The sequence below is a fragment of the Bacteroidales bacterium genome (assembly GCA_013314715.1).
In the GTDB taxonomy this organism is placed as follows: Bacteria; Bacteroidota; Bacteroidia; order Bacteroidales; family GWA2-32-17; genus Ch61.
On record JABUFC010000002.1, the window covers coordinates 1 to 115,343 of the forward strand.

The 115,343-nt window shown below is 31.9% G+C and carries 87 protein-coding genes, 2 tRNA genes and 1 pseudogene (1 of these 90 running past the window's edge); 30 read left to right on the forward strand and 60 right to left on the reverse strand.

The genetic code is table 11. The annotated features are described in order from the left end of the window. Nucleotides 1-132: 132 nt before the first annotated feature. The 5 genes from HPY79_00575 to HPY79_00595 are packed head-to-tail and all read right to left on the reverse strand — an operon-like array spanning nucleotide 133 to nucleotide 6,823. Nucleotides 133-837 (reverse strand): ABC transporter ATP-binding protein, encoded by a 705-nt coding sequence (locus tag HPY79_00575; protein NSW44314.1) that lies wholly within the window; start codon nucleotides 835-837, stop codon nucleotides 133-135. Nucleotides 838-872: 35 nt separating this feature from the next. Next, nucleotides 873-1,658, reverse strand: a complete 786-nt coding sequence (locus HPY79_00580; protein NSW44315.1) for a class I SAM-dependent methyltransferase — start codon at nucleotides 1,656-1,658, stop codon at nucleotides 873-875. Between the two features lie 37 nt (nucleotides 1,659-1,695). Next, on the reverse strand, nucleotides 1,696-5,019 hold the full coding sequence (gene mfd, locus HPY79_00585) for a transcription-repair coupling factor (GenBank protein ID NSW44316.1): 3,324 nt from the start codon (nucleotides 5,017-5,019) through the stop codon (nucleotides 1,696-1,698). Nucleotides 5,020-5,027: 8 nt separating this feature from the next. Further along, on the reverse strand, nucleotides 5,028-5,687 hold the full coding sequence (gene elbB / locus HPY79_00590) for an isoprenoid biosynthesis glyoxalase ElbB (protein NSW44317.1): 660 nt from the start codon (nucleotides 5,685-5,687) through the stop codon (nucleotides 5,028-5,030). A gap of 50 nt (nucleotides 5,688-5,737) precedes the next feature. After that, nucleotides 5,738-6,823: a SpoIIE family protein phosphatase gene (locus HPY79_00595; protein NSW44318.1), complete on the reverse strand. Its 1,086-nt coding sequence runs from the start codon at nucleotides 6,821-6,823 to the stop codon at nucleotides 5,738-5,740. Between the two features lie 155 nt (nucleotides 6,824-6,978). Here HPY79_00595 and HPY79_00600 point away from each other — a divergent pair, with 155 nt between their 5' ends. Then, entirely contained in the window at nucleotides 6,979-9,132 is a 2,154-nt protein-coding gene (locus tag HPY79_00600) for an aldehyde:ferredoxin oxidoreductase (GenBank protein NSW44319.1), read from the forward strand. A 98-nt stretch (nucleotides 9,133-9,230) separates the two neighbouring features. Here the strand turns inward: HPY79_00600 and HPY79_00605 are convergent, their stop codons facing one another. From HPY79_00605 to HPY79_00625, 5 genes are all read right to left on the reverse strand, one after another. Then, entirely contained in the window at nucleotides 9,231-11,501 is a 2,271-nt protein-coding gene (locus HPY79_00605) for a response regulator (GenBank protein NSW44320.1), read from the reverse strand. Continuing rightward, nucleotides 11,476-13,338, reverse strand: a complete 1,863-nt coding sequence (locus HPY79_00610) for a CocE/NonD family hydrolase (GenBank protein NSW44321.1) — start codon at nucleotides 13,336-13,338, stop codon at nucleotides 11,476-11,478. The genes HPY79_00605 and HPY79_00610 overlap by 26 nt, the downstream gene beginning before the upstream one ends. Nucleotides 13,339-13,437: 99 nt before the next feature. Further along, complete coding sequence (gene gldA, locus HPY79_00615) at nucleotides 13,438-14,355, reverse strand: gliding motility-associated ABC transporter ATP-binding subunit GldA (protein ID NSW44322.1); 918 nt, start codon at nucleotides 14,353-14,355, stop codon at nucleotides 13,438-13,440. Between the two features lie 83 nt (nucleotides 14,356-14,438). After that, complete coding sequence (locus HPY79_00620) at nucleotides 14,439-15,398, reverse strand: NAD-dependent epimerase/dehydratase family protein (protein NSW44323.1); 960 nt, start codon at nucleotides 15,396-15,398, stop codon at nucleotides 14,439-14,441. Between the two features lie 273 nt (nucleotides 15,399-15,671). Beyond that, nucleotides 15,672-15,848, reverse strand: a complete 177-nt coding sequence (locus HPY79_00625) for a MarR family transcriptional regulator (protein NSW44324.1) — start codon at nucleotides 15,846-15,848, stop codon at nucleotides 15,672-15,674. Between the two features lie 41 nt (nucleotides 15,849-15,889). Here HPY79_00625 and HPY79_00630 point away from each other — a divergent pair, with 41 nt between their 5' ends. After that, nucleotides 15,890-16,540, forward strand: a complete 651-nt coding sequence (locus HPY79_00630; GenBank protein NSW44325.1) for a LemA family protein — start codon at nucleotides 15,890-15,892, stop codon at nucleotides 16,538-16,540. Nucleotides 16,541-16,656: 116 nt separating this feature from the next. Here HPY79_00630 and HPY79_00635 read toward each other — a convergent pair whose 3' ends face one another. Beyond that, entirely contained in the window at nucleotides 16,657-17,691 is a 1,035-nt protein-coding gene (locus tag HPY79_00635; protein ID NSW44326.1) for a DUF2027 domain-containing protein, read from the reverse strand. Nucleotides 17,692-17,739: 48 nt separating this feature from the next. Here HPY79_00635 and HPY79_00640 point away from each other — a divergent pair, with 48 nt between their 5' ends. Beyond that, on the forward strand, nucleotides 17,740-18,951 hold the full coding sequence (locus tag HPY79_00640; protein ID NSW44327.1) for an S-adenosylmethionine:tRNA ribosyltransferase-isomerase: 1,212 nt from the start codon (nucleotides 17,740-17,742) through the stop codon (nucleotides 18,949-18,951). A gap of 55 nt (nucleotides 18,952-19,006) precedes the next feature. Here HPY79_00640 and HPY79_00645 read toward each other — a convergent pair whose 3' ends face one another. The 5 genes from HPY79_00645 to HPY79_00665 form a co-directional block, all read right to left on the reverse strand. Then, nucleotides 19,007-20,404 (reverse strand): citrate transporter, encoded by a 1,398-nt coding sequence (locus HPY79_00645; protein NSW44328.1) that lies wholly within the window; start codon nucleotides 20,402-20,404, stop codon nucleotides 19,007-19,009. A 131-nt stretch (nucleotides 20,405-20,535) separates the two neighbouring features. After that, on the reverse strand, nucleotides 20,536-21,000 hold the full coding sequence (msrA, locus tag HPY79_00650; protein ID NSW44329.1) for a peptide-methionine (S)-S-oxide reductase MsrA: 465 nt from the start codon (nucleotides 20,998-21,000) through the stop codon (nucleotides 20,536-20,538). Next, on the reverse strand, nucleotides 20,997-21,908 hold the full coding sequence (locus HPY79_00655) for a dihydroorotate dehydrogenase (GenBank protein NSW44330.1): 912 nt from the start codon (nucleotides 21,906-21,908) through the stop codon (nucleotides 20,997-20,999). The genes msrA and HPY79_00655 overlap by 4 nt, the downstream gene beginning before the upstream one ends. Next, the gene (locus HPY79_00660; protein NSW44331.1) at nucleotides 21,902-22,672 is read right to left on the reverse strand and encodes a dihydroorotate dehydrogenase electron transfer subunit; all 771 of its coding nucleotides are present in this window, start codon (nucleotides 22,670-22,672) and stop codon (nucleotides 21,902-21,904) included. The genes HPY79_00655 and HPY79_00660 overlap by 7 nt, the downstream gene beginning before the upstream one ends. 57 nt (nucleotides 22,673-22,729) lie before the next feature. Then, nucleotides 22,730-23,173 (reverse strand): helix-turn-helix transcriptional regulator, encoded by a 444-nt coding sequence (locus tag HPY79_00665; GenBank protein ID NSW44332.1) that lies wholly within the window; start codon nucleotides 23,171-23,173, stop codon nucleotides 22,730-22,732. A gap of 530 nt (nucleotides 23,174-23,703) precedes the next feature. On the opposite strand from HPY79_00665, the gene HPY79_00670 reads away from it, so the two are divergent. From HPY79_00670 to HPY79_00680, 3 genes are read left to right on the forward strand one after another with little or no spacing between them, the layout of a single operon-like run. After that, on the forward strand, nucleotides 23,704-24,576 hold the full coding sequence (locus HPY79_00670) for a nucleoside phosphorylase (protein NSW44333.1): 873 nt from the start codon (nucleotides 23,704-23,706) through the stop codon (nucleotides 24,574-24,576). A 3-nt stretch (nucleotides 24,577-24,579) separates the two neighbouring features. Next, complete coding sequence (locus HPY79_00675) at nucleotides 24,580-25,446, forward strand: hypothetical protein (protein ID NSW44334.1); 867 nt, start codon at nucleotides 24,580-24,582, stop codon at nucleotides 25,444-25,446. A gap of 2 nt (nucleotides 25,447-25,448) precedes the next feature. Beyond that, nucleotides 25,449-25,904, forward strand: a complete 456-nt coding sequence (locus HPY79_00680) for a GAF domain-containing protein (GenBank protein NSW44335.1) — start codon at nucleotides 25,449-25,451, stop codon at nucleotides 25,902-25,904. Here HPY79_00680 and HPY79_00685 read toward each other — a convergent pair. Then, the gene (locus tag HPY79_00685) at nucleotides 25,901-26,578 is read right to left on the reverse strand and encodes an ATP-binding cassette domain-containing protein (protein NSW44336.1); all 678 of its coding nucleotides are present in this window, start codon (nucleotides 26,576-26,578) and stop codon (nucleotides 25,901-25,903) included. The two genes, HPY79_00680 and HPY79_00685, sit on opposite strands and share 4 nt — an antisense overlap. 155 nt (nucleotides 26,579-26,733) lie before the next feature. On the opposite strand from HPY79_00685, the gene HPY79_00690 reads away from it, so the two are divergent. The 3 genes from HPY79_00690 to HPY79_00700 all read left to right on the forward strand — a co-directional run bounded on the left by HPY79_00690 (nucleotide 26,734) and on the right by HPY79_00700 (nucleotide 34,125). Continuing rightward, on the forward strand, nucleotides 26,734-29,817 hold the full coding sequence (locus HPY79_00690; GenBank protein NSW44337.1) for a tetratricopeptide repeat protein: 3,084 nt from the start codon (nucleotides 26,734-26,736) through the stop codon (nucleotides 29,815-29,817). A 4-nt stretch (nucleotides 29,818-29,821) separates the two neighbouring features. Further along, nucleotides 29,822-31,498, forward strand: a complete 1,677-nt coding sequence (locus HPY79_00695) for a hypothetical protein (protein NSW44338.1) — start codon at nucleotides 29,822-29,824, stop codon at nucleotides 31,496-31,498. A 482-nt stretch (nucleotides 31,499-31,980) separates the two neighbouring features. Next, the gene (locus HPY79_00700; GenBank protein ID NSW44339.1) at nucleotides 31,981-34,125 is read left to right on the forward strand and encodes a S46 family peptidase; all 2,145 of its coding nucleotides are present in this window, start codon (nucleotides 31,981-31,983) and stop codon (nucleotides 34,123-34,125) included. Nucleotides 34,126-34,135: 10 nt separating this feature from the next. Here HPY79_00700 and HPY79_00705 read toward each other — a convergent pair whose 3' ends face one another. Then, nucleotides 34,136-34,855: a 16S rRNA (uracil(1498)-N(3))-methyltransferase gene (locus HPY79_00705; GenBank protein NSW44340.1), complete on the reverse strand. Its 720-nt coding sequence runs from the start codon at nucleotides 34,853-34,855 to the stop codon at nucleotides 34,136-34,138. A 130-nt stretch (nucleotides 34,856-34,985) separates the two neighbouring features. Beyond that, nucleotides 34,986-36,419, reverse strand: coding sequence for an aspartate ammonia-lyase (locus HPY79_00710; protein ID NSW44341.1), 1,434 nt, complete (start codon nucleotides 36,417-36,419; stop codon nucleotides 34,986-34,988). Nucleotides 36,420-36,458: 39 nt separating this feature from the next. On the opposite strand from HPY79_00710, the gene HPY79_00715 reads away from it, so the two are divergent. After that, nucleotides 36,459-37,178, forward strand: coding sequence for a hypothetical protein (locus HPY79_00715; GenBank protein NSW44342.1), 720 nt, complete (start codon nucleotides 36,459-36,461; stop codon nucleotides 37,176-37,178). A gap of 9 nt (nucleotides 37,179-37,187) precedes the next feature. On the opposite strand, the gene HPY79_00720 is transcribed toward HPY79_00715, so the two are convergent. From HPY79_00720 to dnaB, 4 genes are all read right to left on the reverse strand, one after another. Then, nucleotides 37,188-37,874, reverse strand: a complete 687-nt coding sequence (locus tag HPY79_00720) for a hypothetical protein (GenBank protein NSW44343.1) — start codon at nucleotides 37,872-37,874, stop codon at nucleotides 37,188-37,190. A gap of 228 nt (nucleotides 37,875-38,102) precedes the next feature. Then, nucleotides 38,103-38,186: transfer RNA gene (locus HPY79_00725), tRNA-Leu, on the reverse strand. Nucleotides 38,187-38,201: 15 nt separating this feature from the next. After that, nucleotides 38,202-40,355 (reverse strand): S9 family peptidase, encoded by a 2,154-nt coding sequence (locus HPY79_00730; protein NSW44344.1) that lies wholly within the window; start codon nucleotides 40,353-40,355, stop codon nucleotides 38,202-38,204. An 83-nt stretch (nucleotides 40,356-40,438) separates the two neighbouring features. Next, nucleotides 40,439-41,950: a replicative DNA helicase gene (gene dnaB, locus HPY79_00735; GenBank protein ID NSW44345.1), complete on the reverse strand. Its 1,512-nt coding sequence runs from the start codon at nucleotides 41,948-41,950 to the stop codon at nucleotides 40,439-40,441. A 130-nt stretch (nucleotides 41,951-42,080) separates the two neighbouring features. On the opposite strand from dnaB, the gene HPY79_00740 reads away from it, so the two are divergent. The 3 genes from HPY79_00740 (at nucleotide 42,081) to HPY79_00750 (ending at nucleotide 47,997) form a co-directional block, all read left to right on the forward strand. Continuing rightward, a complete protein-coding gene (locus HPY79_00740; GenBank protein ID NSW44346.1) occupies nucleotides 42,081-43,343 on the forward strand; it encodes a hypothetical protein in 1,263 nt (420 codons plus the stop codon). 178 nt (nucleotides 43,344-43,521) lie between these two features. Next, a complete protein-coding gene (locus HPY79_00745) occupies nucleotides 43,522-47,313 on the forward strand; it encodes a T9SS type A sorting domain-containing protein (GenBank protein ID NSW44347.1) in 3,792 nt (1,263 codons plus the stop codon). 60 nt (nucleotides 47,314-47,373) lie between these two features. Beyond that, nucleotides 47,374-47,997: a deoxynucleoside kinase gene (locus tag HPY79_00750; protein ID NSW44348.1), complete on the forward strand. Its 624-nt coding sequence runs from the start codon at nucleotides 47,374-47,376 to the stop codon at nucleotides 47,995-47,997. A 9-nt stretch (nucleotides 47,998-48,006) separates the two neighbouring features. Here HPY79_00750 and HPY79_00755 read toward each other — a convergent pair whose 3' ends face one another. Genes HPY79_00755 through hydG form a run of 7 tightly spaced genes read right to left on the reverse strand, consistent with a single transcriptional unit; the run spans nucleotide 48,007 to nucleotide 52,414 of the window. After that, nucleotides 48,007-48,498: a metallophosphoesterase family protein gene (locus tag HPY79_00755; protein ID NSW44349.1), complete on the reverse strand. Its 492-nt coding sequence runs from the start codon at nucleotides 48,496-48,498 to the stop codon at nucleotides 48,007-48,009. Then, nucleotides 48,491-49,279, reverse strand: coding sequence for an amidohydrolase (locus HPY79_00760; GenBank protein NSW44350.1), 789 nt, complete (start codon nucleotides 49,277-49,279; stop codon nucleotides 48,491-48,493). The genes HPY79_00755 and HPY79_00760 overlap by 8 nt, the downstream gene beginning before the upstream one ends. After that, nucleotides 49,269-49,823 carry a 1-acyl-sn-glycerol-3-phosphate acyltransferase gene (locus tag HPY79_00765; protein NSW44351.1) on the reverse strand — a complete coding sequence of 185 codons (555 nt, stop codon included), beginning with the start codon at nucleotides 49,821-49,823 and terminating at the stop codon, nucleotides 49,269-49,271. The genes HPY79_00760 and HPY79_00765 overlap by 11 nt, the downstream gene beginning before the upstream one ends. Nucleotides 49,824-49,826: 3 nt before the next feature. Further along, complete coding sequence (locus tag HPY79_00770; protein ID NSW44352.1) at nucleotides 49,827-50,399, reverse strand: rubrerythrin family protein; 573 nt, start codon at nucleotides 50,397-50,399, stop codon at nucleotides 49,827-49,829. 6 nt (nucleotides 50,400-50,405) lie between these two features. Then, entirely contained in the window at nucleotides 50,406-50,663 is a 258-nt protein-coding gene (locus HPY79_00775) for a hypothetical protein (GenBank protein NSW44353.1), read from the reverse strand. Between the two features lie 41 nt (nucleotides 50,664-50,704). Beyond that, entirely contained in the window at nucleotides 50,705-50,962 is a 258-nt protein-coding gene (locus HPY79_00780) for a hypothetical protein (GenBank protein NSW44354.1), read from the reverse strand. A gap of 18 nt (nucleotides 50,963-50,980) precedes the next feature. Further along, nucleotides 50,981-52,414 carry a [FeFe] hydrogenase H-cluster radical SAM maturase HydG gene (gene hydG / locus HPY79_00785; protein NSW44355.1) on the reverse strand — a complete coding sequence of 478 codons (1,434 nt, stop codon included), beginning with the start codon at nucleotides 52,412-52,414 and terminating at the stop codon, nucleotides 50,981-50,983. Between the two features lie 140 nt (nucleotides 52,415-52,554). Between hydG and HPY79_00790 the strand changes: the two genes are divergently transcribed. The 4 genes and pseudogenes from HPY79_00790 to HPY79_00805 all read left to right on the forward strand — a co-directional run bounded on the left by HPY79_00790 (nucleotide 52,555) and on the right by HPY79_00805 (nucleotide 55,171). Further along, on the forward strand, nucleotides 52,555-53,205 hold the full coding sequence (locus HPY79_00790; protein NSW44356.1) for a ribulose-phosphate 3-epimerase: 651 nt from the start codon (nucleotides 52,555-52,557) through the stop codon (nucleotides 53,203-53,205). Between the two features lie 48 nt (nucleotides 53,206-53,253). Then, nucleotides 53,254-53,327: transfer RNA gene (locus HPY79_00795), tRNA-Pro, on the forward strand. A 66-nt stretch (nucleotides 53,328-53,393) separates the two neighbouring features. Next, nucleotides 53,394-54,680: pseudogene (gene porV, locus HPY79_00800) on the forward strand (type IX secretion system outer membrane channel protein PorV). Continuing rightward, nucleotides 54,680-55,171, forward strand: a complete 492-nt coding sequence (locus HPY79_00805; protein ID NSW44357.1) for a 2-C-methyl-D-erythritol 2,4-cyclodiphosphate synthase — start codon at nucleotides 54,680-54,682, stop codon at nucleotides 55,169-55,171. The pseudogene porV and the gene HPY79_00805 overlap by 1 nt, the downstream one beginning before the upstream one ends. On the opposite strand, the gene HPY79_00810 is transcribed toward HPY79_00805, so the two are convergent. From HPY79_00810 to HPY79_00855, 10 genes are all read right to left on the reverse strand, one after another. Then, nucleotides 55,168-55,878 (reverse strand): TIGR00730 family Rossman fold protein, encoded by a 711-nt coding sequence (locus HPY79_00810; protein NSW44358.1) that lies wholly within the window; start codon nucleotides 55,876-55,878, stop codon nucleotides 55,168-55,170. The genes HPY79_00805 and HPY79_00810 overlap by 4 nt on opposite strands. Before the next feature lie 25 nt (nucleotides 55,879-55,903). After that, nucleotides 55,904-58,732 (reverse strand): excinuclease ABC subunit UvrA, encoded by a 2,829-nt coding sequence (uvrA, locus tag HPY79_00815; GenBank protein NSW44359.1) that lies wholly within the window; start codon nucleotides 58,730-58,732, stop codon nucleotides 55,904-55,906. 3 nt (nucleotides 58,733-58,735) lie between these two features. Next, nucleotides 58,736-59,779, reverse strand: coding sequence for a transglycosylase SLT domain-containing protein (locus tag HPY79_00820; GenBank protein NSW44360.1), 1,044 nt, complete (start codon nucleotides 59,777-59,779; stop codon nucleotides 58,736-58,738). After that, on the reverse strand, nucleotides 59,745-60,803 hold the full coding sequence (locus HPY79_00825; protein ID NSW44361.1) for an undecaprenyl/decaprenyl-phosphate alpha-N-acetylglucosaminyl 1-phosphate transferase: 1,059 nt from the start codon (nucleotides 60,801-60,803) through the stop codon (nucleotides 59,745-59,747). The genes HPY79_00820 and HPY79_00825 overlap by 35 nt, the downstream gene beginning before the upstream one ends. 4 nt (nucleotides 60,804-60,807) lie before the next feature. After that, a complete protein-coding gene (locus HPY79_00830; protein ID NSW44362.1) occupies nucleotides 60,808-63,231 on the reverse strand; it encodes a polysaccharide biosynthesis tyrosine autokinase in 2,424 nt (807 codons plus the stop codon). Nucleotides 63,232-63,233: 2 nt separating this feature from the next. Next, the gene (locus HPY79_00835; GenBank protein ID NSW44363.1) at nucleotides 63,234-63,980 is read right to left on the reverse strand and encodes a polysaccharide biosynthesis/export family protein; all 747 of its coding nucleotides are present in this window, start codon (nucleotides 63,978-63,980) and stop codon (nucleotides 63,234-63,236) included. A gap of 40 nt (nucleotides 63,981-64,020) precedes the next feature. Further along, nucleotides 64,021-65,241, reverse strand: a complete 1,221-nt coding sequence (locus HPY79_00840) for a glycosyltransferase family 4 protein (GenBank protein ID NSW44364.1) — start codon at nucleotides 65,239-65,241, stop codon at nucleotides 64,021-64,023. 82 nt (nucleotides 65,242-65,323) lie between these two features. Further along, a complete protein-coding gene (gene asnB, locus HPY79_00845) occupies nucleotides 65,324-67,195 on the reverse strand; it encodes an asparagine synthase (glutamine-hydrolyzing) (protein ID NSW44365.1) in 1,872 nt (623 codons plus the stop codon). A gap of 3 nt (nucleotides 67,196-67,198) precedes the next feature. Next, nucleotides 67,199-68,590 carry a C1 family peptidase gene (locus HPY79_00850; GenBank protein NSW44366.1) on the reverse strand — a complete coding sequence of 464 codons (1,392 nt, stop codon included), beginning with the start codon at nucleotides 68,588-68,590 and terminating at the stop codon, nucleotides 67,199-67,201. Nucleotides 68,591-68,599: 9 nt separating this feature from the next. Further along, on the reverse strand, nucleotides 68,600-69,247 hold the full coding sequence (locus tag HPY79_00855; GenBank protein ID NSW44367.1) for a DedA family protein: 648 nt from the start codon (nucleotides 69,245-69,247) through the stop codon (nucleotides 68,600-68,602). A gap of 87 nt (nucleotides 69,248-69,334) precedes the next feature. Here HPY79_00855 and HPY79_00860 point away from each other — a divergent pair, with 87 nt between their 5' ends. Then, complete coding sequence (locus tag HPY79_00860) at nucleotides 69,335-70,591, forward strand: asparagine synthetase B (protein NSW44368.1); 1,257 nt, start codon at nucleotides 69,335-69,337, stop codon at nucleotides 70,589-70,591. Nucleotide 70,592: 1 nt separating this feature from the next. On the opposite strand, the gene HPY79_00865 is transcribed toward HPY79_00860, so the two are convergent. From HPY79_00865 to HPY79_00925, 13 genes are all read right to left on the reverse strand, one after another. Beyond that, nucleotides 70,593-72,890 (reverse strand): hypothetical protein, encoded by a 2,298-nt coding sequence (locus tag HPY79_00865; protein NSW44369.1) that lies wholly within the window; start codon nucleotides 72,888-72,890, stop codon nucleotides 70,593-70,595. A 308-nt stretch (nucleotides 72,891-73,198) separates the two neighbouring features. After that, entirely contained in the window at nucleotides 73,199-73,579 is a 381-nt protein-coding gene (locus HPY79_00870; protein NSW44370.1) for an ATPase, read from the reverse strand. A gap of 27 nt (nucleotides 73,580-73,606) precedes the next feature. Beyond that, on the reverse strand, nucleotides 73,607-73,795 hold the full coding sequence (locus tag HPY79_00875; protein ID NSW44371.1) for a DUF5320 domain-containing protein: 189 nt from the start codon (nucleotides 73,793-73,795) through the stop codon (nucleotides 73,607-73,609). Between the two features lie 11 nt (nucleotides 73,796-73,806). Next, nucleotides 73,807-74,124 (reverse strand): NifB/NifX family molybdenum-iron cluster-binding protein, encoded by a 318-nt coding sequence (locus tag HPY79_00880; GenBank protein ID NSW44372.1) that lies wholly within the window; start codon nucleotides 74,122-74,124, stop codon nucleotides 73,807-73,809. A gap of 4 nt (nucleotides 74,125-74,128) precedes the next feature. Then, nucleotides 74,129-74,722, reverse strand: a complete 594-nt coding sequence (locus tag HPY79_00885; GenBank protein ID NSW44373.1) for a DUF134 domain-containing protein — start codon at nucleotides 74,720-74,722, stop codon at nucleotides 74,129-74,131. Between the two features lie 453 nt (nucleotides 74,723-75,175). Next, nucleotides 75,176-76,774: a CTP synthase gene (locus HPY79_00890; protein ID NSW44374.1), complete on the reverse strand. Its 1,599-nt coding sequence runs from the start codon at nucleotides 76,772-76,774 to the stop codon at nucleotides 75,176-75,178. Nucleotides 76,775-76,777: 3 nt separating this feature from the next. Further along, nucleotides 76,778-79,087, reverse strand: a complete 2,310-nt coding sequence (locus HPY79_00895; protein ID NSW44375.1) for a TonB-dependent receptor — start codon at nucleotides 79,085-79,087, stop codon at nucleotides 76,778-76,780. 25 nt (nucleotides 79,088-79,112) lie between these two features. Then, on the reverse strand, nucleotides 79,113-81,020 hold the full coding sequence (locus tag HPY79_00900; GenBank protein NSW44376.1) for a DUF349 domain-containing protein: 1,908 nt from the start codon (nucleotides 81,018-81,020) through the stop codon (nucleotides 79,113-79,115). A 65-nt stretch (nucleotides 81,021-81,085) separates the two neighbouring features. Continuing rightward, entirely contained in the window at nucleotides 81,086-81,607 is a 522-nt protein-coding gene (locus tag HPY79_00905) for a lipocalin family protein (protein ID NSW44377.1), read from the reverse strand. Beyond that, nucleotides 81,600-83,732 (reverse strand): methylmalonyl-CoA mutase, encoded by a 2,133-nt coding sequence (scpA, locus tag HPY79_00910; protein ID NSW44378.1) that lies wholly within the window; start codon nucleotides 83,730-83,732, stop codon nucleotides 81,600-81,602. Before scpA ends, HPY79_00905 begins: the two co-directional genes overlap by 8 nt. Nucleotides 83,733-83,769: 37 nt before the next feature. After that, nucleotides 83,770-85,674, reverse strand: coding sequence for a methylmalonyl-CoA mutase small subunit (locus HPY79_00915; protein NSW44379.1), 1,905 nt, complete (start codon nucleotides 85,672-85,674; stop codon nucleotides 83,770-83,772). Between the two features lie 111 nt (nucleotides 85,675-85,785). Beyond that, nucleotides 85,786-87,621, reverse strand: a complete 1,836-nt coding sequence (locus HPY79_00920) for a DUF4153 domain-containing protein (GenBank protein ID NSW44380.1) — start codon at nucleotides 87,619-87,621, stop codon at nucleotides 85,786-85,788. A gap of 38 nt (nucleotides 87,622-87,659) precedes the next feature. After that, on the reverse strand, nucleotides 87,660-88,385 hold the full coding sequence (locus HPY79_00925; protein NSW44381.1) for a tRNA threonylcarbamoyladenosine dehydratase: 726 nt from the start codon (nucleotides 88,383-88,385) through the stop codon (nucleotides 87,660-87,662). Between the two features lie 286 nt (nucleotides 88,386-88,671). Here HPY79_00925 and HPY79_00930 point away from each other — a divergent pair, with 286 nt between their 5' ends. Both HPY79_00930 and HPY79_00935 read left to right on the forward strand, forming a co-directional pair. Then, a complete protein-coding gene (locus tag HPY79_00930) occupies nucleotides 88,672-89,247 on the forward strand; it encodes a Pathogenesis-related transcriptional factor and ERF protein (protein NSW44382.1) in 576 nt (191 codons plus the stop codon). Nucleotides 89,248-89,659: 412 nt separating this feature from the next. Continuing rightward, entirely contained in the window at nucleotides 89,660-89,851 is a 192-nt protein-coding gene (locus HPY79_00935; GenBank protein ID NSW44383.1) for a hypothetical protein, read from the forward strand. 1,089 nt (nucleotides 89,852-90,940) lie between these two features. Here the strand turns inward: HPY79_00935 and HPY79_00940 are convergent. Continuing rightward, nucleotides 90,941-93,067, reverse strand: coding sequence for an RNA-binding transcriptional accessory protein (locus tag HPY79_00940; protein ID NSW44384.1), 2,127 nt, complete (start codon nucleotides 93,065-93,067; stop codon nucleotides 90,941-90,943). Between the two features lie 77 nt (nucleotides 93,068-93,144). Here HPY79_00940 and HPY79_00945 point away from each other — a divergent pair, with 77 nt between their 5' ends. After that, nucleotides 93,145-93,729, forward strand: a complete 585-nt coding sequence (locus HPY79_00945; protein ID NSW44385.1) for a hypothetical protein — start codon at nucleotides 93,145-93,147, stop codon at nucleotides 93,727-93,729. Here HPY79_00945 and HPY79_00950 read toward each other — a convergent pair. From HPY79_00950 to HPY79_00960, 3 genes are read right to left on the reverse strand one after another with little or no spacing between them, the layout of a single operon-like run. Continuing rightward, complete coding sequence (locus tag HPY79_00950) at nucleotides 93,721-94,128, reverse strand: hypothetical protein (GenBank protein ID NSW44386.1); 408 nt, start codon at nucleotides 94,126-94,128, stop codon at nucleotides 93,721-93,723. The genes HPY79_00945 and HPY79_00950 overlap by 9 nt on opposite strands. After that, the gene (locus HPY79_00955) at nucleotides 94,125-95,507 is read right to left on the reverse strand and encodes an ankyrin repeat domain-containing protein (protein NSW44387.1); all 1,383 of its coding nucleotides are present in this window, start codon (nucleotides 95,505-95,507) and stop codon (nucleotides 94,125-94,127) included. Before HPY79_00955 ends, HPY79_00950 begins: the two co-directional genes overlap by 4 nt. 5 nt (nucleotides 95,508-95,512) lie before the next feature. Continuing rightward, nucleotides 95,513-97,426 carry a PD40 domain-containing protein gene (locus HPY79_00960; GenBank protein ID NSW44388.1) on the reverse strand — a complete coding sequence of 638 codons (1,914 nt, stop codon included), beginning with the start codon at nucleotides 97,424-97,426 and terminating at the stop codon, nucleotides 95,513-95,515. Between the two features lie 102 nt (nucleotides 97,427-97,528). Between HPY79_00960 and HPY79_00965 the strand changes: the two genes are divergently transcribed. The 4 genes from HPY79_00965 (at nucleotide 97,529) to HPY79_00980 (ending at nucleotide 106,141) form a co-directional block, all read left to right on the forward strand. Continuing rightward, complete coding sequence (locus HPY79_00965; protein ID NSW44389.1) at nucleotides 97,529-98,776, forward strand: M20/M25/M40 family metallo-hydrolase; 1,248 nt, start codon at nucleotides 97,529-97,531, stop codon at nucleotides 98,774-98,776. Continuing rightward, complete coding sequence (locus tag HPY79_00970; GenBank protein ID NSW44390.1) at nucleotides 98,773-102,015, forward strand: PD40 domain-containing protein; 3,243 nt, start codon at nucleotides 98,773-98,775, stop codon at nucleotides 102,013-102,015. The genes HPY79_00965 and HPY79_00970 overlap by 4 nt, the downstream gene beginning before the upstream one ends. A 76-nt stretch (nucleotides 102,016-102,091) precedes the next feature. Next, nucleotides 102,092-105,319: a SpoIIE family protein phosphatase gene (locus HPY79_00975; GenBank protein NSW44391.1), complete on the forward strand. Its 3,228-nt coding sequence runs from the start codon at nucleotides 102,092-102,094 to the stop codon at nucleotides 105,317-105,319. Nucleotides 105,320-105,331: 12 nt separating this feature from the next. Continuing rightward, the gene (locus tag HPY79_00980) at nucleotides 105,332-106,141 is read left to right on the forward strand and encodes a 4-(cytidine 5'-diphospho)-2-C-methyl-D-erythritol kinase (GenBank protein NSW44392.1); all 810 of its coding nucleotides are present in this window, start codon (nucleotides 105,332-105,334) and stop codon (nucleotides 106,139-106,141) included. A 13-nt stretch (nucleotides 106,142-106,154) separates the two neighbouring features. Here HPY79_00980 and HPY79_00985 read toward each other — a convergent pair whose 3' ends face one another. Further along, complete coding sequence (locus HPY79_00985) at nucleotides 106,155-107,360, reverse strand: alanine dehydrogenase (protein ID NSW44393.1); 1,206 nt, start codon at nucleotides 107,358-107,360, stop codon at nucleotides 106,155-106,157. A gap of 45 nt (nucleotides 107,361-107,405) precedes the next feature. Beyond that, nucleotides 107,406-108,344, reverse strand: a complete 939-nt coding sequence (locus HPY79_00990; protein ID NSW44394.1) for an SIMPL domain-containing protein — start codon at nucleotides 108,342-108,344, stop codon at nucleotides 107,406-107,408. A 200-nt stretch (nucleotides 108,345-108,544) separates the two neighbouring features. On the opposite strand from HPY79_00990, the gene speB reads away from it, so the two are divergent. The 3 genes from speB to HPY79_01005 all read left to right on the forward strand — a co-directional run bounded on the left by speB (nucleotide 108,545) and on the right by HPY79_01005 (nucleotide 111,273). Next, complete coding sequence (gene speB, locus HPY79_00995) at nucleotides 108,545-109,390, forward strand: agmatinase (GenBank protein ID NSW44395.1); 846 nt, start codon at nucleotides 108,545-108,547, stop codon at nucleotides 109,388-109,390. Nucleotides 109,391-109,408: 18 nt separating this feature from the next. Beyond that, nucleotides 109,409-110,434, forward strand: coding sequence for a deoxyhypusine synthase (locus tag HPY79_01000; GenBank protein NSW44396.1), 1,026 nt, complete (start codon nucleotides 109,409-109,411; stop codon nucleotides 110,432-110,434). Nucleotides 110,435-110,514: 80 nt separating this feature from the next. Beyond that, nucleotides 110,515-111,273: a T9SS type A sorting domain-containing protein gene (locus HPY79_01005; protein ID NSW44397.1), complete on the forward strand. Its 759-nt coding sequence runs from the start codon at nucleotides 110,515-110,517 to the stop codon at nucleotides 111,271-111,273. A gap of 71 nt (nucleotides 111,274-111,344) precedes the next feature. On the opposite strand, the gene HPY79_01010 is transcribed toward HPY79_01005, so the two are convergent. Continuing rightward, on the reverse strand, nucleotides 111,345-112,562 hold the full coding sequence (locus HPY79_01010) for a PLP-dependent aminotransferase family protein (protein ID NSW44398.1): 1,218 nt from the start codon (nucleotides 112,560-112,562) through the stop codon (nucleotides 111,345-111,347). 164 nt (nucleotides 112,563-112,726) lie between these two features. Between HPY79_01010 and HPY79_01015 the strand changes: the two genes are divergently transcribed. Together HPY79_01015 and HPY79_01020 are read left to right on the forward strand one after the other, a co-directional pair. Next, complete coding sequence (locus tag HPY79_01015; GenBank protein ID NSW44399.1) at nucleotides 112,727-113,998, forward strand: adenylosuccinate synthase; 1,272 nt, start codon at nucleotides 112,727-112,729, stop codon at nucleotides 113,996-113,998. Then, nucleotides 113,995-115,343, forward strand: partial view of a carbohydrate binding family 9 domain-containing protein gene (locus HPY79_01020; GenBank protein NSW44400.1) — the 5' portion only. It continues 1,090 nt past the right edge of the window; 1,349 of the gene's 2,439 nt are visible here — the first part of the coding sequence; the start codon lies at nucleotides 113,995-113,997; its stop codon lies beyond the right edge, outside the window. The genes HPY79_01015 and HPY79_01020 overlap by 4 nt, the downstream gene beginning before the upstream one ends.

Here is a 115,343-nt window from a genome sequence, read left to right on the forward strand (position 1 = left end):
TTATTTTTTAATTTTTAAATTAAGGTCACATGGAATACGCCATTCGAATAAAGAGCAAGGCTTATTTGTGAGTGATAATTTCATTTTCGGTTGCTGTGAATTTATTCTCATGGCTATTTCATATTTTAAAATTTACGAATATGCGATTAGGTTTTTAGGCTCAGGATTAACAAAATCTTTTTCAATTTTACCGTCTCTCAATCGAACAATACGATGAGCATAATCGGCAATATCTTCTTCGTGTGTAACTATAATAACCGTATTACCCATTTGGTGAATAACATCAAAAAGTCGCATTATTTCAATAGATGTTTTAGTGTCAAGATTGCCAGTAGGTTCATCGGCAAGTATTATGGATGGATTATTTACTAATGCTCTAGCAATAGCTACACGTTGACGTTGTCCCCCACTCAACTCATTTGGTTTGTGCATCATTCTATCGGCTAATCCCACTTTTTCCAAAACTTCTTTTGCCTTTTCGATCCTTTCTTGTTTTTTTACACCTGCATAAACTAATGGTAAAGCAACATTTTCTAGTGCTGAGTATCGAGGCATTAAATTAAAAGTTTGAAAAATGAAACCTATTTCTTTGTTACGAATATTAGCTAATTCATTTTCAGACAAACGACTAACATCTTTTTGGTTTAGTATATAAGTTCCAGCAGTAGGAGTATCTAAACAACCAAGAATATTCATCATGGTAGATTTTCCTGACCCCGAAGGTCCCATAATAGCTACATATTCGTTTTTATAAATTGTTAAATTTACATTTCGCAATGCTTTTACTATCTCAGTTCCAACTTGATAAAACTTAAACAGCTGCTTTAATATGATAATTTCTTGTCTTTCCATATAAATGGCTAAGATACAATTTAAAATCGAATAACGAAATGCTGTTTGACCATAATTTCTTTTCTAAAAAATACCAAACCCATTCTAAAAATATCCATCGTTAAGGTAATACGTGAATCAGCTTTTATTTTTTCCCAAGCTTGAGCCATCTGAGGACTCCAATAAATATCGTCAAAAACAAGAATGGTATTATGATGTGCATATTGTGCCAATATATCAAAATAGCTTAATGTTGCCTCATAAGTATGATTACCATCAATGAAAACAAAATCTAATGTTGGCATTTGTTCTAAACAATATTTTAGCTGCTGTTCAAATGTTCCGGCTATTAAATGAACATTATTAATATTATTAGACCATAAATTTTCACGAGCAATATTCAAAAATGCTTCGGAACCTTCGATTGTATAAACTTGGGCTTTTTTATTGGCTAAAGCTAAATAGGTAGTGCCAAGACCCAAACAAGTTCCCAGTTCTAATATGTTTTGAGCATTAAAATATCGTACTAATCGAAACAACAATTGACCATATTTAGCAGATATGGTCGATTTTTTTGCAATATTTGATATTTTCAATGTTTGTTTTTTATTTGAAGCCTTTGCACCTAATAATGGGGTTTCTATTTTTGTTTTATTTTTTTTTAATTGATAGAAAATATTTTTTGCAATATCGTATTCAGGATATTTTCTTCTATCTCTAAAAACTTGAGTAATAATTTCAAAAACAAATGGCGAATGAATACCATGTCCTTTTTTATGATGCGAACATAAATAATAAATAATTGCTTTTTTAATTTGAAACCACATAAATTCACCACAAATGTAGATATAAATATTATATCATTTATGTTTTTGATATTGTTTGATATATATTTTCGAGTATTGCAAATGCTTTAGTTAAAGTATTTATATTATTAAATTGTAGGTATAAACGTTCATGTTGTTCTTTTAAAGTTATTTGGTTATGTGAGTTTTGTAAATAGTTTAATATATTTCTAAACACATGACTTTCGTAGTATTGAGATTGTTTATTGCTAATAAAATAACAGTTAAGTTTATTCATTTTCATGCTTACCTTTTCAAAGCCTAGCTTTTGTGCAATCCATCGAATTCGTAATACGTCAAAAAGTCCATAAACTTCTTTAGGTATAGGACCAAATCGATCACTTAACAACTGCGAAAAAGTTTCTATACCATTTTCATCTTCAATTTGGTCAATTTCTTTGTATAGGCGAATACGTTCTGCAATGTTTTCAACATAATACTCTGGAATATAAAGTTGTAAGTCGCTCTCAAATGTACAATCATAAATATATTGCTTTGGTTGATAAATATTATCTTGCTTTAATTCTGTTTTACCTTCTTCTTGCATTTCTTCATCGCGTATTTCTTGCACAGCTTCTTGCAATATTTTTTGATATGTATCGAATCCCATTTCGGCAATAAACCCACTTTGTTCGGCACCAAGCAAATTTCCTGAACCTCTAATATCTAAATCTTGAAGTGCAATGTAGAAACCACTACCTAAATCGCTAAATTCTTCGATAGCTCTTAGGCGTTTGCGTGCATCTATGGGCAAAGAATCGAATGGTGGAATTAATATATAACAAAAAGCTTTGCGATTAGTTCTGCCAACTCTTCCTCTTAATTGGTGCAAATCGCTTAATCCAAACATATGTCCATTATTAATAATAATAGTGTTGGCATTGGGAATATCGATCCCATTTTCAACAATAGAAGTAGAAATAAGTATGTCGTAATTTCCTTCTATAAAATCGATCATTATTTTTTCTAATTCAATAGGATTCATTTGACCATGTCCAATGGCAATACTTGCATATGGTACAAGTTCACGAACAATCTTTTCAATTTCATGAATTGTATCTACTCGATTATGAATAAAGAAGACTTGGCCACCACGTCCAAGCTCAAACTCAATAGCTTTTTTAATTATTTCTTTATCGAAGGTATGAAGTTCTGTAATTATAGGTTGCCGATTAGGCGGTGGTGTTTGAATAATAGATAAATCGCGAGCACCCATTAACGAAAACTGAAGTGTTCGTGGAATTGGAGTTGCGGTTAGTGTAAGGGTATCTACATTTGTTTTTATTTGTCGCAATTTTTCTTTTGCGGCTACACCAAATTTCTGTTCTTCGTCAATAATTAATAAACCAAGATCTTTAAACTCCAATTTCTTACTCAAAATTTTATGAGTACCTATCAAAATATCGATTTTACCTTGTTTTAGGTTTTCTAATATTTCTTTTTCTTGTTTTGCTGTTTTTAAACGAGTTAAGTATTCAACTGTGCATGGAAATTTTTGAAGTCGTTCTTTAAACGTAAGATAATGTTGTAATGCTAAAAGTGTTGTAGGAACCAATACGGCTACTTGTTTGTTATCAGCTACTGCTTTAAACGCTGCTCTAATAGCGATTTCGGTTTTTCCAAAACCAACATCTCCACAAATAAGCCTATCCATTGGAATAGGTTTTTCCATATCAGCTTTAACCGCTTTGGTTGCTTTTGCTTGATCGGGTGTGTCTTCATAAAAAAAAGAGGCTTCTAATTCTTCTTGAAGGTACGTATCGGGCGAAAAAGCAAATCCTTTTTGTTTCATTCGTTCGGCATAGAGTTTTATTAAATCGCGAGCAATATCTTTGGCTTTTTGCTTAGCAACCGATTTTATTTTTTGCCAAGCTCCTGAGCCTAATTTACTTAATTTAGGAGCTACACTATCGCGACCACGATATTTTGAGATTTTATGCAAATTATGAATTGAAACATACACCAATGCATTGTCTTTGTAAACTATTTTTATTTGCTCTTGCCACTTACCATTAATCTCAATTTTCTCAAGGCCAGCAAAAATACCTATTCCATGATCGATATGAACGACATAATCACCAGGTTTTAACAAAGCAAACTCATTTATGGTGAGGCTTTCGGAATGAAGAAAACGATCGTGAACTTTATGTCTAAAATATTTATTAAAAAATTGATGTTCAGTATAGCATGCTATTTTTAAGTCGTTATCAATAAAGCCCTGACTTAAAGACTTATTAACAAAAATTACTTTATCTTTTACGCCAAGATTTAATAGTATATCGCTCAAACGTTCTTGCTGATTCTCATGTTCAACTAAAAAATGGATGTTAAAGCCTTCTGATGATTTTTTTACAATATCTTCGTGCAATAATTCAAAATTTTTATTGAATGATGGCTGTGGGAGTGTATTAAAAGAAAAAATTGCTTGATGTTTATGTACCCCATTGCCATATTCAATCCAACAATATTTTTTAAAATATGTACATATTTCTTCAAACGTAAAGGATGGAATGTGTTCTTTTTCTTCATCGAGATGAATAAAACGATCGGTTTTAAATTGATTAATTTGCTGTTCAAACAAAATAGTATCATATGTAACAACAATCGTTTCGGTTGGAAAATAATCTAATATAAACCCATTGATTTGACTCTTGTAATTGCTAATAATATTTGGAGTAATCGAAACTTTTTCCAATTCAGCAATGCTTGTTTGATTTTCGAAATTAAATGTGCGAATGGAGTGTATTTTATCATTTCTAAATTCTATTCGGTACGGATTTTCAGAAGAATATGAAAAAACATCGAGTAATGCCCCTCGACGTGCAAACTGACCAGGTGCAACTACAAAATCGACAAGCTCAAATTGATAACTGTTTAAAACTTCTTCGATAAAATCCATATCTAATTCCTCGTTTAAACAAATAGGCAACGAACTTTTATCAAATAAGTTTTTTTCTAAAACCTTCTCACTTATAGCTTCGGGATATGTTATTAATATAATAGGTACATTATTGTTTATTTTTTCAATGCATTCGTTGCGAAGTATGACTTGCGTATTGTCAAAATGTTGATTTTTCAATTTGCGCTTATACGATGAAGGGAAATACAATATTTGCTGCTCATTGAGTAAAGTTACAAAATCTGTATAAGCATACATAGCTTGCTCTTTATCGGGATAAACCAGTAATATAGATTTATTAAGCTTTTGAAATAAAACTGATATTAGCAAATGAAACGAGGAACCACTTAAATTCTTAAATAATAGAGATACTTCTTTAGAATTAGTTAAAATAGAAATTATCTCCTCCAATTGAGGATGACGATTATATAAACTTAAAAACATGAAATATTCTAAAGAGTTAATTTCATCATTGCTCTAACTGCATTTTCAATTCCATCGTAAATTTCAGCAATAGATGATTCAAGCATATAACAAGGTGTTGTTACAATTTTATTATTAGGGTCTATAGCTATTTCGCCTTTATCTGTGGTTACATGCTTAGAGCCAAATTTTTCGAGTAACTTGGCTACATTAATATCTTTTCCAATCGTTAACGATACATTTCCTAATACCTTCGATATAATAACAGGCGATATACATAAAGCCCCAATTGGCTTGTTTTGTTTTGCGGTATCAATGATAGCCTTTTCCACTTCTGGATTTACATGCATTTGATCGCCATCAAAAGCATAAGTCGATAAATTTTTAGCTGCTCCAAAACCTCCAGGGAAAATAATACCATCAAAGTTGCTCGCTTTATATGCCGATAAAGGGCTTATTTTGCCTCGAGCAATACGCGCAGCTTCTACTAAAACATTTCGTTTTTCGTTTGAAACTTCACCCGTTAAATGATTAACAACATGATATTGATCAATATCGGGAGCAAAAATTTCAAAAGTCCCTCCTAAACGAGAGATTGCTAAAAGTGTTAATGTGGCCTCATGAATTTCTGAACCATCATAAACACCACATCCCGAAAGTACTACTGCAAAATTTTTTATTTTGGGCATATACTCTTTTTTTTATTGCTCGAAAATACGTATTTTTTTATTAAAAAAAACTATACTCGAACACCTATAACTAATACGTCATCAACTTGTTCATTTGTTCCTCGCCATTTTTTAAATTCTTGCGACAGAATCTCTTTTTGTATATTACAATCGAACTGAGATATATCGTGTAGTAATTGTTTTAATTGACGGTATTTATATTTTTTATTTTTATTTCCACCAAATTGGTCGGCAAAGCCATCACTAAACAAATAAAGCATATCGCCGCTAGTAACAGGAACACCATGATTGGTATATTGGTCTACTACCCCATCTATATTCATACCAATAGGAAATTTATTGCCTTTAATTTCGTAAATATTATCTTTATGAGTATAATAAAGCTCATGATATGCACCTGCAAACTCTACAATTTTAAAAAATTTATTTATACAAACTATTGAGATATCCATTCCATCATGAACACCACTTTCATCGTTTACTTGACGTAAAAAATTAGTTACTCCTTCGTCAACAAAACTTAAAATTTCAGAAGGCTTTGTTATATGATTAATTTTAACAGCCTGATTTAATAAATCATAGCCAATAACAGACATCATTGCTCCCGGTACACCATGTCCTGTACAATCGACAGCTGCAATAACAATAGAATCAGCTTCCTGCTCAATAAAATAAAAATCGCCGCTTACAATTGACTTGGGTAAATAAAAAATAAAATATTGATTTAATATTCGATCTATGTAATTCATTGGAGGTAATATTGCTTGCTGAATACGAAAAGCATATTCAATACTATCTTCAAGTTCCTGTTTTTGATACTCAATAATACTCCGTTGTTCGCTTATAGATTCCATTTGTTTAATAATTTCATCTTGTTGATTTTGTAATTGATAGTTCAATTGTTTATAAGCTCTTTCTTTTTCATTAAATTTTTCTTGTAAATCAACTATTTGATTATTTTTTTTGTTTAACGTATTGTAAATCAATAATAAACCAATAATATTTACGATTAGCATCGAAAATAAAAATACTTTTAAATAACTATCAGGTAGCATTTTTGCTAAACTCATCAATAATAAGAGGATAATTAAAACATTGATAATTAAAATAGTATTAACTAATATTTTTTCCTTCATTGTATTTTATTTTTTTGTTTAAAGATACAAAATGAACGGTTATAAAAAAAAACGTTTTTTGTAAGCATAAGAATGAATATAAAAGATATGATTTTTTTCACTTGTTCAGGAAATAAAAGCTTTATATATTTGTCTCATATAAAAAATGAGATTTTATGAATGTACAAGATTTAAAAGCTGCCCACAAAATGCTAAAAGAGTTAAAATACTCTATTACTCCTCTTTACAGAGGTTATACCGATAAAATTTTATACATTAATGTTGGTACTCCCGAAGTAAAAATAAAGGATGTTCCACCCTTAATGAAAGAAAAGTTTATTGGTGGTAAAGGTTATGGTTTAAAACTTTTGTGGGATGCAACCACTCCAACTACTAAATGGAACGATCCCGAAAACGAAATCGTAATAGGTTCAGGTCCAATTGGAGGTATTACACAATATAGTGGAACAGGAAAATCGTTAGTAGTTACTATTTCTCCACAAACAGACATTGTTATAGATAGCAATGTTGGTGGCTTTTTTGGTCCATTTTTAAAATTTTCAGGTTTTGATTCTATTGAATTACAAGGTAAGGCTCAAAAAGATGTTATAATTTATATTGATGGTGTAAATGGTAAAATAGAAATATTTGAAGCTCCATTAGAAGCGCTCGATAGCTATCAATTACCCGAACAACTAACCGAAATGTTTGCCGAAAACGAAGCAGACAAGAAAAATATTGGTATCGTATCGACTGGTCCTGCAGCCGATCATAGCTTAATCGGTATGCTCAACTTTACCTTTTACGACAATAAACGCAAAGCCATTCGCTTAAAACAAGCTGGTCGCGGTGGAATTGGAACTGTTTTCCGTGATAAGAAAATAAAAGCTATCGTTTGTAAAATTCCTGGAGTAAAAGGAAATTTAAATAATGTAGCCGATTTAGAGGCCATTATGGAACGTGGTCGTCGTTTTAATAAAGAAATTCGCGAATTAGACGACAAACAATGCCAAATGCGTTCAAAAGGAACGGCACACTTAGTAGAAATTATGAACGATTACGACCTTTTACCTACCAAAAACTTTAAATACGGTTCACATCCCGATGCTGCCAAAATTCATTCAGAAGTTTGGAAAAGCTATTTTACACAAGGTGTACCCGATGGATGTTGGATTGGATGTAATATGGCTTGCGCTAAAGGTGTAGACAATTTTGAACTAAAAACAGGTCCATTTAAAGGCAAAAAAGTAGTAGTTGATGGTCCTGAATACGAAACCGCAGCTGGATTAGGTTCGAATTGTGCTATTTTCGACCCCGAACACATTATAGAAACAAACTTCTATTGCGATGTATATGGCATTTGCACTATTACATTTGGAACGCTTACCGCTTTCTTAATGGAATGTTATGAATATGGTATCTTAAATAAAGAACGTACCATGGGGCTTGAATTAACATGGGGCAACGGTGCGGCTGTATTAGAAATGCTCCATCAAATGGCAAGAGGCGAAGGATTTGGTAAAATTGCTGGTTTAGGTACCCACAAATTAAAACAAATGTTTATTGAAAAAGGTTGGGGCGATGCATCATTGCTCAACGATATAGCAATGGTAAATAAAGGATTAGAATATAGTCAATACGTATCAAAAGAATCACTAGCTCAACAAGGCGGTTATGCAATGACCAATAAAGGACCTCAACACGACGAAGCTTGGCTCATTTTTATGGATATGGTAAATAACCAAATACCTACTTTCGAAGATAAAGCCGAAGCTTTGCATTACTTTCCCATGTTCCGTACTTGGTTTGGCTTACAAGGTTTATGCAAGTTGCCATGGAATGATGTTGAACCAGCTGATAATCATTTAACAGACGAACCAGCTAAAGTTCCTGAACATGTTGATAATTATGTTACAATTTATAATGCAGTTACAGGTAATCATATAGATAAACACGAATTAATACGTCAATCAGAACGCGTATATAATTTCCAACGTATTTTTAATATTCGCCGTGGATATGGTACACGCCAATTCGATGCTCAACCATACCGTGCAGCTGGACCTGTAACCAAAGAAGAATATGAATCAAGAGCCGATCGTTACGATAATCAATTACGTACTTTAGTTGGTATCAACCCGGAAGGCATGAGCACTGAAGAAAAAATTAAAGCACTTCGTCAATATCGAGAAAACCGTTATGAACAATTACTCGATGCTGTTTACAAACGCCGCGGGTGGAATAAAAATGGCGTTCCTACTATTGAACATTTGAAAAAACTTGGCATGGATTTACCCGAACTTATCGAAGTTATTGCACCATTACAATAAAATAACAACTTAATCAATAAAAAAAGCCGGGATGACCGGCTTTTTTTATATATTGAATTTTCAATTTGTTAACCACATTAAATATAAACTCAAAACAGTTATATTAAATTTTGTAATGCATCTTCTAACTGTTTTTTTGAGTATGGTTTTGGTAATAATACATCGAATCCTAAATTATGGCTTTTATTGATGTTTATCAAATAAGGATTGGCACTTGTTGCAATAATCTTGATTTTTTTATTTTTTATATGTGAAATAAGCTGAGATAAATTGGTAATTTCAAAATTTAGATCGAGTAAAACAATATTGATTTGAGGTTCTTTTTCGAGTAGTTCTATAATATCTCCACTTTTTTTTGCAACAAAATACGGTACTTTATTTAATTTCAACAATCGTGACAAAAACTCTAAGATATTAGGATCTTTTTCAACAATTAAAAAAGTAAAATTATTCCAATTAATTTTAACTGAAGCTTCTTTTTGATTTTCTTCTTTAAGCCAATATTTTTTATAGCTTAATGTAAAATAGAATACTGTACCTTTGTTTAACTCCGATTCTACCCATATATCACCCCCAAGCAGTTCAATAATGCGCTTCGAAATAGATAACCCAAGTCCTGCCCCACCATATTTTGATTTTTGTCCTTCTTTCCCTTGTCCAAATCGTTCAAAAATAATTTGAATATCTTCTTTTGACATTCCTAAACCACTATCTATTACATAAAATTGCAATAAATTATTTTTTAGCTCATAACCAAATTTGATAAAACCATTTTTAGTAAATTTAAGCGAATTGGTAAGTAAGTTTAATAATACTTGATTAAGTCTTATTTCATCAGTTATAATGATTGAATCGCTATCGCTCAACGGGCAATGTTTTTCTACTTTAATGTCTAATTTTCTATGTTTAATTTCTTCGTTAATCCATACTTCTAAACGATTTAAGAGCTGATTTAGATAACAAGGACCTTCAGTAATTTTGAGTTGTCCAGCTTCGATTTTTGAAAAATCGATTAAATCGTTTATTAAAGAAAGTAAAGTTTTGCTATTTGAAGCTATTACCTCAATATATTCATTTCGAAGTTTTTCGTCTTTATAATCTTCTCTAAGTAAATCGGCAAATCCAATGATTGCATTTAATGGTGTTCTTATTTCATGACTAATATTAGCAATAAAATTCGATTTACGCAATGAAATTTCTTCAGCTATTTTTTTGGCTTCTTCAAGTTCTTTAAAGAAATTTAGTTCTGAAGTAACATCTTGAATTATAAAAATATATTGAGGTTTTTGTGTAGTTTGAAGAATCGTTCCCCATATTTTACATGGTACAGTACCTTTTTTTGTATTTAAGGTAATAGAATATCCATTAATGGTCATGTTCTTATTTAATTCTTCAGCAATCTTTTCAAAATCGCTAACACTATTGAAAAATGGTAATGTAAAAATAATATGATCGTTTAACTCAAATTTTTTAATTTCTAAAAAATTTTGACAAGCTTTATTGGAATCGATTACCTTACCACTACTTGATAAAATAATCATTGGCAAAGGTGAATGATCAAATATCGCTTTGAATTTTTCATCTACCTGTTTTAATAATTGCAATGAGTGCTTTTTTAAATCTTCTTCGTGCGATACTTTAAGTTCTTTTTTGTTTAGTTCAGTTTTAAACTTTAATGTTAGTTGTTTATTATATTTATATAAAACATGAAATAGGGGTAAAATAATTATTGTAAAGAATAAAGCTTTAAATAGTGTAAATAAAAACTTTTTCCATAATAGAGCATCAATATAACTAATATCTACATCGGCGCAAGCTAAATATTTTCTGCCTGTTAAAGATATTTTTGGAATAACTACTGTTCTAAATGTTCCCCATCGATCAGTATATTCAATAAACTGAATGGTATTATTTTCAAAAGCTTTAAAAAAAGCCTGATGGGCTTCTGTATATTCTTGCCAATAATATGATAAATTTTGTCCAGTTTGCATTTCTTGGTTAGTAGCAGAAGATGAAGTAAAATAAAGCCTACCATTCTGCTCTACCATAGTATATATGTATTTTATTCCATAATTATTTGCATGAAGAGTTAGTTGTTGTAATATTTCATTAAATTCTATATCGCCTATACTACCTCTATTAATAGCTCTATCATGATAATTCATGGGTAATAAATAATCAATACTTTGAGCTGCTCTAACAAGTTTATTGTTAACTTCACTATTGATATTTCCTTTTTCTAAGTAGTATGTAACGATCAAAAAACTTGTGATCCCAACAATATAAATAGTAATGGCAATAAATAAATATTGCTTTATACTTATATTTTGAAGCCCAAAAATTCTATTTTTTAACCAATTTTTCAACATTTGAAGCTCCATTTTTTAAATAAATAGAAATGAAATACACTCCACTAGTATATAAAGTTATGTCAATAGGTAATTCATTAGGCAATTTATAGCTTTTTCCTAATAAATCAGTTAATATAATATTTTGAATTTGATCGGCTTCTATTTGATAAGAAAAATTTAAAAATCCATTTGTAGGGTTTGGGTAAATTAGTCCACTGTTTATCTGTTTTTGAACATATGAATTATAATTTAATATTGGCAATGACAAAAATGAACTTTGATATTGATTAAAATATACTTTATTAGTTGCTATTAAAGTGTCGCCTGGCACATACATGGTTAATCCATTATTTAAATTATTATCGTACTTAGGATAATTAGATGACGATATATCTAGTCTAATTTTATGTCCCTGTAAAAATGTGTATGCAACATATGGAAGTTGAATCGTTATGTCATATATGGTATTGGGTTGCATAGAGGCAGTATCATTGATTGTATAACCATTTCTAAAACGCATACGTTGAATCCCATCTGATATAAGCATAGACCTCCCATCGGGATATACATCGCAAAAACGAATAGCAAAATCGGTATCTTTTCTATTACTACTTACATATAATCGAATTACAGGATGGCCAAATATACTAATATCTTGTGTTAATGTTTCAGTACTAAAAACAACAATGTCGTTTCTTAATTCAACTGCTTGCGACTGATCATAAGGTCCTTGTAATAAATCTTGTCTTAAAGTACATCCACCATGGGTTGGCGAAGGATCGGCTGGATTATAGGTAAAACTCTCATAAGTATCAACTGATATCGGTTGATTTATGGTGAGTAATCTATTTTCGTTTAAATAAAATTTTTGTTCATTTGCCATTATTGAGTCAACTGAAAAGCTTTCTAACCATTGATTTGTTCCTATTTGATAATATCTAAAAACAGGTTCATTTTCCCAACCGTTGTTAATATTACGTAGGTAATAATCGAAAAAACGTAATGCGAGTGAATCGCTCCACTGACAAGCATTGTTAAACACTAACTCACCTTGCTGACAAGATCCCACATATGAGCTACCATGTCCACCATGTACCCAGGGTCCCATAAGCATTTTGTGTTTTGAAGCTACTGGCGATTGTTGACGTATAGCCTTAAAAAATGAAATCATACCATCAATGTTATGGTCGTACCATCCTCCTATCATAAAAAAGGGTACTTTAATAGCTTGAGGATAATTCGTGGTCGATTCTACATATTGCCATTGAAAATTATAATAAGGATTGGCAAGTAACCAGGGCGAAAGTCCATAACCTAATTGATCGAGTTGCTGCACATATTCGGTTCGATATACTCCCCCAGGAAAATACTCTTGATATGTTATTTGTGGAAAAGCAACAATAGGAACACAACATGTTAAATGTGGTGGATTTTCTTTGGCTGTTTGATATTGAATTTTGCCCAATGCCGATGGTCCCCATGTGCCTATTTTACCATTGCTCCATGGCTGTTGTGCTATCCATTCTACTACATCATAACCATCTAATCCTCTATTGTAATTGGCTACATATGCCGATGCACTTCCATAAAATCCTCTCCAATCGACAATTACAAAATTATAATGATTCTGATATAGCGAAGTACCAACCAAGGGTAAGCTCCAACGATATAATATTCGATTATAGGGCGTTTGTATAAGAATAGTTGGCAAAGGTTGAGTAGTATCGGCTAAATAAATATCGGCAGCTAATTTTTTCCCATCACGCATAGGAATAGAATCAATAATTGGAAAATAAACCTGTGCTGCTAATTGAGTTGAAATACAGATAAATATAATTAATATCCATTTAGTCATCTAATTACTTTATTTTATGTAAAGATAATGCTCTTTTGTCAAAAAAAGAAATTATTTCAAAAAAGCTTTTTGAAGAATTTAAAATTGTAAGTAAAAAAACTAATCTTCTTTTGTAAGCTCATGGAAAAGCTCTTCTAAGCTTTTCTCTTTTCGCTGCATAGAGAGAACCGCAATATTTTTTTTAACAGCAAATTGAAATACAAGTGGTCGAATATCTTGTTCAATACTTGCTTCAATTAGGTATTGCATTTTTTTAACAGATTTTACTTTTTTAACACCTTTAATATTTAAAAGATCGTCTATTGATACAGTATTGTCGAACTCAACAAAAATAATTTGCTTTTCTTTATCAATTAACGATTCTTGTAAGCTTTCTTTGTTATTATCGGCAACAAGTTTACCTTTATTGATAATAATGATACGCTTACAAATAGCTTCAACTTCTTGCATAATATGTGTTGAGAGTAATACTGTTTTATGCTTACCAACTTCAGCTATTAAATTCCTTATTTCTATAATTTGATTTGGGTCTAACCCACTTGTAGGCTCATCGAGAATAAGTACCGAAGGGTTATGAATCAATGCTTGAGCAATTCCGACTCTTTGTTTATAGCCTTTTGAAAGTGCACCGATTAGCTTATGTTGTTCTACTGCTAAGCCCGTTTGTTCGATTATTTCATTAACACGTTTTTCTTTATCTTTAATTTTATATACAGAAGCTATAAATTTTAGATATTCTTTTACATACATATCATAATAAAGTGGATTATTTTCTGGCAAGTATCCTATTTGTTTTCTGACTTGAATACTATCGTTTAATATATCCATTTTATTAATAAACACTTGCCCTTCGTTGGGTGGGATAATACCCATAATAATTTTCATCATGGTTGTTTTACCAGCTCCATTAGGACCTAAAAAACCAAATATCTCACCCTTTTCTACTCTAAATGAAACATTATCTAAAGCTTTTTGCTCACCATATAATTTTGTAACATTAAAAACTTCAATAGACATAAAACGTGTGTCGTTAAAAATTATTCAAAAATAATGAATAGGTATGAATAATAAAAAAATATGGTGTTTAGAATATTCTAAATTTAAAATAAACCTTTTTCATGTTTAGCTTTAAGCACTTGCAACATGTCTTTTACCATGGCATCCATATCATAATTGGGCTGCCACCCCCATTCCTTACGTGCACAACTATCGTCAATGCTACGTGGCCAAGAATCGGCAATAGCTTGGCGAAAATCGGGTTCGTACGTAATAGTAAAATGAGGCATGTATTTTTTTATATTATCGGATAACATTTTAGGAGTAAAGCTAAAGGCAGCCAAATTAAAATCGTTGTGATGCTCTAATTTATTAAAATCGGCATGAAATAAATCGATGGTGGCTTTTAAACAATCGGGCATATACATCATTGGAAGCATTGTATCTTCTTTTAAGAAACATTTATAGCTACCATATTTAATAGCATCGTAAAAAATTGCAACAGCATAATCAGTGGTTCCGCCACCTGGAAGTGTTTCGTTGCTAATAATACCCGGATAACGTAGTCCTCGAACATCTAAACCATATTTCAAAACATAATAATCGCCTAATAATTCGCCTGCTACTTTAGTAATTCCATACATTGAAGTTGGCTTGAGAATTGTTTCTTGTGGAGTATTATCCTTGGGAGTTGAAGGTCCAAAAGCAGCAATAGAACTAGGGTTTAATATGCGTTTTAGCTTTAACTCACGTCCCACTTCTAGCACATTAATAAAGCCATTCATATTAACATTCCACGCCAACATAGGTTTTTGCTCTCCTACAGCACTCAATATAGCAGCCATGTTTATAATGGCATCAATATTATATTTTTTTACTACTTCTGCAATTCTTTTAGCATCAAGTATATCTATATATTCATAGATGCCTGAGTTAAGAAGTTTTTCGCAAGGATTCTCGATACCAGCAGCAATAACATTATCGTTACCATATATTTTTCTTAATGCTAGTGTAAGTTCACTACCTATTTGACCTGTAGCTCCAATTAATAATATTTTCTTAATCATAAAATTAATTTTTTGCAAAAGTAATGGAAAGTTTATTGCATTATACTGACAAATAATTGTTTTATGACAATATTAAAATTTGAATAATGCAATAAAAAAAATTATAAAGATTTTAAATTCAATTAGTTTTAAATATTCTTGTATTTATTCTATTTGATCTTTACTATCAAATAGAATAATCACTTTATTCAAAATACTTTTAAACTTCAAATTATAACGTTAAATTAAAAAAACTTTAAGTGTATATCGTTTTTTATAAATATGTAAAAATTATTTTGCTTCGTAATAACATCTTTTCGGCGAAGATATTTTAGATTCGGCAATAAGTTGTTTAATAGCTTTGTCCACTTCTTTTTTATCAATACCGGTAAGTTCAGCTATTTCGCCTGCTTTTAAGGCTTTGCCGCTTTTTTTTAAAGTGTCTAAAATAGTTTTTGTAGTTTCCATAATTAACCTTAATTTTGTACTATCACAAAAATAAACATTATATGGAAAATAATCAAGAACAATCAAAGTATGACAAAAATTTAAAAACAAAAGGAAGTGGTTGTTTAGGAGCAACATTATTATTTGGTTTTGTAAGTATTTTAGTAGCTATTTTATTAATAATGAGCTATTCTTATTACAACGGTTTAGTAACTCGCGAAGAAAAAGTAAATGCACAATGGGCACAAGTTGAAAATTTATATCAACAACGAGCCGATTTAGTTAATAATATAGTAGCTACTGTAAAAGGATATGCTACTCACGAAAATAAAACTCTAACCGAAGTAGTAGAAGCCCGAGCAAAGGCTACATCAATAAACCTATCGCCCGAAAAACTCGATGAAGCATCGCTCAAATCGTTTGAAGAGGCACAACAAAATTTAAGCTCTTCGCTCTCGCGTTTGTTGGTTACCGTTGAAAATTACCCCGATTTAAAAGCCAATCAAAATTTTATTATGCTTCAAGGTCAATTACAACAAATAGAAACCAATATTGCTCACGAAAGAAATACATACAACGAAGTAGCTCGCGATTATAATACAGCTATTCGTAAATTCCCACGCAATATTTTTGCAAGTATGTTTAATTTTGAACCTAAAGCATATTTTAAAGCACAAAACGGAGCAGACAAAGCCCCGGTTGTCAACTTTTAAACTATAGTCATAATCTCATTGTAAGGTAACAATCTCAATTGTTTTTGTATTTAATAAAACATGTAAAGTAAATGTTCAAATTTGTATAACCAATTGTTAATTGGGCAAAATAATAATTACTTTCTTAAAATAACCATCGTAGCGCCAAAGCCATATTCCTGATAAGAAGCATCTTGATAATCGTAATGAGCATACTCGCGCGAAAGAATTCGTCTTAATTCAATTTTAAGAGTTCCATTACCTACTCCATGAATAAAAACAACCTTTTTTACCGTTGGTGTCAATATGTATTCTTCCATTTTTTTACGAAAATGAGACAACTGCATATGAAGCATCTCTGACGGAGTTAAGTCTTTGTAATCATCCACTAATGCATGAATATGTAAGTCTACCTCAACGAGATCTGGCTTTTCAACATTTTCTTTTATAGGTTTGATGGTTTCTTTAATATCTTCTTCAAGCTTTTGTTGTTTTATTAATTGCTGATTTTTTTCAGCTTGCAAAACTGAGAATAAAAAAGCAGGTTCATCAAAAAAATCATTTTCATTAAAGTAACTGATATTTAACAAATAAAGTGCATTTACTTTAAGTTCTTTATTAAGTAATTTACCAACTTTGTTTTCTTCAGGACGGTATATAACTCCTTGTAAAGTAATATTAACTATTTGAGCTACTTCTTCTTTACTTAGTTCTTTTATAAATACTTTGGTTCCCGACTCTAATAATCCTGTTTCTAAAAATTCATAATCATTATTTTTACGCACAAACAAACAAAATGTAAAATTATGTTCTGAATCGTTAATTAAAAATAAATCGCGATATTCAGCTTTACCTTGTGTTGGCACAAAAGCTACGTACAAGTCGTTAGATAATGGTTCAGATTTATCACTTTGATTTTCGAAAGTTTCAGGTTCATAGTATTTATCATCGCGTTCAGCATAGTTATAATTCATGGTATCAGCATCATTTATAATAATGGCCGACTGGGTATTCGATACCTTTTCGACAACAACCAACTGATTCGCTTGAACTGGAATTTCAAAGCCTTCGTCAGTTAATACATAAACAAGTTTATTTTGAATACGCGTTACTATTCCTTGACCTACTTCATTTAAAAAACGGACTTTGTCGCCAACTTCAATATTTGCCATAAAAAATATTATTTTTTTCTGCTAAATTACATAATTTTGCAACAAAAAATGCAAATTCCAATCATCGAAACCAAATCGTTTTATTACGATTTGCCTCAGCATAAAATTGCACAATATCCATTACCTGAAAGAAACAAATCTAAACTCTTAATATACAAAGATGGACAAATAAGCGAAGATATTTTTCAAAATATAACTCAATACATTCCTTCCGAATATTTATTGGTATTTAACAACACAAAAGTATTGCCAGCTCGATTAAATTTTCAAAAAGAAACCGGAGCTAACATAGAAATATTTTTATTAGAGCCATATAGTCCTTTCGATTATAGCCAAATTTTTAATCAAACCCAAACATGTCAATGGTTATGTTTTGTCGGAAATGCAAAAAAATGGAAAGAAAACACCAACTTAATTAAAACACTGAAAGTCAATAGCGAAGACATTGTGATAACTTGCCGTAATTTATCTTCGCACAACAATGCGTATATTATTCAATTTGATTGGAATAAAAATATCAAATTTATTGATATTTTAACCTACATTGGAAAAATTCCTATTCCACCATATTTAAAGAGGGAAACGGAAGAAATTGATTTTGAACGATATCAAACAGTATTTTCTAAATATCTCGGTAGTGTAGCTGCTCCAACTGCATCGTTACATTTTACTAATAATGAATTTGATAACTTACAAAAGAATAATATTTCTTACTCATATCTAACCTTACATGTGGGAGCCGGCACTTTTAAGCCTATGAACAGTCGCTATATTCATGAGCATGAGTTACACTCCGAATTGTTTTCTATTTCTATCGAAACATTAAATTCAATTATTGCACACTATCCAAAAATAATTGCAGTTGGTACAACAGCACTTAGAGCTTTAGAAAGCATTTATCATTTTGCTAATAAGCTCGCATTAAATCAAAATAAGGTGAACTTTTTCGTTTCACAATGGTGCGAATACGACAATATAAAAAAAACATCCCCGCTCGACGCATTAACAAATTTAGTTAACTATATGCTTTGTAATCAATTAAATAAACTAAATATTCGAACTCAAATAATGATTTCACCTGGATATTCAATAAAAATGGCTGAGTCCATTATTACCAATTTTCATCAACCACAAAGTAGTTTATTAGCTTTAGTAGCAGCTTTTGTAGGTAACGATTGGAGAAATATATACGAGTACGCTTTAAATAATAATTTTAGATTTTTGAGTTATGGCGATAGCTCTTTGTTATGGAAGAAATAAAAAAGGGAGCTCAAATGTGCCCCCCTTTTAATATAATTTTAACGATCAATAAATATTACTGAGCCATACTTTCGTTCAATAAATTTGTTGTATTTAGTTCTTGTACATTATTCTGCTCATTTTGAGGGCATTCAATGCATGGACAATCTTTAACCTTTTTTTCACGCGTATCGGATGGTTCCCATCCTAAGGTTAAATATAAAGCAAAAAATCCAACTACATAACCCACTGCAACAAACCATCCATTTTTAACCCAACTAACAACCGATTTAGCTTCTTTGTACATATTTGAAATAGCAACTCCAGCAGAAGAGCCAAACCATATCATAGAGCCACCAAAACCTACAGTATATGCAAGCATCCCCCAATCGTAGCAACCTTGGTCTAATGCAAGCTTAGTTAAAGGAATATTATCAAATACAGCTGAAATAAAACCTAATGAAAGTGCTGTTTGCCATGAAGGATCAGGTAAATCGTTAACTGGCATCATAGAAGCACAAGTTACCAAAGATAATAAAAAGATAGAGCCAGCTACGGCTTCTTTAGCTACCGACCAGTGCGTTTTTCTGAAAGTAGCCCCAATTAATATTGCTATCCAAACACCTAAAGCAGGAAAATCGAATAAAATATTGGTTGCAATAGTACCCGCTAAAATTAAACCAACTATAGCCAAACGTCCATAATCGATTTTTAAACCATCTTGTGAATCTTTTTGTATACGTTGATATTTATCTTGTTTAACTGAAGCAAAAACAGAAAAAAACAAAAAAGCAACAATAGCTGCGACATAAGCATGTAAAACATTTAATGCAGAAACTCCATCAATCCACATCATCGTTGTGGTAGTATCACCAACAACCGAACCTGCTCCTCCTGCATTACTAGCGGCAACGATGGCAGCTAAATAACCAATATGTACTTTTTTATTAAAAACAACATAGGCAATGGTTCCACCGATCATAGCCGCAGCAATATTATCAAGAAAAGAAGCTAATACAAGAACCATCAATAAAAGTACAAATGGACCTTTCCAATCATCTGGCAAAAATTTGGGTAACCAATTAGGAATTTTTGATTCTTCGAAATGATTCGCTAAAAGGGCAAAACCAACCAATAAGCCAAATAAATTTAATAAAATTGGCCATTCGCCTTCGCGAGCATGTTTATCAACCATTTGAGTAAAAATATTGGTTTCGCCAAAAAAATGATGTAATGGATTAAAAGTGGGATCTGCAAAAAGTTTGTAAGTAAAAATAACCACTAACCCCGTAACAGCCACTTTTAAAGTGTGATGATGAAATAAAGCGACACCAATTAATGTTAAACCAAAAAGAATGAATTCTAAACGGATCCCAGCAATAGCAGGACATTCGTTGCAAACACCTCCCTCAGAGGCAAATGTAGCCAATGGACCCAAAAACACCATGGCTAATAATAAAAGTTTTTTCTTCATACCAATTATTTTAAGTTAATAATAAATCTTTTGGTGGCACAAAAGTAGCTGTTTTTTTATTCGATTTATATTTTATAGAAAAAAAAAATATTCATTTTTCTACATATTTTCATATTATATTGATTTACAGACTAATATCCTTTCTTTTTATAATAATTCTGATGATAATCTTCAGCTATATAAAATTTATCAACCGGTAATATTTCTGTTTCTATTTGCAAATTTTTATAATATCGAATTTTGTTTGGAGTTTCGAATTTTACTTTTTCGGCTACCATTCGTTGTTCTTCGTTAAAATAAAATATTGCTGAACGATATTGACGGCCAATATCAGGTCCTTGCCTATTTATTTGACTAGCATCATGAATTCGGAAAAAAAATTCAATAAGTTCTGCAGTTGATAAAATAGCTGTATCGTACTCTACTAAAACTGCTTCGGCGTGCCCTGTAGTATCGGTACAAACTTCTTCGTATGTTGGATTATCTTTAGTTCCTCCGGCGTAAACAGCTGTAGTATTTATTACTCCGTTTAGTTGGCTCAATTTATATTGAACCGACCAAAAACAACCCGCTGCTAAAATTATCTTTTCTATCATACTATTAAAGCACCTACAATATCTTTTACAGACTTGAATTTATTTTCAATAAGGTATTGCTCAATACCTTCAATAATCTTTATAGTAGCTTGCGGATCAATAAAATTAGCTGTTCCAACTTGCACAGCGGTTGCTCCTGCTAATAGAAATTCGATAGCATCGGTAGCTGTCATAATACCACCAATACCAATTACAGGAACTTTAACGGCTTTTGACACTTGCCAAACCATTCTCAGTGCTACGGGTTTAACAGCAGGTCCTGACAAGCCACCCGTAATAGTAGACAATACCGGACGGCGTGTTTTGGCATCTATCGCCATGCCCAATAAGGTATTGATGAGCGAAAGAGCATCGGCACCTTCGTCTTCGGCTGTTTTAGCCATTTCTACAATATTGGTAACATTGGGCGAAAGCTTTACTATCATTGTTTTTTGATAGACTTTACGAACAGCCGAAACCACAGCTTTTACACCTGGACAGGTGGTACCAAAAGCCATTCCACCTTCTTTTACATTGGGGCAACTAATATTAACCTCTATTGCCGTTATTTTTTCTAAATCGTTCAATTTTTCGGCTATTGCAACATATTCCTCAACGGTAGAACCTGAAACATTCACCCAGATATGTGTATCGTAATGCTTAATTCGAGGATAAATATTTTCTATAAAATAATCGACCCCTTTGTTTTGAAGCCCAACCGCATTGAGCATTCCTGCTGGTGTTTCGGCCATTCGAGGATAAGGATTCCCTTCGCGATGTTTTAAAGTAGTTCCTTTAACAATAAAACCACCTAATCGGTTTAAATCGATAAAATCAGTAAATTCTTCGCCATAACCAAAAGTACCCGATGCTGTAGTTACCGGATTTTTCATCGTGAGTTGATGAATATTAACAGATAAATCTACCATAATAATTCTTTTGAGTTAAAAACAGGTCCTTCGGTACATACACACTGATGCCCATTAACAGTAGGTGTTACACAACATAAACAAGCCCCTATTCCACATGCCATAGTATTTTCGAGCGAAACTTCGCACTCTACTCCGGCTTCTTTTGCACGTTTTGCAACAGCTTTCATCATAACTTCTGGACCACATGTATATATTTTGTTATACATATTTAATGAACTAAATAAAGAATGTGTAGTTACATAACCTTTTTCGCCCATCGATCCATCTTCTGTTGTAACAAATGTAGGTGCAATACTATTATATAATTCGTACTCGATAATATCTTCTTTTGATTTAAAGCCAATGATAATATCTTCGTCAATGCCTTCTTTTTTTAAGACTTTTGCCAAGTATAGCAAGGGAGCAATACCGCATCCTCCACCAACCAAAAGAGCTTTTTGACCTTTTTCAATATTAGAATAACCTTTGCCTAAGGGGTAAATAATGTTTACTACGTTACCTTTATCTAATAATGACAACTTTTGGGTACCTTTTCCGACTATTTGAATGAGCAACGAGATGGTATTGTTTTCATAATCAACATCGTGGATAGATAAAGGACGACGTAAAAACACTTCGGGAGCGTTAGGAACAGTTAATTGAAGAAACTGTCCAGGTTGTATAAGTTCGAGCTTTTTCTTTGGTTTTATTAAAAGAATGAAGTATTTGTTGTTAAGTTTATGATTTGCTAAAACTTCGGCATCAATTACTTGTTTAGCCATAATTATTTTTGGCTGTAAAAGTATAGCTTTTTAGGTATTAAAAAAATGAAAAAATTCTTATGTAGAAAAAATTTCGGCTTTCCCATCATCGTACAATAAAATAATCTGCTTTACTTTTCTAATTGCAATTTTATTGTCTAAACTTTTTGGTATTTGAATATCATCTGTTAATGTTTCTTTTGATTGAAATTCAATTTTATGTTCACTCTTTTCAAACGTTTTATTTTCGATTATATCTTCATTCGTTTTGTTTTGAGTATATAAAGCATCAAATAGAGAAGGTTCGCGATTGGGTTTAAACATTTCGCCTTTACCTGTAATTAGCCATTCAGCATTTATATAATCAAATCGAGTTAATATTTTTTGAATTAACTCTAAACTTGGATTATTTCTTCCCGAAAGTATATGCGAAATGCTTGAACGTTGAACACCAATTTCATCAGCAAATTTTGAAGGATTGATATTTTCTATTTCCAGAAATTTTTGAATACGACTTTTCATAAAAATATTCAAATTTAATAGTTCACAAATGTAATAAATTTAATGATTACAAATGTAACATACATATATTTACATTTGTAAATTACGCACATATCAATATCATCATAATATAATCTATTATATTGAAGTTATTTACTATATAAATTATATATATAAATGATTTACAATATTATATAAACTTTAAAATAGTCATTTTATACAGAAGTGAATTGATTTTGATTTTTGATTTAATGTATTTATTTAAATAATACTTTTATTATATTGATTATATGATTTTTATTTAATCATTACATATTTAATTCAAATGAAGATTATGGGCATATGTGATTTTTGTAAATATTCAAATATTTTTTAATATACAACCTGATGTAATTTACATTTGTAATCGTTTATGATTTAAAGAATGTTTTACAATTGTAAACCTTATATGTGCTAATTAAAAAATATCTTTACTCTCCTATTTTTTAATATATGCTTACAGAAAATAAATTTTAGCTAATTTTGCAAAAATGAATTGAAATTTTTATATTATGAGTAAAATTGAATCATCTGAACTAATTATCAATCCTGATGGAAGTATTTATCACCTTCATCTCCGCCCTCAAGATATAGCCGATACTATTTTATTAGTTGGCGATCCCGGTAGAGTTGAAATGATAAGCAAGCACTTTTCTTCGATAGATATTAAAATAATAAATCGTGAATTTTGTACTCATACTGGATATTATAATGGCAAACGTATTACTGCCCTTTCGACTGGTATAGGTACAGATAATATAGATATTGTATTAAACGAATTAGATGCACTTGTAAATATTGATTTTGAAACCCGAATACCCAAAAAAGAACATACTACTTTAAATCTTATTCGCTTAGGTACTTCGGGAGGTTTACAAGCCAATGTTGCAGTAGATTCATTTCTAGTGAGCGAAAAAGCAATTGGGTTCGATGGCTTACTTAATTTTTATGCTCAACGTAATGAAGTAGTAGAATTAGATTTTGAAAAGTCATTTACCGAATTTGTGGGTTGGAATTCGCTATTACCTTCACCCTATGTAGTTTCTGCATCGAGTAAATTATTAGAAAAACTCAAAGGCAATAATATGAGTGGTGTTACGATTTCGGCTCCTGGTTTTTATGGACCTCAAGGTAGAGTTTTACGCCTGCCTATTATTGATCCAGAAATTAATAATAAAATAGAAAAATTTGTTTTTAATAGTAAAAAAATCACAAATTATGAAATGGAAAGTTCTGCCCTATTTGGTTTATCAAAACTATTAGGGCACGAAGCTTTAACAATTTGTGTTATTATAGCCAATCGCGTTAATAAAACTTTTTCTAAAGATTATAAACCTAAGGTTGAGGCACTCATTAAATATACCTTAGATAAATTAACAGAATAATTAATGACATCCGAACTCGAAGCAAAAATAAAATTATTAGACGATCCCGACGATTCCATTTTTAAGGCTGTTCGGAAAAGTCTAATTGATGAAGGGAAAAATATTTTAACAAATTTAGAAGAAACATGGAGTAAAAATCTAAATCCCATTGTTCAAGAACGAATAGAGGATATTATTAAAACAATACAGTTTAATGATATTCAACAAGAACTTACCCAGTGGAAAAATAGCAATGGTATTGACTTAGCTTATGGTGCTTATATAGTTGCCAAATATTTATACTATGAGCTTAAATGGGAAGACATTGAAAATAAAATTGAAACTATTCGAAAAGATGTTTGGCTAGAACTGAATCAAGAGCTTACAGCACTCGAAAAAGTTCGAATTTTAAATCATATTCTTTATGATATTCATCAATTCAATGCTAATGTATCTAATATCAACTCGCCACAATATTATTATATAAATAATGCATTCGAAACCAAAAAAGCTCACCCCATTACAATTGCTATAATTTACATAAGTATTGCCCAACGTCTAAACCTTCCTATTTTTGGTGTTGATTTACCTAAAAATTTTGTAGCCGGTTATGTCGATCAACTTTCTGCTTTTGAAGCTTTTGGCGAAAATATTGATACACCCGTGCTTTTTTATATCAATCCGTTCAATAAAGGTTGGGTGTTTTCTAGAAAAGAAATAGATATATTTTTAAAACAAGCTAAAATTGAGCCTCAAGCCTCTTTTTATTCGCCTTGCCATAACATTAAAGTCATTGAACGACTTATTACCAATTTATTAATTACATACGAACAAATGGGTTATAACGAAAAAGCAAATGAATTAAGTTCACTTCTAAAAATATTGATGTAATTATGGAAAAAGCGAAACGTTACGAACATATTTATCAACAATGTGTTGAATTGGTAAAACCTGAAAATGATTTTATTTCGAAATTGGCAACCATTGTATCCCTCCTGCATCATAAAATGGACGGATTTTTTTGGACAGGTTTTTATTTACTTAATCCTCGAGGTGAGCTTTGGGTAGGACCCTATCAGGGACCTGTTGCTTGCCAAAAGCTTGCACGCCCCAATGGTGTTTGCTGGGCTGCTATTATTCAACAAAAATCGATTATTGTACCCAATGTGCATGAATTTCCTGGACATATAGCTTGCGATAGTCGCTCCAATTCAGAAATAGCAATACCTTTAATAACTAAAGAGAATAAAACCATCGGAGTACTTGATGTAGATAGCAAAAACTTTAGTCAATTTGATGAAATAGACGCCGAATGGTTAAATAAAATATGTTTATTAATTCACATTTAAACCGATTCTATTAGTTTTAGTTTTTTATCGGCACATAAGTACATAGTATGTTTGTATTTGTCAACCATGGTATAATTATGTGTTGCCATAATTACAGTAGTACCATCTGAAGCAATCGATTCTAACAATTTTAAAACAAGCTCCGAATTTTGAGGGTCGAGATTACCGGTTGGTTCATCGGCAAGTATAAGCTCGGGTCTGTTTAATAATGCACGAGCAATAACTATGCGTTGCTGCTCACCTCCCGATAATTCATGAGGCATTCGCTTAAGCTTATCGAGCATTCCAACACGTTCCAATACTTCGCCTATTCGCATTTCAATTTGCTCTTTTTTCCATCCCGTAGCACGCAAAACAAATTTTAAATTTTGATACACATTTCTATCTGTAAGAAGCTGAAAATCTTGAAATACTACTCCAATTTTTCGACGTAAATATGGAATCTGGCGTTGTTTTAATTTAAGTAAATTATAGCCACCAACCATTGCAATGTTACCTTGTAAAGGTAAATCGGCATATATTGTCTTTAAAAAGGATGATTTACCACTCCCCACTTCACCCAATAAATAAATAAAATCACCTTTATTAAGCGTAAGCGTTACTTCCGATAAAATTAAATCATCCTGTTGATAAATGCTTACATTATCATATTGTAAAACAATGTTATCGTTCATTTTTTTTCTACAAAGAAAATTAAAAAATGTATAACAAAACCATATTTATACTAGTTAGTAATCAACAAAAGATTGTTAATTAAAATATTAAGTTGTGCAAATTCATTTTTTTAAATAAGCTTATTTTAGCAACAATGTAAATTAAGAAAAATGCTATGCATAAAAATTATTTAATTAGCCTAATAATCAGCGTGTTGATATTATCTTCTTTTTTTAGTATTGCACAGCGAACACAAGTTTTTAACGACAATCATATCAACTATAAACAAGCTCTCAATTATTTTGACGAAGAAAAATATAGTGTTTCTCAATATTTTTTTGAAAAATATAAAAAGGCTACTTCAAAAGTTGAGCTTTTAGAATCAGATGCTGCATATTATATCGCATTATGTAGTATTGAACTTTTTAACAAAGATGCCGAAAAAAACTTACTCGATTATTTATCGCAATACCAAGAAAATGCTAGAACTCTTTATGCTCAATATCAAATGGGTATTTTTAAATATAGAGAAAAAAAATTCAAAAAAGCTATTCCTTGGTTCGAAAAAGTTAATCCCGCATTATTATCGAAAGACGAACAAGCGGAATATTACTTTAAGTTAGGTTATAGTTATTTTGTAAATAACGAATATAATAAAGCAGAAAAAGCATTTTACGAAATTAAAGACATACCGAACACCTACCACACCCCTGCTTTATATTTCTATTCGCATATTGCTTACACCAAAAAAAATTACGAAACAGCTTTAAATGGTTTTGATAAATTAAAAAATGATGAACTTTTTTCTCCCATAGTTCCATATTACATTACACAAATATACTATTTACAAGAAAAATATGATAAAGTTATAAGCTACGCTCCTACTTATCTCGATTCTGCTAATACTCGAAGAGGTCCCGAAATTGCTAGAATTATAGGCGAATCATTTTATAAAACACAACGATTTAAAGAAGCTATACCATATCTAGAAAAGTATGCTACTGCAATACCCCTTACTCGAGGCGACATGTATGAACTTTCATATGCTTATTATAAAACGGGTTATGTTCCAAAAGCAGCTAATTTATTAGAAAAAATTGTAATTCAAGACGATACTTTATCTCAACAAACACTTTATTTACTTGCCGATTGCTATTTATACGACGGTTTAAAAAATAATGCACGTATGGCATTAGAAAAAGCATATAAAATGCCTTACATACCCGAAATTCAGGAAGAAGCACTATTACATTATGCAAAACTATGTTTTGAACTTTCGTATAGTCCTTTTAACGAAGCAATTAAAGCCTTTCAAGAATTTATTTCGAAATATCCCAATTCTTCCCGAATTGATGAAGCCTATGCCAGTTTAAGTAAGGCGTATTTGTTTTCTAAAAACTACAAAGAAGCAATTGAAGCATTAGAAAATATCCAACATATCACTCCAGAAATAGAAGAAGCATATCAAAGAGCTTGTTTTTATAGAGCATTAGAATTATTTACAAATATGGAGTTTGAACAAGCTATCATACATTTCGATAAATCGTTAAACAACGCAAAATATAATAAAATTTATACGGCACAAGCAATTTTTTGGAAAGGTGAAGCCTATTATAGGTTAAAAGATTATAAATCTGCACTTAAACAGTTTAATAAATTTTTAACAACACCCGGTGCTTTCGAAACCGATATTTTTGCATTAGCTCATTATAACATCGCTTACTGCTACTTAAAAGAAAACAACTATAACGAAGCTCAACTTTGGTTTAGAAAATATATCGAAAATGAAACAAATAAAGAACTAGCACAAGTATATGATGCTTATACTCGTATTGGCGATAGTTTCTTTGTTTTACGTCGATACGAAGACGCTATCGATTATTACTCAAAAGCAATCGTCGCAAAAAAGGCTTCGCCCGATTATGCTCTTTACCAAAAAGCAATTTGCTTGGGACTAATTAAAAACTATAACGAAAAAATTATTGCACTAAATAATTTACTTAACGATTATCCATCGTCGCCTTATATTGATGATGCCATATACGAATTAGGTGTAAGTTATACCAATATAGAAGAAAACGATATGGCCATCAACACATTAACTAAACTTATAAATGAATATCCAAAAAGCGATATGGTTCGTCGTGCCTATCTTCAATTAGGGCTCATTTATTTTAACATCGACAAAAACGATGACGCTATTACGATGTACAAACAAGTTATTGAAAATTACCCCAATACTCAAGAATACAAAGATGCGTTTGTTGGATTAAAGAATGTTTATTTAGAACTTAACGACATAAATTCTTACTACGCTTATGTAAACGAAAAAGGCAAAGGAATAAATATTAGTAGCACCGAAAAAGATTCACTTACCTATTCTGTTGCCGAAAAAGTATATATGAATGGCGATTGCAATAAAGCTACAACCTTACTAAACGATTATATTAACAAATTTCCCAAAGGCATGTTTATTATAAATGCTCATTATTATCAAGCCGAATGTTTGTTTAATAATAAAAATATTGACGATGCTTTTAATCATTATTTAGCTGTTGTAAATGCACCCAAAAATATATTTACAGAACCATCGTTATTCAAAGTAGCCAATTATCATTATTCAAAACAACATTATCCCGAAGCTATACCCTATTATAGCCAATTGCTTGAAATAGCTCAATATCCTCAAAATGCTTTTGCAGCTAAAACAGGACTTATGCGTTGTTCTTTTCAATTAGCCAAATACGATGATGCCAACCGCTTTGCTATCGAAGTTTTAAAAGAAGGAAAATTATCGGATGAAATCTATCGCGAAGCACATTTTATTATTGGTAAAATTGCATATATTCAAAACAAATTAGAACAAGCATTAGACGAATTTATACTTATTGCCAAGAATTGTAAAAGCAAAGAAGAAGCTGAAGCCAAATTTCTTATTATAGATATTTACTTTAAACAAAATAAATTCGATGCTGCCGAAAAAGAAGTCTACGATTTTGTAAAGAAAAATACACCTCACCAGTATTGGTTAGCCAAATCGTTTCTTATTTTAGCTGATATTTATATAGCTAAAAACGATAATTTTCAAGCAAAAGCTACATTACAAAGTATTATTGACAATTACAAAAACACCGAAGATGGTATTTTAAATGAAGCCAACATACGAATGCAAAGCATCATCGAAAAAGAAAAAGCAGCACTAATACCACAAAATCAAGAAATTATTAATAATGAAAACATACCAAACGAAAATGAATAATTCTATGATAAAAAAACTGAGTCTTATTTCGTTCGGACTTTTAGCTACTTTTTGGCTAAACGCCCAAAATAGTAATTTAAATCAGGAGGTATCGGTTGTAAAACCATATGAACCAACTGTAGGCGATGCATTCAAAATAAATCAAATGCCGAATATTGTTGATACCAATAAAATGCTCAATAAATTTGAATACAAATTATTTCCTAAACAATATCCCGTTGTTTTCAACGTAACTCCTATTCAACCAGCAAAAATGATTGCCGAACCTATTCCCATGTTATACAAAACAAATATTAAATTTGGATATGGAATATATAACACCATTTTAGGACAAGTTACTGTTAACACCACTCGTTCTAAAGACTACTCAGCTGGTTTATATCTTAATCATTATTCTTCACGTGGTCATATTAAACTCGACAACGATTTCAAATCACCTGCATTTTTTAGTCAAAACCAAGCCGAAATTTATGGAAAAAAGTTTTTAGAAAATGTTACTTTATTTGGTAATGGTTATTTTAATCGAACCGTACTTCATCATTATGGATACAGAACTTCGCCCGATAGCTTAATACATTATCAATATAACGCCGATAGCACAAAACAATATTATGTAACTTTTGGAACTCGATTAGGCTATAAAACAACCTATTTAGATTCTACAAAAATCAATCATCAAGTAGAAATAAACTACAATTACCTTGAAGATAAATTTTCAAATTTTCAACACAATATTCTTTTTATTGGCTCAGGTAGTTTTTTATATCAACATAAATTTGTTGGAACCGATATTAACATCAATTGGAATAACATAAACACACAAATAGATACCAACAACAACGCCCTTATTTCTATATTCCCTTGGGTTCGTTTCTTTGGTGAAACATGGCGTATTAACTGTGGCTTAGCCATGGAAGTCGATGCTCATACCGATAGCGCCCTATTTCATTTTTATCCACGTGCAAACATTCAATATAATGTAATTGAAAATTTTCTTATTCCTTTTGCAGGCTTTGATGGAAAAATGATAATGAACAATCTTCAAACTACATACAAACTCAATCCATATATTAAACCTGGCTTACCTATGAAAAATACCAATCAACTTATGAAAATTTTTGCAGGTTTTAAAGGTAATTTCAGTCGTCAAATATCCTATCTCTTTCAAATTAACTATAGTTTATACGACGATTTACCTTTCTTTATTAACGATACTACTTTACCCGAACATCATTTTATTTACATCTACGATGGTGTTAAAGGAAAAGAAACTCAAGAAGTTAAATTTAATGGCGAATTAGCCTACAAACTCAATCAAAAACTTAATATTATTTTAGCAGGAAACTATTATAAATATACCCTCGAACATTTAAACAAACCTTACCATAAACCAGAATGGGATATAATTTTTACTACTCGCTATAACTTGCGAAATAAAATAATTACACAGTTAGACATTTTCTCTGTTGGAACTCGATATGCATACGATAAACGAATACCCAATAACCCTATTAAACTATCGCCTATTTTAGATGTAAATCTTTCTTTAGATTATCATTATTCTAAATTATTGGGTGCTTTTCTGCATATCAACAATATCCTAAACAAAAATTATTACTATTGGAATTATTATCCTGTACAACGTATGCAAGTTTTATTTGGCATTTCATTAACTATGTAAATATAAAATACATACCTCGAAACCTTTGCAAAACTAAAATAAAACAACAGTATTCGTTAATGCAATTAAAAAATCAATCTTTTTTTCAATAATTTATAGATTGCTTCTCTACGTTTTTAATGATGAAAAAGGAGTTTTGCAAAGGTTTCTTTTGGAGTATTTTTAACCTAAGTAGGATGAATAAACAAATTCAATTAGACTAATAAAAATATTTTTAGAAGAATATAACCTACACCCACTGTCATACCAAGCCCGTCGAGGTATAACCATACGCAAAACTAAATGAGCATTGGGGTTCATTCTTCGACAAGCTCAGAATGACGGCAAAAAGGTTGGACTCGACCAAAAAAAGAAGTTTTGCAAAAGTCTTACCTTTTACATATTTCAACATCTAAGATTGTTATTCAAATTAGAATTAAATATCTAATTGGGGATAAATAATTTTTCGATTAACTTTGCCCAAATCAATAAAACAAAATTTTATGCGTAAGTTATTTCTTTTTATTATTTCGTTTTTGCTAGTATTCAACCTCATGGCCGACGAGGGCATGTGGCTGCTTACCATGTTGAATAAAAAGTACAGCGATTTACAAAAAGCTGGTTTAAAACTCTCGGCTGATGATATTTACAATGTAAATCGTTCATCGTTAAAAGATGCTATCGTGCAATTTGGTAATGGTTGTACGGGCGAAGTCATCTCTAAAAATGGTTTGATTCTCACCAATCATCATTGTGGCTATGGTCAAATTCAATATCATAGCACCGTTGAACACGATTACCTATCCGATGGTTTCTGGGCTAAGAGCTACGACGAAGAATTGCCCAACCCAGGACTTAGTGTTAGCTTTTTAGTACGTGTCGAAGACGTTACTTCGCAAGTATTAAAAGATATACCGGCTAATATTTCTGAATCTGAACGTGATGCCAAAATACAAGAAGCCTCTAAGCCTATCATTGCTAATGCTACTAAAGATAATGGTTATAAAGCCATCGTTCGCGATTTTTTTGGTGGAAACCAATATTTGTTACTTGTTTACGAAGTCTTTAATGATGTTCGTTTAGTGGGTGCGCCTCCTTCGTCCATTGGCAAATTTGGTGGCGATACCGATAACTGGATGTGGCCTCGTCATACCGGCGATTTCTCAATGTTTCGTGTTTATGCCGATAAAAATAATAAGCCAACTAAATATGCTAAAGATAATAAACCCTATACCCCAAAACATTCATTACCTGTATCATTAGGAGGCGTTCATCAAAACGACTATGTTATGATACTGGGCTACCCCGGAAGAACAAACCGATATATGACTTCTTATGGCGTAGAAGAAGCTATTGACCGCATAAACCCAACTATCGTTAAGATTCGCGATAAAAAGTTAGCACTATACCGCGAAGATATGAATAAAGATGCTAAAATACGAATTCAATATGCCTCAAAATATGCTCGTACGTCAAATTATTGGAAATATTATATCGGACAAACTAAAGGGCTGAAACGCTTACGTGTTGTAGATACAAAACGTCAACAAGAACAAGCTTTTATGAATTGGGTTAATCAATCGCCCGATCGGATTGCAAAATACGGAAACGTTATGAAAATGTATCAAGAAGCTTATACTAATTTAAAAGAATACAATTTATTTAAAACCTACTTAAGCGAAGCCGGTATCCGTGGAATAGATATCCTAGGCTTCGCTAATCGTTTTACTACTTTATATAAAGTACTCGAAACCGACACACTTGCTAAAGAAAAGAAAGACAAACTTATGGAGCGAATGAAAGCTGAAACCGAAGATTATTACAAAGATTTTAATGCTCCTACCGATCAAAAAGTACTTGCTGCATTATTGGCCATGTTTGCTCAAGATATTCCTGAAAAATATTTACCAACAGAATTAATTAAAATTAAAAAGAACTATAAAGGAAATTTTGAGAAATATGCCAAAGAAGCATTCGAAGTAAGTATATTTAGAAACAAAGAATCGGTTCTCGCTTATTTATCAAATCCAAACTATAAAAAATTAGACAAAGACCCCATTTTTTCACTGACTTATTCGATGGTTGGTGCTGGTAAAAAGTTTGATGCAGAATTTCAAAAAGATAAAGATAATTTAATCAAAGCCGAACGATTATATATTGCCGGTCTTATGGAAATGTATCCCGATAAAGTTTTTGCTCCCGATGCTAATTTTACCATGCGTTTAACTTTTGGACATGTTCTACCCTATTATCCAGCCGATGGGATTTTTTATGATTATTACACCACCCTTGATGGAATTATGCAAAAAGAAGATCCTACTAGCGACGAGTTTAAAGTTCCAGCTAAATTAAAAGAATTATGGAAAAACAAAGACTATGGTCCCTATGCCGAAAATGGTGTATTACGTACTTGTTTTTTAAGTAATACCGATATTACAGGCGGAAATTCAGGCAGTCCCGTTATTAATGCCAAAGGCGAACTTGTGGGACTTGCATTCGATGGAAACTGGGAAGCTATGAGCGGCGATATTGCTTTTGAACCCGATTTACAAAGAACAATTTCTGTTGATATTCGATATGTAATGTTTATCATTGATAAATTTGCTGAAGCTAAAAATATTATTAAAGAAATCGAATTTGTAAGATAAAAAGTTCTTATTAAAATAAAAATCTTGAAACAGCAGCTACATATACGGCTGCTGTTTCGCTTCTTAATATACTGTTCCCTAGTTGTATGGGCACAAATCCATGCGTTAAGGCAAATTCAGCTTCTTGTTCAGTAAAGTCGCCTTCGGGTCCAATAACAACTGTTAACTCATTTTTATTGATGGTTTGCATCCATTGACTTAATACAATGCGATTGCCTTCGCACATCGCTATGGCTTTATTGATTGAACCGCAGTTTTGAATAAAATGTGTAAACGTTTCTGCTTCGTTTATTTTAGGTAAATAGGCCTGACGGCTTTGCTTTAAAGCCGATATAGCTATCTTCTTAATACGTTCGGTGTTTATATGTTTTTTTTCAGTTCGAGTACATAAAATGGGAGTAATTTCGGCAATTCCCAATTCAACAGCTTTCTCTACAAACCACTCAAAACGGTCAGCATGTTGCAAAATAGATAAAGCTATATGAAGACGATTTTCGTTTGGCGGGACAATTTCCATCTCCTCAATTTGTAAAACAGTGTGTTTTATGTGGTTATCTACAATTTGAGCTTGCGCTAAGGTTCCTTGCCCATTGGTAAGTAAAACATAATCACCTATTTTCAAGCGTAAAGCTTTTATGGCATGTTTCGATTCTTCTTCGGATAACTGAATAGTAGTCAATTCCAACTCAGGTATATAAAAACATGAAAGATTTGAGCGAAATTTTTTCATGTGTAATTATTTTTTAATTTTTAAATTAAGGTCACATGGAATACGCCATTCGAATAAAGAGCAAGGCTTATTTGTGAGTGATAATTTCATTTTCGGTTGCTGTGAATTTATTCTCATGGCTATTTCATATTTATATTTGAATTTCTTTTAATGAGAATCCCATTTTAGTTAAATTTTCCGGACTTAATAATTCGTTTAACTTTGTTTCATCTATAAGTTTAAGCTTACGATTGGCTTCTATAATGTTAAGTCTATTTGTCTTCATAAATAAAGCTAAATCAGTTGCTTTGTGATAGCCTATATATGGTATTAATGCCGTTGAAATACTTGGACTCAAAAGTAGTTGCTCTAATGAACGTTCACTATCGATAGTTAAATTTATAAGGCAACGTTGAGATAATGCAATATTGGCACTAATCAATAACTTTAAGCTGTTAATTAATGAATATCCAATAATGGGTGTATAAGCATTCAAATCTAAGCAACCCTGTCCGCATAAATTACTGATGAGCATATCGTTGCTGTATATTTGATGCGCAATGCTAATAATGTATTCGTTAATAACAGGATTAACTTTTCCGGGCATAATGGAGCTTCCTGCTTGAACCTCCGGTAAGTGAACAATTCTAATTCCGGCGTCGGCAGATAATAAACGCAAGTCGTTGGCAATTTTTTCAAGATTTACAGCATGTGCCTTCAGTATAGCATGTATTTCTACAAAAGAATCGAGGTTTTGAGTAGTATCGGTCAAATTTTCACCTCTGGCAATAGGTAAATTGGTCATGCGTTTTAATTCATTAACCACTTCCATCATATAAAAACGTGGAATAGCTAAACCGGTTCCTATAGCACCGCCTCCTAAATTAACCACTTTTATGCGTTCGAAGCACTTTGATGTTCGCCACCAATCACGCGAAAGTGCATCGTTGTATGCCGAAAAAAGCTTACCAAAAGTAGTAGGAACTGCCTCTTGCATTTGTGTATAGCCTAATCGTAAAACATTACGGTACTTATTTTCTAAGCTTTCTAACAGTGAGCGCGTTTGATTAATAGCATCCTCCAACTCTTCTAACAACTTGAGTAAAGCCACTTTTAGGGCAGTGACTACGGTATCGTTAGTCGATTGGTATATATTGGCATGTTCAATAGGGTCAATTATTTCGTATTGTCCGGGTTGATGATTCAGATGAATTAAAGCCGCATTTGCAATAATTTCGTTAACATTCATATTGATACTGGTACCAGCTCCTCCTTGTATTGCCGGAACAATAAAATGCTCAAAGTAATGTCCTTGCTCTATTTTAGCAGCAGCAGCTTGCAAGGCGTTTAATATTTCGTCGCTGAAAAAAGGAATACGTTGATGAAGATTTTGCTTTTGAGCCTCGTTTTTAAAATGCTCATAGGTATAGTAACATGCGAGTTTAACCGTTCCCATAGCCTTGTACCATTCGATAGGAAATGGAATGGTGTTAGGGAAATTTTGATTAGCTCTAAGCGAATGAATGCCATACAAAGCATTATCGTCAATTTCGATAGCTCCTAAAAAGTCTTTTTCTTTTCTCATATAAAATTAGTGTGTTGAATACAAAACTACAAGATTTTTATGAAAAATATCGTTAATATCAATAGTTTATTTATTTTTGAATTCAATTTTTTACAAATGAAAGGTTTTGTAATATTTTTAATAATCATATTATCTTGCTATTTGCTTAATGCCCAATCATTATATTTTGAATTAAATGGTGGTTGGTCGGGTAATTTACCTTCAAAATTAAAGATAAAGCAACAAGGCTTTTCCGATATAAATTTTATAGCTCATTACGATGCCGAACCTTTTATTTCTCCTGTTTACTGGTTATGGCGTTTTTATTATATACCCGATAGCCTTAATGGTTGGATGTTTGAAGCGGTTCATCATAAATTATATTTAAAAAACACACCACCTGAAATTCAATATTTTGGTATTTCTCACGGATTAAATATGTTGATAATTAACAGAATTTATTATCCTCATCCCCAATGGCACGTAAATATTGGCATTGGTACGGTTCTAGCTCACCCAGAAAATAAAATACGAAATTATGCACTTAAAGGCGATGGAAATGGTATATGGGGTATGGGCTATTATTTATGTGGAATATCTAGCAATATATCTACAGGCATTCGCTTTTTTAAGAATAAAAAATTTCAAATCAATATCGAAGCTCGATTCAATGCCAGCTATTCAATTGTACCAATTGTCAATGGTAAAGCCTATGTTCTTAACTTTTCACCTCAAATAATTGCTGGTTTAGGTTATAGGCTTTGGCAAAAACAAAAATAATGAACAATTTTAATTTAATATTTGAATACCTGTCAAAGTTTTAGGTTTATATTTAATTGTAATTAAACCTCCAGCACTTGTTGCTTGAGAAATGGGTGGACTATATAATCGTTCCATCGCTAAAACGCCATAAGGTCCTACTCCTAATTGCGACATTTGATTTACTGGAAAAATAATACTTGTACTATTTAGCATATTAGTTGAAAACAAACGCGAATCGCCTTCTACATTACTATTTAACCATACCGTAATGGTTTCGTTTGCTTTAAGCGGTGAGCCTGTCCATACCAGTTCAAAGGGGACAGATTTGTAAATAGTGTCTAAACCTAAAGGAAAACCAACAGTATCAGTAATGGTCAGTGTATTTTGGAAAGTATGATTGTCTAAATCGGTATATTTAAATGTACCTGTTGTAACAAACGATGGGTATTGCTTTTCGTAGTATCCAAATGTTGGATTATAGGTTAATAAATCATTATTAAACATCACTTTTGCTGGGTCTTTTAATTCGAGTACTGTACCTGTAATACTACTAAACTTAAAAATAGCTCGTGCATAAGTTATTTTTGTGTTATTATCATATATCAATTGGTATTCAGCCCAAATTTTATCCTGATTAACATTATCTGATGTCTCTTTTTTACAAGATAAAAATAGCATAACAATAATAAATAAAAAAAAGTTAACTTTTTTCATGTGTAATTATTTTTTAAATTATATACTAAGGTTACATGGAATACGCCATTCGAACAAATAGTGATGTTTGTTTGTGTGTAAATTTCATTTTCGGTTTGTGTGAATTTGTTCTCATGGCTATTTCATAATAGCTTAATTTAAAAGACAATCAAAATTAAAAAAATAATTTTAAAATATCAAAATTTCTTAAAATATATTTAAATAGGAAAAGAGTTGAGCTCTATAATGTGCCCGGAACAGGACTCGAACCTGCACACTCTTGCGAATACTAGTCCCTGAAACTAGCGCGTCTACCAATTCCGCCATCCGGGCAAAGAGTTTGCAAAATTATAAATTTTCAAGAATAAATTTAGTCATTTTTGAAAATAAATGGTAACGTGTGTTTTTACCTGTATAAATGCCGTGGTTACTATTGGGATAATACATGGTTTGAAAATCTTTATTGTTTTCAACAAGCTTTTTAATAAGTTCGACGCTATTTTGAAAATGAACATTATCGTCAGCTGTTCCGTGAATTAGCAAATACTTACCTTTTATTTTTTTTGTATGGTTTATAGGTGAATTATCATCATATCCTGTTGCATTATCTTGAGGTAAACCATTATAGCGTTCGGTATAAATAGAATCGTAATATCGCCAATTTGTAACAGGAGCAACAGCAATCGCTAATTTAAATTGCTGCGAACCTTTTTCAAGACAAAGTGTAGATAAATATCCACCAAAACTCCAGCCCCAAATACCGATACGTGTAGAATCAATATATGATAATTTTGACAATGCTTTAGCTGCTTCAATTTGGTCAATGGCTTCGTATTTACCAAGATTTTTATAAGTGCATTTTCTGAATTCCGCTCCTCGAGCACCGGTTCCTCTATTGTCAACTGCCACCACAATTACACCTTGCGACGCTAAATGCTGATACCATAGTGCATTATAATCCCATTTATCTAATACTTCTTGCGAACCAGGACCACCATAAATACAAAACATAACCGGATACTTTTTATTTGCTTCCATTTTTTGAGGTTTTAGTATCCAAGCATTCAATTCTATTCCTTCAGAAGTTTTTAGTACAATAAATTCTTTTTTCGATAGATTAGCTAATTGAAGTTTCGATTTTAACGCTCCGTTATCTTCTAAAACACGTATAGTTTTACCTGTATTATCACAAAGTGTATAAATCGAAGGTGTTTCAGTATTAGAAAATTCATTTATAAAGTAGGTAAATGTGCTATTAAAAATGGCTTCGTTTGTACCATCATTTAATGTCAGACGTTTCTTTTCACCGGTTTTAATATTTATGGAGTAAACATTTCGTTGCATAGGAGAAGTTTCGGCAGAAGTATAATAAACAATTTGCTTAACATCATCATAACCATTTAATTGAGTAACGTCCCATTTTCCGCTAGTAACTTGTTTTAGAAGCTTCCCATTTATGTCATACTGATAAATATGGTTAAAACCATCTTTATCGCTTGTAATAAAAAACGATTTCCCATCTTTAGCAAATATTATTTCCGGTAATTCTATATAAGTATTATTTTGCTCTGTGTAAATACATTGACTTTGACCATTTTCAGCATTTATTAGAAATAATTTCATCGTGTTTTGTAAACGATTTAATTTTAAAGCCATTAAAGTATTAGGGATTTTTGTCCAATATATACGAGGTATATAAAAATCGCTATCGTTTTCGAGTTGAACCACAATATTTTTTTGATTTTTAACTTGGTATATATGTAAAGATATAAGACTATTTTTTTCACCAGCCTTTGGATATTTATATTTATACTCTTCAGGGTAAAGACCTTTATACATTGGTATAGAAAATTCTTTTACCTGTGACTCATCGAATTTGAGATAAGCAATATAATTATCATCAGGCGACCATTCAAAGGCTTTTGAAAAACTAAATTCTTCTTCATATACCCAATCGGGAATACCATTAATTATTTTATTTTTTTGGCCATCAATGGTAATTGCTGTTTCCGAATTTATTTGAAGATCTTTTATATATAAATTGTTTTTAAAAACATAGGCTACCTTTTGTCCACTCGGCGAAAGAGTTGCCTCTTGAACTTTGTTTTCATTAATAAGTTTAAGCTCTTTATTTTGAATATTATAAATATAATATTTATTGATAGATGAATGACGATAAATACGTTCCTTCTCTGAAGCAATCAATATACTTTTTTCATCATCTGAAAAATCATATGATTCAATTTTTGATGGTTTAATAGCAGAACTAATATTATTAAGCGAAAATAAAGTTTTAATAGTTTTTCCGGTTTTAAAACTATATTGCACAATAGATTCGCCATTTTCATTAATCGTATAACTTTCGCCATTACTCATAGATCTAATGTCATCTAATGATGCTGGATAATACTTATAGGTTACCCATACATCTTCGAGCGATACATTTTGTGCAATAATAAAAGATGAAACAAAGAATAATAAAATAGTTGCTAATGATTTCATACAATTTTTTTTCGTAAAGATTGAAATTATTTTGCGTATTTGCAACCTCAATCAGCTACAATTAAAAAATAAATTGACATTTTTTAGAATGGGGCACTTGCATTAAAATCAAAATCTCTATTGGGTTCTATGTCCTCCGTATTGTTTTTTTGATTCATTTTTGATTCAACAGTAATGCTTCCCTTAATAACAGTATCTTCTTCAAATTGGTCGTAATCAGTAAACTTAGCATAACTTTCAATAAATCGTAGATTTACATCTGTAACAGCACCATTACGATGCTTTGCAATAATAATTTGTGCTAAACCTTTGGTAGACAAACCATCTTCTTCGTCTAAACCGTATTTTTCAGGTCGATGTATAAAAATTACAAGGTCTGCATCTTGTTCAATAGCACCCGATTCACGTAAATCGCTTAATTGCGGGCGTTTACTTCCGCTACGAGTTTCAACCGAACGATTAAGCTGCGATAAAGCAATAATAGGAACATCTAAATCTTTGGCTAAAGCTTTTAGCGATCGTGAAATAGCCGATACTTCTTGTTCGCGAGTCCCTTGCGATTTATCATTTACATGCCCCGTCATTAATTGTAAGTAGTCAATAATAATTATTTTAACTCCATGTTGAGCAACTAAGCGACGTGCCTTAGCTCTTAGAGCCGAAATAGAAATAGCAGGCGTATCGTCTATAAATATTTTTGCATTTTCAAGATTTTTAATTTTTGTTTCAAGACGTAACCATTCATTTTGAGTAAGTTCGCCTGTGCGTATTTTTGAAGCATCTATTTCTGTTTCAGCTGATATAAGACGATTCACAAGTTGAACCGACGACATTTCTAAGCTAAATACTGCGACGGGTGCATTGTGTTCAACAGCCATATTCCGAGTCATAGACAGCACAAAAGCAGTTTTACCCATACTAGGGCGTGCAGCAATTATTATAAGGTCTGACTTTTGCCAACCCGAAGTAATGCGGTCTAAAGCAACAAACCCAGAAGGTACACCACTCATTTTATCTTCGCGTTTTGCGGCTTCTTTTATTTGATCAATAGCCTGATGAATAATACTGTCAATAGGTTGTGCTTCGCGACGAACACTCCCGTACGAAAGATTAAAAAGAGCATTTTGGCTTTCATCTAACAAGTCGTCAACATCTTCTTCGTCATTATATGATTTACGTTGAATCTCATTCGAAATTCTTATAAGTTCACGCTGTATGTATTTTTGCATAATAATGCGTGCATGAAACTCAACGTGTGCAGACGAAGCTACTCGCTGTGTGAGTTTTGCTAAATATGCAGGACCACCTATTTCTTTTAGCTCCTTACGACGCGATAACTCATCTTTTACAGTAAGCATATCAACGGGTTGCATATCCTTATACAACTCCAAAATAGCTTCGTATATTTTTCGATGAATATCGCTATAAAAACATTCAGGTTTTAATATATCAATAACAATATTACAAGCATCTTTATCTATCATCATCGCACCCAAAACGGCTTCTTCAAGGTCTAAAGCTTGTGGTGGAATTTTTCCGGTATTATCGTTTAAAATTTGTTCTGTGCTTTTATTGGAATTCAATTTCTTAGCCATAAACTTTGATTTTTCCAAATGTAATGTACCCATTTTTATCTGACAATTTTTTTTGAAAAATCTTTTCAACTTCGTATCTTTGATAACGTGTTAATAAAATCTTAGATAAAAATTTTGATTTGTAAAAAATATGAAAATGTTTTATTTAATACCAATATTTATATTTCTGATATTCATACAATTATCATGCGAAAGAAAAAAAATAAATGAGCCCCCATCGCTGAATATATATTTGCCCATCGAAAACAGTACTTTTAAAGCAATTGATACCTTTGAAGTAAAAGCTACAGCTACCGACGATAATGCAAAAAATATAAGATTTAGCCTTTATATTGCCGATAATAATTTACAAGCTGTAAATACCCCTTTAGTTTATAATTTTTCAGGCAATTTTGCAACGCTACAAATTAATTATATCTTAAATGAACGTTGGCTCAACTCCGGAAGCTATTACTTGGTTGTAACAGCAAGCGACGACGAATTAATTACTCGCCAATATGCTCGTATTCAAATTTCAAGTATTCCTAAAAAATTAATTGGCTATGTCGTTGGTGTTAAATCCAATTCTGGATGCGATATATATATAGGAGATACAAATTTTGTTTTTACAAAACAATTTTCAACTTCGAATAGTATTACTGGCAATTTTAATTCATATTCTAAATTAATTAATATTGTAACAACAGACGGAAAGCTGAAAGCATATCAATACCCTTATTTCAACGAAGTTTTTAGTATAGTTGCTCTTAATAAAATTGGTAGCCCATTCAAAGCCGATATTTATGATAAATATCCATATACTTATGTTACCAATGCAAATGGAAGTATTATTTCAGTTGACCATAATGGGCAAATACGCAATATATACAGAACTTTATTTAGCCCATATCGTTTAATTCTATGGGAAGAAATATGGGTTTGTTTAACTGAATTTTATCCACAACAATATAGCTGGATTGAAGTACCTCAAATGACTAAAAATTATCAAAACAATTATCCTATTAATGATATTATTCCTTTTGATAATGAACGATGTTTAGCTATTCAACAAGATGGTAATCAAGTAATTTTTTATACATATAAGCCAGAAATAAATTATTTTAATTCTTTCGGACATCCTCAGAGTGGGCAATACAACGGAGGAATAAATATAAACCAAGATGTATATGTATCAATCGATACTAAAATTTTCCAAATAGACCCTATTTATGGAAATTTATCGAATATATACAATGGCGAACCACTTTCAATGTTAAAATGGGAAGAAAATGAGCATAATTTATATGCTGTAAATAATAACAGATTTATTATGCTAAAATGGCAACCACTTCAACTAATTTATAGCAAAGATTTTGACGATAAAATAATTTTTTACGATTTTATTTACGAATGATAGCTTTAAGTAGTTAAAAACAAAAATAAAAATCACTTACAAAATCATAAATTAAACTAAAAATTTAAACTATTTTTGTATTATGGTTATTTACAATAAAAACTATAAATATCCTAAATAATTATTTATTTTGTCATTTTATATAGAACCTTATGTCAAAACTTAAAATTAAATAAAGATGAAAAAACTTATTCTATTATTAATATTCGTATGGATAACCTATCCATTTTTTTCACAGTCTATTGCTTATAAAGCAGAAGAAGACGGCTATTTTAGCAATTCTTTTGAAACAAAAGCCGGATTAGTACTGGTTGGCAATAAACAAAACGATTTATATCTATTAAAAAATGGTAAACTAAGTACTTTAGTTTCTGCACCCGGCTGCGCTCGTTATATTCAACTATCGCCCGATAGTTTATCTGTAGCTTTTAAGTACATTCACAAAGATGGGTACCAACAACCTGCTATTATTAACCTAAATACTCAAAAGCTCACCTTTTTATACTCCCAAGTACCACTTTGCGGACAACCAACATTTGATGCTCAAGGTAAAATTTATTTCACAATTGGTAACGAACTCAAAGTTTATCAAAACGGCAATACCCAAAGTTTTCAATTACCGCTCTATGTCAACTATATTGCAGTTTCGCACAATGGCAATTTAGTAGCTTTTGCCGACGATGACAAAGGTATATATTTATTTAATTTAACTACTTTAGAAACGAAGCTTATTGGCACGCCGGCTTGTTTTTATCCTGCTTTTTCATTCGACAATCATTATTTAGCCTATGGTTCAAATCCACACTTATTATATGTTTATGATCTGATAAACAACAAAACCCTGGGACCTATTGATATGGCAGGTTTTAAATGGCATCCTTTCGAAAACAAACTCGTAGGTATTCACTCCACTTCGAAAGATTTTGAAATATTAAGCAGCGATGTTTGGCAAGTATCTTTACCTAATTTAACTATTGAGGAAATTACACACTCACCAGAATTTGAATCATCTGTTAATTTCGATGCCTATGGGAATTACAGAATCACTTATTTGACAGAATATGCAGTAAAAAAACTTACCACCCAAAAAACAACACAACTGTTATATAAAACCTCAACTTTAGATCAATCGAGCCTTTATCCCGAAGCCAATACCAAAGCTGATGTTACCGTTCCGGGTACCGTCCCCTATGTGCATCAAGTGTACGATACTCCTTCATGGCATTCGGGTTATGGAAGCTGTGCACCCACAACGTCTATCATGGCATTGGCATATTACAATCGCTTACCTAAATGGTCGGTTACTGTTGATCACGGTAAAACTTGGGACCCACACGTTAACGATTACGGTAGCTATGTTGCCGATCGTTATCGCTTTAACGAATGGTATTACCAAGAAACAGCCGATGATTATGCTGGGAACACTGCTTATGGAGGCTATGGTTATATGTGGACTGGTTCATATTCGCCCAATAGTCGAATGAAAAACTACATTCAAAACCACTATTTAACGTCCAATCAATATTGGACTACTTCATGTACCTACTCAGCTACAACTACCGAAATCGACAATGGTTATGTTCACCCAATTTGTTGTTATCTTACCAGTTCAGGTCACTTGGTTTTAGCCATTGGATACAAAACCGGTCAACATACATTAATATTTAACGATCCCTATGGCAACAAAAATACACCTGGATATCCAAGCTACGATGGTGCTTATTCATATTACGACTGGCCAGGCTACAACAACGGTTACGTAAATCTCGATGCCAACGGCAATTATGGTTATGTTGCGTGGACGGTTGCAGCACGTGGCACACAACCTGTATACTCCGATACCATCATTGACGATAACCATTTTAATCATGGCTTTTTTATGAACAATGTAAATAATGGTTCACACATGCGTTATTTTCGCGATTTTAATGTAGGTTACGGCGGACATAGCTGGTACACTTTAGGTATGGCAACAGGAAGCGATATTTGTTTTTGTACATGGACGCCAACTATTCATCAAAACGGTTACTTCAATGTTAAAGCTTTTATTCCCAGTCAAGGATCTAATACAACTCACGCTAAATATAAAATTTTTCATGCTAATGGTGTCGACAGTGTTATTATCAACCAAAACACACATCGCAATCAATGGGTTGATTTAGGAACCTATTATTTTACTACTAATGGTCAAAAATATGTGTATTTAGGCGATTTAACTGGTACAACCGGCGATTCCATAGCATTCGACTGTGTAAAATTTAGCCCTATGCAAGTTGATAATATCGCTCCATCAACTTCTATTTCGACCAATGGAACCTGGAAAACACAAGATTTTACTGCTACTTATATCGATTCAGACAACGATTCTGTTGAAAAAGCTTTTTACCAAGTGCTCGATTTTAATGGCAATTACTGGTTTGCCAACCATCAACGTGGCTTCTTTGGCGACAACTTCGATACCTTACAACCGTTGTGGGCAATATACAATGGAACATGGAATGTTAGCAATGGCGAACTCATACAAAGCGACGAAAACGAAACAAATACAAATATTTATGCTCCATTAAATCAAACACTTTCTAATCGTTATCTTTATCATTTTAAAGCCAAAGTTAGTGGTAATGGTACCAACAAACGTTTCGGCTTTCACTTTTTTTGCGATGATGGTAATTTAGAAAATAGAGGTAACTCTTATTTCATTTGGTTTAGAGTCGAAGGTCAAACACTTGAATTTTATAAATCGACCAATAATGTCATTCAGCAACAGAGCATTATAAATGGAATTACGACTAATCCTAATCAATGGTACGATTTTAAAATAACCTACGATAGAATAACGGGGAAAATATGTGTTTGGCGTGATGATATTTTTCTTGGCACATGGACAGACCCTACCCCCTATTCTACTAACGGCAATTACATAAGCTTTAGAACCGGTAATGCAGTACTTAACGTAACAGAATTAAAGGTATATCGTTCAAGAACCACCACCACTAACATCAGCTTAGGCGATTCAACTAAAGATATTCGTTACCAGAATCCAAACCCAACAACCTATGCAGCAAAAATTAAATCAATAGTAGTTGATGCGTATAACAATTTATCACCTATTGCCTATCATGATTTAAATGTTGACTGGACAGCCCCCTTAACCATTAGCTTAATAAACGACGGAAGTATTAGCGATGTTGACACTGTTATGAATCCTAACCAAATTGAAGCATACTGGACAAATACAAACGACCCTCATAGCGGCATCGCTTATTATGAAGTATCGCTAGGTACATCGCCATGCAACGATGATATAGTAAATTGGACTCAAGTTGGATTAGTTAATCAATATACATTCAACAACTTACAACTCAATCAAGGTCAAACTTATTACACCAATGTTCGGGCTGTAAATAATGCCGGTTTAGTAAGTGCTTGCACTTCCAGTGATGGATTTATTGTTGGCAGCAATTTGATTGCCGATTTCTATGCCGTTGATAGCATTTTATATTTACCCAATGCTTACGCAATTTTTGTAAATACTTCTCTCAATGCTCAGAGCTATTTATGGAATTTTGGCGATGGAAGCACCTCTACCGATATGAACCCCTTTCACCTTTATATCGATACTGGCTCTTATACTGTTAGTCTTAAAGTATTTAATAATACCATGCAAGATTCTATTATCAAACAAAATTACATTCATGTTCAAGCAGCGAATTTGCTCCCAGCTAATAAGCTTTCTAGCGTTTACTATTTTCCCAATCCCGTTAAAGAGAAACTCACAATTGTGGTAAATTCGGCGACTAAACAAAAGCTTTCATACCAAATTAAAGATATTACAGGTAAAACCATAACCAATGGACAAATTGAAACAAACAAACAACAAAACATTGATTTTTCAACTCTAAGTAAAGGATGTTATATCATTCAATTTGAAAATGAATGGATAAAAAAATTGTCAATAATTAAACAATAATTTTTTTGGTTAGCCAATAAAAAACCTGTACTTTTATTTCAAAATTTTTGAACTATGGGAATGCATATAGCCGTAGCCGGTAATATAGGCTCAGGAAAAACTACTCTTACTACCTTATTATCAAAACATTATAAATGGGAAGCACACTTTGAAGATGTGGATGACAACCCATACTTAAACGATTTTTACGACGATATGCATCGTTGGTCTTTTAACCTTCAAGTGTACTTTCTAAACAGTCGCTTTAGTCAAATATTAGAAATTCGTAAATCGCCTAAAACAGTTATTCAGGACCGTACTATTTATGAAGACGCCCATATCTTTGCTCCTAACTTACATAGCATGGGACTTATGTCATCACGCGATTTTGAAACTTATTTTACTTTATTTAACCTTATGTCTTCGTTAGTTCAACCACCCGACTTACTTATATACTTACAGGCTTCGGTTCCTAAGCTAGTAGAACAAATTCAAAAACGCGGACGAGAATACGAAGCCAGTATCCGACTCGATTATTTAAAAAGCTTAAATGAACGCTATGAAGCTTGGATTTCAAATTACAATTTAAGCAAAATTTTAATTGTAGATGTGGATAATAACGATTTTAGTAACAATCCACAAGATTTAAGCAAAATAATCGATCAAGTAGATGCCGAACTACATGGTTTATTTAAAGTCAAATAAAAAAACTTCTTACCTATTCTTTTCCCAAATATGAGCATCTTTTACAGTAGCATTTTCTATAAATAGTTTTACTATTGTTATTTTGGTATGAAAGCCATATAAACCGGCTGCACCAGGATTAACAAAGAGCCAATTATATTTTTTATCGTACATTATTCGTAAAATATGCGAATGCCCTCCTATTACTAAATTATATTTCGAACTTTGCAAAATAGGAATAACATTTTTATCGTATTTATTTGGACAACCTACTATATGCTTCATAAAAACATTTACGCCCTCAATAGTGAATTGTTGAATTGCTGGAACTTCTTTTTTTATTAGATTTCCATCGATGTTACCATAAACAGCTCTTAGAGGTTTAAAACTTTTAAGTGCATTTAATACTTCTATTGAGCCTATATCGCCAGCATGCCAAATTTCATCACAATCTTCAAAATAACGATATACATAATCGCCCAAATAGCCATGTGTATCCGATAAAAGCCCTATTTTAACCATTTAATTTAACATCAAAATCATCTGCATCTAAATAGGCTGGAAATTCTTTTTTAAAATCGGAAAGAGCACTATACGAACATGTAGCAAGAATAGCCATTTCTGAATTATCACTTGCTTCATCTATTACATTTCCTTTATAATCGATAAACATGGTTGCACCATTATATTTAACTCCATTACCATCAGTGCCACAACGATTTACCCCAATCACATAGCATTGATTTTCAATAGCTCTTGCCATTAAAAGTTTTTTCCAAGCATCTATTCTTGCTTGAGGCCAATTGGCAACTACTAATAAAACATCATAATTGTTTTTGTTTCGCAACCATACTGGAAAACGCAAGTCATAACAAATAGAGGGTTTTATTTTCCAATTTAAATAGTTTATGATGATTGATTTATTACCTGAAGCATATATTTTATCTTCGTTTGCCATTCTAAACAAATGCCGTTTATCATACATAAAATAATTACCATTCGGCTCAAAAAAGAAAAAACGATTAACATAACGCTCGCTATCTTTAATCATTAAGCTACCTGCAATAGCTGTTTTATATTGATTAGCCCATTTTGAAAGTTGTTTTAAAGGTTTAGAATCGTTTTCTAATGAATTTGAAAATACATTCATCGAAAAACCTGTTAAAAACATTTCTGGGAAAACAATTATATCTGCCTTTGAACTATAATTTTCAATCCAAAATTTTATTTTTTGCAGGTTTGCATCTACATTTTCCCATATAATATCTAGCTGAATAGCTGCAATGCTAATATTATTCATCATATTGTGGTGTATCAAATTGCAAAGGCTTTTTAGCTATTACTCCCTGGTAGCACTCTGCTATTTGTTTTAGAACTTCGTTATAGGGTAAATTATAATCAATTTCTCTTACGGGTCCTAATATTTTATGCCCGTAATCGAGTTTTGTTACTACAATAGGAACTTGAGCTTTTTGTGCTATTAAATAGAATCCTTTTTTCCATCGTTTTGTTTTTTTTCGAGTTCCTTCGGGAGTAATGACTAAATAGAAAAATTCGTTTTGTTTAAAATGTTCAACCATTTGATCTACCATATTATTTTTAGTATTACCTCTATCAACTGGAACTCCTCCTAATGCTTTGAGTATATAGCCAAATGGAAAAACAAAAAATTCCTTTTTTATTATAAATCGCGTTTTAAGACCAAAATGATGCAATGCAAGCCAACCATTGATAAAATCCCATACACTCGTATGGGGTGCTGCTATAATAACCATCTTTTTATATGCAGGAAAAGTGCCTTCGATTTTCCAACCGAGGCACTTTAAAGCAAGCGTTTGCCAACGCATATTTTAATAGTTTTCAGCTAATATCTCAAAAAATGATTTAGAATGTAAACAAGCAGGACAAGTTTCGAGTGGTTTTGTACCTTCGTGAACATAACCACAATTTCGACAAACCCATTTTACTTTTTCGTTACGTTCAAAAACAGTTCCATCAATTATATTTTGTAGTAGTTTGCGATAGCGTTTTTCGTGTTCTGCTTCTACTTTTGCTATCATTTTAAATGCAGTAGCAATTTCTTTAAACCCTTCTTTCAATGCAACTTCGGCAAAATAAGGATACAAATCAGCCCATTCTTCATGTTCGCCATTAGCAGCAGCTTCAAGATTTTCTTTTGTTGTGCCAATAATACCAGCTGGATAAGTAGCGGTTATTTCGAGCATTCCACCTTCTAAAAATTTAAAAAAACGTTTTGCATGTTGCTTTTCTTGGTCTGCTGTTTGTTGAAAAATAGCAGCTATTTGTTCGTATCCTTCATTTTTAGCAACTTTTGCATAAAACTCATAACGATTTCGTGCTTGTGATTCACCAGCAAATGCTTTTAATAAATTTTTTTCGGTTTCTGTTCCTTTTAAACTCATATAAAATTATTTTTTAAATACCATTTTTTGAATTTCAATATCTTTTAATTGACGTAATTCTTCTTCAAGATTTTGCATCTCTTGCTTATCGCCATACAATTCTAATAAAATTATACCACTATTGCTGCAATATCCATTTACAACTTCGTGTAACCCTAAACGTGTTTTAATTGAACAACCAAAGCGAGTTAATAAATTTTGCACAGCTAAAGCATTCTTTGAACGTTCTTGAATATGAATACCTAATATTACTACTTCTTCCATAATATTTTTTTGGAGCTAAGTTAATATAAATTCAAATAAAATTAAATAGTAAAATTCATTTCTTGCAATTCAATTCCCTCAATTTGTTTTATTGCTTCTAAAAATTGCTCGTAGTGATATTTATCATCAATTATTTGCAATATAATGAATCCTACTCTACTGCATGTATATTCGCTTACTTCATGAAAGCCGAGTCTTGAACGTATAATACAACCAAAATCGCTCAATACCTTTTGTGTTTTACCTGCTTCTTTTATGCGGTCTTTAATAGCAATACCAACTATTTTATAATTTGTCATAATGTTAAGGTTTTATTATTAAAAGTAAATATCACGTTCACCATTTTTAATACGTTCTATTCTATTTTTAAGTTCATTTACATTCATATGTCCTTGCAAACCAGCAATTTCATTTTCAATTGCTTTCCACCCTTTTTCTTGTACATCGGGTGTTGCATAATCGATTAAATATTCTGTTAAGGTTAAAATTGCATTGGGCGAACAATATCGTTTAATAAAACCGGGTACGGAGAATTCCATAAAATGTTCTCCTGTTCTACCTTTTCGATAGCAAGCAGTGCAAAATGAAGGTAAATATCCTTGATCGAGCAAATCGCTAATTATTTCATTAAGCGAACGATCATCATTAATTTTAAATTGTTCGCGATTTAAATCTTGCTCACGATTAAGCAATTTTGCTTTGGCATATCCGCCTAATTCTATTACTGTTCCACCATCTATTTGACTCACACCAAAACGCATAACTTCTTTCCTTACGTTTGCATTTTCTCGAGCTGTTAGAATCATACCCGTGTATGGTACAGCCAAACGCAAAATAGCAATTAGTTTAACAAAATCATCATCAGACACCATATATTTAGATCCAACTGATAGCTCCGAAGCATCTTTAATACGTGGAAATGAAATGGTATGAGGACCAACATTATAGCATGCTTCTAAATGATTAGTGTGACGAATCAAAGCCATCACCTCGAAACGCCAATCGTACAGGCCAAATAACGCACCTATCCCAACATCATCTATTCCTGCTTCTTGAGCTCTATCAAGTGATGTCAATCGCCATTCATAATCCTTTTTCTTACCTCCTACATGATACCAAGTATAAGCATCGGGGTGATAGGTTTCCTGAAAAATTTGATATGTGCCAATACCAGCTTTACCAATTGTTCTGAAGCCTTGAATATCGAAAGGTGCAGCATTGATGTTTACACGTCTTATTTCACCATAACCTTTTTTAACACTATATACTAACTTTACTGTATGAGCAATATATTCGGCAGAATACTCAGGATGTTCACCATAAACCAGAATAAGACGTTTTTGACCATTATCTTCCAATGCTTCTACTTCTTTAACAATCTCATCATCGGTTAAAGTTTTACGAATAGCTTTAGTATTTGTAACTTTAAATCCACAATATTGACAATTATTTGAACATTTATTACCAATATATAAAGGTGCAAATAAAACAATTCTATTTCCATATACTTTTTCTTTAAGCACACGAGCCCCTTGTTTTATTTCTTCTATTAATTCTGGGTCAGTAGTATTTATGAGCACTGCCGTTTCTTCTAAATTTAAACGTTGTTTATCGAGCGATTTTGCAATTACTTCACGTACTCTTTGCTTATCAGGTTTAACATTGTTGATATAATTCCAAATTTCGTCTGGATCAATAAATGGTTGCATCCGTTTATCTTCGATAGAGTACTTTTCTGGCTTAAATTTCATATTTCTTTTAAATTAAAAATTATTAGGTACAATAATACTTAATATTTGCATATAAAAAAATGATTTTTGTTAGTTTTTCAAGTTTTGAACATATATTTGCGATAAAAAATAATGTCGTTATCTTTGAAACAAAAATTGAAATGATAGCACCTTCTATTTTATCAGCAGATTTTACTCATTTAGCAGAAACTATTGAATTACTTAATAAAAGCGAAGCAAGTTATATTCATCTCGATATTATGGATGGCACATTTGTTCCAAACATAACTTTTGGGATGCCTATTGTCAAACAAATAAAAAAGATTGCTCAAAAACCTTTAGATACCCATTTAATGATTATTCAGCCCGAGCGTTACATTGAGCAATTTGCCGATGCGGGTTCAGATATCATTACTGTTCATTTTGAAACATGTCCTCATTTACACCGTACCATTCAGCAAATAAAACAAATAGGTATAAAAGCAGGTGTTTCAATCAATCCACATACTCCTGTTTCTGTTCTTGAAAATATTTTAAGCGAAGTCGATTTAGTACTTGTAATGTCAGTTAATCCTGGTTTTGGTGGACAAAAATTCATTGATTTTTCTTATAAAAAAATTACTCAATTGAACGAAATACGTAAAAAACAAAATTTATCGTTTTTGATAGAAGTTGATGGTGGTGTATGTTTAGAAAATGCTGCAAAACTTTATCAATCAGGAGCTAATATTTTAGTTGCAGGTAATGCAGTATTTAACCACTCCAGACCCATCGAAGCTATTAAAGAATTAAAAAATGTAAATAATAAGTAATCTTTGACAAATAAAAAACAATTTCTACCTTTGCAAAGTTTTTTATCACGGGGTGTAGCGCAGTTGGCTAGCGCGCCACGTTCGGGACGTGGAGGCCGGTGGTTCGAGTCCACTCACCCCGACTATTATTATGTTTATTAAATACAATATATTTAATTATTATACGTTTTATCAAACTCAAATATACCATTATATAAAAAGTTATGAAAAAGCTATTTATCGTTTTCTTAGTTACATGTCAAAGTATTTTCGTTAGCAATGCACAAATTTCTAATCAAACCTTAAATGGTAGAGATGGAGAAGCCAATGTTATTACTACTGCAGTTCCTTTTTTAACTATAGCTCCAGATTCAAGATCAGGCGCAATGGGCGATGCAGGCGTAAGTACTAGTCCTGATATAAACGCTCAACATCACAATCCCTCTAAGTACGTATTTATGAAAAATGATTTTGGTATTTCAATATCCTATACACCTTGGTTACGTCAATTAGTTAATGACATCAATTTAGCTTATGTAGCAGCATACAAAAAAATTGGTGGTGGTCAAGCATTAAGTGGTTCTTTACGTTATTTTTCACTTGGTGACATTACTTTTACTAATATAAATGGCGATATTACTGGTCAACATAAGCCGAATGAATTTGCTCTTGATTTTGCCTATAATCGCATGTTAGGCGAACATATTAGTGGTTCTATTGCATTACGGTATGTTAATTCTAACCTTACAGGTGGTTACTCTGGTACTGGTCCTCAAACTAAAATTGGACAAGCTTTTGCTTCAGATGTTTCTATGTTTTACAAAAAAGAATTAGAAGTTCAAAAGAAAAAAGCAGAATTAAATATTGGCGCCAACATTTCAAATATTGGCTCTAAAATGTCTTATACCGATGGTGCTGTAAAAGATTTCTTACCTGCAATGCTTAGGGTCGGCTCTTCTTTTAAACTCGATATGGACGATTATAACAGTATCTTAGGTGTTTTAGAGCTTAGTAAGCTTTTGGTTCCTACCCCTCCTATTTATTATGCTGTTGGCGACACCTTACCCGATGGGTCAATTGTTACCATTCCTCAAAAATATGTTCGTTATGGCAAACCTTCGAATGTTTCTGTACCTACTGGAATATTTCAATCATTTTGGGACGCACCAGGAGTACAACTCGATCCATTAAATCCAGACGATAGAAGCCGTGCAAAAGAAGAATGGAGAGAAATTAATTGGTCTTTTGGTTTAGAATATTGGTACTCAAAGCAATTCGCTTTACGTGGAGGTTATTTTCATGAAGATGCTACAAAAGGGAATAGAAAATTTTTTACCGTTGGTCTTGGATTAAAGCTTAAAGTTTTTGCACTTGATTTTTCTTATCTCATTCCAACCTCACAACGACACCCTCTTGGTAATACATTACGGTTTACTATAATGTTCGATTTTGAAGCTACTAAAAAAGATGCTAATAATTCTAACAATAAAAATTAATGCAATTTAGAATTGGCTTTGGCTTTGATGTCCATCGTTTAGACGATAACTTACCTTTTATATTAGGAGGTGTTACTATTCCTAGTGCCAAAGGTATGGTTGCTCATTCGGATGGTGATGTACTTTTACATGCTATATGCGATGCCATGCTTGGAGCTGCCAATTTGGGCGATATTGGTACGCATTTTCCTGATTCTTCTAAAGAATACAAAAACATTAGTAGCTTATTACTACTAAAAAAAACACATGAGTTAATCAAAGCAAATGGTTATTCTATTTCGAATATTGATTCTACAGTAGTAGTTGAAAAGCCTAAAATAATGCCTTATATTGCTGCAATGCAAAATAATATTGCCCAAAATTTAAATTTAACAACGCATCAAATTTCTATAAAAGCGACTACTAACGAAAAATTAGGATTTATTGGCAAAGAAGAAGGAATTACTGCTTATGCAGTAATATTATTATTTAATCCCAATATATCATTTTAAAAATTGGGCTTATGAAAATATTCTAAATAAAATTCATGAATATGATTAGCTGCATCATTTGCATCATCGGCGATATACAATAATTCTAAATCTTTTTCACTAATATTATGTTCTTCGTTTAATACTTTTTCTTTTATCCAATTGATTAACCCTCCCCAATAATCACTACCTACTAATACTATTGGAAATCGTGCTATTTTATGAGTTTGTATCAGCGTTAAAGATTCAAAAAGTTCATCAAACGTACCAAATCCGCCGGGCATAATAACAAAACCTTGTGCATACTTCATAAACATCACTTTTCGCACAAAGAAATAATTAAAATTAATAATCTTATCTTCGTCAATATAAGGATTGGGATGTTGCTCAAATTCTAAAACTATGTTAACTCCTACCGATTTTCCCCCTCCTCTCTTTGCTCCCTTATTAGCTGCCTCCATAATTCCAGGACCACCGCCAGTAATAATTCCGAATCCCTTTTGAGTAAGGTTAAAAGCAATTTCTTCGGCTAATTTATAATATTTGTTATCGGGCTTTGTACGAGCAGAGCCAAATATTGAGACACAAGGTCCAATTTGCGATAATTTTTCAAATCCTTGTACAAATTCAGCCATGATTTTAAAAATATGCCATGAATCATGAGTTTTGATTTCATGCCAACTTTTTGGCTCTAATGCTCTAATAATTTTTTCGTCACCGTGTTGCATAAACTTATTTTTAAATTTTTACTTTTTACGTTAATTGAGATGAAAAGTTTAATTCTGATTTAAGAACTTGAGCTGTAAAACTATTATTTATATGTACTATTTCTTCGGGTGTGCCTTGTGCTATAATATATCCACCTTTTTCTCCCCCATCTGGTCCCATATCTATAATATAATCGGCCTGTTTTATTACATCAAGATTGTGTTCAATAATAATCATAGTATTGCCCTTATCTACCAGTCGCTGAATAAGCTGCATTAAAATTCGTATATCTTCAAAATGCAAACCTGTAGTAGGTTCATCTAAAATGTATAAAGTTTTGCCTGTATCGCGTTTTGTAAATTCTGCGGCTAATTTAACCCGTTGTGCTTCTCCACCACTTAATGTAGTGGCGGGTTGACCTAACTTAATATATCCTAAACCCACATCGTAAAGTGCTTTAAGTTTGGTATGTATATTAGGAATATTTTCGAAAAAATCGATAGCATGTTCAACCGTCATATCAAGTACATCGCTAATAGATTTGCCACGATATCTAACTTCTAATGTTTCACGATTATATCGACGTCCTCCACAATCAGGACATTCTACAAAAACATCGGGCAAAAAATTCATTTCAATTGTTTTTAATCCCGATCCGCCACATGTTTCGCATCTACCTCCTTTTATATTAAACGAAAAACGTCCCGGCTTATAACCTCTGACTTTAGCAAGGGGCATATCGGCAAATAAGTTTCTAATGTCATTAAAAATGTTTGTATAAGTAGCAATATTTGAACGTGGTGTACGTCCAATCGGTGCTTGATCTACTTCTATTACCTTATCAATAAATTCTAATCCTTCAACTGATTTATAAGGTAATGGATTTTTTAAGCTTCTGTAAAAATGTTTTGATAAAATAGGATACAAAGTTTCGCGAATGAGTGATGATTTACCACTTCCTGAGACACCGGTAACACATATAAATGTTCCTAATGGAAAGGAGACATCAATATTTTTTAAATTATGACCCGAAGCGCCTTTGATGGTTAAAAATTTTTCACTTCCTTTTCTTCGTTGTGATGGAATTTTAATTGCTTTTTTACCAGTTAAATAATCGGCGGTTAATGAATGCTGCATCAATATTTCTTGTGGAGTTCCCGTAGCTATAATTTTACCACCATTATTACCGGCACCGGGACCCATATCGACTATATAATCGGCCGATTCAATTATTTGCTTATCGTGTTCTACAACAACGATGGTATTTCCAATATCTCGCAGTTGTTTTAATGATTGTATTAATTTTTGATTATCCCTTTGATGCAACCCAATACTGGGTTCATCTAAAATATATAATACGTTAACAAGTTTACTTCCGATTTGAGTCGCTAATCGAATACGTTGACTTTCGCCTCCCGATAAACTGTGGGCTGGGCGGTTTAAATGAAGGTAATTGATGCCTACATCTAAAATAAATTTTAAGCGATGCTTTATTTCTTTTAATATTTCAGCAGCAATTTTTTGTTGTTTAATAGTTAAAAATGGTTCTAAATTATTTATCCATTCATAAAGTTTATCTAAATTCATTGATGCAAGCTCGCCTATATGTCTTCCATGTATTTTAAAATGCAATGCTTCTTTTTTTAATCGATAACCTTTACAATCGGGACAAATATAAGTATCGACATAGGCCTCTGCCCATTGTTTCTCTTTTTCGCTAGTAGTATCTTGGTGCATTTGCATAATTATATTTACAACCCCACCCCATTGAAAAGGTGATGAAAAAAAATCACTCTTTTTTATCCTAAAATAATGAGGCGAACCATAAAGTATTATATCTAATACATCTTTAGATAAATTTTTAATTGGTGTGTTAAGGGTTTGCTCAAAATAACTTACAATGGCCTCAAGTTGATTAAAAATGTTACTAACACGATATTTGCCTAATGGTAATATTCCACCTGCAGCGATAGAAAGATTTTTATCGGGAATAATTTTATTTTCGTCAATTTTACTTATTTCTCCGAGTCCATAACACGTTGGGCAAGAGCCTTGAGGTGAATTAAAAGAGAATGTATGAGGTGCCGGATCGTTGTATGATATACCAGTTGTTGGGCAAACAAAAAGTTTGCTATAATAATATTCTTTTCGATTTTCTTCATCTATGATTAAACATGTTCCACTCCCTTGTTTTAGGCTTAAATTTAATGACTGATGAAGACGTTTTTCGTTTTTATCATTAATAACAAGTTGATCGATATATAGCTCAACATGATGAACTTTATATCGATCGAGCATAAAACCGGGTCTAAGCAGTGTAAGTTTGCCATTTATGCGTGCATATAAAAATCCCTTGTTTCTCAGATGTTCAAAGAGTTCTTGATAATGACCTTTTCTACCACGAATGATGGGTGCATATAAAGAAATAGATTTGCCTTTAAATTGTTTAAAAATAAGTTCACGAATCTGTTCTTCTGTGTATTTTATCATTTTTTCGCCTGTCTCATACGAATAAGCTTCACCTATTCGGGCATATAAAAGGCGTAAGAAATCATAAATTTCGGTAATAGTACCAACTGTAGAACGAGGATTACGTGAAACAGTTTTTTGTTCGATAGCAATAACCGGACATAATCCATCAATTTTATCAACATTGGGGCGTTGAAGGTTGCCAATAAACTGGCGTGCATAAGCTGAAAATGTTTCCATATAACGTCGTTGCCCCTCGGCGTAAATGGTATCGAAAGCTAAGGAAGACTTGCCGCTTCCCGATAAGCCTGTAATTACAGTTAAAGCATCATGGGGTATATCGACATCAATATTTTTTAGGTTATGTTCGCGAGCTCCTAATACCCTTATATATTTTAAATTCATAAATTATTTAATTGAATCGGTAGCAACACTTAGTGTATCGTCTGCAAAATATAACTGCATTAATTTTTTAATATTTCTATATTCAGGTTTGGGTAGTTGAATAAAATAAGTTTTACCGTTTTCTATAGTTAGTTTATTCTTTTTTAACCATGGGTTGAATATTTTCAATAATTTATAGTTTAAGCCTTTATCAATTGCAAATTGTGTTAAATCATTTATTGTGGTATCAACTGCATATTTTTCGGTTGGTATATTCATATATCTTTGCGACTTTGGTATATAAAATCCATATTTTTTGGGATTAGAAAGAATCGTTTTTAGAGCTAATATTCTATATACATAGCGAGCTGTTTCTTCGTTAAGATAGAGGTCATAATAACTATTGGCCTTTTGGTTAGCAATTACTTTATCAAGATTACCAGCTCCTAAATTATAAGCAGCTGCAACAAGTGTCCAATTTTTATAGTAAGAATATAGATCTTTAATGTGTTTAACTGCTGCTTCGGTTGCTTTTTCAAGATTATAACGTTCATCAATTTCATCGTTTATAACTAATCCATATCTTTCGGCTGTTGGCTTCATAAATTGCCAAAAACCAGAGGCTCCGGCCGGACTCACCACATTAGAAAAACCACTTTCTACAACAACTAAATATTTAAAATCGTCTGGAATATTATTTTTTTTAAGAATAGGTTCAATTGTAGGAAAATATCGATAAGCTCTTTTTAAAATTACAATTGTTTGCGAATGCCAATATGAGTTGATTAGAAATTCGCGATCAAGGCTTTCGTAAACATCAAAATTCTCTATGGGGACACGCTCATTAGCAAAACTAAGTGAATCGGGGATTTCTATTGAAGTGGCATAAAAAGATGGATTGTTCATTATGTGATTGTTTTTATCCACAGAATTATTACTAAAAATTAGGTATTTATGCAATATGTAAATACCTATAATAAAAACAATAAATGCAAAAACTTTAAAACTTAAGCGATTGAATATTAAACTACTACTACTTTTTATTTTTTCTATTAACTCGGAATGCATTGATATATAAAAAAAGAACTACAAAGATACTATAAAAAAATGAAATTATGACTAATGATTTATTTAAATTGCCGGTATATAAAAAATACGTAGCAATAATTACCCCAATAAGATTTAACAAAAATAGAAGAATGGCAATTTTATTTTCACTCAGTCCGATATAATAAAGAGCATGAGTGGTATGATCTTTTCCACCAGTAAAAGGTGATTTTTTTTCTAATATGCGATTTATGGTAACGGTTGTAGTATCAGCTATAGGTATAAGGAAAAATAATAAAATATATAAAAAGGGTAATAAATTCGTCCATTGATTATATTCATAAATTGAATGATTCCAAATATATTTGACACCAAAGATTGCTAAAAATAAACCTAAAAATAAACTACCATTATCGCCCATATACATTTTGGCAGGATGAAAATTAAATATAAGAAAAGTAATTAATGCATAAAATAGCCCTAATAATATTAACAATTCAAATAAATTATGAAAATAAAAAACATTCATAAAAATAAATCCTAATAATATTGAAACACTTACAACTGTTGAAATGGCATCCATATTATCGAGCATATTGATAGAATTCATCATACCGACATACCAAATAATAGTAATTGCATAATTTAAGAAAATGTTATCAAAAATATTGATATATAAGCCAGAATATATCAATATCAAGGCAACTATTATTTGTAAAAACAACTTTAAATTAGGCGAAATAGACAACATATCGTCGGCTAAACCGATAAAAAAAACAAATATTAATGAAATTGAAATAAACAAATATTCAATTTTAATTAAATTATTTGAAATTGGTTGAGACAAAAGAAAAAATGTGCTTGCAAATAAAAAACTAAGAAAAAATGTAATACCTCCAGCAACAGGTTTTTTTTGAGAACTCCAGCGAACAGCTTTCTGATTAGCTTTGTTTATTTTAAAATATTTAGCTTTTTGATAAAAAAAGTTATGTAATAAAATAAAAACACTAATAGATGCTAATGAGTATAATATAAATAACAACATAATTCTAAAGCTTATGTAATAATCTTACAATCAAAGATTTTTTCTTTCGTGGTAAATCGTCATAATAATGATTTTCGTAATCAGACGTGTAACCATATCCATAATTATACGAATATCCGTATTGATTACCGTATTTGGTTTTATCAAAATCGTAAGCATTTATTAAAATCATTAAATTCTTTATATTTTTATCGTCCATTAAATGATTTACATTATATAAAAATGAACGCTTCGAAAAATGAGATTTCATAACATAAATGGGGAAATCTGAAATTTTAAATATTGTAAGTGCATCCGATACTAAACCTAAAGGTGGAGTATCAATTACTACATAGTCATACATGTCAGAAAGTTTTTTTAAGAAATCTTCGAAAACATTCGAAGAAATAAGTTCAGAGGGATTTGGAGGTATGGGTCCAGCCGTTATGTAATCTAAAGTAGGTAATTTTGATTTTTTTATACTATCTTCAATTTTGTTCTTACCGATCAATATTGTAGATATCCCTTTGCTGTTATCTGTATTAAAGCCAACATGTATTCTTGGTCGTCGTAAATCCATATCGAGCAATACTACTCGTTTATTTTGCAAAGCAAAAATACCTGCTAAATTTATGGCAAAAAAGGTCTTCCCTTCTCCGCTTACTGTTGATGAAACTGAAATAATATTATGGCTTTTATCTTTTTGCAAAAATTCTATACTGGCTCTGCATGCTCTAAACGATTCGCTAAAAATTGAATTGGGCTTTATGTCAATTAAAAGTTGTGATACTGGTAATTTAGCTTTATATAAAGGAATTATGCCAAGCACTTTAGCTTCGGTATAGGCTTGAATATCTTCCACAGAAGTAATTTCATTATATAATAAATAACGAATAATCATAAAACCTAAGCTTATTATAAAAGCTAATATTAAAGCTACTATTATAACCATCCTTTTATTAGGCGAGATGGGTTCTTTGGGTGTATTGGCATTTTGTAATATAATATTTTGACTTACGCTTCCGGCTTGACTTATAAGATATTCTGTTTTTTTCTCGAGTAGTTTATTGTAATAGCCAACGTTGATATCGTATAATCGTTTTAGCTTTAAATAATCGAGATCAGATAGTGCATTAGTTCCAAATTTATTTTGTTGATAAAATGTTAATTTTTCGTTTAAAATATTTTTCTTATCGTTAAGTCTTTGAGCATTAGCTTTCAAAATGTCAATAAGGGTATTGCGTTGTTTTTCAATTTGTTTATTGATCGTTTTTACTTGAAAGCTATTGGGAGTTTTGCTCGATAATACTTGTTCCTTTTGATCATCTAAATATTGTATTTTATTGATTATTGACATTGTAATTGGATCAGAGTTTGGCACAAGAGAAATAAGTTCAAAAATTGGTAATTCTGGATTTTGTTGGAGCTTAGATATTAAACGTTTATATGCATATAACTCAATTTCTAAACTTTCAATTTCTTGTTGTATTTTATCGGTAAGTTGTTCATAACGAGCCAAAGGACTTTCTTTTTCAGGATCAGTTAAAAATGAAATATTATGTGAATTTTTGAATAAAAGCAGTTGTTCTTCTAAGCTATCAATAGTTCTATATATTAACTTACTTTGCTCTTCTATAAACTTTAATATTAACTTGGAGCTTTCTATTTTCTTTTCAACATCATAATTAATAAATTCTTCAGCAATTGTTTTTACTACTTCAGAAGCTTTTGATGGATTGTTATCAGTAAATTTTATTTGAATAGTATTGGCTTCGGCATTTAAAACAAAAACTTCTAATTTACTAGTATTTGAATGTTGAATATAATTAGAATCGTTAATAATAAAATAATATGAATCATTTTTTATTTTTTCGGTTTGTTGATGAATAGATACAGAATCAATAACATCTATTTTTAATTTTATTCCATTCCATTCTACCCATTGATTTATAGGAAGGCTTTTTTCAACCTTTTGGTCTGCATATTTATATCTTAAAATAGCCGTATGATCGGTAAAAGAAACAAATATAGGCAAACCATAATAATTTTTACTAGTTATTTGATACGATACTATAAATGGAGTAGAACGATATAATTCAAAAGCTAAAAAAGTACCTTGTGAATAATAACTAACATCAAGAGGTAGCTTATTAAATGTTCTTTTTAAAAATTCGGGTGAACGCAATAATTCTATGGTTTGATTTAAATTTACTTCGTCGTTTTTAATATTTGATATTTCTAAAATTTGATTCGTTTTGTCCGTTTCGTTTTTTATTTGTAAAACAGATGTTGCCACATACAATGGTGGTGTATATCGCAAATAAAGGTAAGCTCCGACTATCGCAAAAATAAAAACAATAGCAGTAAATAACATCGAACGTTTAATTATGTGCAATACGATAAATGGGTCTATTTTTTCGTTTAATATGGGTATCTTTTTTCGTTCCATGTTTATCTAAAAATGCTAAATACCAGTAAGGCTGTTGAAAATAAACTTAAATAAGGTGTAATTTCTGCCAATATTTTAGACGCATATCGTGGACGTGCCTCTACATAAATAATATCATTTGCCTGTAAAATAAAATTGGCATCTTTCATATTAGAAATATTTTGTAGGTTGAATAAGTAAATTTCTGGATTGTTTAAATCGCCTCGCAATAATTTAATTTTGTACGACTTTGTATAATCATTAATTCCACCCGATTCAGCAAGTGCTTCAATAAGGGTATAATTGTCGTTTTTTAGAGTAATGACTTTTCCAATTGATGCACCACTTGTAAAAACAACTACTCGTTTATTGGTTACATTTATTTTTACAAAAGGATCAATCATAAATTCTTTGTACTTATTCTCTAAAAATTCTTCGGCCTGACGAATAGTTAATCCTGCTAATGGTACCCTACCCAATGAGGGCAGCTTTACAAGTCCATCGTATTCTACATTATATTCAATAGGATTTTGTTGAACCGACAGTTGTTGCATTTCAACTAAATTAACCCCATTGTTATAATAAACTTTTACATCGAGCTTATCAAAGGGTTGAATTTTATATTCCTTTTCATTCGGTTTAAAACTTGCATATTTGTAACCCTTAGGTATTCTAAACATTTCGTTGGAATTAAATATGCCACACGATGTAAATAATACAACCTGAATTACTAATAAAGTTGTAAAAAATATATCCTTTCTAATTTTCAAAATGCTCAATTTTAGTTCAAAGGTATGAAAGTTAATAAATTTATGCAAATACTTTTGCCGATGAAATGATATTTTTCTTTTTTAATAAATCATTATATAATACTGAAACATCTGATACTAAGCGATTATAATCAAATTTTTTTAATACATAATCACGTGCATTGCTTTGCATTTTGTTTCGTAATTCATCATCATTAATAAGTTTAATCATATTTTCAATAAATTCTTCTTCGTTGTTAACATTGGCTAAAAGTATAGATTCGCCTACCAATGATATATCTTTAATGCCACCTACATTGGTACTTACAATGGGCTTACCTGCTGCCTGAGCTTCAATAAGGCTAACTGGAGTTCCTTCGTTGAGCGATGTTAGAGCTACAATATCTACACCTGCATATACATAATCTACATTTTTAACCCAGCTTAAAAAACGAATATCAGGTTTTAAAGTTGTTGAACCATTAGGACTTATAACTAAATTGAGTTGATGAGCTAATGTTTCAATTTGAGATCGTGACTGCCCATCACCTACAATAAAAGCTCTAATTTTTCTACCTGTTTGTTCTTTTGCACGAGCAATTGCTTTAATAAATAATTGATGATTTTTTATCGGCACCAATCGTCCTACAATGGCTATAGCTATTTCATCGTTATCAAGATGATTTTCTTTACGAAATATATAACGCTTTTCGGGTTGATTATATATAAATCGTTGTAAATCTAAACCTAATGGAATAACTTTTATTTTATTTTCGGGTGCAATTTCGAATACATGGCTTAATTCTTTTTTTTGTGATTGACTTATAGCAATAATGGCATCGGTTTTAGAAGCTAAATAACGTTCAATTTTTATGAAAGCTTTAGTCTTTATGCTGTTAAAATAAGAATGAAAAACATGTCCATGAAAAGTATGAACGACAACCGGGACCCCCATATCAAATGCTGCTTTGCGACCTAACATGCCCGCTTTTGAAGCGTGAGTATGAACAATATCTGGATTAAATTCTTTTATAATTTTTTTTATTCGCCGATAAGCTTGTAAATCGTTAAAACCATTTATTGAGCGACGCATTTCTGGAAGAATTAAAGCATGAATGCCCAAATTGTTTAAAATAAATTCTGAACTTTCTTCGTCGTCTTCATGAATACCTCCTATTAACAACGTATCGAAGTCAGGATACAGAAACTTTGTTAGATATGCAGCATTAAATGTTGGACCACCTAAATTAAATCGATTAACAATTCGCAAAACACGTTTCATAATTACAAAGATAATTTATTTTTATATACGTAGAAATACGTTTTTTATTAATTGAATTTTATGAAATTATAAATTTTAATGATTAACGGTATTTATTTATATACCAATATTGAAAAACTATAAGGTTCCATAAATGAAACGCTGAATCTGCTGGGTTAAAACTTCGTAACTGAGCAATTAAATTATTTACAGAGTTAATATTAAATAAGTTATGCTTTGTTAAGGCTTCTTTGCTAAGATATTGACTAATAAGAAAATTTAAATCGTTTTGTAACCATTGTTGCATAGGTACTTCAAAACCATGCTTAGGCTTTAAGAGAGTTTCTTTGGGCAATAAATTTCCAAATACTTGTTTTAAAATATACTTCTGTGAACCATTACGAATTTTATAATGACTAGGCAATGAAACTACAAAATTTACAGTTTCATGATCGAGCATGGGTACACGTGCTTCAAGTGAATGCATCATACTCATGCTATCTGTTTTAAAAAGCATATCGTTGGGTAACACCAAATGCATATCGTTATAGAGTATATCGTTTAAAGTGTATGCAGGAGTTGGTAAAAGTGTTTTAATCCAATGTTCAGGTGAATAATGGATGTGATTTAATAATTTTTTTATTTGTGGTTCCGTCATAAAACTTGCCCAATGCCAATATCGATATTCGGCAGAAAGCTTTAAACCTTCGTTTAACTTATGAATTTGACGTATTTTATTAGAGAAAAAATTTTTTCGGGAAGACGGAAAAACTTTTAATAAATAATCAAGTAAGTCAATAATTTTTCGATATCGATAATTTTGAATTACCCATTGATGAGCCTTGTGCTTATTATAACCACCATACAACTCATCAGCGCCATCGCCCGAAAGTGCAACAACAATATGCTGTCGGGTATATCTTGCTAAAGCAGAAACAGCTATTGCAGAACTATCGGCAAAAGGTTCGTCTATATATTCAAGCAAATCATAAATATTATCCAATAACATTTTATGCGAAACTGGAATGGTATGGTGATTCGTACCTAGATAATGAGCCACTTTTTCGGCATCTTTCGATTCATCAAGAAAAGAATTTTCTTGAAAAAGTATTGTAAATGTTTCTAGATTGGGCTTATATTGCTTTGCGATAGCAGTAATAATGCTAGAATCTATGCCTCCACTCAAAAATGTGCCTAATGGGACATCGGCTATTAAACGACGTTGAACAGCATCTGTAAAAAGTTGCTTAAATTTTTTAAAAATAGTTTGTTCGTTATATACCTTATCATTTTCTTCAAATGGAATAGAATAATAGTGCTGCTTGCTTATTCCTTTTGATGAGAAAATTAGATAATGAGCTGGTTCTAGTTTTTTTATTTCGTTGTATATGGTATATGGCGATGGTATATAATTCAATCGCAAATATAATTCTAATGCATCAGACGAAATAGATAATGATTGTTTTAAAAAAGGTAAAATACCTTTAATTTCCGATGAAAAGATAAATTGACCCTGATGGTAATAATAAACCAGTGGTTTTATTCCAAAACGGTCGCGAGCTATTGTAAGCTCGTTTTTAGATTTATCATAAATAGCAAAAGCAAAATCACCATTTAAATATTGAAGGCAAGCGATGCCCCAATGAATAAATGCATAAAGTACTACTTCGGTATCCGATTCGGTTCTGAAGACAAATCCATGTTTTTGGAGTTGTTGGCGTAATTCGCGAAAATTATATATTTCACCATTAAATACAATTGTGAAATTTCCCGACAAATCGCTAAAAGGCTGATTTGCTTTAGCCGATGTATCGATAATAGCTAAACGGGCATGCCCAAGAGCTACATTATTATCGATAATATATGATTGGTAGTCAGGACCTCGCTTCGATAACTCTTTAATTGCAGATTGGATATTGTTTTGGTAATCGGCAATCGAATTTTGAAAATCGGCTATGCCAACAATTCCACACATAATTTATTCGTCTTGCAAAAACATTGGATCCCAAGGGGGTAACTTAATGGGAGTTTGCTTCAATATGTCTAAAATTTTTGTATCTACAAAATCTTTTTTTACTGCTAAACGAAACATATATTCATTAAACCACTCATCAGTAATTACGAGATAACCATTAAAACCACTCGAAGCTCCCCAACTATTTTCAACCAACCATTTTGTTGGCTTATCGTTGTTATCGGTATCTGCTCCCACCAAAGCCATTCCATGCGACGAGCCACTCTCAAATGATTGAATACGACTTTTTTTGTCCATATTAAAGCTTATACCGTACAAAGTTGAGTAATCATAATTTTGAACAGATAATAAACCTTTGTCTATATTTAGCTGCTTTCCTACATCGCACGAGAAGTACATAACTTCATTAGCCTTTATCGATTTAAGAGCAATTTGCTTTATCTCTTCTATCGGAAGATTAATATAAACCCAATTTAAACCTTCAACAGTATTTCTATCGTATTCTATTTCATATGTTTTAAAATATTCTCGCGATGGATCATTCATTAACTGAACATATTGACTAGATGCAAAATCGGGAATCATTTCTTTTAAAAAGCTTTGAGGAGTATATGTTTTATATTCAGTAATTTTATCATCTTTGGTTTTGTAACGCCATATAAATTGTTTTGGAGGTGTGCCCAAATGATAAGTCAGTATTTTATAAACCTCAAACAACATTGTTTTTTTACGTTCACGTAACTGATTTAAAGTCTGCTTTTGGGCACTTAATTTTCGAAGTTCTAATATAAACTCACGAATTTTATATGAAAGTATAGCATTTAATTGCGATGTATTTTCGCTGTGATATGTTTCGGGCATAATTTCTTTAGGAACAGCACCATATTTATCTAATAGATTTACTAATGAAGTCCATACACCCCCATCGCCAATAGGATTTTTTAAAAGCCACTCAACCGTTTTATCATCGATAGGTTTTGCAACTGTTTCAATACCAATTTCCAAAGCTAAATTAGCCTTTTCGAGCATATCATAAAAAAATAGATAGTTGGTGCTAAATTCAAAATTGTTAATATTTAACTTTTTAATAACTTTTGGACGTAAAATATTTAAACCCGTAAACATCCAACAACGTCCAGATTTTTTTTGGTCAGTGATACCGCTCACCTCAGCTTTATATTTAAAATTATAGTCAAGCTTTCCGAGTTGTTCTCTATTCAAAGATAACGTTTTAAGGTCAGTATTAGAAATAGCATTAACTTTTGCTTTTGTTTCTGGCAATGTTTGAATTTTCAATTGCCATTGTTCTAAATCTGTAGCAGTTATTTGCTTTTCAGATTGTGCTAATAATACTGAACTATAAATTACAAAAATAACAAACCCATATTTTTTCATATGCAACAATTATTTTAATCGTTTTAAATAACTACGAATTACTGTAAACAATGGTGGCATAAGCGAAATAATAATAATGGTAATAACCACCACCGAAAAATGATTCTTTACCCACGGATGATTGGCAAATAGATATCCGAACCAACCGAAAAAATTCACCCACAAAACATTACTAATGAAACTAAACGATAAAAACCTTATATAAAACATTTTACCCACTCCAGCCACAAAAGGAGCAAAGGTTCGGATTATGGGCATAAATCTTGCGAATATCAATGTTTTACCACCATGTTTTTCATAAAAATCGTGTGTTTTATCTAAATTTTTTCGACTTATCAATTTATAATTTTTTTCATAGACTTTTTCGCCTAAAAAGCGTCCTATCCAATAATTGGTATTATCGCCTATAAAGGCAGCACTAAAAAACACAAGAATCAATAAGCCTATGCCTAAGGGGCTGTTATCGGTTGCTGCTAAGGCACCAGCCGCAAATATTAAGCTATCGCCTGGCAAAAAAGGAGTAACTACCAAACCGGTTTCGCAAAAAACAATTACAAAAAGTATTAAATATGTCCATGTTTCGTAGTTTGCTACAATCTCAACCAAATGTTTATCAATGTGCAAAACAAAATCAATAAACCAGTGTATAAAGTCCATCATTTTTTTCAACAAACATAGTAATATTTGAATTTATTAACAAATAATCATAGCATTTCGTTTGTAAAAAGCTTATTTTTGCATCGTATGAGAAAGTACATTTTATTTTTAATTATCGTTTTTAGCGTTCAGCTCTCTCAAGCTTCATATCTATTGATACCCATGGACGAAACTCAAACCGACCATTTAAAAGCTTATGGTATAACCTATTGGGTTTTGCAAAATGAATTAGAAGTACAATGGTTGTTAAACTATCGTGGTGGTAGTTTTTTAATCCAGCACCATGTTAAAATTCAAAACGAATGTAATATTCGAGGCGTTAGTTACGAAGTAATTACCGATGCTAAGGCTGCTCAAATATTAGACGAAATTTCACATCCTGATGTCAATATGGATGTGGTAAAATTGCAGAAAGCAGCTAAGATTGCGGTATATGCTCCCCCAAACAAATTGCCATGGGACGATGCAGTTATGCTTGTGCTCACCTATGCCGAAATACCTTACGATTTAATTTATGACGAACAAATTATTCGCAGCGAATTATCAAAATACGATTGGTTGCACTTACACCACGAAGATTTCACCGGACAATTCGGCAAATTTTGGTCGGCATATCAAAATACACAATGGTACCGAGACGATGTTGAACGACAAATGGAAACCGCCCAGAAATTTGGTTTTCAGAAAGTTTCGCAATTAAAGCTTTTAGTTGCTAAAACCATTAAGCAATATGTTTTCAACGGCGGTTTTTTGTTTGCTATGTGCTCAGCAACCGACACCTACGATATTGCTCTCGCAGCCGAAAGCACCGATATTTGCGAAACGCCATTCGACGGCGACCCTGCCGACCCAAATGCTCAAGCTAAACTCAATTACGACAACTGTCTGGCTTTTCGCAATTTTAAAGTTATTACCAATCCTTACGAATACGAACATTCTGATATAGACGTATCGCATACCCGCAAAATAAAACAAGAAGACGATTATTTTACCTTATTCGATTTTTCTGCTAAATGGGACCCTGTACCTACTATGCTTTGTCAAAATCATGAAAACCTAATTAAGGGATTTATGGGGCAATCTACCGCCTTTAAAAAAGATTATGTAAAACCCAATGTGCTCATTATGGGCGAAAATAAAGCGCTCAACGAAGTTCGCTATTTATACGGCATACATGGCAAAGGCTTTTTTACCTTCTATGGTGGACACGATCCCGAAGATTACCAACACTTTGTTTACGACCCTCCTACCAAACTCGAACTATATAAAAATTCTGCCGGATATCGACTTATATTAAATAATGTACTTTTCCCTTCGGCAAAAAAGAAAAAGTTAAAAACATAAGCTATTCAATAATCAGCTTGGTTCGATAACATGTTTTATCTGTTTCAACACTTATCAAATAAATGCCCTCTAACTTCATTGTTAAATCTACCTCAACATAATCGGAATAATGGTTAAAAGGTAAATCAGACTGATTCCCGAACATATCTATCAATGTAACGCGACGAATGTTTTCAGTTGCTCCATATATCTTACATTTATTTTTAACCGGATTGGGAACAACTCTTATTTCTGTATTATTTATATGGTTGGCTATATTATTCATAAAATGGACCTTAAACCAGATAGGATTGGTAGTGGCAAAAAATCGTTTATGAGTTCTACGATAAATAAGACTTTCGTATAGTGTGTAATCTTTCGAACAATACCATTCCGCTCTCACAGCGAAGTATTTATCGTATGGTGAATTTATTCCTAAAGCTTGAAATAGATCTGCTAGCGTCATATTCCAAGGGAAATTTACTACAGGAGTAATATATTCATAAACAGTATCTTGTGAATATAAAAATATTATTAATTGTTCAGGTTGTCCAAAATAACGATTGGTATAACCCTGCACATGGAGCATAGTAGCACTTAGGTTGTTATTCCATATTTCGATATCATCGCCAACAATAGCCGTATCATTAGGGCTTATAAGCGTCATATTCACCACCGGACCTTCCGAAAGCAAACAATGTCCATCTTTCAATGCTTGCAATACATATTCTCCTTGTGTCCCCATCCCATTAGGAGCATAAACATAAGTAGCCAAAGCACCTGGATAATTTTCTTCCATAGCACCATTTAAACCACCGTAAAAATAATCGGTTGATGAATAATTAAAAGAGCCATGAGCATCGCTTCCGGCTGATAAAAACAATTTCCAATGCTGAATAGCATGATTTTGATTTTTTAACCTCAAGCCTCTACGCAGCAAAAAGCTATATGCTTCCTGATTTTGTTTATATCGATAATGCGTATGCATATAATTTGATTCGGACATATCGAAGAATCCAAAAGGTTCATCATTTTTTTCAACATTCCAAGGATCTCTTTCAGTATCGGTGCAAGTAAGCATATTCGATAAATTCAAATTTTGAAGCCCCATGATTGGAGTTTTAAACACTTCGCTATCAGCTTGGGTATAGATATCAGAATGAAAAGTTAAATCATTCCAAATAACGGTTCCAACTGACAGAGCTGGCTGTCCATTGATAGGCGACAAGCTATCGCCCAAATTCCACACACTACCATTTACAATGGCAGAAAGTGCATCACCCTCGGAAAAAGGATGAGCAGCATAGCAAAAACCATGATATTTTCGTAATGAATCGAGCATCATGTTAATATTTATATTGGTCGAAGACAGGTCGCCCCCACCATCGAAAATATAGGGTAGCGAAAATGGCTGTTGCGGATTTGGATATACCAAGGCATGTACTACTTTACCTTGGCTGTTTTTTACCGATGCTTCAATACCTCGAATAAAAATAAAGTTATTCCCCAATAAATTTAATGTAGTAACTGCATTTCCTAAATTCTGCCAGTTTTGTGCCATACCTTGTCCATAATTATCAAAATCGCAACTATGGTCGGTTATGGTTATCCAATCGAGTCCTAAATAAGTCGCTGCTACTTTTGTAGCCTCTAATGGAAAACCATTTTCAGCATTATTTTGTGTACAAACTGCATGTAAATGAGTATCGCCTCTATACCAATTTGGCAGTTTAATAATAGCATTTTTTTTAACAAAAACCCTAAACCAAAATTCTTCGTCCAAGTCATTGTCGATGCTTGCATAAACATGCATATCTATAACACTATCGCTATCGAGATAATAAGACCAAACGCTATATGGAATATTAAAATTAAAATAAAAATAATGCTGTGTTATATGAACTACTGGTATCTCAGGAACCCACCAATTGGTATCGGCAGTAAAAAGTATGGTATGTTCAGTATCGTTGTATGGTTTTGAATCTAAAAACGATTGGCTATCCCAGTTGGCATCCTGCAAAGAATAAGCTGAAAATAAAGACATATAAGCCTGATACAATAAAGTATCAAAAACAATAGGAGCATCAAAATTACTTTGATTGTATGATTTTAAACGAATGTCGATATAATTTAAATCGTTCGAACAATTAGTGCATTCACTTTCGTGAACATAAACTGTAACCGGTATTACACTATCTTTTGCAATATCAATAAACGTTGGAACATCGATAAAAAAATCGGAACCTGGTGTGTTGTTTTGCTTTTGAGCATAGGTAGTATAAAACATACTTAGAAAAAGAAATAGATAAACAATCTTCATGTTTTTCAAATTTATTACAAAAGTAATATTAATTTGAATAAATAAGACAGTAAAATATCATAAAATAAAGTTCAATTTATTTTAATTATATTTGATAAAAAAAATATTTTATAGTTCAATAAACTATATAAATAGTCGATAAGAATGTAAAAAAAATGTAAAAATAACTCTTATATAAGATGGTTCTTAAACCAGCACTTATATCAATAACATTTTGTATTAATAAGATATCAGTTCTAAAATGCGATTGTTTAAGAGTTATTTTGCTTGTTTAATGTCATCGAATTGATAAAAATAAGTTTGTAATATCAATGGTGGTGATGATGGTGTCCATGATCGTGTCCGTGTGCATCATGATTACAACTGTTAGTATTTAATTGAAGTTTACCAGCAATAAAATCATTAACTAATTTTTCGGGTGTTTCGACGGGTGCACCCATTAACACATTTACATTTAGAGCATTAAATAATGATATAGCATGTTGGCCTATGCCACCAACAATAACATCGGTAGCTCCATTATTAGCTACAAATCGAGGGAATGCCCCAGGTTGATGTTCAGGTGGGTCTAAAATAGTGATGTTGGTTATTTTATCGTTTTCTACATCGACAAAGGCAAATGCCTCACAATGTCCAAAATGACCCGATAATACATTTCCTTCTAAAGGAATAGCAATTCTTTTTCTCATTTTTTTTCTTTTTTAATCGTTAGTAAATTATATATTTAAAAGTCCGCTTTTTAAGCGTTTCCCTTTTCCTTTACCACCTTCGGATTGGCGTTTTTTGCCCATACCCTTACCGAGTTTTTGTAATTTTTCTTCTTCAGACAAATCCGCACATTTTCCTAATTTTCGTCCAGTTTGAGAGCCATGCCCATCTGGACCAGTACCATCAAGTTTTGGCATACTATACAATTTTAATGGTTTAACATGTCAATAATATCATTTATCTTTTTTTCAACATCTTTTAAAACAATCATCTGAATTTTAAGTCTATCAATAGTTGGTTTTATTTTTATTCCGAAATCTCCTGATATAATTTTACTTACCTTACGCGAAGTTACCAATTTTAAAGCTGCTTGACCGGAACCTTCTGCTAAATCTTTAAAAGGATTAGGAATAAATTCTGTCGCTTTTGATTCCGTATCGTAAATTATAAAGTACTCGCAGCGTCCAAATTGTTGACAAATGTTTGAATCTAACGTATTTCCTGTTGAAGCAATAGCAACTCTCATGTTATTAGTTTTTAAATTTTGTGCAATTATGCCTTCCATTTCTTTTCATAACAATATGACACCGAGGGCATATCTGTTTAACGCAAGGTTCTCCATACTGATGTTTTTGTTCATATCCACAATTAGGGCAAACACAAAAAAAATCATCGTTTTCATTTATGGTTGTATTTTCGTTATTATATTCGTATTCAAACTCACTAACTTTTATACTACCACAAAGTGGACAATGTTCAATTGTTTTTTCTTTCTCCGGATTATTAAAATAACACCCACAGTTATAACATTGGTACCAGTTACTATCAAAATAAATCTTTCCACCTTCAAATGAAATGGGTCTTCCTTCTACCATGGCTTTTGCTATTTTTTTTAATGCCGATGCATAAATTCGTGTAAAAGTGGGTCGCGAAACGCCCATTAAAACTGATGCCTGATAATGATTGAGCATATCGTAATCGCACAGACGAATAGCTTCGTACTCTTCATATAGCAATTTAACATCCTCGTAATGGCTTTTATCAGAGCTAATACCATAAGGTTTAAAACCTTTAACTATAGGTGGATTAGAGACTTTTCTTAATGTTTTTATTCTGGGCGACATGCTTTTTATTTTAAACATTAGTTCAGTACAAAGATAATGAACATTAGTTCATTTTGCAAGTATTTTTTAATAAAAATTTTATATACTGACATAACCCCTAATTACGCATTAGAAATACTTGGGGTTTACATTAGGAGATGGTTTTGGCTATATAAAATTATTTCATTTTTTTGTCGAGTTCATTTTTTTCTCGTCTTTCCCTGAGCTTGTCGAAGAATGACCCCAATGCTCATTGAGGTTTGTGAATAGTTATACCTCGACAAGCTCGGTATGACGGTGGGTGTTGGGTTGATTCTTTTAAAAATATTACTATTATTATTTATTATTAGCCTGGTTGCATTTGTTTATTCATGGTACTTGGGTTTAATGAAATGGAAAACTCTGACTTAAAACAAAATAAATAAGAATAAATGAATAAACTTTTGCGAATATAAAAAAAAATTTTGTATGATATTATTCCAAAGCTGACTTTAAAAAACTGACAAATAAAGGATGTGGTTTTTCAACAGTACTACTATATTCAGGATGGAATTGTACCCCAATAAACCATTTATGTTGGGGTATTTCTATTATTTCTACTAAGTTCATATCTGGATTTATTCCTGCGACTTTCATTCCGGCATTTTCAAAATCTTTCAAAAACTGGTTATTAAACTCATAACGATGGCGATGACGTTCGCTAATAGTTTCTGAATTATATATTTTATGAGCTTTAGTACCTTTAACTAATTCGCATGTGTAAGCTCCGAGTCGCATGGTTCCACCTTTTTCAGTAATTTCTTTTTGTTGTTCCATTAAGTCAATAACAGGATATGTAGTAGTTCTGTTCATTTCGGTCGAATGTGCATCTTTATATCCTAATACATTTCGTGCAAATTCAATAACAGCGATTTGCATTCCCAAACAAATTCCTAAAAAAGGCACATTGTTCTCGCGTGCAAACTTAGTTGCAGCTATTTTTCCTTCTATTCCTCGATGTCCAAATCCGGGAGCGACAATAATGCCTTTCATATCTTTTAGTGTATGAGCCACATTACCATCAGTAAGGGTTTCGCTATGAACCAAATGCACTTTAACTTTTACATTATTAACTGCACCGGCATGGATCAAGGATTCTATGATAGATTTATAAGCATCGGCTAATTCAACATATTTTCCAACTAAAGCAATATCAATAATCTTTTTAGCGTTTTTAACTCGATTGACAAAATCACGCCAATTGGTTAAATCGGGTTCGTCGAGTGTTGGTAAGCCCAACTTCTTCATTATTATTTGATCGAGTTTTTCCTCGTGCATGAGTAATGGAACTTCGTATATCGTTTTCACATCGCGTGATTCGATAACGGCTTCCATTTCGACATTACAAAACAGGGCTACTTTTTTACGAATTTCGTTATTCAATGGATGTTCTGTTCTTAAAACAAGAACATCGGGTTGTACCCCGTTTTCGAGCAACATTTTTACACTGTGTTGAGTAGGCTTAGTTTTCGACTCACCAGTAGCAGCTAAATATGGTACCAAGGTAAGATGAATAACTGCGGTCTTTGCCGGCATTTCCCAACGCAACTGACGAACAGCCTCGATATATGGTAAAGATTCGATATCGCCAACGGTTCCACCAATTTCGGTTATAACAATATCGTATTTATTTTTAGTTCCTAATAATTTAATACTTCGTTTTATTTCATCGGTAACATGAGGAATTACTTGTACTGTTTTTCCTAAAAAATCGCCACGTCGTTCTTTAGTTATTACATTTTGATATATTCTTCCGGTAGTTATGTTATTAGCTTGCGAAGTTGGACGGTTTAAAAAACGTTCGTAATGACCTAAATCTAAATCGGTCTCGGCACCATCGTTGGTAACATAACACTCGCCATGTTCATAAGGGTTTAATGTACCTGGATCAATATTTAAATACGGGTCGAGTTTCTGAATAGTAACATTATAACCTCTTAATTGAAGCAACTTTGCTAATGAGGCTGAAATAATACCTTTGCCTAATGACGATGTAACGCCTCCGGTAATAAAAACATAACGTGTGTTTGCCATAAACTAAAATGTTAAATTAGCTCCAATACTTGGTATAATGGGCAGTTGGTTGACTCTTTTGTTTGCTATACGATCGTAATAAAAAATGTTTTCGCGGTTATAGACGTTTGTACAACTCAAAGTTATTTCGAGTGTAGAGTTTTTAGAAAATTCGATTGTTTTTTTCAATGTAAGATCGAGACGATGATAAGAAGGTAAACGTCCCTCGTTTAAATTACCATACAATATACCTAATAATGCATTAGTAGAAGCCAAACTTGAATTAATATCTTGTATTTGCAATTGTTCGTAATATCCAGCTGTTTTGCTAAATGGGAAGCCGCTTCCAAAATTCCAACGTGCACTGAGTTCCCAATCGAGGTTTTTACCTAATGTACGAGTTGCTACTAAATTTATATTATGCCTGCGATCGTAAATAGGTACATAATTAACAAATCCATCGTAACGATCGACATAGCCCAATGAATAAGCCACCCAAAAATAGGTACGTTTATATTCATATTTTAATGTAACATCGACTCCATAGGCATTTCCATTTTCAACAATAAAATCTTTTTTAAGTAAATCTGGGACTTGCCAATTATCGCCAGAATCTTCGAATATTTTATTGCGGTTAATATTGGTTAGTTGTATATTACGTTTAAAATATCCTTCAATGTTTAAGTCAATATTTTTAAATAAATCGTATTCAAATCCAGAAACAATATGATAAGCACGTTGTAAAGATGATGTAACCTCTTTGCCATCAAAAGTAGTAGGTAAATCGCCTACTTCGGGGCTACTTAAAAAGCCGTAAAACAAATTTACTACGTCTCTATCGCTATTAGCACTTATAAAATTTTGGGAATATAAACCACTAGCCATTTTTAAGCGTAGTTTATTATTAACATTGTATTTTAATCCTAAACGTGGTTCAGGCGAAAACTTAGATAATGATGCATAATATTGAATGCGTAAACCTGGCTCAATTACCAAATGATCGGTTGCTATTTTGTACTTTACAAAAGCTGCTAATTCGGTTGTATTTTGTACCTGATCTATTTTTTTACCTACAGAATTGTAATAATTAAAATCGGTTTTAAATCCATAAGTTTCTACGCCATAATTTAATTCATTGCGTCCTATAAAATAATTGAACGAAAGCCCTAAATTAAATCCGTCAATCAAACTGGAACGTGGTAAAGCATCTGTTTCTTTAAGTGTAATGTCGTAATTAGAGTAACTAAAATTAACTTTAAATAAAAATGGTGATCCGGCAGGTACAAGAATAATATTTGAACCTATTCCACTCGATTTCCATTTAAAGTTCGATAAAGCTTTATATTTTACGTTATCGTTAAAATGAAAGCCAAACAAATTGATTTTACTTCCATTTTCTGTATTAAGCGATAATTTACCATAAAAATCGTTGAATGCAAAAGGAATACCAGCCGAATCTACATAAGAGTAGAGAATTTTGGACGATTCTCGAATATATGATGTTTTTCCTGAAAACACATACGAAAGCGAGGTTTTTGATTGATCATCGGTTTTAAATATAGGTCCTTCTAATACAAGCTTTGAGCCAAAAGTACTAGCCGATATTTTTCCCGATTGACGATTACGGTTGCCATCTTTAGTAGTAATATCCATAACAGACGAAATACGTCCACCATATTCGGCATTAAATCCTCCTGTAAAAACATCGGCATTGCGTATAAGATCGGAATCGAAAACAGAAAAAAAGCCAATAGAATGAAATGGGTTATATACCACCATTCCATCGAGCAAAACTTTGTTTTGTATGGGCGAGCCACCTCTAATATAGAGTTGACCGCCTTGGTCGCCAGTAAAAATTACACCGGGCAATACCTGTACATATTGTGCAAAATCGGGTTCACTTCCGACACTTGGAATGCGTTCAATCTGTTTAGGCGAAATTTTATTTACAGAAATTCGCACTTGTTCTGTTTTTTCTGTTTTTTCGGCCGAAACCTCAAACTCATTTAACAAAACAGACGATTCCGTTAGGTATATTTTCTTTGTTACAATTTCTTTATCTTTGACTGTAACCTGAATGGTTGCTGTGTCGTAACCTATATACAAAACCTTAATGGTATAAGTACCTGGTTGTAGTTTTGTAAAGCTAAAAAATCCGTTTATATCGGTTGTTGTACCATATTTTGTATTCTTAATAAGCACATTGGCAAACATAATGGCTTCTCCGTTCGACTTGTCGTAAACAAAACCACGTATGGTCGATTGTGCTATGCTTATCAATGGTAATATAGCAATTGATAATAATAATAAAAGCTTAAAATATATATATTTCATTTTTGTTATTTTAGCTTTGTTATATTTAAATTTGTTTAAGCATATTATCGATATATTTAATTTGTTCTTTAAGTACATCTGTTTGTTTACGACCTTCTTCAATTTTCTTTTTGAAGTCGGCAATTAAACTATCAGCATTTTTAGATTTGGAGAAAAAACCAATATTGTTTTCGAGTACTTTTAAATCATTTTCAAGTTTATGCAACTCTTTGGCAATTAAAGTGCGTTCTTGTTGCAATTTTTCTTTTGAGTTGGGTGAATTGAGTATTGAATCAATTTTTAATTTAAAATTAAGAATTCCTTTCTTTTTATCGTCAATTTTAAGGTTAGCATATAATTTTTGTACTGCTTTTTTATATCGTTGTTGAATTTCTTCTTGTTTATTTTCGGGTAATGGTCCAATTTCAAACCATTCTTTTTGCAATTGACGAACATGGTTCAAATCTTGTTCTGGGTTTTCGGTAAATTCAAAATTTTCGAGTTGTTTTAACAATTCGATTTTTTTATTCAAATTCTCTTCGAGCAAATTTTCAATAGAATCGAAATGTTTGGCTTTTCTATCAAAAAATTCATTGCATGCTGCTCTAAATCGTTGCCAAATAGCATCCGAATCTTTACGTGAAACGGGACCAATTTTTTTCCATTCTTTTTGCAAGTTGATGATCTCAATCGTTGTTTTTTTCCAATCAGTGCTATCTTTTAATGCTTCAACACGAATGCATAAATCGGTTTTTAATTGTAAATTTTTATTTTCTTCTTCGCTTTTTTGTGTATAATATTCTTTTTTCGCTGCAAAAAATTGGTCGAGTGCTGCTCTAAAGCGTTTGTAAATAGGAGCATTTTCTGATTTTGGTACCATTCCAATTGTTCTCCAACGTTGTTGAAGATCAATCATTTGTTTTGTAGCTTCTTCCCATTCTTTATATCGATTATATATTTTATTAGCTATTTCTTCGGCAATCTCGCATAAAATAGTTTTTGCTTTAAGATTATTTTCTTCTTCTTCGCGACGTTTATTAAAAAAATCTTGATGATTTTTATGAATTTTGTGGGTAGCTTCTTTAAATCGTTCCCATATTTCTTCTTTTTTATCTGGGTAAACAGGTCCTATTTCGCGCCAACGTTCGTGTAAAATTTGGAGCTGTCCTAATGCTTTTACAACGTTTTCCTCGAGTATAAGCTGTTCAGCTTTTTCGCAAAGTTCTATTTTTGCTTCTAGATTACGTTTTAAATCGTAATCGCGAGCTTCTTGATTCAGTTTTAACCAATTGTAAAAATTATCGCGAGCCAGGTTATATTTATTATAAATATCTTTTACAAACTGTTGTGGAACAACACCAATTTCTTTCCACTGGCGATTTAGTTCATGAAATTCATCCATTGTTGATTTTAACGATTCGGGCTTAGTGGTTAGTTCATTTATTTTTTCAATTATTTCGAGCTTTTTTTGATAATTTTCTTTTTTCTGACGTTCAATTTCTTCTATTAATTCCTGTCTTTTATCGCGGTATGCGTTATAGAGTTCTTTAAATACAGGTTCTAATTCATCGGTTTGAGGTTGAAACTCTTCGGCAACTCCACCTTCTGCAATAAACTTTTTTTTAAGTTCATCGTTTTCTTGTTTTATTTTTTTGTAAAAATGAGTCCGAATTTGTTCTACTTCGTTTTTGTTTTGAGTAATATTTGATTGAGTTAAAATTTCTTTAAACTTATTTATTAGTTCTTGTTTTGATAACGATGCATAATCAACAACGGTAAGGTTCATTATAGTATCGGTAATTTCATCCGACTCGTTGGTTTCGGTCTCAATAATGGGTTCTTCATCTATTTGAGCTTGAAAAATTGGTTCATTCTCAGACATGGATAATGCATTTTCTTCTTGAACCTCATTAGCATTTAAATTAGTTTTGTCGTTAATGTTAGTAGTTTCCATAAGAGCATTAAAATTAAAGTTTCGAAATTACTTATTTTGTATTAATTTAGCAAAGGCATATTTTTTTAGTATGTATTTTTTTCTTGACTAACTTTTTCTATTTTTTCAATATTATATCCTAATTCCTTTGCTTTATTTAGAAGAAATTGATAGGTATTATCGTCTATTTTAGGTTTATCAGCTAATATCCATAAATATTTTTTACTTGGTCCTCCGACAATAGCTATTGTATAATCATGATCGAGGTATTCAATCCAATAAGGAGCAGCAAATGGCCAAAAAAAACGGACTTTAAGTTTATTGCTTTCATTAAGATTAGGAATCCAAGCAATACCTTTAATTTGCTTTAGTTTATTTTGGGCATTATATCCTTTGTTTAGAACTGATATTTTTCCATTAGGCAGAATTTGATAAGTAGCAGAAACATGAGTTAATTTTTTTTCAAATCGATGAGGGAAACGGCCTATTTCGTACCATGTTTTAGCATACTTATTAATATCCACATTATTCATATTTTCTATTTTAGGTTGAGCAGATAATAATAAGGTTAATAATAAAAAGCTAAAAAGACAAAAGATTCTATTCATTATTTTCTAATAATACCTTTAATATTTTTATAGCCGCTTGTGCAATGGGTGTTCCAGGACCAAAAATACCTACAACTCCTAAATTGTATAAATAGTCGTAATCTTGTGGTGGTATAACACCTCCAACAATTACAAAAATATCTTCGCGACCGAGTTTTTTTAATTCTTCCATTACTTGTGGTACTAATGTTTTGTGTCCGGCAGCTAAACTCGAAACGCCCAATATATGTACGTCATTTTCTACAGCTTGTTTTGCTGCTTCGGCAGGTGTTTGGAAAAGTGGTCCCATATCTACATCAAATCCCATATCGGCATAGGCTGTTGCAACCACTTTGGCTCCACGGTCGTGTCCATCTTGTCCCATTTTGGCAATCATGATACGCGGACGGCGTCCTTCTTTTTGTGCAAATAAGTCGGTTAAACGTTTTGCTTCTTTAAAATCTTCATTATCTTGAGTTTCTGAGCTATAAACACCAGATATCATACGAATATTTGCTTTATATCGTCCATAAACTTTTTCCATTGCATACGAAATTTCGCCTAAAGTAGCTCTTTTAGCCGCTGCATCGACAGCTAATTCTAATAAGTTTCCTTCGCCAGTAGCACAAGCATTGGTAATAGCATCGAGTGCTTTTTGCACTGCCATGTTATCTCTGTTAGCTTTTAATTCATTAAGTCTTCGTATTTGTGCTTCACGAACAGCTGTATTGTCGACTTCAAGAATTTCGATTGGAGCTTCTTTTTCTAAACGATATTTATTTACACCAACAATAATTTCTTTGCCCGAATCGATTTTTGCTTGCTTACGAGCAGCAGCTTCCTCGATGCGCATCTTAGGAATGCCTGTTTCAATAGCTTTAGCCATTCCGCCAAGTTCTTCAATTTCTTGAATCAATGCCCATGCTTTGTGAGCTATTTCGTTTGTTAAATATTCAACATAATACGAACCGCCCCAAGGATCAACCGATTTGCAAATGTAAGTTTCTTCTTGTAAATAAATTTGTGTATTACGTGCAATACGTGCCGAGAAATCAGTAGGTAATGCAATAGCCTCGTCTAATGCGTTCGTATGAAGCGATTGAGTATGACCTAAAGCAGCTCCTAAAGCCTCAATACAAGTACGAGCCACATTGTTAAATGGGTCTTGTTCGGTTAGGCTCCAACCTGAAGTTTGGCAGTGAGTACGCAAAGCTAACGATTTTGGATTTTTGGGGTTGAATTGTTTAACAATTTTTGCCCATAACATACGTGCAGCTCGCATTTTAGCAATTTCCATAAAGTGGTTCATGCCTACTCCCCAGAAAAATGACAATCGTGGTGCAAAATCGTCGATATTCATTCCTGCCTTTATACCTGTACGCAAGTATTCTAATCCATCAGCTAAGGTATATGCCAATTCTATATCGGCAGTAGCTCCAGCTTCTTGCATATGATAGCCAGAAATACTGATGCTATTGAATTTGGGCATATTTTGCGATGTATATTTAAAAATATCGGCAATAATTCGCATCGATGGTTCAGGAGGGTATATGTAAGTATTGCGTACCATAAATTCTTTGAGTATGTCGTTTTGTATAGTTCCCGAAAGTTCTTCGAGCTTTGCTCCTTGTTCGAGTGCCGTAACGATATAAAAAGCCAAAATAGGGATTACGGCTCCATTCATAGTCATCGAAACCGACATCTTATTCAATGGGATTTGATCGAATAAGATTTTCATATCGAGCACTGAATCAATAGCCACACCAGCTTTGCCCACATCGCCTACTACGCGTTCGTGATCGCTATCATATCCACGATGGGTAGCCAAGTCGAAAGCGACCGACAACCCCATTTGCCCAGCAGCTAAATTACGACGATAAAAAGCATTGGATTCTTCGGCGGTCGAAAAACCTGCATATTGTCGTATGGTCCAAGGTTTCATTACATACATGGTCGAATATGGACCTCGTAGATAAGGAGGTAAACCAGCAGCGTAGTCTAAATGCTCTAATTCTTCGATATCAGTTAAAGTATAAAGATTTTTAATGTTTATTTGTTCAGCAGTTAACCACGAATCATCGTTTTTATTTACTTTAACTGTATGGGATGATTGTTGGATATTTATTTTATGAAAATTTGGCTTCATACTTTCTTATTTTTAATTATTGGCAACTCGTAATTTTTTAATTTTTAATTACAATCTGTTTTACGATAGATTGAAATTGTTTTAATGTTTCTAGTACATTTGATTTAATATGAATGTAATGTTGCAATCCCAATGTTTTAAAATGTTCGATATAATCTTTGGGAAATCCTGCCAAAACAAGAATAGTCTCATTTTTTAATGCCTCAATAATAACAGGCACAATTTCAGGATATTCTTCATCACTGGAGCAAATTACAACGAATTCTGGTTTTGTTTTACGAACTTCATCAATTCCTTGTTGAATAGTAGAAAATCCAGGATTATCAATTATTTCAAATCCAGCACATCCAAAGAAGTTGATACTAAAATTGGCTCGAGCTTTACGCATAGCAAGGTTGCCATAAGTAAATAAGAAAACTTTAGGGCGACGTTTCATTTTTTCAGTTTCGAGACGCAAATCTTCAAAAGCTTGAGCTCCACGATAAAGTTTTATGGGCTTATTAACAGTAGGCTTACCCGAAGGCATTAAGCCTGCCATTAAACAAGGCACCACTTGTTGAGATATATTTTCTTTTAAATTTGGATATTGATTAGTTCCCAGCAATATTTCTTGACGCATGGCAATATGCATATCGCGTTTTTGCTGAGTATTTTCAATCATTTCTTGTATTTTGCCTTCTTTAAATGCAGCAATATACCCTCCCATATCCTGTATTTGCATAAAGAGTTTCCAGCCTTCTTCAATGAGTGAATTGGTAAGTGATTCGATATAATACGAGCCACCTGCAGGGTCAATTACTTTATCGAGATGTGCTTCTTCTTTTAAAATAAGTTGAATATTACGAGCTAAATGTTGCGAAAAAGCGTCGGAACTCTTGTAAATGGCATCAAATGGTCGTACAGTAAGCGAATCGGTACCACCTAATACTGCCGACATTGCTTCTGTAGTATTTCTTAACAAATTAACATATGGGTCGTAAGCTGTTTTATTCCAATTTGATGTTATAGTATGTATGTAAATAGGTAAATCTTCTGATTTTTGATCAAAAGCTTCTAATAATTTTCCCCATAAATAGCGAATGGCTCTGAGCTTTGCAATTTCCATAAAGTAATTGGAGCCAACACCCATATTGAGGCTTATTAAGTTTGCAATTTCTTCAATAGCGTGTTTTTCGTTTTCGCTAAGCTTTGTAAAATATTCGGCAGCTATAGCTAAACTCAATGCAATTTCTTGAACTATGGTAGAACCTGCATTTTGGAAGAAATAACCATTTATGCCAATAAGCTTACCTTTTTGAACAACTTGTTTAAAAAATTTTATAAGTGAACTTAACTGTTCAAAAGTATTCTCTTCTGAAACAAAAAAGTTACCATTTAAAGTTAAATGCCCAATAGGATCGTAATCAAAGCTAACGTTTAATTTTGTTTTATCGAGTTTTTGTTTTTTTATTTCTTCATCGAGCATAGAAAGAATAACGCCTGTACTACATCCACTCACAAATCGAATAGGAGTTGTCTCTAAATTTATGCCATTAACCAATTCAGAAAACTCACTTTGTTTTTGGAATAAGTGTACTAAATCGTAATGAATTTTTTCTTGAATTATAAATTCAATTCCTTCAGCTCCTTTATTTAAAGCTTCTATAGCTTGTTTGTTAGCATTTTGAATGTTGCCTACATATACTTCTTCGAAAATAATCCAATTGTTATTTTGGGTTTTATGACTCCTGTAAAGAGGTAAATTTTTATCGTCGTGCTTAATCCAGGGTATCGATTCAATATCTTCTTTACGATAGTATGGTTTTACAGTAATACCCTCGTTCGATTTCCATATTAATTTTTTTTCGTAATCGGCACCTTTCAATTCTTTGATAATAATTTCTTCCCACTGCTGAGTTGTAATAGGAGGAAATTCGCTAAACAATTTTTGCTTCGTACTCATATTGATTTTGAATTTAACCGCAAAGTTAGCTATTCTATCTAAATGAAGATATGTTTTTTATCAGTAAAATGATAACTATTTTAGTTATAGTTTTGTTTTACCTATTTTTGTTTATGGTTTATCTTTTATCAATAGATAACCAGAAAAACTAATGGGTATATTGGTTTTATTTTCTATATCATATTCCATTCGATTTAAAATAAATTCATATCTATAAGTAGAACCAAATATTTCTTTCCTTAGATGTTCGGATTTTAAATTGATAGAGTTTGAATGTTTTGAAAGTGGAGTATATTTGTTTAATTCATTAACAAAGGCATGTAAATTTAATATTGTTTCGAGCTTATTATTTAATTTAATCAATAAACAACCTGTCTTTTTTTGCAACGATAATTCGAGATTTAAACTATCATTAAGCTGAAAGTTTTGTTTATATGCAATTACTTCGTTATTAGAATAAACATTCAAAAAACAAATAAACAAAGAACTATCAACCTTTAATGAGCTATTAACATCATTGGTATAAAATTCATAATTTGATGAATATTTATTAGCAAAATAATAAGGATTAAATGTTAAACCTACACTCGAAAACAATTCTGACATTTTATCATAATAATTTATATAGTTCGATTTGCTATTATTGAAAAGTGAATCAATATTAACCTTAAAATATGGTTTAAGCGTATTGCTTCCGTGTGTTTCATAAAGATACAATGCAATTGAACTAAGGTCAGTTTGCGTTTTAGGATCCACATTTTTTTCGAAAGCATTGATTTTGCCTTGTTGTAACAAATCGTTTTTAACTAACAAATATTCCCATCTTTTTATTTGCTGTTTTTTACAAATTCTAAACATATTCCATGGTCCACTCACTGAGAGAAAAGCTAAAATGATAAAACTAAATGGAATTACGCGTAAATCTTGAATTTTTTTAATAAACAAATAAATACTTAAAAATAACATCCATATTCCGAATAAAATTACAATAACACGATGCTCTGTTAATCCATATTCTTGAATTCTTTTGAAAATAGCTAAAAAGTACATTACTAAAAACAGTACAATAAATATAAAATTGATAAAAACATACTTAACTAAAATTTTATTTTCTTTATCAAAAAGCACAGGAAATGTTAAAACAATAATTAAAAGATGTATGATAGAATATCCCATAATTAAGCCCACCGTCCATCCAGATGGCCAAATGCCAGAAATTATAATTTTTATTGAATATACGAATAAAATAATTCCATAAATTAAGTTTAAAGGTAATAATACATACAGAGCAAAGGTTCTGACCTCTTTAGGATAAAATTGTTTATTAGCATGATAAGTAAACTTTAATTGTAATCCACCTAAAATAAGCCATGGTAGTAGTAACATATATGAAAATGCAGAGATATAAAGGTAATATTTATAGTTGATGTTAACACCGAACAAAACATCGATAGCTAAAATAGCAAAAAGTAACCCCAGATAAATAATGGTACTAAAGAAAAATGAAATTAAAATTCGTTTAATAAACTGTTTATTGTAATACCAAAAAGGCATTTGTTGATGAAAGCCAATAAAAGGTAAATAAAACATAGATGCTAAAAATGTTAAAAAAAGTATAAATGCTCGAATGTAATGTTTTTCAAATATTTGTTTGCTAGGTAAGTTAATAAAGAATAATATTAAAAATAAGAATCCAATAGCATTGATTATAATATTGAACCATCTGCGAGTTTCGACTCGCTCTAAATATAAATTAAAAGCAACAAACAATGGTATGCCAAGCACGCTGGTTAGCAACAAATGCTGCCATATACTAGCCTCATTTTCTTTGTAAATGAGAATAACAGTCGAAAAGAATGAAAGTAATATTAAAATTACAGGAATAGGAAAACGCCAAAATGTTTTAATCGTTTTACGCAATAAGTATGAAAAATCGAAAGCCTTCATAATAGAATTATTTTTTGCTAAGTTATGCGAAAATATGTTTATTTCAAAATATCTCTGATAATTTCTGAAGCAGCAAATGCCCCAAAAATAGGTGGCATATACGATATTGTTCCAACTACTGATTTTTTATTGGGAACACCTTCGATCGGTAACACAAGCGACTTGTCAACCTTTTCGGTTGAAAACACTACTTTAAAGCCAGAATATACTCCTAATCGGTGTAGTTTTTTTCTTAAAATAAAAGCTAATCGACACTCAAACGATTCGGCAATATCGGTTATACGAATTTGTTGTGGATCGAATTTACCCCCGCTTCCCATAGAACTAATTATATTTAAATTTAATTGCAGTGCATGATAAATTAAAAATATTTTAGGCGACAAACTATCTATGGCATCTAACACATAGGTATAACGACTCTCCGACAAAAGATTGGTAATATTATCATCTTTTAAGTAAATTGTTCGTTTATTTACACTTATATCGGCATTTATATCTTTTAATCGTTGCTCAACAACATCGGTTTTGTATTTTCCTTCAGTGCTAATTAAAGCGGCCGTTTGTCTATTCCGATTTGATGCATTGTAAACATCAGAATCGACTATCGTTAGCTTACCTATTCCTGCCCTTGCTAATACTTCAGCTGCAAAGGCTCCCACCCCACCCAATCCAACCACTAATACATGTGCATTTGATAACTTTTCTATACCTTTATCGCCCACAAGCAAACGCGTTCGACTCTGCCAATCATGATCGTTTAACATATTGTTTTTGTTTATTTTGGAGCAAATTTAAACAAATCCTTAATACTGTAAAAGTAACCATCATATAAAAACAAGTATTTTTTCTGTCAACTATGTAAAATATTACCCCAAAATAGTATTTAGTATTTAAAAAAAACACGTCAAATCAATATTCTATAAACACTATGAAGATGTAATTATATATTAATAATCTTATTTTAAGAAAATTAGAAAAATATTTTTGAATTTTAAAATAATATGATATATCTTTGTTTTTTGAAATGTTTAACCTTAAAAAATTATTGCAATGCTAGTAAAAATTTCTTTAAAAAACAGCGACAAGAAAGCCTTATTAGATGAAAAGGTTTTCAATGAGTTGGTAAATGACCCTCATTTAAAACAAATTAAATTTTTTGAAAATTTACGTGAACATTCAAATGGCTACGTATTTTTTCAAAAAAACTGGAAACCCAGTGAAGCTGGTTTAAAATATGCAAATGAAACCATATATTTGCATAAGCTTATTGCCGAACGTTTTATTAAAAAGCCTGATAACAAAGTACGTTGGTTTGTTCGATTTAAAAATTCTATTCCACACGATTGCCGTTTAGAGAATCTAGAATGGAGCACTTTTTCATTTTTAGTTAGAAATACTAAAAAAGTCAAAAATAGTACAGGATATAGAGGCGTAGTAAAACAAGGGAAAAAATATTATGCTTATATTTATGTTAATCGAAAAGGTATTTCATTAGGTGCATACGAAACTCCCGAAGAAGCTGCTTATGCGTACAACAAAAAATCTATTGAAATTTTTGGTGAAACAAACTCTCTCAATAAATTACCAGAAGAAGTAATTAAAAAAATTGAAGCTAAACAAAAATAATTTTTTCTTTTGATCTTAATCAAAATAAGCCAGCCCCTCAAAGCTGGCTTTTTTATTTTGACACTATAAAAAATAAACCCAATAAAATTAAGTTATGAGACCTTTGCAAAACTCCTTTTTTCTTCTCATGTAATTGAAAAAAAATTGAAAATAAGATTGATTTTTTTACGATTACTATTGTTTTATTCTAATTTTGCTAAGGTCTTGATTTATATTTGCAACATGTATGTACGAATTATAACATCCCTGAATTCGCTCCCAAAAAGCCGTTCAAATAGTTGAATATGCGTGATGGGAATAAAATAAAACAACGATTGTTCGACACGTAGGAACGGCTCTCAATGATGATGATTTAAAACGGCTCAAACATATCGCCATAGCTTTATGCTTATCGCGACAATTACAATATTGTATGCGAGTTATAGGGAAGGCAGTCTCACCACAAATTATAGGTCAATTGTTGTTAAGTGTACAACTAAGTATTTTACGTGATAAAAAATCAAATAAACGATATGGTATTTTGTCAAATATAACTCAACAAGCAAAAGAAATTTATCAATCCGTAGGATTAAAAATATCAAATATTCCATTTATGATTCAATAATGTATTGATATATAATTACTTGTAAAATCATGTAGTGCCTACATAATTTCTTATGTATTTGTATGTCAATTACTAAAGCCTAAAAAGTGGCGAAGTCGTGGGAAGATCCCGAAACAAGTTCGGGATGACGAATGGTGTGGTGAGTATTGCCTATTTCAAAAGACCACCATACTACCCTCCAACCGTCATGCTGAACTCGTTTCAGTATCTCCACAAACTACAACATTACCTCCCTTAATCGTCATACTGAACTTGTTTCAGTATCTCCACAAACTACAACATTACCTCCCCTAACCGTCATGCTGAACTTGTTTCAGCATCTCCTCAAACTACAACATTACCTCCCCTAATCGTCATGCTGAACTCGTTTCAGTATCTCCACAAACTACAACATTACCTCCCTTAATCGTCATACTGAACTTGTTTCAGTATCTCCACATACTACAACATTACCTCCCCTAATCGTCATGCTGAACTCGTTTCAGTATCTCCACAAACTACAACATTACCTCCCTTAATCGTCATACTGAACTCGTTTCAGTATCTCCTCAAACTACAACATTAACCTCCCTTAATCGTCATGCTGAACTCGTTTCAGTATCTCCACAAACTACAACATTAACCTCCCTTAATCGTCATGCTAAACTCGTTTCAGTATCTCCACAAACTACAACATTGCCTCCCTTAATCGTCATGCTAAACTCGTTTCAGTATCTCCACAAACTACAACATTACCTCCCCTAACCGTCATGCTGAACTTGTTTCAGCATCTCCTCAAACTACAACATTACCTCCCCTAATCGTCATGCTGATTTTATTTCAGCATCCAATCAAAAAACATCATTCACATCATGAAACCTTTGCAAAACTCCTTTTTTCTTCTCATGTAATTGAAAAAAAATTGAAAATAAGATTGATTTTTTTACAATTACTGTTGTTTTATTCAAATTTTGCAAAGGTCTTATTTTCTGATTTTTTTAATTTTATATCGTTAAAATAAGCATTATTTCAGGAATATAATAATAAATATCAATAAGTTATTAACAATCACACATTTGCATGTTAATAGCCTTGCAAAGAACTCGTTATTCAATTAACATCCTTCATGCTTAAACTTATTCTTCTTAACCCCTCATCAATTCCAATTACTTTTACTTTAACATGTTGATGAATATGCAAAATCTCATTTGGATTTTTAATAAATTCGTTGGTAATATTAGAAATATGAAGCAATCCACTTTCTTTTATACCGATATTTATAAAAGCGCCAAAATTAGTAATGTTAGTTACTATACCATTTAAAACCATTCCAATTTTTAAGTTTTCAAAATGTTTTATCGATGGATCAAATTCCAAAATCTTAACCCTAAAACGCATATCATAACCAGGGTTCATTAAATCATTAACTATATCCTTAAGTGTTTCTTCGCCTGTATCATCACTGATATACTTTGCTATATCAATTTTTGCAATGAGTTCTTTATTTCCAATTAAATGATGAATATCGGTTTGTAAATCGAATGCTATTTTTTCTACTAAATCGTATTTTTCTGGATGAATACCTGTATTATCTAAAGGATTATCGCCATTTTCAATTCTTAAAAAACCAGCAGAAAGCTTAAAAGCCTTCTCGCCAAACCATGGAACTTTAAGTAAATCGTAAATATTATTAAACCTTCCGTTTTTCTTTCTATACTCCACAATGGTTTGTGCCATTTTTTCGCCAATTCCCGAAACATATTGCAATAAATACTCGGAGCAACTATTGAGCTGCACTCCCACTTTATTTACACATTCGATAACAGTTTCTTCAAGTGCAATTTTTAACAATTTTTGGTCGACATCGTGTTGATACTGTCCTATTCCAATAGCTTTAGGTTCAATTTTTACCAATTCTGCCAATGGATCTTGTAAGCGACGAGCGATTGATACTGCCCCACGTACAGTTATATCGTAATTTGGAAATTCTTTGCGTGCTATATCTGATGCGCTATATACCGAAGCTCCAGCTTCACTTACCACATATATTTTTACATTTTTAGAGAATGGTATTTTAGATAAAAAGGCCTCTGTTTCACGACTGGCAGTTCCATTGCCCACCGCAATATAATCAATCTTATAAGCATTTACCAATGATACAATTTTTTTTTCTGCTAATTTATGCTCATTTTGTGGCGGATGTGGATAAATGGTTTCGTTGTGTAATAATGTACCGTGTTCATCAATGCAAACCACTTTGCAACCTGTTTTATATCCGGGATCGATTCCCATTACACGTTTCTCGCCAATGGGTGGTGTCAATAATAATTGTTTTAAATTATCGGAAAATACCTTAATTGCCTCTTTATCGGCAGCTTGCTTAGACAAAGTATAATATTCATTCTCAATAGAAGGCTTTATATGTTTTAAATAGGCTTCACGCATACATTCACTAACAATAGCAGAATTTTTGCCTTTCCCTTTAATAAATAAATACGATAAACGGTCTAAGGCAATATCATCGTCGATACAAATTGATACTTTTAAAAATCCTTCGTTTTCGCCTCTCAACATGGCTAATATTCTATGAGAAGGGCAACGTTGAAGTCGTTCTTTAAAATCGAAATAATTTTTATACTTTTCAGCGTCGGCAATTTTTGTTTTAATAACTTTTGATTTAATTTCTGCATATTTAGCAAACTGTTGACGTATCAACTCGCGTGCATTCCTATTTTCGTATATCCACTCAATAATAATACTTTTTGCACCCTCTAGTACTTGTTGCTCATTATCAATTTTTTCATTCAAATATTTTTCAAGATTTGGTATATCGTAACTATGCTGTTCAAATATTAATTTTGCTAATGGTTCTAATCCTAGTTCGCGAGCAATAGAAGCTTTATTTTTTCGTTTAGGCTTAAATGGCAAATAAAGATCTTCTAATATATTAATATTGTAACATTGTTCAATTTCTTTTTTTAATGGTTCAGTTAATAAATTTTGCTGAGCAATGGATGTTAATATATAATTCCTTCTTTGTTCAAATTCATTTATAAAATCTAATTTTTGAAATAACTGTGATATTAAAACTTCGTCTAAATTTCCGGTAACTTCTTTACGATATCGAGCTATAAAAGGTATAGTTGCTCCTTCTTGCGCAAGTCTCCAAGTATTTTCAATTTGCCATTCTTTAAGCCCTAATTCTTCTGCTGTTAATAAAATCCACTTTTTGTTCATAAATAATTTAGGTAAATTTACATGTAAATTTTGCACGAAAGTAACTTTTTTTTTACTTTTACACCATTATTTAATCAATGAGTTTTAAACACATTTATATTATTTTTTTCTTTTTGTTAATAATTGATGATGTTTTTGCTTCATTCCCTCCTTTATTTTATTCTAATAACGATAATTCAGTTTCTATTTATGCTCCCAAACGATCAAAATTTGTTCGTAAGCGTTTAGGTTCGCAAACATTTTTTGGTGAAGCAGGAATGACATATGGTTATTATACCGGATTACGGTATTCAATTAACTACGATGGCATACTTCAATCTGATGATAAAAATGCACTTTCTATTAGACTAGGCATTGGTTACTCAAAAGCTACTAACGATTCAACCGTTAAAGGTCAAGAAATTTTTTTCCCATTAGGTATCAATGTATTTTTTGGTATTAAGAATCATTTCGATCTAGGCGGTGGAATGTATTATTACGAAAATCGTAAAACATTCACACCTTACTTTTATATTGGTTTTAGACATCAAAATCCCAAAGGCGGATTTATGTATCGATTAGGTGCCGATATTCATCTCGAAAGAGTCTATGATTTAAAAGGTAGAAACTTGCAAAAAACAGCCGTTTTTGGACCTTTAGTTGGCTTAGGATGGTCATTTTAAACGGACATCCATTTCGCTATTTTTTATATACCAGCATGTTGAATCGCAAACAGTTCGTGAGTATTTTTTAAAAAACACTCCATCGATAGCATATACAATATGACCATTAACCGAATACTGAGCTTTAGTATAATAATATTTATTAAGCGGTAAATATACCGACGTAGTATTTATTGTCAATGTATCAGTATAAACCAAATGACTGGTGTCATTATATTTGCCTTCGTATATCCAAATGGGCACATGGCGATTTTGACTGTTTATGGTAACACTAATATGCATTTCCCATTCATAGGGCTCAAAAGTATTGCAATCATATGTATAATTCTCGCAATCCTCGTTTTTATTATTACATGAAAATAAAATAAAAAATATTACAATTATAAAAAAAAGCTTCATTTCCATTCAATTTTTTTATTTGGATTATAAAATTTTGATAAAGGAATATTAAAGTATGCTGTTATTTTAAAATGAATAGGAAAAGCATTTTCATCTTTGAAATAATAATATTCTGATGCAAAAGACCAAGTAAAATAATTGCCTTTTAACATACACTCTAACATAGGAGATAATAAAGTATAGGATGGTGGTCTATTTTCAGCTCCCCTATATTTTCCATAACTTATATAACCTGTGAATCCAGTATTGATATAAACTTTATTATTTACATTGTTTTTTATTAATATTCTCTTGCTTAATGATGTTCCCCAAAGAGATCGTGTTTCCCAAAATTGATAATAAGTATGAGCATCTTGTTTTATAAGGATTCGGTTTGCCCATAATCGAGTTTGATACGAACAAGTAAAATTAATACCATAATGTGTTTCGAAAATATTAAAAGCAAGTCCCCAAAGCATATCGTTTGTATTAAAACTATTCGAAAATCCCCAATTTAATAAAGGTATAATAGGTCCCCAATATACAGGAATTCCATATTTTTTAAATAAACGAACTTGTTTTCTATCTCCTAAATAATAAGCCAATTTTATAAGATTACCGGATTGATTGTTTATAGGCTTTTTCTTTAATGACCAATTTAAAACATGGGTGTTTTTTGACAGTAAGGCATATTCAATAAGTCCATATCCATTATTACTTTGTTCATTAATACTTGCACCATTTAAAAGCAATTGCTCGGCCATAAGGGTATCGCCTTTTTGAACTGCCAATAACAAAGGACTTAACCCATTATTATCAGGAAAACTAACAAGATTTGTATTTTTTGCAAAAAAAGGAATTAAATCAGAACGTCCATAATATACGGCTCCCATCATACATGAATTTCCATCTTCGTCTAAGCTATTAAGCTTAGCTCCTTTTTTTACTAATAGCTCTATAATATCTTTATTTGCAAATCTTACTGCATAATGAAGAGGCGAAACCTTATTTCGGATTGTTTTATTAACATCGCTACCATTTTCGATTAAATACAAAACCATATCGTAATTATCGTAAGCAATAGCCATAAATAGCGGAGGTAAACAAAAAAATGAACTATAATTAACATCAGCACCATTTAAAACTAAGGCTTTAACAGCAAGAAGTTGATTGCTTTGAATAGCATAATTTAAAGCACTTATCCCATCATTAGAAATAGCATTGGCATTGGCTCCCTGATTTAACCAATATACAATAGAATCTGCATTACCATTATAAGCGGCTAATAATAAATTATAATCTAAATCGCTGGTTGATAATGTGTCTTGAGCAAATAAAAAATAATGATTAGAAAATACAAATAATAATATACAGAAATATTTATAAAGTTTCTGTATCATATCTACTATTGAATTATTTTTAATTCAGTTCTTCTATTGAGTGCTTTCCCCTCAGTTGTATCGTTGGTATCTAAAGGTTTTGAACTACCATAACCTACATACTTCATTCTATTAGCAGGAATTCCCTTTGCAATAAGAAAATTATAAACAGCCTGAGCTCTTTTTTCAGATAACAATTGATTGTAAGCATCATTTCCTGTGTTATCGGTATGACCACTAATCTCTATCTTTATATGATGATTAACCATCATAAACTGTACTATTTTTTCTAATTCTGTATAAGAATTTTTCTTTAGTTGAAAAGAATCTGTTTTAAAAAACACATTGGGTAAAACCATAGATGCCCCCACTTCGATAGGTAATAATTCTATTTGTTTTACTAAAGCTCCTTGTGATTGATTAAATAATATATTTTCTGAATGAAATAAATATCCATCAGATGAAATAAACATACCATATTCTTTCCCTTTTTGCAAGCACAACAAGAACTCGCCCAATACAGTATCGGCCTGAGTAGAAAAAACAATTTTATTTTTTTCTAAATCGATAATTTCACAACGAGCAGGCAAAGGTTTGCTTGTTTTTTTGTCGACAATCTTTCCTTTTATATAGGTTATTTCTTCGGGTTGAACACTACTGGGCAAATCGAATGCATAAATATCGTTTAAGCCAAAGCCTCCTTCACGCGATGAAGTAATATAGGCTCTTTTGCCCGAAGCTGAAACAACTAAACCTATTTCGTTTTTGGTTGTATTTATTGGATAACCCAAATTTACTGGTTTAGTCCACTTTCCTTCTTGGTCTCTTCGACTAACAAAAATATCGAAACCTCCTACCCCCCAATGACCATTTGAACAAAAATAAAGTGTATTCCCATCGGGATGAATAAAAGGTGATGTTTCCGCCATTGGAGTATTAATAACAGTATCGAGTATTTGAGGTTTGCCCCAACTACCATCACTTCTTCGATAACTCACATAAATATCAGAATTGCCAATACCATCGATACGTTCACTACTAAAATACAACTCTTTACCATTTGCCGAAATACTTGGTTGAGATTCCCAAGCAGAAGTATTTATTTCTGAAATATTTTTTGCTTTTGACCAACCATTAGCTGTTTTTTCTGAATAATACAAATCACAAGAACCTTTACCATCTGAACGATTGCAAGCAGTAAAAACCATATATTTCCCATCGGCTGTAATGGTTTGAGCCCCTTCATTAGAGCGAGTGTTAACATTACCTTGCAAAGGTATTGCTTTTGTCCATATTGAGTCTTTGTAATAACTTATATAAAAATCTTCTTGTGTATTATCGGATGCAGGTGAAGCATTTTTCCATAATGGTATCTTTCGAGTAAAAACCATTATTTCTTCATCAGGCGATATATATGGATAGTATTCATCGCATTCACTATTTATACCATCGCCCAAATTTTCGGGATTAAAGGCTACAGGAGTTTTCATTATTTCTATTGCATATTCGCATCGCTTTATTTGATCGTTTACAACAGATGTTAAATTGCTTTTGGGAACTTTTGATAAAAACAAGCGATATAATTCTAATGCTTCATTTACATTTCCAATATAAAACTGATAATTGGCTAATTGAAAATAAGTTTCGGGATATTTCTTTCCACAAAATTTTACACATTGCTTGTAATATAACAATAATGAATCGTAATATTCAAAAGTTAAAAAATATTCACCTAAAAGACGATATGCCTTAAAATATGATGAATCGTCTTCGAGAATCATATCTATATACTTTCTTGCATGAACAAAATCGCCTTTTTTAAAACTCCATTCTGCATTCTCGTATGTTTTATCTAAATATTTTTTATTTTGAGCGTATAAGCTTATACTTCCAAAATTACTTAAAAAACAAAAAAATAAAATAATAATATGTATTTTCATGCCATAAAGGTAAACAATTTAAAAAAAACGAACAATATAAATAATTATTGAATCATTAAATAAATAATTTTGTAGCTTAGCTCCATAAAAATTAAAACCATCATGATTTTTATACATTTATATTTCAAACACTTAGCAAATAGCTTGGTCGTCATTGCTTTTTTATTTCAAAGTTTTCATATTTTTGCTCAAGATAAAGAATTTGCATCTCGAATTATATCTGATTTAACAGCTAAAGATTTTCACGGGCGTGGTTACACACACAAAGGTATTAATAAAGCAGAAAAATATATAGTAACTACATTAAAAAACATTGGCATAAAAAACATTGTTGTACAAACTTTTAAAATGCCCGTTTCAGTTATTAAAAGTGCAAAAGTACTATTCGATACCACTTTTGTAAAATGGGGCGACAATGCTATTGTTTATCCAAGTAGTGCAAGCTTAAAAGGAATGTTCGAAATAGAAAAAATCAATAAATCGAATCTTGCTGATATTTTAACTAAAGATTTGACCAATAAATTTGTATTATTTGACACATCGCTTACCAGTCAATCTAAATACTCATCCGAAATTCATAAGTTGCTTCAAAATAATTCTGTTAAAGCAAAAGGATTTATTCTTTGTAAAAAAACAAAACTTATGCAAGTTCAAGCTAATAAAAAAAACAATTGGGTTATTATAGAAGTTGACACAAGTTTTATAAATGCTCGTAATATTACTATTAACCTTAAAACAAAATACATAAAACAATATAAAACTTCAAACATCATCGCTACGATTAAAGGAAAAAGCGATAGTATTATTGCCTTTAGCGCTCATTATGATCATTTAGGTGAGTTAGAAAACATATATTTCCCTGGTGCAAACGACAATGCAAGCGGAGTTAGTATGGTCATCGATATTGGAAGAGAATTAGCAAACGAACAAAATTCAAAAACCATAGCTCTTTTATTTTTTACAGGCGAAGAAGTTGGGCTTATTGGTTCCAACTATTTTGTCGGAAAGCCTACATTCGACCTAAAAAAAATTAAATATTTATTTAATTTAGATGTAATTGGAAGTGGTGAAAAAGGCATTACTATTGTTAATGGTAAAATATATCAATCATTAGCCGATGAACTTTCAAAAATTAATATTGATAAAAATCTTAATTTAGATATTCAAATTCGCGAAGCCTCCAATAACAGCGATCATGCTCCTTTTTATATGAATGGTATTCCATCGGTATTTATATATGCTAAAGGCAAAACAGGACCTTATCATCATCCCGACGATAATCTTTTAAACTTAAGCCTTGCCAAATATAATGATATTGTTAAACTTTTATTAACTTATACAAAACAATGAAAACGATAACTTTATCTTTATTTGTTCTACTTTTTTCTTTAAAATTATTTGCTCAGAACGAAAGTAGAATGATGCGTTTCCCTACAATATACGGGAATCAAATAGCATTTACCTATGCTGGCGACTTATACATAGCCAATATGAACGATGGCATTGCACGGAAGCTAACAAACTATAGTGGTTACGAAACTTTTCCTCACTTTTCACCTGATGGTAAATACATTGCTTTTACAGGTCAATACGATGGTAATTCCGAGGTTTATATTGTTCCAGCCACCGGTGGCGAACCCAAACGTCTTACTTACACAGCAACCCTCAATCGCGATGACATTGCCGACAGAATGGGACCTAACAATATAGTAACTTCGTGGACACCCGATGGCAAAAATATTATTTATCGCTCTCGCAAAGCTTCGTGGAATGATTTTGTTGGACAATTATATTCAATATCAATCGAAGGCGGCATGTCTGAACAACTTCCACTTTCGAGTGGTGGCTTTAATTCTTTCTCGCCCAATGGTGAAAAAATTGCTTTTAACAGAGTAATGCGCGAATTTAGAACATGGAAATATTATAAAGGCGGTATGGCCGATGATATTCGTATATTCGATTTTAAAACTAAAACTATCGAAAATATTACTCAAAACCCATCGCAAGATATTTTCCCTATGTGGTGGCAAAACGAAATTTATTTTATTAGCGATAGGGATCGCACCATGAACTTATTTGTATATAACACACAAACAAAACAAACGACTAAACTTACACAATTCGACGATTTTGATATTAAATTCCCATCAATAAATGACGGAAAAATAGTTTTTGAAAAAGGTGGTTTCTTATATTGGTTCGACATTGCAACTAAACAAATTCAAAAAATAAAAATTACGATTGCCGACGACCATCTTTATTCGCTCAATAAATGGGTAGATGCATCAAAATTCATTAACGACTATGATATAGCACCCGATGGTAGCCGCCTTTTAGTATCCGCACGCGGTGACGTATGGACAATACCTTCACAAACCGGCATCAATATAAATCACACTCAAAGCTCTAACTCACATGAACGTGAAGTAGCCTATTCGCCCGACGGCAAATATTTTGCCTTTTTATCCGATCAAACAGGTGAATATGAAATCTATATTCAAGAAACTCATTCGAATAAACCTCCTATTCAGTTAACTCAAGGAAACGACAATTACATTTTTTCTTTCTTATGGTCGCCCGATAGCAAAAAAATTCTTTTCAACGACAAAAAATTTAATCTCAAATATGTAGACATTCATACTAAACAAATAACCCTTGTTTATCAAAGTAAAAGCTGGGAAATAAACGACTATACTTGGTCGCCCGATAGTAAATGGATAGCTTTTGTTGATAGAACTTTGCAAAACACCATGAGTCAAATATTTATATATAATATTACCAACAAAACTACTACTTCTATAACCAGCTCATGGTATTCAAGTAGTAACCCTTGTTTTAGTAAAGATGGAAAATATTTATTTTTTACAAGCGACAGAGATTTTAATCCAATTTATAGCAATACAGAATGGAATCATGCATATGTTGATATGTCAAAAATTTACTTTGTAACACTTCAAAAAGAAATTACTAATCCATTAGCTCCTACTAATAAAACTATTTTTTTTAGCGATGAAGATACCTCAAAGAAAAAAATAAAAACTCCTACCTCAATTCGTATCGATTTCGATAATATTTATAATCGTATTATAGCACTCCCTATAAAAGCCGGTAATTATTGGAATTTAAAATGGGCAGATAATCTATTATATTATAATTATTCATCGGAAAGTAGCGAAACATCAAGTATTCATGCTTTCGATTTTGAAAAAAAGAAAGAAAATAAGATAGGTGATTATAATAATTTTAAAATATCGGCTGATGAAAAACATATGGCTATTATTAAAGACAATAAATACTACATTGTCGATTTACCCAAAGACGAAATAAATCTTAACAATGTAGAAGCATTATCATTTAAGGGGATGAAAACATATATTAACACAAAAGAAGAATGGATGCAAATCTATAACGAAGCATGGCGTCAAATGCGTGATTTCTTTTACGACCCGAATATGCATGCTGTTAACTGGAAAAATATCTACGAAAAATACAAACCCTTAGCTCAAGCTTGTGCACATCGAAACGATTTAACTTATGTAATAGGCGAAATGATTGGCGAATTAAACGTTGGACATGCCTATGTAGGCGGTGGCGATCAAAATAATCCTGAACGAGTAAAATTAGGTTTATTAGGTGCTATAATTTCAAGACATCCATCGGGTTATTTTAAAATTGACAAAATATTAAAAGGCGAAAACTGGAACCCTACCTTACGATCACCACTTACCGAAGTTGGCGTTAATGTTAACGAAGGAGATTTTATTATTGCAGTAAATAATCAATCGGTTAAAAATGTTAACGATATATATAAATTATTAACCAATAAAGCCAATATCCCAATAGAGCTTACAATTTCTAATAAACCCGATGAACTTACAACACATAAAGTAGTGGTAACTCCTATTGACGATGAAGCCCCTCTTTACTACTATAATTGGGTACAAGAAAATATAAAAAAAGTATCCAATGCCACCAACGGCGAAGTCGGTTATGTACATATTCCCGATATGGGTGTTGAAGGACTCAACGAATTTGCCAAATATTTTTACCCACAACTCAACAAAAAAGCTCTAATCGTTGACGATAGAGGCAACGGTGGTGGTAATGTATCGCCAATGATTGCCGAAAGACTTAAACGTCAAGTTGCATTTTTTGGTATGGCTCGTAATCAAATAGAAGGCGAACCAACACCCAATCAAATGATACTAGGACCTAAAGTATTACTTATAAACCAATATTCAGCTTCTGACGGCGATTTGTTCCCTTATCAATTTAAAAAATATGGAATTGGAAAAGTTATTGGCGTACGCACATGGGGCGGAGTAGTTGGTATAAGAGGCTCACTTCCCTTTGTTGATGGCGGATATTTAATGAAACCCGAATTCGGACATTATGCATCCGATGGCAAATCATGGATTATTGAAGGCTACGGTGTTGAACCCGATATCGAAGTTGACAACGACCCATATAAAGAATATATGGGAGAAGACCAACAACTAAACAAAGCCATAGAAATCATATTAGATGAAATGAAAAGAAACCCAGTTGAAAAAGCACCCATACCACCATTCCCCGATAAAACAAAATAAACAATTGTTAATGATAGTTTTTTAAACTAAACTTTTTTTCTATTCATAAATTCTTTATTTTTACAACTAAAAAAATATGCGTAGTTTTTTATTTTTTCTCTTTATATTGCTGAACTCATTCTTTTGCTTTTCACAAAATCAATTTTATCGTACATTTGGAGTAGAAAATGGACTTAGTCAATCTATCGTATTTTGTTTACATCAAGATCATCATAACCAACTTTGGATAGGAACTATTGGTGGAGGTATCGATATTTTTAATGGTAATCAGTTTATTAATTACTCCAAAGGAAATGGTTTACCGAGTAATATGATACATAACATATATCAAGACTCTAATAATACTATTTGGATTTCAACCGATAATGGACTCGTGAAAAGAAATATATTAACCAACCAAGTTTATACTACCGAACATGGTTTACCTTCAAATAATATTTGGAATTTTATTGAAGTATCAAAAAACGAATACTGGATAGCAACCGATGCAGGTATTGCCATTTTAAAAAATAATAAAATTACTATACCAAAATTTTTAAGCACTATAGCCAACAATAAAATATTTTCGCTTTTTAAAGATTCCAAAAATCGTATTTGGATAGGTACTTTTTCAAATGGTTTATTTTATTACGATCAACAATATATTAAAGCCGTTTTAGACTCTAATAATTTACCTTTAAAAACAACTTGGACCATAAACGAAGATAATATCGGCAATATTTTCATAGGCACTTCGCAAGGAGCATTTATATATACAAATAAGCAAGAACTTAAACCAATTTTAGGAAATTCTACCTTTACAAATTCTTTTAAATTAAACGAAGAACTTTACACTTGTATTTACGGAGGCGAAATTTTTAAAATAATGAATGGTAAAATATCATTTGTAAAAGCACTTCCCATTAGTAATGTACGCAGCTTTATTATCGACAAAGAAAAAAATATTTGGATAGGTAGCGAAAATGGTCTTTATCAATTTCCTAAAACTCCCTTTATAAATTGGAATCAAAATCAAAAATTATTACAAAAATCAGTATTTTCAATTTGTAAAGGCTATGCTCCCAACGAATTTTGGATAGGATTTGATAATTTAGGTGCTAACTATATAAAAACCAAACAATTCAATATTACAGAAACGAACTCTTTTATACAAATAGGCTATATTTTAAAAGAAAAACCTAAAATTAATAAAAAAAACATAAAAGCCCTTATAGGAAGCTTTATATCTTCAATAATAATTGACAATAATGGCAAAACATGGTTTGGAACATTAAATGGTATCACTATTTTTAACCCTAAAGATAGTACATATTGGCATATTAGCAACCAAAACAGCTCAGATTTAAAAAACATTATAATTCACCCCACTATAAACCGCTCTGTAAATCATCTCAGTAAAGATGAACAAGGAAATATTTGGGCTGCAACATTAAAAGGTATTTATATTTTTAACGATACCGCATTACAAAATACACCCAATGCATTAAGCAATATAAACACATCCGTTTATTACGTTTATCACGATAAAAATCAAATTAAGTGGATTTGCACCGATAAAGGACTTTATAAATTCGATTTACCCAAAAATAAACTAATGCATTTCGATGCAAAACATGGTTTTATAGATGGCATTGTTACAACTATTATTAAAGACCATCGTAACCATTATTGGTTAGCTACAAAAGAAGGTATTTTCTTTTTTAATGGTAAAAAATTTAGAAACTTTAATAAAACTATACATGGATTAAATTCTGATAATATTTACGTTCTTACCACCGACTTACATAATCAATATTTAATTGCAGGTACGAATAAAGGATTAAACAAAATTGATTTAGATTATTTTTATAATAACGATAGTTTAATTGTCAAAACCTATTCGCTAAACGACGGTTTTTTAGGACAAGATTGTAACCGGAATGCAATATTGGTCGATAGTCTTAATAATATTTATATTGGCACAACGAACGGTGTTACCATTTACAAACTCAATGAAGAAACAATAAATAATATAAAGCCAAATATTGTTATTCATAAAATACTATACAATTTTCAAGATTTTGATTGGTCGGAATATTGCGATTCAATCAACGCAGAAACCAAACTCCCCATAAACCTCAAATTACCCTATAACAAAAACCATTTAACCTTTCAATTCGATGCCATTTCGTTTAAAAACCCTGAGAAAGTACAATATCAATTTAAAATGATAGGTTTGGACGACAACTGGTCGCCTATAATGAAAAAAAATGAAGCCGATTTTCCTTCACTCCCTCCAGGGAATTACACCTTCCTTGTTCGAGCTTCAAACGAAGACGGTATTTGGAGCGACCCTTATGAATTCTCATTTATTATTGAACCTCCTTTCTATAAAACATGGTGGTTTATATCTACCATTATTTTAGTCATTATTATTGCCATTATAGCTTTTATTAAATATCGCGAACGCTCACTTATTAAAGAGAAACAACGTCTTGAAGCCATAGTAAAAGAACGTACTGCCGAAGTTGTTCAGCAAAAAGAAATTGTTGAACAAAAAAATAAAGATATTACCGATAGCATCAATTACGCTCGCAATATTCAAGAAGCTCTCCTACCTTCAATTGACGAAGTTAAACAATTTTTCCCTGATAGCTTTATTTTATACTTTCCTCGCGATATCGTTAGTGGCGATTTTTATTGGATAACACAAAAACAAAATCGAATATTTTTTGCAATTGCCGACTGTACTGGACATGGAGTTCCTGGCGCTTTTATGAGTATGTTAGGTATTACATTCCTCGACGAAATAGTTTCTAATTATCCTTTAGCACATGCCAATGAAATACTTAACCAACTTCGAACCGAAATTATATATTCGCTAAAGCAAAACGAAAAAGACAGCACCTCAAAAGATGGAATGGATATCGCTTTCATTATTTACGATATTCAAAACAAAACACTCGAATATGCCGGAGCCAATAATCCATTGTATATTATTAAAGAAAATAACGATTTTATAGAAATTAAAGCCGATAAAATGCCTATTGGCAAACACATTACTAACGAACCTTTTACCAATCATATACTTAACATCGAAAATAACATGTGTGTTTATATGTTTTCAGATGGTTATGCAGACCAATTCGGAGGTCCTAACAGAAAAAAATTCAAATATCAATCACTCAAACAACTTATTGCAACTTATCACCATTTACCAGCCAACGAACAAATGCATATTTTCCGTCAACGTTTTTACGAATGGAAAGGGAACTTAGAACAAATTGATGATGTGCTCATAAGTTGTATAAAATTTAAAGTATAAAGCAATTCAATTATGGTAGTATTTCCAAATGCAAAAATTAATCTTGGTTTAGCCGTTACTGAAAAGCGTCTTGACGGATATCACAACCTCGAAAGCATTTTTCTACCTATTACTTTATGCGATGTATTAGAAATTCTACCCTCTCATACACTCACCATTAAAAATTATGGCTTTAATATTGATGGAAACATAGAACAAAACCTATGTTACAAGGCATTCAAACTTCTTCAAAACGATTTCAATATTCCACCTGTTACGATCATTCTTCACAAAAATATTCCGATGGGAGCTGGTCTTGGCGGAGGCTCATCAGATGCGGCATTTACTTTAAAAACATTAAATAAACTATTTGAATTAAACTTAAGCCTATCACAATTATCGCATTATGCAAAACGTATCGGAAGCGATTGTAATTTTTTTATTGAAAACATTCCTGCATATGCGACTCAAAAAGGAGATGAACTAAATCCTATCTCTTATTCATTCAACAATATTTACATAGTAATTTTAAAAAAGAGCATTCACATTCATACCGCAGAAGCATATCAACAAATTTCACCCCATAAAACCTTGTATTCTTTTAAAGAAATAATTGAAAAAATAAGTACAGACGAATGGAAAAACTATTTTTATAACGATTTTGAAATATCGGCTTTTTCAAACTACCCTGAACTTAAAGCTTTAAAACATTATTTATATCAACAAGGTGCTTTTTATGCCAGCATGACGGGCAGTGGTTCGGCTATTTATGGGCTTTTTAAATTTGAACCCAAGTTTACTGTTAACGATATTTTTTTTTGGAAAGGTAAAATCCTAGTATAAAAATAAACGACCATTATTCCTTACCTGCCAAATAATCACTCAGATACTCAAAATGAGGTGTAAGTTTTCCATTTTTCAAAATGGTGGCTCGTTCAATAACCTTACTTTCTTCTTCTTTCAATAATTCGGGCAATATTTTATGATAAAAAGCTTTAGCAAAATCGGCCGACGAACTTCGAGGCAATTCGGCAGGCAAGTTATCTATAGCCATTACCGTTATATTCCCGTCTTTAAAAGGATCGTCTTCTTGTTGTGTATGAGGATTGTATCCATATATGGGATCATCTATTTTCGAAGCTCTTATGGTCGATGCAATAGGTTTTTTAATATCGCAACTTACGTCGCCTATAATAGAAATATTAAAATTGGGATGTAAATAGTCTTCAGGACGTAATATTTCTGGAGAGCGTGGATCCCAAAAATGACAAGCAATATATATATCTGCTATTAAAGCAAAGGGTAAGAAATTCGCTTTATATTCTTCGGGGTGATCAATAAAATGTTGCAAATCATGATGCTCATTTCTAATATGTTTATTATAATGCCAAGGGTCGAGTCTACAAAAAACGGCTTCATTAAATGTTTGAGTTAAAAATTCATCTGGGCTTACTTCTTTGATATGTAAATGCGATAAAGTTTCTAAAGCACCATGAGCCACTCTTCCACCGCCTGTAATTACAATCTTAACAGGAGGTAATTTTATGTTTTCTAATTCTTTAAACATTTCTATGTGGTCATAGCATTGGTAAGCTCTTTTTAAATTAAAAAGTTTGTGTTTTTGTCCTAATGTCCATATCGTATTGTATGCCCCTACAATGCCTGCCCAACGACCAAATGCGATTAAACGCACATGATTTTCATCGGTCAAATATTCATAATCAATTAAAGTAATATTTAATTCTGCACATTTTTGAAGCAATGGACGATTATATGGCTGCTTTTTTCCGGTATGAGAAAAAAACATGTACTTTTTGCCTTTTTGCAAAGTAGGAATAGAAACTTCTTTTATACCGATTAATATATCAGCATCTTCTATATTATTCGATACTTCAATACCTTGCTGTAAATACTCATCATCGGTTATGGCACGAATATCGCTTGGCTGAACAACAATTTCGATATCCGAAAAATGATCTTTAATCGCTTTAGCAATTTCTGGTGTAATCGCTACTCTTCTATCGGGTGGAGTTTTCGTTTCTTTTATGATTCCTATCTTCATTGTTGACATTTTTGTCGCAAAGATAGAAGAAAAAGATAAACAAAACTACCTCTTTTTTAACACATATTTTACTTTAAGGTTGTAAGAAAATTGAACCACGGGTTCTAATATAATTGGGTTCACTATACACTCATAATTTTTATAATTCAAAGGATTATAAAACAAAGCAGGTACATTATAGTGAGAAATAACCTTGCTTCCCATTTTAGATGAATTTGAATTATATCGAGCAAATTCTACATACGAAGAATAACGTTCGAGTGGATATGTTGACTGCATATTTTCGTACACTAACTGATACTGCGATTCTGTTTTAACTCCTAATTTTTGTAACTCATTAACTTTTTTTTGAATGCTTTTAATACATATTTGTCTTAAGGAATCGTAAATTTGATTTGTATTTAATACCATATAATCTACTTTAATAATATCGTATATTTCATTCTTTGCAGCTTCGAGCATTATCTTTTCGGCAATTTCTTTATTTTTATAATGAATATGAATATTTTTTTTCAATTCATATCCGGTTGGAACTTCATGATAAGTTTTACTGAATAATTTTTTCTCAACTTCTATTTCAAAAATCGGAAATTGTGAAATATAATCTACATATATATCGCTCGATGCAATACCTAAAGGTTGTATAGCCTGTTTAAAATTTTCTATTCGTTTATTTAACATTTGGTGGCAATCTTCTAAAGACTCAGCTATTTGAGAAGTGCCTAAAATCATAACATACTCATCTGCTTTTACATTCATAATAGCATTGCATTCTAACATAAATGCGGTATCATTCGAACTAACGGTAGTAGGATAATATTGATTCTGTTGAACATATCCTCTATAATTTGCCTCATCAAATATTCCACCCGATACTTCACTTTTGCTTTTAGATTGATTATAAAAATAATTTCCCGCTGCCTGACCTAAAACTAAATTTGAAGTAGTAGCGATGAAAGCAATAAAAAAAGATATACGTTTCATATTAGTAATTTTTTGATTTATTGACAAAAATATGATTTTTTTATTTAAAAATTTCATTATTTATTTTTAAATGAACAAATTTTTCGACCTAAAATAAGCTAAAACAATCTATATTATTTTAATGTTAATATTTTTACTGCTTTAAAGAACCTTTTTATTTTTTAAGCATTTTAATTATTTTTGCACCAAAATATAAAACGATGAAATACAATTTTGGTGGTTTAGAAGAAAAATTTTCAAAGTACGAAGGTTCGAATGTTTTGGTAGTTCCTGTACCCTACGATGGTACAAGCACATGGATAAAGGGTGCCGACAAAGGCCCCGATGCTATTTTAGAAGCATCAGCAAATATGGAATTATACGACATAGAATACGATTCAGAGTTTTATACAATTGGTATTCACACATGCGAGCCACTAGGTCCTTATCCTTCGCCAGAATCAATGAATCAACAAGTTTATGATTTTGTCAAACAACATATAGATAAAAAGTACATTGTATTATTAGGCGGTGAACATTCGGTTAGCACAGGTACCATAAAAGCTCACGCCGAAGCTTATGATTCTCTTACCGTTTTGCAACTCGATGCACACACCGATTTACGCGATGAATACGAAGGTTCTAAATATAATCATGCTTGCGCAATGGCAAGAGCTAAAGAATTTTGTCCGGTTATTCACGTTGGCATACGTAGTCAGTGCACCGAAGAGCTTGATTCATTCCATAGAGACGATATTTTTTATGCTCATGAAATTGTAAACAACAAATATTGGATTGAAGATGTAATTGCTCGAATTAAAACAAAAAATGTTTATATAACCATAGACTTAGATGTTTTCGATCCTTCTATTATGCCATCAACAGGCACACCAGAGCCAGGTGGCTTACATTGGTATGAAACACTTGAACTACTCGAACAAGTACATCGTAAAAGAAACGTTGTTGGCTTCGATGTAGTTGAGCTATGCCCCAATGAAATAAATAAAGCACCTAATTTCTTAGCAGCAAAATTAGTTTACAAAATGATTGGATATAAATTTTTTTAATTAAATAAATAATTACCTATGAAAAAGTTAACTAAAAAAGACATTTTAAAAGACACCATTAAACACATAGACATAAAAAAAATTGATAGCACGGCTATTATTGATTCTATGCGTGAAATGTCGTTTACTTCACGCGAAACAGCTTCGGCTGCCGATATTTTTATACGTATGCTTAAAGACAAAAAATGTAGTATTATCCTGACCATTGCTGGTAGTACAAGCGCTGCAGGATGTATGCAAGTATATGTCGATATGGTAAAACATAATATGGTGGATGCCATTGTTGCTACGGGCGCGACTATTGTTGATATGGACTTTTTTGAAGCATTGGGTTTTAAACATTACAAAGGCACACCCAATGTTGATGACAAACAACTACGTGAATTATATATAGACCGCATATACGATACCTATATCGACGAAGAACAATTGCAACAATGCGATATGACCATTAAGAAAATTGCCGATTCGCTAGAACCTCGCCCCTATTCTTCTCGAGAATTTATTAAAGAAATGGGAAAATATTTAACCAAACATTCTAAGAAAAAAGATTCACTTGTACAAGTAGCATACGAACACAATGTTCCTATTTTCTGCCCCGCTTTTACCGATAGTAGTGCAGGATTTGGTTTAGTAAAACACCAAGTTGATAATCCTAAAAAACATGTTACCATTGACTCAGTAGCAGATTTTAAAGAACTAACTGAAATAAAAATCAAAGCCGGCGAAACCGGTATCTTTATGATTGGTGGAGGTGTTCCCAAAAACTTTACTCAAGACACTGTAATTTGTGCTGAAATACTAGGACATGAAGTTCCTATGCATAAGTATGCAATCCAAATTACGGTTGCCGATGTACGCGATGGCGCTTGTTCTAGCTCTACCCTTAAAGAAGCTTCGTCGTGGGGAAAAGTCGATACTACTTTTGAACAAATGGTATATGCCGAAGCAACAACCGTACTACCACTTATTGTAAGCTATGCTTATCATTCAGGAGCTTGGAAAACAAGAAAAGCAAGAGAATTTTCTAAACTTTTTAAATAACAAATCACCAAATTTAAATTTAAGCACATAAATTTTTTTGTTTATGTGCTTTTTTTGTATCTTTGAAAAAAAATATGCCTATGAAAAATATTTTACTTTTAACACTAACTATTACAGTTAATATTTTTATTTATGAGTCTTTAAATGCTCAATGTACACCCGATCAATCGTGTAATGATATTGGAAATCCCGGCGAAATGTGTCCAGAAGTGTTACCTCCAGCCACTGTTAATATTCCCTATAATCAAGTAGTAACCATTATTCCACCTGCTACATTTGATTACAACGGACAAACTGTTTCTATCAATAAAATTAAAATCACGAATGTAGAAAACATCCCACAAGGCTTGACTTATCAATGCAGTCCTGCTAACTGCGAATTTACCCCTACTACACCCGTTACACGTTATTGTATTCTTTTAAGCGGTACGCCTACTACACCCGGTACTTATCCATTAAAGGTACACGTAGTTCCTTATATTTTAATTTTAGGAGTCCCCACAGCATTGCCTGAACAAGTTGATGACACTTCGTTAGTAATGGTTGTAAATACAGCAAGCAGTGCACAAATTATAAATAGTAGCAAGTTTACAGTACTACCTCCTCAACCCAATCCCTTTAATTCAACTGTTTCTATAAGTTTTTATTGCCCTTATACTTCGTCTATTGATTTGCAAGTTTTCGATGTACTCGGTAATAAAGTATACGAAGAAAAAATGATCTCCAACAAAGGTGAAAATAGTTTTAAATTTGATGGAAGTAATTTAAAACGAGGTGTATATATTTATAAAGTAAACAACGGGAGAGAGAATTTTGTTAAACAACTGATAAAAAATTAAATTTAGTTTAGATTAAACAAAAAAGCCATCGGGATACGATGGCTTTTTTTATAGCTATGAGGCCTCATATATTAGGCTTTAACGGCTATTTCTTCTTTTACGGCATCTGCCAAACGACGAATTCCTTCAATATTATTTTCTACACTCATAAACGAAAAATTCAAACGGATGGTATTTCTACCACTACCATCGCAATAAAAAGCATTGCCCATAACAAACGCAACATTCTTTTCGATAGCACGCATAAACAATTTTTCGCTATCCATCCATTCAGGTAGAGTTAAAAATAAAAACAAACCACCTTCTGGCTTAGTCCAGTGTACACCAGCTGGCATATATTTTTCTAAAGCCATGAGCATCGCATCTCTTTTTTCTTTATACATGGCTACCGTACGTTTTATATTTTTATCGAAATAGCCTTTCTCAATATAGGTAGCAGCTATTTTCTGCACAAAGGCACTCGTACACAAATCGGTTGCTTGCTTAGCCACAACAAACTTATCAATTATTTCTTCGTTTGCCATAACCCAACCAATTCTAAAGCCAGGAGCAAAAGTTTTACTGAATGTGCCTAAAGTAATAACATAACCTTTTTTATCGAGCTGATAAAACATAGGTTGTGGCTTACCTTCAAAACGAATTTCTCTATAGGGGCTATCTTCGGCTATTAAAACATCGTATTTATAAGCTATTTCTAGTATTTCTCTACGTCTCCATTCGGGCATCGTTATGCCAGCAGGATTCTGAAAATCGGGAATAATATAAATAAATTTAGGAATTTCGTTTTTGGCTTTTAGTTCAGCGAGTGTTTTATCTAACAAATCTGAGCGAAGCCCATTCTCATCTAAAGGAACACCCACTAATTGTGCTCCATAACTTCTAAATGCACTTAAGCCACCCAAATACGAAGGTAAGCCGCAGATAACCTTATCGCCAGGATTGATAAATATTTTTGCTAACAAATCTAATCCTTGTTGCGAAGCCGTTGTAATAATTAAATTGCCTAATTCAAGATGAACATCATCATTTTTATAACGTTCAATAAGCGCTTTTCTCAATCGGATATCGCCTTCGGTTTCGCCATATTGTAACGCCATGGTTCCATCGGTATTAAGTACTTCGGCAACAATGTCTTTAAGTTCGTCAACAGGAAACGATTCTGGTGATGGTAAACCACCCGCAAATGAAATAAGTTCCTTACGTTGAGTAAGTTTTAATAACTCACGAATTACCGAACGTTTACTATTTTTAATAGTATTCGAAAATCTGTCTTGAAGATTATTTATCATAAGATTTTTTCTTGCTAAGATAAGAAATATATATTTAGAAAATGATTCAAATAGTCAGTAAAAAAAACTGTTTTAAAACAAGCAAATCGTTCATAAAATATTTTACCACGATTTTATCGTAAAATTATTTGTATCTTCAAGCTTTCAAATTTTTATATATACATATGATACAAAAGATTGATGTATTGCTAGGTTTACAATGGGGCGATGAGGGCAAAGGTAAAATTGTTGATTTGCTTGCTCCTCAATACGATGTTGTTGCACGTTTTCAGGGAGGTCCTAATGCTGGGCATACACTCGAGTTCGACAATAAAAAATTCGTGCTACATACCATTCCTTCGGGTGTATTTCAGCCAAAAAGTTTAAACTATATAGGTAATGGTGTTGTTTTAGACCCCTGTATATTTAAACAAGAAATCGAAAATCTATCCATTGTTTCGCCTTGGATATATGATAATCTCTATATTTCCAAACAAGCTCATCTTATACTTCCTACCCACCGATTATTAGATGCTGCATACGAACAAGCAAAAGGTAAAGATAAAATAGGTTCCACCCTTAAAGGTATCGGACCAACTTATACCGACAAAATTTCACGTCAGGGAATTCGGGTTGGAGATATTTTTCAAGCTAATTTCAAAGAAAAATATCAAGCATTAGTCGAAAAACACAAACAAATTTTATCCTTATTTCAATACCCTATCGATTCGTTGGCTGAACTTGAGAAAAATTGGTTTGAAGCATTAGATATGCTCAAAAAGTTTAAACATACCGATGGCATTTCGTTTATTCAAAAACAAATTGAAGAAAATAAAAAAATATTAGCCGAAGGAGCTCAAGGCAGTATGCTCGATATTGATTTTGGTTCTTATCCTTTTGTAACTTCATCAAACACAATAGCTGCTGGTGCTTGTACAGGCTTAGGTCTCGCTCCGCAACAAATTGGTAATGTGTTAGGAGTAACCAAAGCTTATTGTACGCGTGTTGGAAGCGGTCCTTTCCCTACTGAGCTAAACGACTTAGTGGGCGATGAACTTCGTACCCAAGGACACGAATTCGGAAGCACTACCGGACGTCCTCGTCGCTGCGGATGGCTCGATTTAGTTGCCTTAAAATTTGCTGTAACTATTAGCGGTGTTAATCGTCTTATCGTTACAAAAGCCGATGTGATGTCCACACTTGATGAAATAAAAGTTGCAGTTGCCTACCAAACACATGAGGGCGAAATTACACACATCCCCTACTGCCTCGATGATGTTAAACAGCCTGTTTATAAAATATTTAAAGGCTGGAAAACAGACATTCAAAACATTCGCAACAAACAAAATTTGCCTAAAGAACTGCTGCAATACATTGCTTTTATCGAAGAATATACAAACGTTAAAGTGGAGATTATATCGGTAGGACCTGATAGAAACGCAAATGTATATTTATGAATTTAAAATGGACGATTAACTGTTTAACCCTTTTAATTTTACAACAAACATTATTTTCGCAAACAAACGATTCTATTTGTTTTAAAGCTTATAGGACGACTATTGCACCTACAATAGATGGACAAAAAGATGCCATTTGGAATATTTGTCCTATAATAAACGGTTTTAAACAAAAAAATCCATACTATAATTCTCCACCTCTATTCGATACCGATGTCCAAATACTATACGACAATACTGCTATATATGTATTTGCCTTTTGCCACGATGAACACCCCGATAGTATTCTAAAACAACTTGGCAATAGAGACAATCAAAACTTAAATGCCGATTACTTTATTATAGCCTTTGATACATATAATAAACAACAAGATGCTTTTATTTTTGGAGTATCTGCCTCTGGTGTACAATTGGAAATGCGAGGCGACGACAAATCATACAATGTGGTATGGGATAGTAAGATTGCTATTTCTGATTCAGGTTGGTCTGTAGAAATTAAAATACCCTACTCAGCTATTCGTTTCCCAAAAGTTTTAAAACAAGATTGGCGTTTTCAATGTATAAGAAGTATTCGTCGCATACGTGAAGAAAGCCGTTTAGTATTAGAGCCTCGCGAAGCTAATAATCCGCTTCTTTATTGGTCAAAACTCGATGGCATAGAACAAATTGAAGCCCCTCTCCGATTATCGTTTACACCTTATCTGTCAGCAGGTTTGCAAACAGAATCAGAAAAAGGCACAAAAACACAACTAAGTAAATTGTTCAGCGGTGGACTCGATTTAAAATATGGCATTAACGAAAGTTATACGCTCGATTTAACACTTTTGCCCGATTTTAGCCAAGTTCAATCAGATAATAAATATAAAAACCTTACTGCATACGAAACAGTTTATAGCGAACAACGTCCGTTTTTTAAAGAATCGGTTGAATTATTTAATAAAGGTGATATTTTTTACTCTCGTAGAATAGGTCGTTTACCACGCAATTTTTACAGTATTTCAACCGACAGCAACGAAATTATTAGCAAAAATCCGCAACAAACACAACTCATCAATGCTTTTAAAATATCCGGACGAAATAGTAAAGGACTTGCTATAGGCGTTTTAAATGCTATTACTGCCAATACCTATGCTCAAATAAAAGACACATTAACAGGATTGGAAAAAAGTATTTTAACCGAGCCTTTTGCTAATTATAATGTTTTTGTTATTGACCAAGCTTTTAGACAAGGCAATAATATATTTTTAACCAACACCAGTTTTTTGCGAGAGAAAAACAACTACAGTTCAAACGTTACAGCCATAGGACTTTCACTAATTGAACATTCTAAAACTTACCAATTATC

Excerpts from the sequence above, each read along its gene's own strand:
- HPY79_00580 (NSW44315.1), bottom strand. The coding sequence starts at position 1,658 with ATGTGGTTTCAAATTAAAAAAGCAATTATTTATTATTTATGTTCGCAT.
- mfd (NSW44316.1), bottom strand. The coding sequence starts at position 5,019 with ATGTTTTTAAGTTTATATAATCGTCATCCTCAATTGGAGGAGATAATT.
- elbB (NSW44317.1), bottom strand. The coding sequence starts at position 5,687 with ATGCCCAAAATAAAAAATTTTGCAGTAGTACTTTCGGGATGTGGTGTT.
- HPY79_00595 (NSW44318.1), bottom strand. The coding sequence starts at position 6,823 with ATGAAGGAAAAAATATTAGTTAATACTATTTTAATTATCAATGTTTTA.
- HPY79_00600 (NSW44319.1), top strand. The coding sequence starts at position 6,979 with ATGAATGTACAAGATTTAAAAGCTGCCCACAAAATGCTAAAAGAGTTA.
- HPY79_00605 (NSW44320.1), bottom strand. The coding sequence starts at position 11,501 with ATGTTGAAAAATTGGTTAAAAAATAGAATTTTTGGGCTTCAAAATATA.
- HPY79_00610 (NSW44321.1), bottom strand. The coding sequence starts at position 13,338 with ATGACTAAATGGATATTAATTATATTTATCTGTATTTCAACTCAATTA.
- gldA (NSW44322.1), bottom strand. The coding sequence starts at position 14,355 with ATGTCTATTGAAGTTTTTAATGTTACAAAATTATATGGTGAGCAAAAA.
- HPY79_00625 (NSW44324.1), bottom strand. The coding sequence starts at position 15,848 with ATGGAAACTACAAAAACTATTTTAGACACTTTAAAAAAAAGCGGCAAA.
- HPY79_00630 (NSW44325.1), top strand. The coding sequence starts at position 15,890 with ATGGAAAATAATCAAGAACAATCAAAGTATGACAAAAATTTAAAAACA.
- HPY79_00635 (NSW44326.1), bottom strand. The coding sequence starts at position 17,691 with ATGGCAAATATTGAAGTTGGCGACAAAGTCCGTTTTTTAAATGAAGTA.
- HPY79_00640 (NSW44327.1), top strand. The coding sequence starts at position 17,740 with ATGCAAATTCCAATCATCGAAACCAAATCGTTTTATTACGATTTGCCT.
- HPY79_00645 (NSW44328.1), bottom strand. The coding sequence starts at position 20,404 with ATGAAGAAAAAACTTTTATTATTAGCCATGGTGTTTTTGGGTCCATTG.
- msrA (NSW44329.1), bottom strand. The coding sequence starts at position 21,000 with ATGATAGAAAAGATAATTTTAGCAGCGGGTTGTTTTTGGTCGGTTCAA.
- HPY79_00655 (NSW44330.1), bottom strand. The coding sequence starts at position 21,908 with ATGGTAGATTTATCTGTTAATATTCATCAACTCACGATGAAAAATCCG.
- HPY79_00660 (NSW44331.1), bottom strand. The coding sequence starts at position 22,672 with ATGGCTAAACAAGTAATTGATGCCGAAGTTTTAGCAAATCATAAACTT.
- HPY79_00665 (NSW44332.1), bottom strand. The coding sequence starts at position 23,173 with ATGAAAAGTCGTATTCAAAAATTTCTGGAAATAGAAAATATCAATCCT.
- HPY79_00670 (NSW44333.1), top strand. The coding sequence starts at position 23,704 with ATGAGTAAAATTGAATCATCTGAACTAATTATCAATCCTGATGGAAGT.
- HPY79_00675 (NSW44334.1), top strand. The coding sequence starts at position 24,580 with ATGACATCCGAACTCGAAGCAAAAATAAAATTATTAGACGATCCCGAC.
- HPY79_00680 (NSW44335.1), top strand. The coding sequence starts at position 25,449 with ATGGAAAAAGCGAAACGTTACGAACATATTTATCAACAATGTGTTGAA.
- HPY79_00685 (NSW44336.1), bottom strand. The coding sequence starts at position 26,578 with ATGAACGATAACATTGTTTTACAATATGATAATGTAAGCATTTATCAA.
- HPY79_00690 (NSW44337.1), top strand. The coding sequence starts at position 26,734 with ATGCATAAAAATTATTTAATTAGCCTAATAATCAGCGTGTTGATATTA.
- HPY79_00695 (NSW44338.1), top strand. The coding sequence starts at position 29,822 with ATGATAAAAAAACTGAGTCTTATTTCGTTCGGACTTTTAGCTACTTTT.
- HPY79_00700 (NSW44339.1), top strand. The coding sequence starts at position 31,981 with ATGCGTAAGTTATTTCTTTTTATTATTTCGTTTTTGCTAGTATTCAAC.
- HPY79_00705 (NSW44340.1), bottom strand. The coding sequence starts at position 34,855 with ATGAAAAAATTTCGCTCAAATCTTTCATGTTTTTATATACCTGAGTTG.
- HPY79_00710 (NSW44341.1), bottom strand. The coding sequence starts at position 36,419 with ATGAGAAAAGAAAAAGACTTTTTAGGAGCTATCGAAATTGACGATAAT.
- HPY79_00715 (NSW44342.1), top strand. The coding sequence starts at position 36,459 with ATGAAAAATATCGTTAATATCAATAGTTTATTTATTTTTGAATTCAAT.
- HPY79_00720 (NSW44343.1), bottom strand. The coding sequence starts at position 37,874 with ATGAAAAAAGTTAACTTTTTTTTATTTATTATTGTTATGCTATTTTTA.
- HPY79_00730 (NSW44344.1), bottom strand. The coding sequence starts at position 40,355 with ATGAAATCATTAGCAACTATTTTATTATTCTTTGTTTCATCTTTTATT.
- dnaB (NSW44345.1), bottom strand. The coding sequence starts at position 41,950 with ATGGCTAAGAAATTGAATTCCAATAAAAGCACAGAACAAATTTTAAAC.
- HPY79_00740 (NSW44346.1), top strand. The coding sequence starts at position 42,081 with ATGAAAATGTTTTATTTAATACCAATATTTATATTTCTGATATTCATA.
- HPY79_00745 (NSW44347.1), top strand. The coding sequence starts at position 43,522 with ATGAAAAAACTTATTCTATTATTAATATTCGTATGGATAACCTATCCA.
- HPY79_00750 (NSW44348.1), top strand. The coding sequence starts at position 47,374 with ATGCATATAGCCGTAGCCGGTAATATAGGCTCAGGAAAAACTACTCTT.
- HPY79_00755 (NSW44349.1), bottom strand. The coding sequence starts at position 48,498 with ATGGTTAAAATAGGGCTTTTATCGGATACACATGGCTATTTGGGCGAT.
- HPY79_00760 (NSW44350.1), bottom strand. The coding sequence starts at position 49,279 with ATGATGAATAATATTAGCATTGCAGCTATTCAGCTAGATATTATATGG.
- HPY79_00765 (NSW44351.1), bottom strand. The coding sequence starts at position 49,823 with ATGCGTTGGCAAACGCTTGCTTTAAAGTGCCTCGGTTGGAAAATCGAA.
- HPY79_00770 (NSW44352.1), bottom strand. The coding sequence starts at position 50,399 with ATGAGTTTAAAAGGAACAGAAACCGAAAAAAATTTATTAAAAGCATTT.
- HPY79_00775 (NSW44353.1), bottom strand. The coding sequence starts at position 50,663 with ATGGAAGAAGTAGTAATATTAGGTATTCATATTCAAGAACGTTCAAAG.
- HPY79_00780 (NSW44354.1), bottom strand. The coding sequence starts at position 50,962 with ATGACAAATTATAAAATAGTTGGTATTGCTATTAAAGACCGCATAAAA.
- hydG (NSW44355.1), bottom strand. The coding sequence starts at position 52,414 with ATGAAATTTAAGCCAGAAAAGTACTCTATCGAAGATAAACGGATGCAA.
- HPY79_00790 (NSW44356.1), top strand. The coding sequence starts at position 52,555 with ATGATAGCACCTTCTATTTTATCAGCAGATTTTACTCATTTAGCAGAA.
- HPY79_00805 (NSW44357.1), top strand. The coding sequence starts at position 54,680 with ATGCAATTTAGAATTGGCTTTGGCTTTGATGTCCATCGTTTAGACGAT.
- HPY79_00810 (NSW44358.1), bottom strand. The coding sequence starts at position 55,878 with ATGCAACACGGTGACGAAAAAATTATTAGAGCATTAGAGCCAAAAAGT.
- uvrA (NSW44359.1), bottom strand. The coding sequence starts at position 58,732 with ATGAATTTAAAATATATAAGGGTATTAGGAGCTCGCGAACATAACCTA.
- HPY79_00820 (NSW44360.1), bottom strand. The coding sequence starts at position 59,779 with ATGCATTCCGAGTTAATAGAAAAAATAAAAAGTAGTAGTAGTTTAATA.
- HPY79_00825 (NSW44361.1), bottom strand. The coding sequence starts at position 60,803 with ATGTTGTTATTTATATTATACTCATTAGCATCTATTAGTGTTTTTATT.
- HPY79_00830 (NSW44362.1), bottom strand. The coding sequence starts at position 63,231 with ATGGAACGAAAAAAGATACCCATATTAAACGAAAAAATAGACCCATTT.
- HPY79_00840 (NSW44364.1), bottom strand. The coding sequence starts at position 65,241 with ATGAAACGTGTTTTGCGAATTGTTAATCGATTTAATTTAGGTGGTCCA.
- asnB (NSW44365.1), bottom strand. The coding sequence starts at position 67,195 with ATGTGTGGAATTGTTGGCATAGCCGATTTTCAAAATTCGATTGCCGAT.
- HPY79_00850 (NSW44366.1), bottom strand. The coding sequence starts at position 68,590 with ATGAAAAAATATGGGTTTGTTATTTTTGTAATTTATAGTTCAGTATTA.
- HPY79_00855 (NSW44367.1), bottom strand. The coding sequence starts at position 69,247 with ATGGACTTTATACACTGGTTTATTGATTTTGTTTTGCACATTGATAAA.
- HPY79_00860 (NSW44368.1), top strand. The coding sequence starts at position 69,335 with ATGAGAAAGTACATTTTATTTTTAATTATCGTTTTTAGCGTTCAGCTC.
- HPY79_00865 (NSW44369.1), bottom strand. The coding sequence starts at position 72,890 with ATGAAGATTGTTTATCTATTTCTTTTTCTAAGTATGTTTTATACTACC.
- HPY79_00870 (NSW44370.1), bottom strand. The coding sequence starts at position 73,579 with ATGAGAAAAAGAATTGCTATTCCTTTAGAAGGAAATGTATTATCGGGT.
- HPY79_00875 (NSW44371.1), bottom strand. The coding sequence starts at position 73,795 with ATGCCAAAACTTGATGGTACTGGTCCAGATGGGCATGGCTCTCAAACT.
- HPY79_00880 (NSW44372.1), bottom strand. The coding sequence starts at position 74,124 with ATGAGAGTTGCTATTGCTTCAACAGGAAATACGTTAGATTCAAACATT.
- HPY79_00885 (NSW44373.1), bottom strand. The coding sequence starts at position 74,722 with ATGTCGCCCAGAATAAAAACATTAAGAAAAGTCTCTAATCCACCTATA.
- HPY79_00890 (NSW44374.1), bottom strand. The coding sequence starts at position 76,774 with ATGGCAAACACACGTTATGTTTTTATTACCGGAGGCGTTACATCGTCA.
- HPY79_00895 (NSW44375.1), bottom strand. The coding sequence starts at position 79,087 with ATGAAATATATATATTTTAAGCTTTTATTATTATTATCAATTGCTATA.
- HPY79_00900 (NSW44376.1), bottom strand. The coding sequence starts at position 81,020 with ATGGAAACTACTAACATTAACGACAAAACTAATTTAAATGCTAATGAG.
- HPY79_00905 (NSW44377.1), bottom strand. The coding sequence starts at position 81,607 with ATGAATAGAATCTTTTGTCTTTTTAGCTTTTTATTATTAACCTTATTA.
- scpA (NSW44378.1), bottom strand. The coding sequence starts at position 83,732 with ATGAAGCCAAATTTTCATAAAATAAATATCCAACAATCATCCCATACA.
- HPY79_00915 (NSW44379.1), bottom strand. The coding sequence starts at position 85,674 with ATGAGTACGAAGCAAAAATTGTTTAGCGAATTTCCTCCTATTACAACT.
- HPY79_00920 (NSW44380.1), bottom strand. The coding sequence starts at position 87,621 with ATGAAGGCTTTCGATTTTTCATACTTATTGCGTAAAACGATTAAAACA.
- HPY79_00925 (NSW44381.1), bottom strand. The coding sequence starts at position 88,385 with ATGTTAAACGATCATGATTGGCAGAGTCGAACGCGTTTGCTTGTGGGC.
- HPY79_00930 (NSW44382.1), top strand. The coding sequence starts at position 88,672 with ATGCTAGTAAAAATTTCTTTAAAAAACAGCGACAAGAAAGCCTTATTA.
- HPY79_00935 (NSW44383.1), top strand. The coding sequence starts at position 89,660 with ATGCGAGTTATAGGGAAGGCAGTCTCACCACAAATTATAGGTCAATTG.
- HPY79_00940 (NSW44384.1), bottom strand. The coding sequence starts at position 93,067 with ATGAACAAAAAGTGGATTTTATTAACAGCAGAAGAATTAGGGCTTAAA.
- HPY79_00945 (NSW44385.1), top strand. The coding sequence starts at position 93,145 with ATGAGTTTTAAACACATTTATATTATTTTTTTCTTTTTGTTAATAATT.
- HPY79_00950 (NSW44386.1), bottom strand. The coding sequence starts at position 94,128 with ATGAAGCTTTTTTTTATAATTGTAATATTTTTTATTTTATTTTCATGT.
- HPY79_00955 (NSW44387.1), bottom strand. The coding sequence starts at position 95,507 with ATGATACAGAAACTTTATAAATATTTCTGTATATTATTATTTGTATTT.
- HPY79_00960 (NSW44388.1), bottom strand. The coding sequence starts at position 97,426 with ATGAAAATACATATTATTATTTTATTTTTTTGTTTTTTAAGTAATTTT.
- HPY79_00965 (NSW44389.1), top strand. The coding sequence starts at position 97,529 with ATGATTTTTATACATTTATATTTCAAACACTTAGCAAATAGCTTGGTC.
- HPY79_00970 (NSW44390.1), top strand. The coding sequence starts at position 98,773 with ATGAAAACGATAACTTTATCTTTATTTGTTCTACTTTTTTCTTTAAAA.
- HPY79_00975 (NSW44391.1), top strand. The coding sequence starts at position 102,092 with ATGCGTAGTTTTTTATTTTTTCTCTTTATATTGCTGAACTCATTCTTT.
- HPY79_00980 (NSW44392.1), top strand. The coding sequence starts at position 105,332 with ATGGTAGTATTTCCAAATGCAAAAATTAATCTTGGTTTAGCCGTTACT.
- HPY79_00985 (NSW44393.1), bottom strand. The coding sequence starts at position 107,360 with ATGAAGATAGGAATCATAAAAGAAACGAAAACTCCACCCGATAGAAGA.
- HPY79_00990 (NSW44394.1), bottom strand. The coding sequence starts at position 108,344 with ATGAAACGTATATCTTTTTTTATTGCTTTCATCGCTACTACTTCAAAT.
- speB (NSW44395.1), top strand. The coding sequence starts at position 108,545 with ATGAAATACAATTTTGGTGGTTTAGAAGAAAAATTTTCAAAGTACGAA.
- HPY79_01000 (NSW44396.1), top strand. The coding sequence starts at position 109,409 with ATGAAAAAGTTAACTAAAAAAGACATTTTAAAAGACACCATTAAACAC.
- HPY79_01005 (NSW44397.1), top strand. The coding sequence starts at position 110,515 with ATGAAAAATATTTTACTTTTAACACTAACTATTACAGTTAATATTTTT.
- HPY79_01010 (NSW44398.1), bottom strand. The coding sequence starts at position 112,562 with ATGATAAATAATCTTCAAGACAGATTTTCGAATACTATTAAAAATAGT.
- HPY79_01015 (NSW44399.1), top strand. The coding sequence starts at position 112,727 with ATGATACAAAAGATTGATGTATTGCTAGGTTTACAATGGGGCGATGAG.